The sequence below is a fragment of the Nocardiopsis sp. M1B1 genome (assembly GCF_052466615.1).
Window position 1 is genome coordinate 3,091,592 of record NZ_CP196194.1, and the last position, 113,790, is coordinate 3,205,381.

The following is a 113,790-nucleotide window of genomic DNA, read 5'->3' on the forward strand; positions in this document are numbered from 1 at the left end:
GCTGGCCGCGCTGGTCAGCGCGTGGTGGCTGCACCGGGGGGAGAACGCGCTCTTCGCGTTCCTGCGCTTCATGGCGCTCACCCTTCTCCCGCTCCTGCTGATCCTGGGCTGGGGCTCCGTGCCGCCCGTCCGGGCGGTCGGCCCCGGTCGGTGGAGCGACGAGCGCCCGCCGTCGCTCCTTCCCTACCTGCGCCACACCCGGGTCCTACGGGGTCCGCCCGTCCCGCTCGGCGCCGCCTGAGCCTTCGGCGCCCTTCCGGCCGTCGCACCGTCCGCACCGCCCGCTCCCGGCGCGCGGAGCCGTCGTGCGCGCCGTGATCCTCCGCCCGCGCCCCTGGCCGGGTTCCTCTCCCGTGCTCCGGCCGCTTCGCGCCGCCCTCCGCGGGCGTTTGCCGACCGGCACGCCCGGGCCCCGGTGACGCGGCCGCGCTGATCCGCCTTCCGCGGTGCGCCCGGACGGACCCCGCGCCGCCTTCCGCGCGCTCCAGGGTCCCACGCGCCCACGGCGCGGGGCTCCCGCGTGCCGTGTGCTGCGCGCGTGCGCCGCGACCCGCTGCCCGTGCCCGGCGAGACCGTCCGGTCAGCGAGGCCGGGGAGCCGGGGAGGGCCGGACGGCCACTCCTCCGACGTCCCACCCACGCAGAACCACATCCGGCCCCTCCGGGCCGTTCAACGACTTACGGAGACACACGATGACCCGATCACCCCTCTCCCGCACAGCGCGCGGTGCGCTGGCCGCGGCGGCCTCCCTGGCCCTGGTCACCTCCTGCGCCGCGGACCCGGCCGACACCCTGGCCGAGACGGAGTACTTCCTGGACCTGTCCGACGAGCCGATGGCCGCCTCCACCGTCCGGCTGGCCACGGTCGAGGGCGAGCCCTGGACCTTCACCGACGTCGCCGACGACCGCCTCACCCTGCTCTTCTTCGGCTACACCAGCTGCCCGGACGTGTGCCCGATGACCATGGCCGAGATCAACCTGGCCCTCGACCAGGCGGGGGAGGAGGCCGGGGACTACGACGTCGTCATGGTCAGCACCGACCCCGAGCGCGACACCGACGAACAACTGCGCTCGTGGCTGGACCGCTTCGACCCCGCCTTCCAGGGGGTGCGCGGGGACATCGACGCCACGGTCGACGCCGCCGCGGACTACGGCATCCCGGTCGAGGCTCCCCGGGAGACCGAGGGCGAGTACCTGGTCTCCCACGGAGGCCGGATCGTCGTCCTGCTCCCCGACGGGAGAGCGGCGGGCATGTTCGACGAGGGCACCGAGGCGGACCAGATCGCCGAACTCCTGCCCGAGCTCAGGGACGCGCTGCTGTGACGGGGGACGCGCACCAGCCGCCCCGGTTCTCCCGGCGCGGCCTGCTCACCGCCGCGGGGGCGGCGGGGATCGCCGGAATCGGCACCGGAGGGCTGACGGGGTACGCCTCCGCCGCCGCGGCCGCGGAGGAACGGGCCGCCCTCGCCCTGACCGCCGCCCGCTCCCGGGGCGGTCCGCGGGAGGGACGCCCTCCCGCGCTGCTGACGCCCGCGCCCGCGCACGTGCGGGTGGTGGCCGTGGACGTGGACGCCCGGGAGGCGGCGGACGTGCGCGGGGCCGCCCGCGAGGTCCTCGGGACCTGGAGCCGTGAGGCCCGATCCCTGCACGAGCGGGGACCGGCCGCCCTCGGGGAGGGCGCGCCCTCCCAGGGCCTGCACCCCGCCTCGCTGGGGGTCACCCTCGGTATCGGCCCCTCCCTGCTGGAACGCGCGGGTCTGGCCGACCGGCGCCCGCCGCACATGGAGGACCTGCCCGCCTTCGACTCCGACCACCTCGACCCCGCCTGGTGCGGCGGCGATCTCATGCTGCACGTGGGAGCCGAGGACCCCCTGGTCCTCAGCTCCGCGGTCGACCACCTGCTGCGCGCGGCCTGGGGCCGGGTCGGGGTCCGCTGGTCCCTGGCCGCCTTCCAGCGGTCGGCCGCGGCCGCCGCCGACCCCGCCGCCACACCGCGCAACCTCATGGGCCAGGTCGACGGGACGGTCAACCCGCGCCCCGACGAGGCCCTGTTCGCCACCCAGGTCCTGGCCTCCCACACCGAACCCTCCCTGGCGTGGATGGACGGGGGGTCCTACCTGGTCGTGCGGCGCATCCGCATGCTGCTGGACGACTGGTTCGCCCTGGAGACCCGACGACGCGAGGACGTCATCGGACGCCGCCTGTCCGACGGCGCGCCCCTGGGCGGGGACCGCGAGCACGACCGGCCCGACCTGTCGGCCCGGGACGGCGCGGGGGAGCCGGTCATCGCCCGTGACGCCCACATCAGGCTCGCCAGCCCCGAGAGCACGCTGGGGGCGCGGATGCTGCGCCGGGGCTTCAGCTACGACCTGGGCTGGGACGCCGACGGCCGCAGGCAGGCGGGCCTGCTCTTCACCGCCTGGCAGGCCGATCCGCGCACCGGGTTCACGGCCGTGCAGCGCAACCTCGACGAGGGCGGGGACGCGCTCGGCGCCTACGTCAGGCACGAGGGCAGCGCCCTGTTCGCGGTGCCGCCGCTGCGGGAGGGGGAGCCGCATGTGGCGCACACCCTGCTGTGAGACCGGGGTGCCCGGGAACCGGAGCGGTTCCCGCGACGACATCACGGTCGGGCCCGGCAGCGGAGCCCGACCCGACGCAGGGGAGGAAGAGGTAAGTGAGGACCATGCCGCGTACACGGGCTGACAGACGACGTCTCGCACGCCGCGCCGCACCGGCGGCCCTGGGGGTGCTGCTGTGCGTCACCGCGTGCGGGGGCGGGCAGGGCGGCTCCGGGGAACCGGCCTCCGCCGCCCCCGCGAGCGAACGGGGCCGCGCCGAGGCCGGGCACCTGCTGGTGTCGGACGCCTGGATGCCCGAACCGGCCAACCCGGAGGTGGGGGTGGTCTACCTGCGCGTGTCCAACTCGGGGGAGTCCGACGACGCCGTCACGGGCGTGTCCACCGACGCCTCCGAGGACGCCGACCTGTGCAGCACCGAGACCGCCGACTCCGGAGCCGCGCGCATGCGGGTCGTGGAGGAGATCCCGGTTCCGGCCGGGGGAGCGACCACCCTGGTCGAGGGCGGCTACCACGTCATGGTCAACGACCTGCCCGAGGCCCCGGTCGTCGGGGACGAGGTCACCGTCACCCTCTCCTTCGCCAGCGAGGAGGAGGTGGAGGTCACCGTTCCGGTGGAGCCGATGACCGCGCGGAGCGGGGAGAGCGGCTCCGGGCACGACCACCACCACTGAGCCCGTCGCTCCGTGCCGGTCCGGGGGGCGGCCGCCCGGCGCGGCGACCGCCCCCCGGCCCCGGACCCCCGGTCCACGGGTCAGGCGGTCCCGCGGCCGCCCGTCACAGGCTCCGCGCCCCGGACGGGGGCGCGCCCGCGGACTCGGGCCCGGCCTGCCCGCCGCTGCCCGGAGCCCGACCGCCCGGCGCGGAGCCCCCCGGGGCACGTGACCGGGCCCGCCACCCGAGGACGGCGTCCACGACCAGGAACACCAGCAGCGAGGCCCCCAGCAGTGGCACCGCCCAGCCGACCAGGGCCAGGACGGCCACCACCGCGACCTTGGACAGCGGGGGAAGGGCCGCGAAGGAGCCGCGCGGGTAGGGGCGCCCCACGCCCAGGGCGCGGGACCGGGTGGGGCGCCGCTGCCACCACATGCGGTACCCCAGCACGATGACGGCGACCAGTCCCGCGGCCAGGGCGGACAGCACCAGCTGGTTCGGCACGCCGAACAGCACACCCATGTGGGCGTCGATCCCCCACCGGCTCAGCTTGGCCATGACCGGGTAGTCGGCGAAGCGGACCACGTCGGTGACCTCGGCGGTGTCCGGGGCGACGGCGGCCGAGTCCACCCGCGTCGGCCAGCTCCGGTCGATCTGGCTCACCACGTAGGGGGAGGTGTGGTCCTCAGGCAGGGCCACCTCGACGGGGCCGTCCAGGCCCGCCTCGCGCGCGCTGGCCAGGACGGCGTCCACGCCCGCGTCCACCCCGGGCGAGGCCACCGGCGCCTCCGTGGACACCGCGGGGGTGCTCCAGTCCAGCCGCTCGCGCAGGTCGCTGATGTTGGCTCCGGCGTACTGCGACCACGTCATCCCCGTCGCCGACAGGAACAGCAGGCCCACCAGCAGCCACAGCCCGGTGGCCCCGTGCACGGAGACCGACCTGGACCGCCCCCCGGAGGTGCCTGCGCCGGGCAGCAGCAGGCGCCGCAGGCCCGCGCGCGGGCGCCGGTTGCGCGCCGCCCACAGGACGACGCCGCCCAGGGCGACCACCCACATCCAGCTCGCCGCCAGCTCGCTGTACAGGCGTCCGACGTCGCCCAAATGCAGGCTGCGGTGCAGGGTGTCGACCCACGTGCGGGCCGGGAGGGCGCCGCTGGTGCCGTAGGTCTCCATCACCCCGAGCACCTCGCCGCCGTAGGGGTCCACGAACACCGTCATCCTGTGGCTGGCCTCCAGCCCCGGCACGTCGAACAGCACCCGGGTGGAGTCCTCCGCGCCGGTGGCCGGTCGCACCGCGTCGAGTTCGGCTCCCGGCAGCTCCTCCTGGGCGACGCGCACCTGTGCGTGGAGCGGGATCGGTTCGCCGGAGGGCTCCACCCGCAGCTGCTCGGCGTAGACCGCCTGCTCGATCTGGGGCGTCCACACGTACAGCAGACCCGACACGGCGGCGACCAGGACGAAGGGGGCGACGAGGACCCCCGCGTAGAAATGCAGGCGCAGCACCAGGGGGCGCAGCGCCGCCCAGGTGCCGCGCCGTCCGGGCTCCGCGCGCGTCCCGTCCTGCGGGGGTGCGCTGTCTTCCTGTCCCATGTGGCCGCTCTCCTCGTTGTCGGCGCGACCGTTCCGGTGGCACCGCGGTGCTCCCCGGCCGGTGCGGGGCGCGCCGATCGTGATGGTTTCCTCCTGTTCGGGTCGTCCCGGAGGGCGGGGGAGTTCCCGGCGGGGGTGATTTCCCCGGAGCCGCGCACGGGCTGCCGCGCCCCCGGCGGCCGTGGGGCGGACGTGCTGCCGGTCCGCGCGGCGCGGGACGTACGGCAGCCCCGCGCTGTCAGGAGGTCAGAAGGAGTAAGCCGGTCGCTCCGGGCCCGGCGGCGGTGGCCTCACACTCCGTCGGGCGCGGTCGGCGGGGCCGGGGCGCGGCGGGAGTGCGCGCGGTGCGCCACCGCGAGGGAGGACGCCACCAGCAGGAGCGCGAAGCTGCCGACGAGGGCGGCCCGCAGGCCGAGGAGGGCGAGCAGGCCGCTCACGGCGATGATGCCGAGCGAACTCGCGGTGCGTAGGAGCGCGAACATCTCCGCGCGGCGGTCCGGCGGCGCGAGCCCGTCCAGGGCGAGCGAGTAGAACGTGCCCAGCATCGGCAGGAAGAGCCCGATGACGGCCGCGCCGGTGAGCGTCAGGGAGAGGTGCCCGCCGACCAGGACCAGCCCGGAGCCCGCGGTGGTCGCCGCCAGGAAGGCGACGACCTGCCAGGGGGCGGGCGTGCGGTTGCGCACGCTCACCCAGACCCCGCCCGCGACCGAGCCCGCGCACAGCACGAGGGCGAACAGGAAGGCCCAGCCCGGTTCGAGTCCGAAGGACAGCGCGAAGGAGACCGCTCCGACCTCGACGGCCGCGACCGCCCCCGCGCTCGCGGTCGCGCAGAACAGCCACAGGAGCACCGCGCGGGGTACCGGCGTCCGTACGCGGGGCGCTTCGCGGCCCTGCGGCCCGCGGGCTCCGGGGACGTGCGGCATCAGGAGCAGCGGGCCCACGCCCAGCGCGGTGACCGCCGCCATGGCCCAGACGGGCGAGACGGCGCCGAGCACCGAGGCGAGCACGGGGGACAGCGCGAAGCCGACCTCGTTCAGCGTCGCGGCCACGCCCAGCGCTCGGGGGAGCCCGGACGGTTCCACGAGGTGGTTGAGCAGGAGCCGCTGGTAGCCGTACGCGGCGCCGTTGACGGCCCCCGCCGCGGTGACCGCGACCAGGAGCAGCCCGAAGGGGGCCTGCGCCGCCGCCAGCACGGTGACGGCGGCGAGCGCGAGCGTTCGGACGGCGATGAGCGCGCGCAGGTAGTGGGCGCCGTTGAACCGGCGGCCCATACGGGACACGGGGACGGCGCCGAGCACCTGCGCGGCGGTCATGGCGAAGACCAGCGCCGCGCCGGACTCGGCCGTGCCGGTGATGGGGAGGGCGAGCAGGGCGAAGGCGATGGGGGCGGCGGCCTGGGGCACGCCGAACATCCCGTACCCGACCTGCCAGCGCACGACGTCGAGCCGGGAGCGCGGCGCGCCGGTGTCCCGCCCGGGCGGCCTCGCCTGGGTCCGTGCCATCAGGGCCTCGCATCCTCGCGTTCGCACGCGGTGGGGGTCGGCCCCGGGGCCGAACAAGGCAGACGATGGGCAATATAGCGCTCACCGATGTGACCGTCGACGGAACTGCCGAGCGAGGACGCGTGGCCGAGCGGATACGACCGGAGGTGGCCGTCCTCGTGGGCGGGCGCATCCGCTCACTGCGGTCGGAGGCGGGGCTGAGCGTCGCGGGGCTCGCCGAACTCAGCGGGGCCAGCCGACGCATGCTCACCCAGATCGAACTCGGCCAGGCCAACCCCAGCCTCGCGACGGTCGACCGGATCGCCTCCGCGCTCGGGATGACGTTCCCGGTGCTCGTCGGACTGCTCCCGGATCCCCCGCCCGACGGGGTCGAGGTCTGGTCGACCCCGAACGGGAGCTGGGCCTACCTCCTCAAGGCGACTGAGACGCCCCAGGTGTCGGTCGAGCTGTGGAAGTGGCACATCGCCGGGGACGACGGCTACCGGGCGGCTCCGGCGGCGGGCGCCCCCGACTCCATGACGCACGTGCTGCGTGGCCGCCTCCGCGTCCGGTCGGCTTCGGGCGACCTGTCGTGGGCGAGGCCGAGTCAGCGCGGATCGGGAGCGGTTCCGGGCACACGTTCGAGGCCGCCTCGGACGCGGGCGACTTCCTGTGGGTGGTGACGGTTCCCCGCACCGGCGGCTGACGGGCGGTGCCGCGGGAGCGGTCCGCGGGCCGACCGGCGGGCCCGGCCCCCACCGCGGCGGCGGGGGCCGGGCCGGTCCGCGGGCTCACAGGCCCTCGCCGAGGGCGGCGACGACCTCACGGGGATAACCGGCGGCGGCCAGGGGGGCGACCACGTCGCGATCCAGGTCGGGCAGGTAGCCGAACAGCACGTCGGCCGGGCCCTCGACCTCCACCCCGCCCACCGCGGCGGGCAGCAGCAGCGTCCGGGCCCGGCCCAGCTCCCCGCGCCAGTCGCCGCAGCGCACCCGCACGGGCGCCCCGACGTTGGTCAGGACCTGCGCGGTGGCGAACGTGTGGCGCAGGGGCTCGGCGGTGCCCGCGTGCCAGCGTTCGAGCGCGAAGTGCGGCCCGGCGCAGCAGAACACCCGCTCCACGCCGTCGCCGACCCCGATCCTCAGCCCCGGGTGGAAGTCGGGCCTGTGCTCCGGCCGGACCTGGGCCATCAGCGCCTCCAGGTTCGCGCGCCACCGCCCGTCCGGGACCGGTGAGCCGTCCTCCATCTCCCAGCGCATCGCGTGCTGCTGGACGTCGGAGGTCTGCTCGATCTCGTAGACCAGGGTCCGGGGGCCGAAGCTGTGCACCGTGCCGCCCGGGACGTAGACCGTCTCGCCGGGCCGCACCGGCAGGCGGCGCAGCACGGCGTCGAAGTCCTGGTCGAGCAGCGCCCGGTGGAGCTCCTCCCCGGACACCCCGCTCCTGATCCCGCACAGCGCGGTGGCGCCGGGAGGCGCGTCGAGGATGTGCCAGGCCTCGGTCTTGCCGTTGGACTGCCCCTCCAGCCGCCGGGCGGTGGCGTCGTCGGCGTGCAGGTGCACCGGCAGCGTCCCGGAGGCGTCGATGAACTTGGTCAGCACCGGGAAGACCTCCCCGGACCAGCCCTCGCCCACCAACCCCTCCGGCCACCGCGCCACGAGCTCGCGCAGGGACCGTCCGGCGAGGGGCCCGTCGAGTACCGTGCTGCCGTTCCCGTCGACGTCGCTGACCTCCCAGGTCTCCGCGATCGCCCAGTCGGGCAGCCCCTCCCGGCCCAGGTGGCGGGCGATGGCGTGGCCGCCGAACACCAACTGCCGGGCCGGAGCGCTCACCCTCAGCGGGTACCAGTCCACGGCCGTCCCCGTCACAGGACCGGTTTGCCGCCGGTGACCGCGATGCGGGCGCCGGAGACGTAGCTGGACTCGTCCGACGCCAGCATCACGTACACCGGTGCCAGCTCGGACGGCTGCCCGGCGCGGCCCAGCGGTACCTGGGAGCCGAAGTCCTCCACCTGCTCGGGCGGCATGGTCGAGGGGATCAGCGGGGTCCAGATCGGTCCCGGCGCCACGGAGTTGGCCCGGATGCCCTCGGGCGCCAGCATCTGGGCCAGCGTGGCGGCCATGTTGGCGATGCCCGCCTTGGTGGCGTTGTAGGGCAGCAGGGTGGGCGGCGGGGCGTCGGAGTTGACCGACGTGCTCGCGATGATCGAGGAGCCGGGCCGCATGTGCGGCACGGCGGCCTTGGCGAGGTGGAAGAACGCGCTGAGGTTGACGGCCAGGGTGTGGTCCCACTCCTCGTCGGGGATCTCCTCCAGAGTCTCGTGGGTCATCTGGAAGGCGGCGTTGCTGACCAGGACGTCCACCCGGCCGAACTCCTCCACCGCCTTCCCGACGAGGGCGCGGCACCGGCCCGGGTCCGCCAGGTCCCCGGGGAACAGGACGGCCCTGCGGCCCGCCTCGCGCACCCAGCGCTCGGTCTCCCGCGCGTCGTCGTGCTCGTCCAGGTAGCCGATGAGCACGTCGGCGCCCTCGCGGGCGAAGGCGATGGCCACCGCCCGCCCGATGCCGCTGTCGGCACCGGTGATGACGGCGGCCTTCCCGTCGAGCCGCCCCGACCCCCGGTAGGACTCCTCACCGTGGTCGGGTCTGGGGTCCATGGCGTCGGTGCGGCCGGGCGGGGTCTGCTGCTGTGACGGCTGGGGCACGAGGTCCTCCCGTAGACGAAGTGACCACAAGGCTACGTTCCGTGCGCGCCGGTGGCGGGGAGGGGCACGGCACTCCCGGCGAAAGCCGGGCCCCGCGCCGGGCGCCTCCCCGTGGACCGGGTCCCGGGCCGCGGCGGCGCCGGGTCGAACGCCACCGCCCGGATCATCGCGGCCGAGGGCGCCTGGATCTCCCGCGGAACTCCCCGCGGCCCGCTTCGGCGGTGCGCCCACGGACGTGACCGCCGGTCAGCGCATGTCCTGGGACCGGCCTCCGGGACCGGACTGTCGCCGCGGGTCCGGATGTCCTAGGGTGTGTGGTCCGTTCCGTGAACGCCGTACGAGGAGGTGGTCGTGATGGGGATGTTGACCTAGCCGCCCGCCCGGAGGGTCCGGGAGAGGGCGGCGGGTTCCGGAAGGAACGAGATGTCCCGTACGGACAAGACCAAACCGCTGTGGGTGCGCCAGCGCGAACACGGAGCGGTGGCGCTGCACGACCACAGCCACGGACCCTGCGACCTGCCGCCGGAGCCGACGCGTGCGACTCCCGACACGCGGTGCCGGTGGGCGCACCCCGATTCGGTCCCGATGGGCCACGGATGCTGTTCCGGGTGCCAGAGGCGCGGATGCACCGCGGAGTGGCAGCAGTACGTCAAAGCCGGCAACCGCAGGCGCCGTCACGCTGACCGTCTTCTGACGCACCGCTGGGTGCGCGAGGCGAACAGCCGCTGAGAGGGCTCTTCCGCGTCCCTCCGCGCGGGTGCGTCCGTTGCGCGGAGGACGCGGTCCCGTCCCCACCCGGCGGGCCCCGGCGGCCGGAGGGCCGCCACGCGTCCCGAGTAAGGAGAACTCTTCGGAGAGGGGTTCCCCGGCGTTTTATTCCAGTACTAGAATACGTGCGTGGAGCTGACACCCGCCGAACTCACCGTCCTGGGCCTGGTCATCGAGCGCCCCCGACACGGCTACGACCTGGAACAGGCCATCGAGCTGCGCGGCGTCCGCCAGTGGACCGACATCGGCTTCTCCTCGATCTACTACCTGCTCGCCAAACTGGAGAAGCGGGGCCTGGTCCACGTCCCGCAGGCCCCCGCCGCCGCGAAGTCGCGCCGGGTGTTCCACGCCACCGGCGCCGGAAGGCGGGCGGCGCGGGACGGCGCGCTCGACCTCATCCGGCGACCACGGCCGGTGGCGCACCCGCTGCTGGCGGGCGTCGCCAACCTGCCCCTGCTCTCCGAACGCGAGTACTCCGACGCGCTGCGCGCCCGGCTGGCCGGGGTGGAGGAGCGCATCGCCGCGGTCAGGGCGGCCGAGCGGGCGCAGGCGCCCTCCGCGCTCGCGGCGCGCGAGGTGTTCTCGTACTCACTGAGCCTCCTGGAGGCGGAAAGGTCGTGGCTCGCCAGCCGAGTCCAGGTGCCCGATGACGGACAAGACCGACTTCAAGAGAACCCTTGACGCCTACCGGGCGCGGCGGAACCAGTTCCGGATCACGCACGTGCCGGACCTGAGCTACCTCATGGTCGACGGCCACGGCGACCCCAACACCTCACCGGCCTTCACCGAGGCGGTCGAGGCGCTCTACCCGGTGGCTTACAAGCTCAAGTTCGCCAGCAAGCGCGACCTCGGGCGCGACTACGTGGTCATGCCCCTGGAGGGCCTGTGGTGGGCCGAGGACATGGACGCCTTCACGGCGGCGCGCGACAAGTCGCGGTGGGACTGGACGATGATGATCATGGTCCCGGACTGGATCGACCAGGACATGTTCGCCGCCGCCGTGGAGCAGGTCGCCGCGAAGAACGGACCCGCGCGCCTCGGCGACGTCCGCATGGAGACGCTGTCCGAGGGCCGCTGCGTGCAGACGCTGCACGTCGGCTCCTTCGACGACGAGGCGGACGTGCTCCGGCGGATGCACCACGAGTTCGTCCCCGGCAACGGGCTGCGCATGGTCGGCAGGCACCACGAGATCTACCTCAGCGACTTCCGCCGGGTCGCGCCGGACAGGCTGCGCACCATCCTGCGGCAGCCGGTGTCCTCGGCCGCCGATAGCGTCCCGCCATGAGTTACGCGCTGACGACCTACGTGGTCGACCTCGACGTCCTGCACGGCTCCGTCGGGTCGGGGGACGACAAGCTGCGCCGCATGATCGGCGGCCGGTTCAAGCAGCACCTGGCCCACTTCGACGCCCAGTTCGACCACGTCGTCGACGCGGGCGGTCCCGGCATCCGCGACGCGATCCGCGCGGTCATCGAGGGAGGCCCCTTCGACGACCGGCACGGCACCATGTACGGCTACGCGTACAAGTGGATCTGCGAGTTCCACGGCCGCGCCCTGTTCAACAACGACTTCTCCCCGATGAGGTCCGGGTGGCTGGAGACGGTCGACGCGGGCCTGAACGCACTGGGCGTGACCGCGGTCGGCGTCGAGGAGTTCGGCTTCGGCGGCGCCCCCTCGCCGATCCCGGCGCCCGAAGACCTGCCGGGCTACGGCGAGTGGAGCCTCACCGAGTGCCGAAAGGCCCTCGAACAGTGGGAGGCCGCCACCGACGAGGGCAGGGCCGCGCTCGACCCCTCCGTCCTGAGCGCCGCCGAGTCCTGCATGGAATGGTGCAGGACCGCCGCCGCGGCGGGCCGGGGCGTGGCCGGTTTCTTCCACTGACCGGCGGCCGGACCCCGCTGGACCTCCGTCTGAGGGGGTCTGGCAGGGCCTGCCGCTTTCCGGCGGGTCCTGCCTAGCCTGGTGTTATGGACAAGAAGACCGTGCGCGAGTTCCTGGTCACCAGACGAGCGCGTGTGACACCTGAGCAGGCGGGGATTCCGGCCTACGGGGACGACCGCCGGGTGCCCGGGCTGCGCCGCGAGGAGGTCGCGATGCTCGCCGGGGTGAGCATCGACTACTACACCCGCCTGGAGCGCGGCAACATCGGCGGCGCCTCCGACAGCGTGCTGGAGGCGGTCTCCCGGGCCCTGATGCTGGACGAGGTCGAGCGCGCCCACCTGTTCGACCTCGCGCGCGCCGCCTCCGGCGCCCGCGCCCGCCCCGCCGAGCCGCCGGTCCCGGCCGTGCGGCCCTCGGTGCAGCGGATGCTGGACGCGATGGACACGCCCGCCGTCGTGCACAACGCCCGCCAGGACCTGGTGGCCGCCAACCGCCTGGGCCGGGCCCTGTACGCGCCGCACTTCGACACCGAACGGCGCACGCCCAACACGGCGCGGTTCATCTTCCTGGACCCCCGCGCCCGCGACTACTACGTCGACTGGCCCCTGGCCAGGCGCACCACCGCCGCGATGATGCGCCTGGAGGCCGGACGCAACCCGCTGGATGGCGAGCTCACCGCGCTGATCGGGGAGCTGTCGGCGCGCAGCGGCGTCTTCGCCCGGGACTGGGCCCGCCACAACGTCCACAGTCACCGCACCGGCACCAAGGCCTTCCGCCACCCCGACGTCGGCCTGGTCGAGGTCACCTTCGACGTGTTCGAACCGGCCGGTGAGGAACGGTTGTGGATCGTCACCTACACCGTCGAACCCGGCACCCCCTCGGCGGACGCCTTCGCCCTGCTGGGCACCCTCGCCGCCACCCGCGCGGAGGCCGACGGCGGGCGCGGCGGCACCGGCGTGGACCTGCCCGACCGGCCCTGAAAGGGCGCTGACGCTCCTCCGGCTGATCGGCCGCCCCGGAGGCGGGGGAGCGGCCGACCGGCGCGCCGGGTTCTTCGACCGGCCGGGGTCCGGCCGGATTCGTCCGCCCGCACCCCGGCCGGCGCGCCGGGCCCTCCGGGCGGGGTCACACCGTCAGGAGGGTCTTGACCGCGCGCCGCTCGTCCATCGCCCGGTAGCCCTCGGCGGCCTCCTCCAGGGGCAGGGTCAGGTCGAAGACCCTGCCCGGGTCGATCTCGCGGTCCCAGATCCGCCGGATCAGATCGGGCAGGAACCGGCGCACCGGGGCGGGGCCGCCGTGCAGGTGCACGGTGCTGAAGAAGAGCTCGTCGCCGGGCAGTCGCACGTCGTGCGAGACGCCGACGTAGCCCACGTGGCCCCCGGGGCGGGCCGAGCGGATGGCCTGCATCATCGACTCCTGCGTGCCGACCGCCTCGATTACCGCGTGCGCGCCGAGCCCGCCCGTCAGCTCCCGGACCCTCTCCACGCCCTCGTCGCCGCGCTCGGCGACGACGTCCGTGGCCCCGTAGAAGCGGGCGAGCTCCTGCCGGTCCGCGTGGCGCGACATCGCGATGACGCGCTCCGCGCCGAGCTGGCGGGCGGCCAGCACCCCCATGAGGCCCACCGCCCCGTCCCCGACGACCGCCACGGTCCGGCCCGGGCCCGCCTGGGCGGCGTCGGCGGCGAACCAGCCGGTGCCCAGGACGTCGGACGCGGCCAGCAGCGAGGGGATCAGCTCCGGTTCCGGCTGCCCCGGCGTGGCGACCAGGGTGCCGTCCGCGTAGGGGATGCGGGCCCGCTCCGCCTGGGTGCCGATCGCCTGGGCCACGAAGGAGGCGTGCACGCACCTGGACTGGTAGCCCGCCCGGCAGATCTCGCAGGTGTTGTCGGAGATGACGAACGAGCCGACGACGAAGTCGCCGACCCCGATCTCGCGCACGTCCGCGCCGGTCTCCTCGACCACGCCGACGTACTCGTGCCCCATGACCTGGTGGTCGGCTGGTTCCACGCCCCGGTAGGGCCACAGGTCCGACCCGCAGACACAGGTCGCGGAGATCCGGATGACCGCGTCGGTGGGCTCGATGATCCTCGGGTCCTCGCGCTCCTCGACCCGCACGTCTCCGGGTTGGTACATCACTACACCGCGCACGGTTCCCCCTCGTGTTCGTGTGCCGTGCGGTGGGCCCCGGCGCTCCCTCGGGCTCCGCTGTCCCCTCCGGCCCCAGCGCTCCCTCGGGCTACGGCGCCCCCTCAGGCTTCGCTGTCCCCTCTGCTCCGGAGCCCCCTCACGGGCTCTGCCGCTCGCTCTGGCCCCGGTGCTCCCCGGGTACCCACCGTCCGACCACGGTAGGCGTCCGGACCCTGCTCCTGGGAGGGCCTGTCACATCCCCCGACGACTGTTTGCCACCCATGGGGAAACCGGTGCCCGAACGCGCGTCCCCGCGTGCCCGGCTCCGGCTCGGCGTCCGGGAACTCTCCGGAGTCCGGCCGCGCTCGGCCCCGTCGCCCTCCGAGGGGCCTCACCGGGGTCGAGGAGGGGGTCGGGGCGCTCCGGCCGCCCGGCCGCCGCCCCGCGCCGGCGCCGCCGGGAGGGGCGCTCCGGGCCAGGTCGGGGTTCCCTGTTGTCACAACATATCAACGAGCGTTAGTTTGTTGGTATGTCCTCCGACTCCTGTGAACTCCTCTGCCTCGACCTGCCCCAAGCCGAGGCCGTCCGCGCCCGCGTGCCCGCCGACGGGGACGTCCGGTCCGCCGCCGACCGGGCCCGGGCCCTGGCCGACCCCACCCGGCTGCGCGTCGCCCGCGCGCTGGCGGTCGGCGACGAACTGTGCGTGTGCGACCTGGCCTGGGTCTGCTTCGCCTCGCAGAACCTCGTCTCCCACCACGTACGCCAGCTGCGCACCGCCGGCCTGGCCTCCTCCCGGCGCGAGGGCAAGCTCGTCATGTACCGCCTTACCGACGCGGGACACGCCCTGCTGGCACTGCTGCTGCCCGACCCCGAACCCGCCGTGAGAGAGGGCTGACCCGTGTCCGACCTGTGCTGCGGCGACGACGGGGCGCCCGAGCCCCGCCGGGACCGCCCGACACTGAACCTGACACCCGTGCCCCGGGCCCCCGCCTCGGTCACCTGCTCCTGCTGCTCGGGCGGTGACGCCCGCGGGCGACCCCGGGCGGTCACCGCCGACGGTGCTTCCGACGACGGTCCCGGCGGCGGTCACGCCGGTGCCGGGGCGGAGGCCGACGCCGACGCCGACGCCGACGGCTGCGGCGACCCCACCTGCGGCGCGGACGCCCCGGGGCCGGAGGAGAAACCGGGCGCGTGGTGGGACTCGGCCACCGTCCGGTGGGCGGGCCTGGCGGGTGCCCTGTGGCTGTCCGGGCTGATCGCGCAGTGGCTCGCCCAGGTCCCCATCGTGCCGACCGCGCTGTTCGCGGGGGCGATCGTGGCGGGCGGGCGGACCTTCGTCCCCGGCACCCTGCGCGCCCTCGTCCGTGGAAAGCTGGGCGTGGGCACGCTGATGACCGTGGCCATGGCCGGAGCCGTCCTGCTCGGCGAGGTGGGCGAGGCCGCCATGCTCGCCTTCCTGTTCTCCCTGGCCGAGGCCCTGGAGGACCACGCCGTGGCCCGCACCCGCCACGGCCTGCGCGCCCTGCTCGACCTGGTCCCGCCCAGGGCCACCGTGCTGCGCGACGGCCGCGAGGCCGCCGTGGACCCCGCCGAACTCGTCGTCGGGGACCTGCTCCTGGTCCGGCCCGGCGAGCGGATCGCCACTGACGGCGTCGTCCGCGCGGGCCGCTCCACCGTGGACACCTCCACCGTCACCGGTGAGTCCGTCCCCGCCGAGGCCGTCGAGGGGACCGAGGTGTTCGCCGGGACCGTCAACGGCGGCGGCGCCCTGGAGGTCGAGGCCAGCGCCCGGGTGGCCGACAACTCCCTGTCCCGCGTCGTGCACATCGTCGAACGCGAGCAGGCGCGCAAGGGCGCAGCCCAGCGCCTGGCCGCCCGGATCGCCCGCCCCCTGGTTCCGGGCATCCTCGTCGCCGCGGCCCTGATCGCCACCGCCGGTTCGCTGTTCGGCGACCCGGGAGTGTGGGTCGAGCGCGCCCTGGTGGTGCTGGTGGCCGCCTCCCCGTGCGCCTTCGCCATCGCCGTCCCGGTCACCGTGGTCGCCGCGATCGGCGCGGCGAGCCGGTCGGGCGTGCTGGTCAAGGGCGGGGCCGCCCTGGAGGCGTTCGCGACGGTGCGGGTGGTCGCCCTGGACAAGACCGGCACCCTCACCCGCAACGCGCCCGCCGTGGTGGCCGTGGTGCCCGCGCACGGGCACACCCGCGAGGAGGTCCTGGCCCCGGCCGCCGCGCTGGAGGCGCGCAGCGAACACCCGCTGGCCGCCGCGATCCTGGCCGCCCACCCCGACCCCGTACCCGCCCGGGACGTGGAGGCGGTGACCGGGAGCGGCCTGGTCGGCACCTCGGCCGACGGCACACCCCTGCGGCTCGGCCGCCCCGGCTACGTCGACCCCGGGCCGCTGGCACCGGAGGTGGCCCGACTCCAGGAGGAGGGCGCCACCACCGTCCTGGTCGAGGCCGACGGCCGCCTGGTCGGCGCCGTCGCGATCCGCGACGAGCTGCGCGGCGAGGCCGCCGAGGCGGTCGCCGCCCTGCACCGCATGGGCGTGCGCACCGTGATGCTCACCGGCGACAACGAGCGCACCGCCCGCGCCCTGGCGGCCCGGGTCGGCGTCGACGAGGTCCACGCCGACCTGCGCCCCGAGGACAAGTCGGCCCTGGTCAGCGCTCTGCGCCGCCACGGACCGGTGGCGATGGTCGGCGACGGCGTCAACGACGCCCCCGCCCTGGCCACCGCCGACACCGGGGTTGCCATGGGCGCCATGGGCACCGACGTCGCGATCGAGACCGCCGACGTCGCCCTCATGGGCGAGGACCTGCGGGCGCTGCCCCGGGCCCTGGCCCACGCCCGTCGGGCCCGGCGGGTCATGCTCCAGAGCCTGCTGTTGTCGGGGGCGATCCTGCTGCTCCTCATCCCGTTGTCGGCGTTCGGGGTGCTGGGCCTGGCGGCGGTCATCCTCACCCACGAGCTGGCCGAGGTCCTGGTCATCGCCAACGGGGTGCGTGCCGGGCGCCGTGCTCCGGCCGCCGCGCCCCCTCCCGTCGCCTCCGGCCCGGAAGCCGCGCGGACGCCGGAGCGCAGGTGAGAGCCGCCGCGTTCCGGCTCCACCCGGCCCGAACCCTCTGATGCATACATCAATGCATGCATCACCTACCCTGGGTCCATGTCCACCCTGCCCGCGCTCCCCTGGGAGCGCCCCGACGACCGATCGCCCCTGAGCCACCGCCTGGCCGCCGACACCGCGCGCGCCGTCATCGAACGACGGCATCCCGCCGGAACCCTGCTCACCGAGACCGACCTGGCCGCCGCCCACGGCGCCAGCCGCACCCCCGCCCGGGAGGCCATGCTCCGCCTCCACTCCTGGGGACTGGTGCGCCTGCTGCCCAAGAAGGGCGCGATCGTCTCCGAGGCCACCCCGCGGGAGCGCCGGGACCTGCTCGCGCTGCGCGCGATGCTGGAGGTCGAGGCCGTGCGCACCCTGGCCGCGGACCCGGGGCGGGGGAGCCGAACGGCGACCGACCAGGAGGGCGGGCCGAGGACCGGCCAGGAGGACGGACCGGCTACCGGACCGGAGACCGGACTGGCGGCCGACCTGGAGGTGATCCTGGCCCGTCAGCGCGCCGCGCTGGAGTCCCACGACGTCCTGGACTTCGCCGGGGCCGACTACGCCTTCCACGCCCGCGTCATCCAGAGCGGGGGCAACCACGTCGTGGCCGAGCTGCTCGACACCCTCGGGCCGCGCTGGGCCCGGCTGACCTACCTCGCCGTCACCGAGAACCCGCCCCGGCTGGAGACCTTCCTGCGCGAGCACGAGGGGCTGACCGCGCGCGCCCTGGCCGGGGACGTGGAGGGGTTCTCCGCGCTGGTGCGCTCCCACATCGAGTACGGCCACTTCACCGACGGGGGCCGCCCGTGAGCACCCGTACGCGCGCGGGGGCGCCCTGGCTCAGGACCGTCCCGGCGGTGTTCCTCATGGCCTGGGGCGGCAACCACTTCACCCCGCTGCTGCACCTGTACGAGCATCTCGGCGGCTACGCCGTGTGGCAGGCCAACCTGCTGCTGGGCATGTACGTCGCCGGTCTCGTCCCCGGCCTGCTGCTCGCCTCGGCCCTGTCGGACCGGCACGGCCGCAGACCGGTACTTCTGGCCGGGATGGTCCTGGCCCTGTTCGGCAGCGCCCTGCTGGCCGCCGGGCTGCCCTTCTTCGGACTGCTGTGCGCGGGCCGGGCCCTGGCCGGAGCCGGGGTGGGGGTGGCCATGTCCGTGGGCACGAGCTGGATGAAGGAGCTGTCCGCGCCGCCCTTCGACCACCGGGCGGGGGCCACGGCGGGGGCGCGCCGACCCTCCCTGACCCTCACCCTGGGCTTCGGTGTCGGCGCCGCGGTGACCGGCCTGCTCGCCCAGTGGGGACCGGCCCCGGCGCTGACCCCCTACCTGGTGCACGCGGCGCTCGGCACCGCGGCCCTGGTCGTGGCGGCCACGGCACCGGAGTCGCTGCCCCGGGAGCGGCGCACCGCCCAGGCGTGGTGGCGCGACCTGCGCGTCCCGTCCGCCGGGCACCGCCGGTTCACCCGCCTGGTGCTCCCGGCCGCCCCCTGGGTGTTCGCCGCCTCCGGCGTGGCCTACGCGATCATGCCCGCGATCTCCCAGGACCGGTTGGGGGACTGGACCACGCTGTACGCCACCGCCCTGACGGTGCTCACCCTGGGCGCGGGCGCGGCGGTGCAGAACCTCGTGCCCTGGATCGACCGGCGCACCGGCGGGCGCGCCCTGGTGGTGGGCCTGTCCCTGATGTCGGCGGGAATGGTCCTGGCCGTGGTCGCGGCCCTGCTGGCCCACCCCGTCCCGGCGCTGCTGGTGGCCGTGGTCCTGGGCGCGGCCTACGGGATCTGTGTCGTGGCGGGGCTGCTCCACGTCCAGGCCGTGGCCCCGCCCCGGGACCTGGCCGGTCTGACCGGGGTCTACTACTCCCTGGCCTACACCGGTTTCCTGCTGCCCACCCTCCTGGCCGTGCTGCTGCCGGTCGCGCCCTACACGGTGTCGCTGTCGGCGGTGGCCGCGGTGTGCCTGGCCTGCCTGGTGGCGGTCGCCTTCGGGGTGCGCGCCGTGGGCCGCGACGCCGCCTCCACCGGCTCACCGGTCCGGGAACCGGCGGGCCGGTCCTAGGCACGGGCCGCCGCACCCGCCGTCCCCGGGCGGGCGGGCGGGGTGGCGCGCACGGGCCCGGTCGGCGGGGCGGGCCGCGCCCCGGGTCCGTGCTAACCGGTGGCCGCGTTCTGCCCCGAAATCACGGTCTCGCCTGGCCTTCCTCGGTACGGTCGAACCCTCACCCCGAGCGTATTCCGGAGGTCACGTGCAGCCCTTGTCCCTCGCCCAGATCGCCGCCGCCACCGGTGGCCAGGTCACCGACGCCGATCCCGAGACCCAGGTGACCGGGGTCGCCTTCGACTCCCGCGAGGCGATCCCCGGGGACCTGTTCGTCGCACTGCCCGGACAGGGCCGCGACGGACACGACTTCGCCCCGTCCGCCGTCGAGGACGGGGCAGTCGCGGTGCTCGCCGCCCGCCCGCTCGGCCTGCCCGCCGTGGTGGTCGAGGACCCCCTCGCCGCACTGGGCGCCTGGGCCCGCGCCCACGTCGAGGCGCTGGCGGAACTGGACGTGATCGCGGTGACCGGTTCCTCCGGCAAGACCTCCACCAAGGACCTCATCGCCCAGGTCCTCGACCGCGCCGGAGCCACCGTCTTCACGCAGGGGTCGTTCAACAACGAGATCGGCCTACCGCTCACCGCCCTGGAGGCCACCGCCGACACCCGCCACCTGGTGGTGGAGATGGGCGCCCGCGGTCAAGGGCACATCGCCTACCTCACCGGTATCACCCCGCCCCGGATCGGGGCCGTGCTCAACGTCGGCACCGCGCACGCCGGGGAGTTCGGCGGCCCGGACATGACCGCGAGGGCCAAGGGCGAACTGGTCGAGGCGCTGCCCTCCGCGGCCGAGGGCGGCGTGGCCGTGCTCAACGCCGACGATGCGCGGGTGGCCGCGATGTCCGCGCGAACGAAGGCCGAGGTGGTCACCTTCGGGGTGGAGCGCGGCGCCGACGTGTACGCCACCGACGTCGCCCTCGACGGGCAGGGCAGGGCCTCGTTCGCCCTGCACACCCCGGCCGGGCAGGCCCCGGTCCGCCTTCAGGTGGTGGGGGAGCACCAGGTGCCCAACGCGCTCGCCGCCGCCGCGGTGGCCGGGGCGGCGGGGATGGACGTCGACCAGGTCGGCAGGGCGCTCACCGCGGCGGTGCCGGTGTCGGAGGGGCGGATGCGCGTCACCGAACGCCCCGACGGGGTGACGGTGGTCAACGACGCCTACAACGCCAACACCGACTCCACGAGCGCGGCGCTGCGCGCGCTGGCGCACCTGGGCCGGGGGAGCGGCGGACGCACGATCGCCCTGCTGGGGGAGATGCGCGAACTCGGTGACAGCTCGGAGCGGGAGCACCGCAGGGTCGGCGCGCTCGCCGCGTCGCTGGGCATCGACGTGCTGGTCGCGGTGGGCCGGGCGGAGGCGCACGCGCTCGCGGGCGAGTACGGGCCCGGCGGTCAGGTGGTCGCGGACAGGGCCGAGGCCGGGGAGTGGCTGGAGCGGTACGACCTCCGGGCGGGGGACGTGGTGCTCGTCAAGGGCGCCAACTCCCTGAAGCTGGGGGAGCTCGCGGACGCGCTCGCGGCCCGGTAGGCGACCGGGCCGGGCGGGGCCGCCACGGGCGCCCAGCCCGGCGGGGCACCCGCGGCCGCCGTCGCCGACCCGTCGGCCGATGCGCCACAATCTCCCGATGACCGACGACCGCTTCATGCCGATCCACGACCCGGAACTCCAGGCCAGGGGTGAACGCGTCCTGGGCGCGGAGTTCCGGGCGATGAGCGAGAGGGTGCTGCGGGCCACGGAGCTGACCTCCCGCCTCAACGTCCTGCCGTTCGACGACGAGGAGGGGAGGGCGGCGCTGTTCGAGCAGATCCTGGGCCGCCCCCTCCCGGCGCGGGTGACGATCTATCCGCCCTTCTACACCGACCACGGCCTGCGCCTGGAGTTGGCCGAGCGCGTCTTCGTCAACCAGGGCTGCACGTTCCTCGACTACGCGGGCATCCGGCTGGGCGAGGGCGTGATGGTCGGCCCGAAGGCCACGTTCATCACGGTGGGCCACCCGGTGGACCCCGGCGAGCGGCGCCGGTTCCTCAGCGGCGCGCCCATCGACGTGGCGGAGAACGTGTGGATCGGCGCCGGTGCGACGATCCTGCCCGGCGTCAGCATCGGCCGCGACGCCGTCGTGGCGGCCGGGACGGTCGTGGCCGACGACGTTCCGGCCGCGAGTCTGGTGGCCGGGCCCAAGGGCACGGTGCGCCGACGCTGGTAGCGCCGGACCCCTCAGCCCGGACGCACGTTGCCCAGGAACCGCTCCACGGCGATCTCGATGACCACCCGGCCCGGGTTCTCCCGCGGCGTCTTGTAGCGCTCGCCGTAGCGGCGCACCGCCTCCGCCACCCGCTCGGGGTCGTCGGAGACCGTCGCGGAACCCTCCACCGTGCACCACGCGCGCCCCTCCACCTGCGACACCGACACCCTGGCGCCGGGGTGGGCCGCGAGGTTGCGCGCCTTGTAGCTGCTGCCCGAGGAGATCACCCGCACCAGGCGCGCCTCGGCGTCGTAGGTCGCCCCCACCGGGACCTGGTGGATGGACCCGTCCGGGCGCGGTGACGCCAGCATGCACAGTCGCCGCTGCGCCCAGAACCGCGTGAACTCGTCCTCGTCCATCCTGTCCCCCCTGGTCCGACCGCCCCCAGCATCCCACCGCCCCGCCCCGGCCCTCCACCGGGGCCGGACCACCGTTGTGCCCCGCGGCATCGGTGCCGGTTCCCGTCGGCCGAAGCCCGGAGGGAGGGGGCACCGCGGCCGTCCCCGCCGGACATCCGGGCCGCCGTCCGCGCCCCGCGTGCCGGTGGCCGACGAGCCCGCGCACCGCGGCCCGGGCGCCACCTGGGCGGGGACCGGCAAGCCTGGCGGCGCAGGCGTTTTCGCGCCACAATCGGCGCCATGACACGTACGCGGTGGGTCCGGGCGGGTGCCGCGGCGACCCTGCTCCTGTGCGCGGCGGCCGTCCTCCTGTGGCTCGGCGGCGGCCCCGACCCGCTCCGGGCACGGGCCGCCGCCGGTGTCGGCGCCGCCGCAGTGCTGGCACTCGCCGCGACCTCGCTCGCCCGGGCGGGGCGGCCCGCGCCGCGCCCCACGGCACCGGCGACCGGCGAGGGCGCGGCCAACACCCTCACCGGGGGCGTGAACGGCGGCACCGTGATCCAGGGGCGAACCCTCACCGTGCACCAGCCGAGGCACCACACGGTCATCGACACGCAGATCGTCCACGCGCCGACCGCCGGGCCCGACTGGCCGATCGTCGTCGGGGTCCTGCCCAACGAGGCCGACCACTTCCAGGAGCGGGACCTGACCGACCGGATGGACCACGCGGCCCGGGGCCGCCCCGGAACCGTGCCGGGCCTGGTCCTGACGGGGATGGGCGGGGCGGGCAAGACCCAGCTCGCCGCCCACCACGCCCGCGCCCTCCTGGCGAAGGAGCTGCTCGACCTGGTGGTGTGGGTCCCCGCGGCCGAGCGGTCCGCCATCACGCAGACCTACGCCGACGCCGCCCGCCGGGTGGTCTCCGGCCACGTGGACGAGGACCCCGAACGGGCGGCCCACCAGTTCCTCGCCTGGCTCCAGACCACCGACCGGCGCTGGCTGGTCGTGCTGGACAACCTCGACGTCCCCCGGCACGCGAGCGGCCTGTGGCCGCCCAGCGCCACCCCCGCCGCCGACGCCCCGGGACCACAGGGCCGCCTCGTGGTCACCACCCGACGCACCGACACCGCGCTGGCCGGTCGGGGCCGCACCTTCGTCGACGTCGGCACCTACACGCCGCCGGAGTCCCTCGCCTACCTGGCCACTGCGCTCCACGGCCTGCCCCGAACCCCCGGCGAAGCGGAACTCAGGGCCCTGGCCGACGAACTGGGCCACCTGCCGCTCGCCCTGTCCCACGCCGCCGCCTACGTCCGCGACCGTAGGGACGGCATGACCTGCGACTCCTACCGCGCCCTGCTCCGGGACCGGCGCCGCACCCTGGCCGGGGTGTTCCCGGAGAGGGAGAGCCTGCCCGACGACGGAGCCCGGACGGTGGCCACCACCTGGGCGGTCTCCGTCGAGCACGCCGACACCCTGGCACCCGAAGGGCTGGCGCGGCCGATGATGCGGCTGGTCAGCGTGCTGGACCCCACCGGCGTCCCCGCCGCGGTCCTGACCTCGGAACCCGTTCTGGACCACCTCCACCGCGCACGCCCCGACGGCCCGCGGCCCACCGCCCAGGACGCCGACGACGCCCTGTCCGCGCTGGCCAGACTGCACCTGGTCACCCGCACGGGGTTCGGACACGATGCCGTGGTGGGCGCGCACCGCCTCGTGCAGCGCGCCACCCGGGACCACCCCGCGACCGCCGCCGACCGCGACAGCGCGCACACGGCCGCCGAGGCGCTCCTGTCGGTCTGGCCCGTGCGCGTGCACGCCAGCCCCCTGGGACAGCGGCTGCGCGCCAACGCCGCCGCGCTGGACGAGCACGGCGGCGAGTGGCTGTGGGAGGACGGCGCGCACCGGGTGCTGTTCGCGCTCGGGAGCAGTTTCGGCCGCTCCGGTGCGCTCTCCCAGGCCACGGCCCGGTTCGAGTCCCTGGTGGAGGCCGCCGACCTCCGGCTGGGCCCCCGGCACCCGGACTCGCTGGCGGCCCGCCACGAACTCGTCCTGTGGCGCGGCATGGCGGGCGAGGCCACCGACGCCGCCCGGGGCTTCCGGGACCTGGCCGACGACATGACGCGGGTCCTGGGCACCGACCACCCCCAGACCCTGGTCACCCGGGTTCAGGCGGCGCGGTGGCGCGGACGGGCGGGCGACCCCCGCGGCGCGTGCGAGGCGCTGGAGGACCTTCTGCCGGGCCTGCTGCGCCGCCTGGGCCCCGACCATCCCGAGGCGCTCGCCGCGCGCGGCCACCTGGCCTCCTCGAAGGGTCGGGCGGGGGACGCCCGGGCCGCCTTCGAGACCTACCGGTCGCTGATCGGGGACCACCGGCGCGTGCTGGGCCCCGACCACCCGAGCACCATGGTCATCCGCAGCCAGACCGCCCGGTGGCGGGCAAGGGCGGGTGACGTCGACGGCGCCATTGCGGGCTTCGAGGCGCTGCTCCCCGACCAGCTGCGCCTCCTGGGGCCCGGCCACCCCGACACCCTCAGCACCCGCGGCCAGATCGCCGCCTGGCGGGGTGTCCGGGGGGACCACGCGGGAGCGCTGCACGGGCTCGGCGAACTCCTGACCGACCAGGTTCGTTATCTGGGCGCCGACCACCCCCACGTCCTCACCACCCGCCACAGCCTGGCCCGTTTCCGCGGTGAGGCGGGCGATCCCGTGCGGGCGGCCGAGGCGATGGAGGCACTTCTGCCCGACCAGCTGCGCGTCCTGGGGCCCGACCACCCCAAGACCCGGGAGATCGGGGCCGACCTGGAGCTGTGGCGCCGGAGGGCGCGGGCCGACGGGGGAGGGTGACGCGGTGGCCCCGGCCGTGAGGCCACCGCGCTCCCGGGCGCCGCGCTCAGTCGGCGAGGTTGTCGATCAGCGCCGAGGTGACGTCCTTGGTGGAGGCGCTGCCGCCCACGTCCGCGGTCAGCACGCCCTGGGCGCACGTCGCCCGGATGGCCCGCTGCACCCGCGCGGCCTCCTCGTCCAAGCCGAAGTGCTCCAGCATGAGGGCGGCGCTGCCGATGGCGCCGATCGGGTTGCACACGCCCCTTCCGGCGATGTCGGGGGCCGACCCGTGCACCGGTTCGAACATGCTGGGGTAGCGGCGCTCGGGGTTGAGGTTGGCGCTGGCGGCCAGGCCTAGGCTCCCGGCCAGGGCGCTGCCGAGGTCGGAGAGGATGTCGGCGTTGAGGTTGGAGGCCACCACCACCGACAGCTCCTCCGGGCGCAGGACGAACTTGGCGGACATGGCGTCGACCAGCACGCTCTCGGCCTCCACGTCGGGGTAGTCGGCGGCCACGCGCGCGAACACCTCGTCCCACAGCACCATGCCGTACTGCTGGGCGTTGCTCTTGGTCACCGACGACACCTTGCGCCTGCTGCGGGTGCGGGCCAGGTCGAAGGCGAAGCGGATGATGCGCTCACAGCCGGTCTCGGTGAAGACCGCCGACTGCACGGCCACCTCGCCGCCCCGGCCGCGGGCGGAGAAGTTGCGGCCGCCGAACCCGCCGTACTCGCCCTCGGAGTTCTCGCGGACCACGACCCAGTCCAGTTCGGTGGTGTCGGCCTTGCGTAGGGGGCTGGTGACGCCGGGCAGGAAGTGGACGGGCCGGACGTTGGCCCACTGGTCGAAGCCCTGGCACAGGCGCAGCCGCAGGCCCCACAGGCTGACGTGGTCGGGGACGGTGGGCCAGCCCACGGCGCCGAAGTAGAGCGCGTCGAACTCCCTGAGCCGCTCGGGGCCGTCGTCGTCGATCATCTTGCCGGTGCGGGCGTAGAAGTCCGAGCCCCACGGGAACTCCTGCCAGGTGAAGCCGAGGGTGCCGTGCGAGGCCGAGGCCAGGGCGTCGAGCACCTGGCGGCCCGCGTCGACCACCTCGCTCCCGACGCCGTCACCGGGGATGGCGGCGATGCGGAAGTGGCGGGTCTGGGTCATGTCTCCTCCGTCGGTCGGGTTCCCCGGAAGTCAAGCGCGCCGCACCCGGCCGCGTCCAAGACGCATCGGCGATGTGACCCATAGGCGGTGCCTATGCCTGCGCGGAACCCTCCGGCCCCGCCTCCGAGCGGGTCCTGGCGTAGTGCTCGGCGACGCCGAGGAAGGCCTGCGCGGCGGGCGTCATCCGTGAGGCGCGGCTGACGATGACGACGCGCAGGTGGGAGACCGGTTCGATGAGGCGGACCCGGGCGCCCATGCGCGTGGCGATGGGCTGCCAGGACGAGGGCATGACGGCGTGGCCGAGCCCGGACAGCACCAGGGGCAGGATCGAGGTGCGGTGGTCCACCTCGGCGGCCAGGTGCGCGTCGGTGCCGCCCGCCAGGATGTCGTCCACGATCTGGCGCATGAGGCTGCCGCGCTGGGAGGCGATCAGCCGCAGACCGTCCAGGTCCGCGCGGTCGATCCGCTCCGGGCCGGGTCCGCCGCCATCGGACGCGGCCCCGTCCCGGCTGGCCCCAGCGCGGCCGGACGCGTTCCGGTGGGGCCCGTCCCGGTCGGCGCCGCTCCGCCCGGACCTGTCCCACTCCGGCGGGACGCCCTCCTCGGGCGGGGACAGCAGCACCAGGGGCTGTTCCTCCACTGGCAGCACCCGCAGGTCCGCGGTGCGCGGGTGGCCCGCCGAGCCCAGCAGCCCGATCTCGGCCGCCCCCGAGCGCACGTGCTGGACCACCTCCTCGGGGGTGAACGCCCCCGCCACGTTGACCGTCATCAGCGGGTACTCCCGCGCGAAGGAGGCCATCAGCGTCGTGAGCGGCTCGATCCCCGGCGAGGGCGTCGAGACCAGGTCCACCCGCCCCCGCCGCAGCCCGCTGGCCGAGCGCGCGGTGTCGCGCACCGCCTCCAGGTCCCGGACCACCTGGCGGGCCGGTTCGATCAGGCGGGTGCCGGTGTCGGTCAGCACCACGCCCCGGCCCACCCGGTGGAACAGGTCCACGCCCAGCTCACGCTCCAGACCCCCGATCGCCTGGGACAACGAGGGCTGGGCGATGTGCAGGTGCTCGGCGGCCCTGCCGAATCCGCCGTGGTCGACGATGGCCAGGAAGTAGGACAGCTGTCGCGCGTCCATGTCAGCTCACCCACCGATTCATAGGCGCAGTCTATGGGTCTGAGAGAAACTACGTCTTGGACGTGATGGCGGTCACACGTTGAGAGTGGTCTGCGCACCGACCGAAGGAGAGCGCATGTCATCGGAGACCACGCCCGCACCACCCTCCGCCTCCCCGCCGCCCGACCCGACCGGGCGCACCGACGTGGAGGCGGCCCTCCTGGGCGGACGGTCGCGGGAGGACCTGGCGCGGCAGAGGCTCTCGCCCGCCGAGGAGCGGTTCGAACGGGGCCGGGCCACCCTGGGATGGGTCCTGGCCCCCGCGCTCGCCATCGTCTTCGCCCTGCTCCCGCTGGGGATGGACCGGCAGCAGCAGCTGCTCGCCGCGGTCCTGCTCGGGGTGATCGGTTTCGTTGGCGGTGCAGACCCCCCGTCCTTCAGGGCGGGGCAAGCCGCCCCCGCCGCAATGTCGTAGGGCGTGGCTACGGTGTGTGCTGGTTCGAGGGGAGGTGTTTTCTCATCATGTTGACGGGGTTTCGGTACCGGCTCGCGCTCACCGACGAGCAGGCCGAGTCGTGCCAGGTCTATGGCGATATCTGTCGGGCGGTGTGGAACACCGGCCTTGACCAGCGCCGTGAGGCCGTGTCCCGTTGGCGGCGCGGCCAGCGCCTGCCCTACTGCGGCTACCACCTCCAGGCCCGTGAACTGGCCGAGGCCAAGACCGAGGAGACCTGGCTTCAGGCCGCCCCCTCCCACATCCTCCAGCAGACCCTGCGCGACCTGGACCGGGCCTGCCGGGACCACGGCACGTTCAAGGTGCGATGGCGTGCCAAGGACCGGTGGAAGCCCTCCTTCCGCTTCCCCGACAGCGCATGGATGAAGGTCGAACGCCTGGGCCGCAGGTGGGGACGGGTCAAGCTGCCCAAGCTGGGGTGGGTACGGTTCCGCTGGTCGCGCGCACCCCGGGGCACGGTCCGTTCGGCCACCGTCTCCCGCGACGGGGCCTACTGGTACGTGTCGCTGTTGTGCGAGGACGGCCAGGCCACACCGGAGGCACATGAGCGTCCCGACAGCGCGGTAGGTGTGGACCGGGGTGTGGCGGTGGCGGTGGCCACCAGCGATGGAGACCTGCTCGACCAGGTGTTCCAGACCCCGAAGGAGGCCGAGCGCGAACGCCGTCTGCGCCGACGCCTGTGCCGCCAACGCAAGGGGTCGGCGAACCGGGCCAGGACCAAGGCCGCCCTGTCCGCGTTGACCGGGCCGGTGCGGGCTCGGCGCTCCGATTTCGCCGCCCAGACCGCGCACACGCTGTGTGCCAAGAACGCGGTCGTGGTGCTGGAAAAGCTCAACACCACGAACATGACGGCCTCCGCGAAAGGCACTGTTGAGGTGCCCGGCGTCAGCGTGCGTCAGAAGGCGGGGTTGAATCGGGCGATTCTGGCCAAGGGCTGGCACGGCCTCAAGCTGGCCTGTCACAACGCGGCCCGGCGCACCGGGACCCGGATCGTGGAGGTTGATCCCGCGTACACGTCCCAGACCTGTCACTCGTGCGGATACGTCGCGGCGGAGAACCGAGAGAGCCAATCGGTCTTCTGCTGCGGCAGGTGCGGGCACACAGCGCATGCGGACGTGAACGCGGCCCAGAACATTCTCACGCGCGGATGGACTAGCCCTTCGGGGTGAACCGTGCCAGCCTGCCGAGACCTCTGGGATGCCATGTCGGTGAAGCAGGAACCAGCTGCAGCCGCGAGGCGCGCAGCGCCACCGCCCCGCCAAGGGGCGGTCGGAATCTCCCTCGTTCGCGAGGGAGAGGAAGTCAACATCGCGCTCGTCCCGCTCATGGTCGCGCTCACCGGCATCGGAACCTGACCCGAGCCCTGCGGAGTCGATGCCGTTGGGATCAGGCCTTGATCTCGCGGAACCCGGGGACGCCGGTGAGGAGCACGACCGCCTCCCACAGGCGCAGGGACTCCTTCCGGCCCGGCGGTTCGGTGACGACGGGGCCGAAGACCGCCCGCGGCGCGCCGTCGGCGCCGGCCAGGGCCAGGATCGGCGTTCCGACCTCGCCGGGCACCCGGCGCACGGCGTCGTGGTGGGAGGCGCGCAGGAAGGGATCGTGCTCCCCGGAGAGGCCGGCCCCGGCCAGGTCCCCGGGCAGCCCCGCCCGGCGCAGGGCGTCGGCGAGGTCGCCGATCCACCCGCTCTCCGCGGCGTCCTCCCCGGTCCACAGCGCCTCGTGGAACCGGCCGAGCGCCTCGTGCCCGTGGCCGCTCTGCACCGCCGCGCACACGCGGGCGGGGATCCACAGGTAGCCCTCCGTGTCGCCCTCGGGGTCCTCGTCCCGGCCCTCGTTGAGCACCGACAGGCTCATCACCCGCCACCGGACCGTGACCGGGCGCTCCCGGGCGACCCCGCGCAGCCAGCGCGCGGTGACCCAGCTCAGCGGGCAGGACGGGTCGAACCAGAAGTCGACCGTCCAGGGCTCACGGGTCATGGCGGGGCCTCCTCGTAGCGGCGTCACGGCCGCCCGAGCGTACTCTCCCTGGGCACCAGCGCGAACCCCGGGCGCACGCGCCGCGACTCGGACGCGCCCTGCGCGCCGCCCTCCAGCCGGGCCAGCAGCGCGTCCACCGCGGCCCGCGCGATGGCCTGCTTGTGCGGCGCGATGGTGGTGAGGGTGGCCGTGCAGTAGCGGCCGTCCTCTATGTCGTCGAAGCCCACGACCGCGACGTCCTCGGGCACCCGCAGGCCGCGCTCGGCGAGCGTGCGCATGGCGCCGATCGCGATGAGGTCGTTGTAGCAGAAGACGGCGTCGGGCGCGGTCCCCGAGTCCAGGAGGCGGGCCATCGCCTGGGCGCCGTCCCGGCGGGTGTAGCCGTCGGTGGTGGCCACCAGCGCGTCGTCCGCCGCCGCGCCCGCCGCGGTCACGGTCTCGCGCCATCCGCGCAGGCGCAGGTGGGCGGGCTGGCGCGAGCGGCCGTGGCGGGCGCCGATGAAGGCGATGCGGCGGCGGCCCAGGTCGAGAAGGTGCTGGGTCGCGGTGCGGGCGGCGGCCACGTTGTCGATGGCGATGTGGTCGTAGGGCGCCTCGTACTCGCGCTCGCCCAGCAGGACCAGGGGGGCGTCGTGCCCGCGCGCGAGCAGGTCCTCGTTCTCCAGCTCGATCGGGCTCAGGATCAGCCCGTCGATCAGCCGGGCGCGGAAGCCCTGCGCGAACAGCACCTCCTGGTCCCTGCGGCCGTAGGTGTGGTCGAGCAGGACGATGAGGTCGAGCCCGGCGGCGTAGTTGATCACGGCGTCGGCGAGTTCGGCGAAGTAGGGGTTGCCCAGCTCGGGCAGGGCCAGCGCGATGATGCCGGTGCGGCCCTTGCGCAGGTGGCGCGCGGTCAGGTTGGGCCGGTAGCCGAGTTCGTCGATGACCTGCTGCACGCGCTGGCGGGTGGCGGGTGTGACGTGGCGGTAGCCGTTGACCACGTTGGACACCGTCTTGACCGAGACGCCCGCGCGCTCCGCGACGTCCTTCAGGCTGATGGCCACAGCGCCTCCTCCGCACATGGTGCACACGTGCACGACCGTGTGCGTCCGCGCCGACCCGCGGTCCCGGCGGCGTTCCCGCGCCGTGCGGCCCGTGCCGACCGCCGTCCTCCCGCCGCCGTGCCCGCCCCGCCGACCGTCCGCCCACACGTGGACCCGTGCGTTCTCCGGCGATTTTCTATCGTTATACAGCACGTGGCGGCTTCCCGTGCGGCGCTTCTATCGGGGAACTCTCTCGATCATACGTTTCAGAGCGGTTCTGTTCAGGGTTTTTCCGGGCGGGTTTCCGGACCCGGACGGGCTGTTGTGACCGTGGTCTCATCATGGGGAAACCGTTTTTCTCACGTTGTAAAAGACGTGACGGCGTCGCACGCGGACCCTCGCCCCGGGCCACGGGACGTGGCGGGCACGGGCGCCAGCGGAGGCCCCTGGCCTCGGGCGCGGTCCAGTACCGCGTCCGAGGCCGTCCAGCGGGCCGTCCAGCGGTGTGTCGAGTCCGCCCTCCCATCCTCACGGTGACGGCCGCACCCGTGCGGAACCAGCTGGGAGGGAGCTTCGGATGGGGAACTCGGAATGGGCCCGTGCGCCGATCGGGATGGACGCGGGGCGGTGGACCACCTGGGACGGGTGCCGCCGCGTGCTGGCCGTGGCGTGCACGGTCGCCGACGCGCAGCGGCTGATGGACCCGGTGGCGACCGTGGCCTCCGACCCGCGCGTGCAGGTGGTCTTCACGGCCGCGCCCGACCAGGTGTTCGGGGCCGGACTCGCCGCCTGGCTGGCGCGGGCCGGGGTCGTGGTGGTGCCCTGGCAGCAGGCGGTCAACACCCGCTTCGACCTGGCCCTGGCGGCCAGTTCCAGCCGCGTCCTGGACCGGGTCCACGCGCCCGTGGTGCTGTTCGCGCACGGCGTCGGCTTCAACAAGCTCACCCCCGCCCACCCGGGCGGACAGGGTGCGCTCGCCCGGGCCACCTACGGCCTGGGACGCGAGGGCCTGGTCCGGGACGGCCGCCTGGTCGCGGAGCGGATCGCGCTCGCCCACGACGACGAGGTCCTGCGTCTGGCCTCCGCGTGCCCCGAGGCGGTCGGCGGCGCCCGTGTCGTGGGGGACGCCGCCGCGGACCGGATCCTGGCCTCCTTGGAGCGGCGCCCGTGGTGCCGGTGTGGCAGTCCCCACTCCGGCTGGAGCGGGGGGTGTACCGGGGCGGGTCCGGCGGCGGCTACGGTGCTGTTGGGCACAGGACGAGCGCCGCGCCGCTCCGTGTGGCCCTTTTCTTTGTCGGTAGCTTCTTGCGGCCCCGCTCCGGGGCATCCTCCGGGAGGAACTGGTGAACAGCGGCAACCCCCCTGCACGGGACATGCGCCTGATCGTGACCGGAGGAGGAACAGGCGGACACACCTATCCGGCCCTCACCGCCGTCCGCGCCCTGCGCGACCGGCTGGCGGCGGCCGGGGTCGCCCTGAGCGTGCTGTGGGTGGGCACGGCGGACAGCCTGGAGTCCCGGGTCGCCGCCGCCAACGGGATCGCCTTCGAGTCGGTCGCGACCGGCAAGATCCGGCGCTCGAAGAACCCCCTCAAACTCGCCTCCCGGGCCAACATCAAGGACATGAGCAACGTCCCCCGGGGCGTCGCGCAGGCCCGCGCGCTGGTCTCGGACTTCGCCCCCGACGTGGTGCTGGCCACCGGCGGCTACGTGGCCGTGCCCGTGGGCCTGGCCGCGAAGATGTGCCGCCGCCCCCTGGTGGTGCACGAGCAGACGGTCCGGCTGGGCCTGGCCAACAAGGTCCTCGCCCGCGTCGCGGCCCGTGTGGCGGTGTCCTCCCCGTCCACGACCGAGCTGCTGCCCGACTCCGCGCGCGACAACGCGGTCATCACCGGCAACCCGGTGCGCCCCGAGGTGCTGACCGGGCAGGCCGACCGGGCGCCCAAGGAACTCGGGTTCACCGGCTACGACTCCTCGCTGCCCACCGTCTACGTCACGGGCGGGGCGCAGGGCGCCGTGCAGATCAACGGCATGATCCGCGACATCCTGCCCTGGCTGCTCGCGCGCGCCAACGTCGTGCACCAGTGCGGACCGGCGAACCTGGAGGAGGGCCGCCGAAGCGCGGCGCAGCTACCGCCCGGCCTCGCCGAGCGGTACCACCTGACCGACTTCGTCGGCCCCGAACTCCCCGACGTGCTGGCGCTGGCCGACGTGGTGGTCTCCCGCAGCGGCGCGGGGACGATCGCGGAGCTGACCGCGCTGGGCAAGGCCGCCGTGTTCGTTCCGCTGGCCTCGTCGGCGGGCGACGAGCAGCGCCACAACGCCCGCCACCTCCAGGAGTCGGGCGCGGCGGTGGCCCTGCTGGACCGGGTCGACGCCCAGGGGCTCCAGGCGGCGGTGGAACCGCTGCTGGCCGACCCGCGGCGGCGCGAGCGGATCGCGGAGCGGGCCCGCGAGCACGGGCGTCCCGACGCCGCCGACCGGCTGGTGGACGTCCTGCTGGCCACGGCCCGCGGTTAGCGGACGCGGAGGGCGCCGTCGGGCTCCGCTCCCGCCGGGGCCCGGACGCGGCTCGCGGCGGCTCCGGCCCCGGCCGCCGGACCGTTGCCGCGCCCCCGGGAGGGCCGCGGTGAACGGCACCGGCCCCGTTCAGATCCAGCCGTGTTCGGCGGCGATGTGCGCGGCCTCGTGCCGGTTGGCGGCGCCGAGTTTGGCGACGGCGGCCGCGAGGTAGTTGCGCACCGTCCCCCGGGAGAGCGAGACGCGCCGGGCGATCTCCTCCACGGGCGCGCCGTCGCGGGCCAGGGCCAGCACGTCGGCCTCGCGCGGGCTGAGCGGGGAGTCGCCCGCGCTGATCGCCTCGGCCGCGAGCTCGGGATCGACGTAGCGGCCCCCGGCCGCGACCTTGCGCACGACCTCGGCGAAGGTGCGCGAGGACACGGTCTTGGGCAGGAAGCCGCTCACACCCGCCGCGAGCGCCGACTTCAGGTAGCCGGGGCGGCCGTGGGACGTGACGATGACGCACCGGCACCCGGGCAGTTCGGCGGCGAGCCTGCGGGCGATCTCGATGCCGTCGGGGCCGGGCAGCTGCAGGTCGAGCAGGGCCACGTCGGGTCGGAGCTTGAGGGCCATGGCCAGCGCCTCGTCGCCGGAGGCCGCCTGGGCGACGACCTCGAAGTCCTCCTCCAGGTCGAGCAGTCCGGCGATGGCGTCGCGGATGAGGTGTTCGTCGTCGGCGACGAGGATGCGTGTCATCTGGGGGCGTCCTTCGCGAGTGGGAGCGCGGCGTCGAGCAGGAACCAGTCTCCGTCACGGCGCGCCGTGACGCGTCCGCCGAGCGCGTGCAGGCGCTCGGACATCGCGCGCAGCCCGGTGCCCTCGCCGTCCCGCGCGGATCTCGGGGGACCGGCCCCGTCGTTGGCGATGGTCAGGTGCACCTCCCCGTCCTCGTTCGCGGTGGCGATGGTGACCTGGGTGGCCGAGGCGTGGCGCAGCAGGTTGGTGACGCCCTCGCGCACGACCCACGCCAGGGGCTCCGCGCCCCGCTGGGGGACGGGGTCGCCGGTCACCGTGCAGCGGATACCGGCGGACCTGAGCAGCGAACGGGCGCCCGACACCTCGTCCTCCCAGGTCGTGCGCAGCTCACCGCGTACGACACGGCGGACCTCGGTGCCCGCCTCCTCGGCCAGCCCGCGGATCGCGGAGATCTCCGTCGCGGCCCGCCCGCCGTGGCCGCGCTGGACGAGTTCGGAGGCCAGTGAGCTCTTGACCGCGATGGCGGCCAGGGTACGGCCGAACACGTCGTGCAGGTCGCGGGAGATGCGCAGGCGTTCGTTGGCCAGGGCGAGCGCGGCGCGGTCCTCGTGCGCGGCCTGGAGTTCGAGCAGCACCCGCAGCATCCACGCGCTGGACCAGCACAGCCACAGGACGGCGCTGATCATCAACGCCCCGACCAGCAGGACCGCGACGTCCGCGAGTCCCACGAGCACGGCGTTCAGCACCAGCGCCGCCGCGTGGAGCAGCAGCGCCCGGCGGGCGTGGAGGACCGGTGCGAGGCTCGCGGCCGCCGAGGCGATCGCCGCCGCGACGGTCATGTCCATCGCGGGAAGGGGAAGCATCAGGGACACGGCGACGAAGGCCGCCAGGGCCAGCGCCCACCCGACGACGGCGGTGACGGGGAACCTCCGCGCGCGCCCGACGACGGTGTCGATGCTCCACTTGGTGACGAGGACGTTCCCGCCGACCAGGAGCAGGCACAGCACGGCCGCCGCGACCAGCGCGATCAGGGGCGCTCCGGTGAGCCGGTCGGCCTCCACCGCGCTCCGGATGAGGGTTCCGACCGGAGTCGCGACGGCCAGGTAGGTGGACCAGCGCACGTAGGTCTCGAACCTGCGCGCGCCGACCAGCGGCGGATTGCTCATGGACGTGATTCTCCCGTCACACCCGCGCCTGTCGCGGGCCGGAGGGGGTCAGTGCGGGTCCCGTCCCGCGCGTGCGCCACCACACCACCGCCGCGACGGCCGCGACGCCGACGCAGAGCACGGCCACGGCGGCGGACCCGGTACCCGCCGAACGGTCGAGCGCCGGGTTCGGATCGGCGTGCAGGACCGTGAGGACCAGGGCGGCGAGTGTGTTGTGCAGGGCGTGGACCGCGACCGCGATCTCGATGCCGCCGGTGCGCCAGGTGACGACGGCCAGGCTGACGGAGAGCGTGAGGCACCAGAGGTTGAACCACGGATCGGTCGAGATGTGGACGGCGGTGAACGCCAGACCGGAGACGAGGATACCGAGGAACAGCGCCGTACGCGGGCCGCGCCCCCAGCTCGCGGCGACGCGGAACACGAGCCCGCGGAAACCGTACTCCTCACCCGCCGCCTGGAGGGGCGTCAACAGGAGGTTGACGGCGAAGACCGTGAGGAGCGTGGCGGTGGACCAGTGGACCTCCCGCAGGGGCATGACGGCGGGGCCGATGAGCGAGAGGAACAGCCAGAGGGGGCCGATGAACAGGAGCGCCCGGCCGAGCAGGTCGAAGCGGAAGCTCGACAGCACCGAGTGCAGCGAGGCGCCCTTCACCCCGTAGAGCCACCGTTGGAGCAGCATGCTCCACGGGATGAGCAGGGCGATCGACACCAGGTTCGCGGCGAGGAAGAGCGGTGTGTAGTCGGTGCCGCCGAAGGTCGGGTTGGTCCTGCCCATCAGGCTGTCGGCGGAGGCGGCGGCCACGGCCAGAACGATGTTGGAGGCGAACAGCCCGGCCACCAGGAGCGCGATGGCGAGGACGCCCCGACCGATCCGGCGCTTGTCCCCGGCGAGTACCCGGTGGTACTCCACGCCCGGCGGGACGGGTCGCGGGCCGCGGCGGCGCGGGTGCGGCGCGGCCGGGCCGGAGGGCGTACGCGTGGGAGCCTGCGCCCCACCCGCACCCGAGGTCGTGGAGAAGGGTGCCTCCGGCTGCGGGAGAGGTGCCCGGGAGAAGGAGGAGCCGTCGTTGCTGTGCATGGTTCGAAGCTAGTACGGAGCGTGATCGCCGCAGGGTGCCGCGGGTCACGAGTTCCCGCTGCGTTCCGCACGGGTCGGGCATGACATCTGTCATGCCCCTGACACGGTGGGCTCGTCGCGGGCGCGCCGCACCGCCGCCCGGCACCGTGTGGTTGGAACGACCGGCGACGCCGTCCAGGACCACCGCCCTGAGCGGCGTCGCCGAGGAAGGCGCCCTCGCCGCCACCGTTCGCGTCGGCCTTCCGTCACGCCCGCACCGGCTGCGGATCGGAAGGGGTCAGTGCGGGTCCCGTCTTGCGGGTGCGCCACCACACCACCGCCGTGATCACAACGAGGGCGACGCAGGGGATGGCCAGGGTGATCGTCCCAGAACCCGTCGAACGTTCCAGCGCGGCGTTCAGGTCGGCGTGCAGGAGGATGTAGATGAGGAAGCTGAGCGTGTTGTTCAGGGCGTGCCAGACGATCGAGACCTCGATCCCCCCGGTGCGCCAGGTGATGAGGGCCATGCTGGCGCCGATCACGAAGAACAGGACGTTGTGCCACAGGTCACCGGAGAGGTGGACGACGGCGAACACCAGGCTGGAGACCAGGACGGCGACGACCAGCGCCGTGCGCGGTCCCCGGCTCCAGCTCCCGGCGACCCGGAAGACGAGTCCGCGGTAGCCGTACTCCTCACCGGCCCCCTGCAGGGGCGTCAGCACGAGGGTGAGGGCGAACAGGCTGAGCAGGCTGACGGGCGACCAGGGGACCTGCTCCTGGGGCTTGAGGGCGAACATCGCGATCGAGACGGCCAGCCAGAGGGGGCCCATGAACAGGAGTGCCCGGCCGAGCAGGTCGAACCGGAAGCTCGACAGCACCGAGTGCAGCGAGGCGCCCTTCACCCCGTAGAGCCACCGTTGGAGCAGCATGCTCCACGGGATGAGCAGGGCGATCGACACCAGGTTCGCGGCGAGGAAGAGCGGTGTGTAGTCGGTGCCGCCGAAGGTCGGGTTGGTCCTGCCCATCAGGCTGTCGGCGGAGGCGGCGGCCACGGCCAGAACGATGTTGGAGGCGAACAGCCCGGCCACCAGGAGCGCGATGGCGAGGACGCCCCGACCGATCCGGCGCTTGTCCCCGGCGAGTACCCGGTGGTACTCCACGCCCGGCGGGACGGGACGCGGGCCGCGGCGGCGCGGGTGCGGCGCGGCCGGGCCGGAGGGCGTACGCGTGGGAGCCTGCGCCCCACCCGCACCCGAGGTCGTGGAGAAGGGTGCCTCCGGCTGCGGGAGAGGTGCCCGGGAGAAGGAGGAGCCGTCGTTGCTGTGCATGGTTCGAAGCTAGTACGGAGCGTGATCGCCGCAGGGTGTCGCGGATCACGAGTTCCCGCTGCGTTCCGCACGGGCCGCGCATGACATCTGTCATGCACCGACGGGGCTCGCGCGGCCCGGGCGCGCACCGGCCGTATGTCGGCGGGGACGTCTAGCATCGGCCCCATGACCACTCTGTCCCAGCTGCGCAAGGCCGCGCTCGCCCTTCCGGAGGCCGAGGAGGGCACCCGCTTCGGCACGGTCGTGTTCTCGGTGCGAGGCGGGGACTTCGCCTCGGTGACCGGGGACGGCCGGGTGCTGCTCCACCTCCCGGACGCCGAGGCCGAGGCCGCGGCCTCCGCGCACCCGACGGGGGAGCGGTGGGAGCGGGCGGGCACGCCCGTCGGCTTCGGTGTACCCCTGGCCGACGTGAACGGCAAGGACCTCAACGCCCTGGTCCGGCGCGCCTGGCTGTCCCGCGCGCCCCGGCGGCTGGCCGAGGCCGCCGAGGCCGCCGCTTCCGCGGTCCCGGGTGAGGTGGGGGACCTGCCCCGGGCCATCGGCGCACCGGCGACCCGGGCGCTCGCGGAGGAGGGGCTGACCACCCTGGAGCGGGTCGCCGCGCTCACCGAGGCCGAACTGGGCGCACTGCACGGGGTCGGACCCAAGGCGGTGCGGATCCTGCGCGAGGCCCTGGCCGAACGCGGACTGTCCCCGCGCTGAGCGGGCCGAACGCCCCTCGGGCGCGGGCCCCGGCACGGCCGGGAGAGGAGGATGCCGGTCGGCGCTCCCTCTGACGTGGTGGGGCGCTCCAGCGGGCCGAGCCGCCTTCGGGTCAGGACGTCCCGGCGGACCGGTCCGGCAGTCCGGCGGCGCGCCGCAGGCGCGCGAACTCTCCGATGAGCGGCCCCAGCTGCCAGTGCGCGTTGCGGCCGCTGGGGTTGGGCAGCAGCCACACCTGGGCGCCGCCGATCTCCGCGTCCTGGGGGCCCACCGCCGCGCGGCGTTCGGCGAAGGCCTCCCGGTAGGCGGTCACGCCCAGGACGGCGAGCCACCGGGGCCGCCACCGCAGGACCTTCTCCCGCAACCTGTGCCCGCCCTCCACGTACTCCTCCCGGTCCAGCTCGTCCGCCTGGGCCGTGGCCCGTTCGACGACGTTGGTGATGCCCAGGCCCAGGGACAGGAGTTCGTCCTCCTCGTGCGGCCTGAGCTGGCGCGGGGTGAAGCCGGACCCGTGCAGGGAGGGCCAGAAGCGCGTACCCGGCTTGGCGAAGTGGTGCCCGACCGCGCCCGAGGTCAGGCCGGGGTTGATCCCGCAGAAGAGCACGCTCAGGTCCTCGGCGATCACGTCCGGGACCAGCCTGTTCCGGGCCGCCTCCAACTCCGCCTTGCTCGGGCCGGGCCTGCGTCCGGCCGGTGCGGAGCGTGCGCGCGGGCGCTCCGCCCCGCCCTTCGACACGCCCTCTGCTCGTCCGCTCGCGGAGTCCATGTGCCACCCTTCCGTGTGCGCTGTCGGTGACGCGGGCGACCGCGTCGCTGTCGCGGTCACCTGCCCGGAACCACTGTGCCCCAAGCACAGCGGGGGCGGGCGCCGCCCCCGGGAGCGGTGCTAGGCCTCCACCGCGGGCAGCAGGCGCAGCACCAGCGGGGCCGAGCGCGGCTCGGGCAGTTCGGCGCCGTCGAGGACGACCAGCCCGGCCCCGGGCGGCACGGGAGCCTCCGCCCCCTCCCCGGGAGGGACCCGGCGGAACCGGAACTCGGGTTCGCCGGCCTCCTCGCGCATCGCCGCCTCGTCCTCGGGCCCGGGCTGCCGTGCGGTCGAGCGGCTGGTCCGCCCCACCGCCTCCGAGGGGCCCGGGTCTGCGCCGCCTCCCCGCGGCCGGGGCGGCGGCAGTCCGGGCACCAGCCACAGCGTCTCGCCGGGCGTGCACAGCCCGGCCAGCAGGCCGGGCAGGGTGTCGCCGGGTCCGGTGAGCCGCAGCGACGCACTGCGGCCCTCGACCAGCCGTCCCAGGGCGGCGACCTGCCCGTCCGAGAGCGCGACCGCCTCCAGCAGTTCCGCCGCCTCCTCCACCGGCGTCGCCGCCGAGGTGCCGCGCCGCAGCGGCCACCGGGGGAAGGCCGGCCGGGGCCAGACGTAGGGCAGGCCGCCGGGCGTGCCGGGGAACAGCGGCGCGTAGTGCGCCGGGTCCTTGTACACCAGGGCCGAGCGGTGCGACAGGTGCAGCGCGTCGTCGCCCAGCCACGGCGGGAGCATGTCGCGCTCCCACAGCTCCTCCTCCTCGGGGACGCGGCCCCCGGTGAAGGCCAGCAGCGAGGGCAGCACCGAGTCGGCGTACCCGCGGCGGCGCCACTCGCGGCACACCGCCACCCCGTAACCCACCAGCGCGGGCACGAAACCGCGCCACATCGCCACGGCCGGGTGGCGCTTCCACCCGTACTCGGGCCACACCAGGGCCCGCAGCACCTGCATGGTCTCCACCCGCTGCTTGCCCAGCCTGCGGTCGTCCAGCACCCGTGCGCACTCGGCGAACCCGGGGTGGGGTAGGAAGGTCTGCATCGTCCCCCCGTCCGGCCCGCGGCGTCCTCGCCGGTCAGGCCCTCGTGCGGTCCGCTACCCGCCCGCCGCCGGTGTTATCCCTGGTGCCGGTCCGCTCGTCCCCGGGCGGTACCCGATCGGCGTTCTCACCCACCTCTCACCTCCACCCGCGACCACGCGCCCACCAGGGGACGCCGCCCCGGCTCTCAGGAACCTCTCAGGAAGTTCTCCGCCTCTTCGCAGGGTCGTCGGGTTGTGTCCTTCCCGTCGTCACCACCATCAGGACAGGAGGCACCGTGGTAGCACTACGCCACCCCGGCCCCGCCGGGAACGCCGGGAACGCCGGGCACGCCGCGAAGGCCGCACCGGCCGGTACCCCGACCGGCACCGCCGCCGGGGACCGGCTGAGGGCGCCGAGCAGGCTCCACGCCTTCAACCGCTACGAACTCAAGTACCTCGTCCCCGCCGACCAGGCCCGGGACGTGCGCGCCGAACTCACCGCGCGCATGCGGGCCGACCGCAACGCCGGGCCCGACGGCTACGGCGTGTGGAGCCTGTACTACGACACCGACCGGCTGCGCTTCTACCACGAGAAGATCGAGGGCCTGAGGTTCCGCCGCAAGCTGCGCGTCCGCCGCTACGGCGAGGTCGGCCCGGCCGCCGAGGACACCCCCGTCTCCGTCGAGATCAAGCAGCGCGTCAACCGCGTCACCCAGAAGCGCCGGGTCCTGCTGCCCTACCACCTGGCCCGCGACCTGTGCGACCGGCGCGTGCGCGTGGAGCACCCCGGTGCCGACCAGGCCTTCGTGGACGAGGTCCTCGACCTCGTGCACCGCCTGGACCTGCGCCCGACCGCGATGACCGGGTACCGGCGCGAACCCTACGTGGGCACCGGCTCCGACCTGGGGCTGCGGGTGACCCTGGACCACCGGGTGCGCGGACGCGACCGCGACTTCGACCTGCGCGCCGAGGCCGAGAGCCGCTACATCATCAGTCCGCACCTGGCGGTCATGGAGGTCAAGGCCAACGAGCGCGCCCCCTACTGGGTCACCGACATGGCCGCCCGCTTCGGCCTCCAGGTGCAGCGCGTCTCCAAGTACTGCCAGAGCGTGGAGGCCCACGGCATGGCCCCGCGCTCGGTCTTCCACCTGCCCGAGGAGGACGTCGTGGCCGAGACGCGTCCGCTCGGTCCCGTTGACGGGGCGCGTCCGCCCGGCCCCGCGGCCGGGGGCGCGTCTCCCGGCACCCGTTCCTGAACCCCGTTCCCCACCCGCTCCGTACGAAGGCACACCCGCACCATGAACCTCGATTTCGGCGTCACCGACCTGTCCGGCACGTTCAGCGTCATGGACGTGGTCCTGTCCCTGACCCTGGCGTTCGTCACCAGCCTCGTGGTGGCCTGGACCTACCGCGCCACCCACCGCAACATCAGCTACTCGCAGAGCTACGTCCACACGCTGATCATCCTGGGCATGCTCATCGCCCTGATCATGCTGGTGGTGGGCTCCAACATCGCCCGCGCCTTCGCCCTGGTCGGCGCGCTGTCGGTGGTGCGCTTCCGCAACGCCATCAAGGAGACCCGCGACGTCGGGTTCATCTTCCTGGTGATGGGCGTGGGCATGGCCTGCGGCACGCGCTTCTACACGCTGGCGGTCATCGCCACCGTGGTCATCTGCGCGGTCGTGCTGCTCATGCACCGCTTCAACTGGTTCGCGCTCAACGTGCAGCGCCAGGTGGTCAAGGTCCAGGTCCCCGCGGACGGCGACGACTACGGACCCGTGATCGACGACGTGCTCATCCGCTTCACCGACGAGTACGAGCTGATCAGCACCGAGACCGTGCGCGGCGGCTCCCTGCTGGAGACGGCCTACACCGCACGGCTGAAGAAGGGCGTCAAGCCCGGCGACGTCATCCAGCGCCTGCGGGAGATCAACGCGGGGCAGAAGGCGACCGTCCTGACCGGCTACGACCAGACGGACATTTGACATGCGCGGACTCGACGACGAAGAGGGCGGCGGCGACACCGCTGCCCGCGACACCGCCGCCGGGCGGGGCCCGCGCAGGTCCGCGCGCCTGCGGCACCGCCTTCCGGTGCGCCTGCGCCAGCACTGGAGGAGCACCGCCGTCGTGTGCGCCGCGCTGCTCGCCCTGGTTCTGGTCTTCGGCGAGGCGCGGGTGCGCCCCTACGTCACCTCCGAGTTGGTCTCGCAGGACGCCGTCACCCAGAACATCGAGGGCGAGGGCGACCTGTTCGACGGCGGGGAGCACACGATCGAGGTGAGCTTCGACCAGACCGAGTACGCCGACATGATGAGCACCTTCCGCGAGGAGGGCGAGAAGGAGTACGTCCGGGCCGACGTCACCATCGACGGCACCACCGTCGAGGACGTCGGACTCCGCCTCAAGGGCAACTCGACCCTGATGAGCCTGCGCGGTGACGCCGAGGCGGGGGCGGCGGCCGACACCGGGGGTGAACAGGGGGCCGGTCCGGGCGCCGGGGGAGCGGCCGGGCCGGGCTCGGTCACCCTGTCCGAGGACGAGCCGGAGAACCTCCCCTGGCTGATCAGCTTCGAGGAGTTCGTCTCCGGCCGGGCCTACCAGGGGCACACCGAGATCGCCCTGCGCCCGGCGACGGCGACCTCCGACACCGCTCTCAACGAGGCCCTGGCCCTGGAGCTGACGGCGGCGGCCGGGCAGACCACGCAGGACTACACGTTCACCTCGTTCGCGGTCAACGGCGGCGAGGAGGTGCCGCGCCTGCTGCTGGACGCGCCCGACGCCGCCTGGGCCGACGGGTACGGGGACGGCGTGCTCTACAAGGGCCGCGCCGGGGGCTCCTTCGACTACCTGGGCGGTGACGCCACCGACTACGAGGAGGCCTTCAACCAGATCAACGGCGAGGGCGCCCACGACCTCCAGCCGGTGATGGACCTGCTGCGGTTCGTGGCCGAGTCCGACGACGAGGAGTTCGCCCGCGAGCTGGACGAGCACCTGGACACCGAGTCCTTCGCCCGCTACCTCGCGTTGCAGAGCCTGATGTCCAACAGCGACGGCATGGACGGCCCGGGCAACAACTACTACCTGTGGTACGACAGCGCCGAGGAGCGGTTCACCGTCCTGTCCTGGGATCTGAACCTGTCCTTCGGCGGTATGGGCGGTATGGGCGGCGGTGGGGGAGCGATGCCGGAGGGTGCGCAGTTCCCCGGCGGGGGCACACCCCCCGAGGGGATGGAACCTCCCGAGGGGATGGAACCGCCGGAGGGCATGGAGGCGCCCGGGGGAATGCCCGCGCCCGGGGAAGGGGAGGCGGCCGGGGGCGGTATGTCCATGGGCGGCAGCGGAGCGCTCAAGGAGCGCTTCCTCGCCGACGAGGACTTCCACCGCCTCTACGAGGAGGCCTACGCCGACCTCCACCAGGACCTCGTCGGGAGCGGTACCGCCACCGAACTCCTGGAGTCGGCCGTCTCCCGGGCCGGGGCCGCGGGCGACACGGGGGCCGACGCCGCGGGCGAGCAGCTCGCCGAGCGGATCGCCGCCGTCTCCCAGACCCCGCAGGAGGACGGCCGGGAGGCGGGGGAGGAGACCACCGCCGACCAGCGGGGTTCCTGAGGGCTGTCCGGTGCGGGTGGACCGCCGGGGGCAAGCGGGGCGGTCCCCCGGTGCGGTTCTCGCTGGCCGGGGCCGTGACCACGACAGGTACCGACGTTCGGTGCGTGCCGAAGGGATCCGTCCGCTGATCGCCCGCCGCGGCCAGGAGCCGGTTCGGGATCGGGAGCCCAGCGGTGGGTGGTGGAGCGGGGCTTCGCTCTGCTCCGTTGACCGGGCCCGGCACTGCGGTGTCCGGGGTCGCGGCCGACGCCCGAGCCGGCCCCGGCGGGGGACGGGGGCCTGCACCGGGTCCGAAGGGGGTTCCCACCGCCAGAACCCGGATCGGTCCTTCCCGGAAGCCGGCCGCGCCCCCGGGGGGAGACCCCCGGGGGCACGGGACGGGTCAGACCCCGAACGCGGCGGGGTAGCCGATGGTGCCGGTCGGGACGGGGCGGTCACCGTCCAGGGCCATGGCCATCATGGCCTCGTCGGGAACCTCGAAGGGCGCCCGGATACCGAAGCGGGAGGCCGGGGTGAAGCCGAACCGCGGGTAGTAGTCGGCATGGCCCAGGACGAGGACGAGGTTCTCCCCCATGGCCTGGGCGGTGCCCAGGGCAGCGCGGATCGCGGCCGAACCGGCCCCGGTGCGCTGGGCGGAGGGCGCCACCGCGCACGGGGCCAGGGCGAGGGCGGGTTCGCCGTCGACGTGGCAGCGGCTGAGCAGGGCGTACCCGACCGGAGTGCCCTCAGAGGTCGTGGCGACCATCGACAGGCCCTCGATCCACGCCTCGGGGTCGGCGCGCAGGGCGTCGACGATGTCGGCCTCGGCGTCGGTGGGGAAGGCCGCCAGGAGGATGTCGCGGATGGCGGGGGTGTCGTCGGTGGTCTCGGGGCGGGTGGTCCAGGTGGTCATGGTTCCGTTCTCGGTGTCGTCGTGGGGGCGGAGCAGGCGGGTGGCGTGGTCGTAGCCGCCGCCGTACCGGCGCCGCGTGTCGATTTCCGTCTGGTGTGCGGTACCGCCGGTTGCCCGCGCCGTGTCGGCGTCAGCGGCGTGGGTGTGCGGCGGGTGGGCCGCCTCGGCGGTGAGGCTGTCCGGGAACGCCTGCGTCACCGGGTCGCCGTCGGCGTCTCGGCGGGTGTTGTCGGTGTCCTTCACCGCTGGCGGTCCCGGAACCGGTAGGTGGCACGCAAGTGCCGGGTGATGTCCTTCCTGGCGGCCTCGCGGCCCGCGCGCAACCTCGCGTCGGTGCGGGAGGCGGCGTAGGCGTTCTCCCGGAGTAGCTGGTGGTAGCTGTCCAACCTGCGGTGGGGGATCTCTCCCTCCTCGACTGCGGCCAGCACCGCACAGCCCGGTTCGCTCGTGTGTGAGCAGTCGGCGAACCGGCACTCCTGTGCGAGGTGCTCGATCTCGGCGAAGGCCTGTTCCAGGCCGCCCTGGGCGTCGTGCAGGCCGATCGCCCGCAGACCGGGGGTGTCGAGCAGCACGCCCCCGCCGGGCAGCGGGAGCAGCTCCCGCCGGGAAGTGGTGTGCCGTCCCCTGCCGTCCGCCTCACGCACGGCGCCGGTGGCCAGCAGGTCCTGGCCCAGTAGCCGGTTGCCCAGGGTGGACTTGCCCGCCCCGGAGGGGCCGAGCAGCACGACGGTGCCGTTGAGGACGGCGGTCAGGACGTCCAGGCCCTGCCCCGTCTCGGCGCTGGTGACCAGCACGTCCACACCGGCGGCCACCTGCGACACCTGTTCCTGCGCCGAGGGCGGGTCCGCGCACGCGTCGGCCTTGGTCAGGACCACGACCGGTTGGGCGCCGCTCTCCCATGCCAGGGCGAGCATGCGTTCGGTGCGGCCGTGCTTGAGCGGTGCGGCCAGGGAGACCGTCACCACGACGGTGTCGACGTTGGCGGCCAGGATCTGGCCGTGCGAGGTTCGTGAGGCCGAGGCGCGCACCAGGGCGGTGCGCCGCTCCAGGATCTCGTGCAGGAGCGGTGCGGCGCCGGTGAGGGGGCGCAGGGCCACCCAGTCGCCGGTGCACGGTGCCGTCAGCGGATCGCTTTGGTCCGCGGTGCCGGGGATGTCCGCGCGGACGGTTCCGGTGTCGGTGACGGTTTCGCACGAGCCGCGGTCGGCCCGGACGACGCGGGCCGGGACCAGTCCGTCGGCGCGACGGGGGGAGAAGGCGCGTTCGCACGCCTGGTCCCAGCCGTAGTCCGTCAGGGAGTACGGCTGAGTATGACGCGAAAGGGATTGAGACAACGTAGAGACCCTAGAACAGGGGCCCCGATGAGCACGGAGTACCGTCTCCTGCGAGCCGTCAGGGCTCTGGCAGGGGGATCAGCGTCAGGTCAGACCGGGGCCCGGGACGTGAGGATGGTCCAACGGGCGCCGCGCAGGGCAGCGGCCTTCACCGCAGACATCAACTCACCTCCCACTTCTGGTCCCGCAGCCGACCGGGTTGTCTCTGCGCCGACGATGGTAGCACGGAGGCGGGAAGCCCCCGGCCCCGTCAGCGGAACCCGCCCTCCCACTGTGGCCCTCCTCCTGGAAGGGGCGGCACAGGTACCCGACGGAGACGTGGTGCGCGGCGGCGATGGCCCCCGGCGTCAGCTCAGGGCCGTGCGGGTTGCGCTGGACGGAGTCGCGAACCTCCAGGACGAGGGAGCGCCGCCTGCTGCGCGGGACCAGCGCGTCCTCCGCCGCCACGGGGTCAGCCCAGCGGCAGCACCACGGTGAAGACGCAGCCCCCGCCCGGCGGCGACTCAGCGGTGACGTAGCCGTCGTGCGCGGCCACGAAGGCCGCGCTGATGGCCAGGCCCAGCCCGGCCCCGGCCCGCTCGCGGGGCCCGTCCGCCCGGTAGAACCGGTCGAACACCCGGGGCAGCTCCCCGGCGGGGATGCCGGGCCCCTCGTCGCGTACCGCTATGACCGCGACCTCCGCCACCCCCGGCGGCAGCGCGCCCGCGCGGGCCGGTCCCGGAGGCGGCGGGTCCTGGGTCCGGCGCACCGACACCCGCACCGGCGTGCCCTCGGGTGTGTGGGTCAGGGCGTTGCCGACGAGGTTCTCCAGCACCTGGCGGATCCGGTCGCCGTCGCCCACCGCCCGCACGGGCCCCTCGGCCTCCAGCGCCACGGGCGTGCGCGGGGCCCGGGCCCGGGCGCTGAGCACCACCCGCTCGGCGATGGCGACCAGTTCCATGTCGGAGTGCTCCAGCCGCGGCGCCTCGTCCACGCGCGAGAGCGTCAGCAGGTCGTCCACCATGCTCCCCATCCGCCCGGCCTCGTCCTCGATCCGCGACATCCACCGGTCCGCCCGGGCGTCCTCGGCGACCAGCCCCTGACCCCTGCCCTGCCGGTACAGCTCGGCGAACCCGCGGATCGAGGACAGCGGCGTGCGCAGCTCGTGGGAGGCGTCCGCGACGAAGCGCCGCGTCGTCTCGACCGCGCGGTCCCGCTCGCCCAGGGCCCGGGTCAGCTCACCGAGCATCGTGTTGAGGGAGGCGCCCAGCCGTCCCGTCTCGGTGGCCGGGTCCTGGGGCGGGATCCGCCGGTCCAGGTCGCCCCCGGCGATGGCCCGCGCCGTGGACTCGATCTCCCGCAGCGGCCGGAGCTGGAACCGCACGATCGCCGCGGTGCCGAACCCCACGGCCGCCAGCGCCACCAGCCCCGTCACGGCCTCGATAAGCACGAGCCGGTCGAGCGTGTCCTCGATCCCCGCCAGGGACTGGGCGGTCATGAAGACCCCGCCGTCCTCCCGGGCGGTGGTCAGCACCCGCCAGTTTCCCTCGTCCCCTGTGCCGGGCAGCGTGAACGGCTCCCCGGACCGCGCCCGCAGCTCCTCGGCCGTCACCGCCGACACGTCCGGCAGGCCGTCGTCGGAGCCGGTCTGGCCCACGCTGTCCACCACGTCGCCGTCGGCGTCGACGACCAGCGTGCGCAGGTCGGTGGGCAGCGGGGGCGGCTGGGCCCCGACGGGCGGGTCCACCTGTCCGGTCGCGTGCCGGGGCGCGGGCAGGGTCCGCAGCCGGTGGTCGACCTCCTCGGTCAGCGAGTGCTGGAGCAGCAGGGTGGCGACCGCGCCGAAGGCGACCAGGCACACGGCGGTCAGGCACAGCACCGCCAGGGGTATCCGGCCGCCCAGACCCCGCGGCCAGCGGAGCCCGCGGCAGCCGCTCACCCGTTCCCCCCGGCCGCCAGGCGCAGACTGTAGCCCACGCCCCGCACGGTGTGGATCAGCGCGGGGCGGCCCGCGTCGACCTTGCGGCGCAGGTAGCTGACGTAGGTCTCCACGACGCGGATGTCGTCGCTCTCCCCGCCCCACACCCGGTCCAGGATCTGCGCCTTGCTGACGACCTTGCCCGCGTTGAGCATGAGGTAGCGCAGGAGCGCGAACTCGGTGGGCGAGAGCCGCACCGGCGCGCCCGCGCGGCGCACCTGGTGCCCCTCCTCGTCCAGCTCCAGGTCGGCGTAGCGCAGGGGCTCGGCTCCCTCGGAGCCGCGGCGGCCCGACCTGCGCAGGATCGCGTTCAGCCGCAGCACGACCTCCTCCAGGCTGAAGGGCTTGGTGACGTAGTCGTCGGCGCCGACCCTCAGGCCCGCCACCCGGTCCTGGACCGTGTCGCGCGCGGTCAGGAACAGCACCGGCAGGCCGGGCACGACACCGCGCAGGTCACCGGCCAGGTCCAGGCCGCTGCGGCCGGGCAGGGTCACGTCCAGGACGGCGATGTCGGGGGTGAACCCGTCCAGCGCGGCCAGGGCGGCCCCCGCGTCGGGCGCGCCGCGCGTGGCGAAGCCGCTCAGCTCCAGGGAGGCGGTGAGCAGTTCGAGGATGTTGGGCTCGTCCTCGACGATGAGGGCCCGGGCCGCCGGAGCGGCGGTGCCGGAGGGCGCGTGGGTCATGCGGGAGTCCTGAAGGTTCGTGGGACGTGCGAACACGAAAGGTTACGGGCCGCGGGCAAGAGTTCGGTGAGAACTCTCCGGCACCGGGAGACACCGCCGTGCCGGTCACGGGGAACGGTTGACGCACCGCGACGCGCGGTATACCGCTGGTACGCGTTCGAGACCGGGAGGGTTGGTCGCATGGGTGGTGTCCACGGGTTTCCCGCAGGTCGGGTCCGCGCAACCCGGCCGGGGGACCGGCCTCCGCCCGCGTTCGGACTCCGGGTTCCCGTCTCCGGACGCGTCTTCGGGCCGCCCGCCTCCATGGTCGGACCCAGGCCGCCCGTGCCCCCAGGACCCGGGTGCGTCAGCGGACCGCCCGCGTCCACGGCCGACCCCGGGGAACCCGTACCCGGGCCCGGGCCCATGCTCCACGGACCCGGGGCCGGGCCCGTGTCGCCTGCGGCAGGGGCCGCGCATCCGCCTCCCGGGCTGACCGCGTCCCGGACCCGACCCGACGCGCCCGCCCACCCCCGCCGACCCCGGGCGGGCGCCGCGTGATCGTCATCGGCCTGTCCTCGGGAACCTCGGCCGACGGCATCGACGTCGCCGCCGCCCGCTTCGCCCTGGACGGCGACCTCGTCCTCCTGACCCCGCTGGGGCACCGCACCGAGCCCTACCCGGGCGACCTGCGGGAGGAGATCCGCGGCGCCCTCCCCCCGGCCCGCACGACCATGGAGACCGTCTGCCGGCTCGACACCCGCATCGGCCGGGCGTTCACCGACGCGGCGCTGCGCGCGGTCGGCGAACTCGCCGGGGGCCGGGCCGACCTGGTGGCCTCTCACGGTCAGACCCTGTTCCACTGGGCCGACGGCGCCGCGGTCCACGGCACCCTCCAACTGGGCCAGCCCGCCTGGATCGCCGAGGCCACCGGACTGCCCGTGGTCTCGGACCTGCGCGCGGCCGACGTGGCCGCGGGCGGACAGGGCGCTCCGCTGGCCAGCCTGCTCGACGCCCTCCTGCTCGGCGCGCGCCCCGAACCCACCGCCGCCCTCAACCTCGGCGGCATCGCCAACGTCACCGTCCTGCGGGGCGGGCAGCCGCCGCTGGCCTTCGACACCGGCCCCGGCAACGCCCTGCTCGACGCCGCCGCGCGCCGGGTGAGCGGCGGGCGCGCCGACTTCGACGCGGACGGGGCCCTCGCCCGCTCCGGCCGCCCCGACCCCGCCCTGTTGGAACACCTGCTCGCCGAGCCCTACTACCGCCTGCCCCCGCCCAGGACCACCGGTCTGGAGCTGTTCGGCCCCGGCTACCTCGACGCGGCGCTGCGCGCCGCCGGCACACCCGACGACGCGGACCTGATGGCCACCCTGGTCGAACTCACCGCCGCCACCGTCGCCGAAGCGCTGCGGCCCCACGGCGTGGCCGAGGTGCTCGCCTCGGGAGGCGGCACCCGCAATCCGGTCCTCATGGAACGCCTCGCCGCCCGGCTCAGCCCGGCGCGGCTGGCCGCGTTCGACGCCCTGGGGCTGGACAGCGACGCCAAGGAGGCCTACCTGTTCGCGCTGATCGGCTTCCTCACCTGGCACGGGCTCCCCGGTTCCGTGCCCTCCTGCACCGGAGCCCGCCGCGCGCCTGTGGCCGGACGCCTCACACCGGGCGCCTCACCGCTCCGGCTCCCCGAACCCGCGCCCACCGTCCCCGCGCGCCTGCGTATCGAGGCCCCGGGAGAGGACGTGACCGACGAGGACCCCACCGTCCCCGCGCGCCTGCGCGTCGGGGCACGGGACCGGTAAGCCCCCGCCCCCCACCACCCGGAGTAGCGCAGTGCAGACAATCGACCTCGTGGTCATCGCGGTGTACCTGCTGGGATCGGCCTGGCTCGGCCTCAGGCTCTCCGGCCGACAGCGCGATATCAAGGACTACTTCATCGGCAACCGGCAACTGCCCTGGTGGGCGGTGTGCCTGTCGGTGGTGGCCACCGAGACCAGCGCCCTGACCGTGATCAGCATCCCCGGCGTGGCCTACCTGGGCAACGTCACGTTCCTCCAGGTGGCGGTCGGCTACCTGATCGGGCGGGTGGTCGTGGCCTTCGTGCTGCTGCCCCGCTACTACCGGGGCGAGATGACCACGGCCTACGCCTACCTCGGCATCCGCTTCGGCCGGGGCATGCAGGGCACAGCCTCGGTCGCGTTCCTGTTCACCCGGCTGCTCGCGGACGGGGTGCGGCTGTTCGCCGCGGCCATCCCCGTCAAGATCATCCTGGACTCCTACGGGATCGACTTGTCCTACTTCGCGATCATCGCGCTGCTGGGCGTGGTGACGGTCCTGTACACCTTCGTCGGCGGCATCCGGGCCGTGGTCTGGGTGGACGTCCTCCAGATGGCGGTGTACGCGGTCGGCGGCGTCGCCGCCCTGGCGGTCATCGCGGGCAGCCTCGACGTGAACTTCCTGGCGGTGGCCGCCGACGCGGGCAAGACCCAGTTCCTCGACTTCACCTCGAACCCGGTCTCGGCCCCCTACGCGACGGTCACCGCGGTCCTGGGCGGCGCCCTGCTCTCCACCGCCTCCCACGGCGCCGACCAGATCATCGTGCAGCGGCTGCTGGGCTGCCGCAGCCTGCGCGACGCCCAGAAGGCGGTGATCGGCAGCGCCGTCGTGGTGTTCTTCCAGTTCGCGCTGTTCCTGACCGTGGGCTTGGCGCTGTACGCCTACTACGAGGGCGCCTCGGTGGAGGAGATGGGCCTGGCCAACTCCGACGAGCTCTTCCCGACGTTCATCGTGGAGGGGCTGCCGGTCGGCCTGTCGGGCCTGCTGCTGGCGGGAATCCTGGCCGCGGCGATGAGCACCCTGTCGTCCTCGCTGTCGGCGCTGTCCTCCTCCACCATGGCCGACCTGTACCAGCGGTTCAGCAGGCGCACGCTCACCGACGCCCAGGGCCTGCGGCTGGGCAGGCTGTTCACCCTCGGCTGGGGGCTGGTCTTCATCGGGGCGGCGGCGATGTTCACCGGCACCGACAACCCGGTCGTGGAGCTGGGCCTGTCCGTGGCCAGCCTGACCTACGGCGGCCTGCTGGGCGCGTTCTTCCTGGGGTTGTGGGTGCGCGGGGCCCGCCAGCTCGACGCGATGATCTCCTTCGCGGTCGCGGTGGCCACCATGGTCTGGCTGTTCCTCTTCCAGCCCGACCTGGTCGGCTTCACCTGGTACACCGCCATCGGCACCACCATCGTGCTGGGCTTGGGATACCTGCTGTCGCTGCGCCACCGCGGCGCCGCGCCCCGCCCCGAGGAGGCGCCCGCGCCCGGGGAGGGCTCCGGAGCCGGAACCGGGGAGGGCTCCGGCGCCGCGACCGGCTGGGCGCCCCGCGCGGAGGGCGAGCCCACCCCGGCGGACGAAGGGGAGCGGCCCTGACCCCCGCGGCGCGGGCGGATCAGGAGACGCGTTCGACGATCCACGAGACCAGCGCGTCGTGGCCGTGCCCGCTGACGTGGTCGTGCAACCCGTCCTCGGCGACTGCGGCACCGCACAGCGGGCACCCCGGGGGCTCCTCGACGGGGGTCTCCTCCACGGGCGCGTCCCGGTCGGCCGGATCGACGCCCTGGCCGCGCAGGTCGGAGTAGACGGTGTCGCGGGTCACGCCGTAGGCGTCGGCCAGCCTGGTGACGTTGCGGTGGCCGCGCCGCCAGCTCTGGGCCACGGACTCGGCGCGCACCCGGGCGGCGAAGCGCCGGATGTCCAGGGGGCTGCGGGGGGCGTCGTCGGGTCGTGCCATGCGCGCAGCCTACGGCGGGTCACCGACACCGCCGTCCGGTGCGCCCGCCTCCGCGCACACGGGAAGGGCCGGTCCGCGACAACCCCGGACCGGCCCCCGCGCACGCGACGCTCACCCCGCGTCGACGGTCTCCTCGCGCCGCGCCTCGCGCGAACGCGCGCGGGCGCGGATCCGCAGGAACGCCACCAGGGCCACGGCGGCGACGAGGACCGCGTAGATCCCGATCGTGATCGGCCCCGCGAAGAGCACCCCCACGTCGCCCTGGCCGATGGCCAGGGCCCGGCGCAGCTCCGTCTCGGCCAGCGGACCGAGGATGACCGCGATGAGCACCGGCGCCACCGGGATCTCGTACCGCCGCATCATGAACCCGAGCAGCCCCAGGACGATCAACAGCCACAGGTCGGTGATGGAGTAGGACGCGGCGTACACGCCCAGCGCCGCGAAACCGGTGATGCCCGCGTACAGGTAGCGCCGCGGGATCAGCAGCAGCTTGGCCCACAGCGGCGCGAAGGGCAGGTTGAGGATGAGCAGCATGACGCTGCCGATGAACAGGCTGGCCAGCAGTGCCCACACCAGGTCGGCGTTGCGCTCGAACAGCAGCGGGCCGGGCTGCATCCCGTACTGCTGGAAGGCGGCCAGCATGATCGCGGCCGTGGCCGAGGTCGGCAGGCCCAACCCCAGCAGCGCACCCATCGCGGTTCCGGCGGTGGCGCTGGCGGCCGACTCGGGCGCGGCCACGCCCTCGATCGCGCCGTCGCCGAACTCGTCGGGCCGCTTGCCCCGGCGCGCCCGGAGCTGGGAGAGCTTGCGCTCGGTGCCGTAGGCCAGGAAGGTCGGGATCTCCGAGCCGCCCGCCGGGATCGCGCCGAAGGGCAGGCCGAAGCCCAGCCCGCGGATCCACGCCGGGACGGCGCGGCGCAGGTCGCGCCCGCTCAGCCAGGGGGTGCCGGTGCCGGTGATGAGCTTGGCGCCCGCGCCCCCGCCCCGGTGCACGCGCGAGACCACGTGCAGTACCTCGCCGAGTGCGAGCAGGCCCACGGTCACCGTGACCACGCTGATCCCCTCGAACAGGGAGGGGACGCCCACGGTGAAGCGGGCCGCGCCGCTCTGGGCGTCGATGCCCACCATCGCGATGGCCAGGCCGATGGAGAGCGCGATGAGCCCGCGCACCATGGACTGGGCCACCACCGCCGAGGTGGCGACGAAGGCCAGGATCGCCAGCGCCAGGTACTCGGCCGGGCCGAAGCGCAGGGCGATGTCGATGATCACCTTCGAGAAGAAGGCCACCACCGTCGTGGCCACCACCGCGCCGGTGAACGCGCCGATGGCCGACGTGGCCAGGGCCTGGGAGGCCCGGCCCTTGAGCGCCATCCTGTGCCCCTCGATCGCGGTGGCGATCGCGGAGCTGTTGCCGGGCGTGTTCATCAGGATCGACGTGGTCGAGTCGCCGAACAGGCCGCCGTAGTACACGGCGGTGAACATGATGAAGGCCCCGGTGGGGTCCAGCTTGAACGTGACGGGCAGCAGCAGGGCGACGGCCATGGCCGAGCCCAGGCCGGGCAGCACGCCCACGGCGGTGCCCAGCAGCACGCCCACGAACGCCCACAGCAGGTTCTCGGGGGAGAGGGCGGCGGCGAACCCGCCGCCGAGCAGACTCAGGGTCTCCACTTACAGCACCCCTCCCAGGATTCCGGCGGGCAGGTTGAGGCCGAGCCCGCCGACGAAGGCGAGCTGGACCACGGACGAGTAGGCCAGCGCGACGGCGGCCTCGAACAGCGGGCGCCTGCCGCCGAAGGCCCAGGTCACGCCGTAGAACAGCAGCGCGCCGGACAGCAGCCAGCCCACCGGCTGCAACAGCAGGGCGAAGAGCACCACCGAGCCGAGCACGGTGCCCACGGCGCGCCAGTCGCTGTGGGCGGCGGGGGCGCCCGCGGCCGGGCCGCGTCCCTCGACCAGGTCGCCGACCACGCCCGCGTCGGCGTCGGAGTGGTCGGCCCCCTCCGGTTCGGGCACCGCGGGGCGCAGGGCCACCTGGACGACCAGGGCCGCGCCGAGGGCGAGCATCAGCACCGCGACGATCGCGGGGAAGAGCTGGGGGCCCGGGGAGGCCGAGTTGTCGGGCACGTGCATGGTGAGCGTCTGCACGCCCACGAACACGCCGATGCCGATGGTGAGCAGGCCGACGAAGATCTCGCTGCGCCCCCTCCACCAGGTGCGCCGCTCCTCCGGCGGCCGCGCGCCGGGCCCGCCCGGAGCGGTGGATGTACTGTGCTGGCTCATGAGAGTCCCAGGTCCTCGGTGACGTCGGTGATGCGTTCGATCTCGGCCGCGAGGAACTCCTCGAACTCGGGGCCGCTCTGGAAGGTGTCGTCCCAGCGGTTGCGCTGGAGGGTGTCGCGCCACTCGTCGGTGCGCACCATCTCCTCCACGATCGCGGTGAGCTCCGCCCGCTCGGCCTCGGTGATGCCGGGCGGGGCCATGAACCCGCGCCAGTTGGGCAGCACCGCGTCCACGCCCTGCTCGGGCAGGGTCGGGGCGTCGATGCCCTCGACGCGCTCGTGGGCTGAGACCCCCAGGACGCGGATGTTGCCCGCCTCCACCTGGTCGCTGAACTCGTTGTAGCCCGAGACGCCCACGTCGAGGCTGCCCGAGAGCAGCGAGGTGAGCGCCTGCGCGCCGCCCGCGAAGGGGATGTAGTTGACGGCCTGGGGTTCGACGCCCTGCGACTGGGCGGCCAGCCCCGCCAGGAGGTGGTCGGTGCCGCCCAGGGAGCCGCCGCCGACCGCGACCGCGCCCGGGTCCTCCCGCCAGGCCTCGACGAGGTCGCCCATGTCCTCCATCGGTGAGTCGGCGGGGACCACGAAGACCTCGTAGTCGTCGGCGACGCGGGCGATGGGTGTCACATCCTCCAGGGTCTGGGCCGAGTCGTTGACGATGATGCCGCCGATCATGACGGTGCCCGTGGTCATCAGCGTCGTGGCGCTGCCCTCGCGGCGCACCGTCTGCGCCAGGCCGATGGTCCCTCCCGCGCCGGGGAGGTTGAGGACCTGGGTGTTGTCGACGATGTCGTTCACGCGCAGGGAGTGCTGCGCCTCGCGCGCCACCAGGTCCCAGCCGCCGCCGGGGTCGGCGGGGACGACGATGTCGATCCTGGCGCGGGCCTCCGACGCGTTCGTGTCGGACAGCGCGGCGTTCGTCGCGGCGGCGCCCACCAGGAGCGCGGTGGCCACGGCCCCCGACGCGCGGAGGATCCGCTGTCTGTTCATCCTTCACTCCCTTTCGGCCCGCTGGTCCACTAGGTGGTCCAACGGGACCGTTTCGTGGTCTGGGAAATCATGCGAGCCCCCGTGATCACTGTCAATGGCGATTCGAAACCTTTTGTTAACGAGTGTGTTGCGGCGCACAGTCCCGTATCGGTCTTCCCTTCCGCCCAGGCCAGTCCGGGTTCCGCCGGTGGAGGTGCTCTTCGGGGAGGGGCTGGCCGTGCGCCGAGGGGTTGCGCTACGCTGACGGCGCGATTCCACTCAGCGGTCTATGTGAACCACCTAGTGGACCAAATGGAAGGGGGAGGGATGCCTGACGGCGACTCCGGCGGCACCGTGCGCAGCGTCGCGCGCGCCCTGGACCTGCTCGACCTGTTCGACGAGAGGAACCAGCGCTACTCCACACGCGAACTGGTGGAGCGCACCGGCCTGGCCAAGACCACGGTCCTGCGGCTGGTCGCGACCCTGGAGCAGCGCGGACTGCTGTGGACGGCCCCCGACGGCCGGGTCGGTGTCGGCCCCAGCCTGCTGCGCTGGTCGCGCCTGGCCCACGCCGTCTGGCAGGTGCCCGAGGCCGTCCGGTCCGTCATGCGCGAACTCGTCGCCGACACCGCCGAGACCGTCAACCTCTACGTCCGCGCCGACGCCACCCGCGTGTGCGTGGCCAAGGAGGAGGGCCCCCAACGGCTGCGCCACGTCGTCAACGTCGGTGACGAGATGGTCCTGTGGGGCGGGGGCGCCAGCAAGGTGCTGCTCATCGGCGCGGGGGAGTCCCTGCTGCTGCGCGTGGCCGCCGCCTCCCCCCACGGCCCCGGGCACGTCAGCCGCCTGCGCGAGGAGGTGGAGCTGGCCCGCGTCCGGGGGTTCGCCGTCAGTCACGGCGAACGCGAGCGGGGCGCCTCCGGCGTGGCCGCGCCCGTCTACGGCCCCGCCGGCGGGGTGCCGGTCGCCGCGCTGGCCGTGGGCGGACCCACCGCCCGCTTCACCGACGCCGCCGTGGAGGGCTTCACCACGGCGGTGGTCGACGCCGCCCGCCGCATCACCGACATCGGGCTCGACCCCTCGGGAAGGACCGCGGGACCCGGAACACAGGAGAGACGTTGACCGACAACCACACCGACACAGGCTCCGGCTCCGAGGCCGGGGAGAGGGCCCTGCCGCTGGCGGGGGTGCGCGTCCTGGACATGACCAACGTCCTGGCCGGACCCTACGCGGGCTACCAGCTGGCGCTCATGGGCGCCGACGTGGTCAAGGTCGAGGTCCCCGGCTCCGGTGACCTGGCCCGCCAGCTCGGCGCCTCGGCGGAGCTGAACGGACGCGGGCTGGGCGCGTCGTTCCTGGCCCAGAACGCGGGAAAGCGCTCCCTGACCCTGGACCTGAAGACCCCCGGCGGCCGGGAGGCCATGACCCGCCTGGTGCGCCGCTCCGACGTGCTGCTGGAGAACTTCCGGCCGGGCGTGCTGGAGCGCCTGGGCTTCGGCTGGGAGGACCTGAGCGCGATCAACCCAGGCCTGGTCTACTGCGCGGTGTCCGGGTTCGGCTCCGACGGCCCCCTGAGCGGGCGCCCGGCCTACGACCAGATCATCCAGGGCCTGTCGGGGATGATGAGCACCACCGGCACGTCCGGCACCGGCCCCCTGCGCGCGGGCTTCCCCATCGCCGACGTCCTGGGCGGCCTCGCCGCCGCCTTCGCGATCAGCACCGCCCTGGTCAGGAGGGAGCGCACCGGCCGGGGGAGCAGCGTGGACGTGTCCATGCTGGAGACCGCGATCACCGCCATGGGCTGGGGCGTGTCCAACTACCTGTCCGCGGGTGTGGAGCCGGTCCCCATCGGCAACGAGAACGCCACGGCGGCCCCCTCGGGCACCTTCGCCACCGCCGACGGCGCGCTCAACATCGCCGCCAACAAGCAGGAGCAGTTCGAGGCGCTGTGCGCGGTCGTGGGCGCGCCCGAACTGGCGCGTGACCCCCGCTTCGTCCAGCGCGAGGACCGCAAGACCCACCGCGAGGCCCTCCGCGAGGCCTTGGAGGAACACCTGGGCACCCGGCCCGCCCTGGAGTGGGAGGGGGAGCTGGCCCGGGCCGGGGTCCCCGCCGCCCGCGTGCTGACCGTGGCCCAGGCGCTGGAACTGGACCAGGTGGCCCACCGCGGGCTGGTGCACACGCTGCCCTTCCCCGGCGGTGAGGAGCGCGAGCTGCGCGTGCTCGGCAGTGGCGTCCGCGTGGACGGCGCGCCCCTGGGTCCGCGCACGGCGCCGCCCCTGCTGGGCGAGCACACCGAGCAGGTGCTGCGCGAGACGGGGTTCAGCGACCGGGAGATCGACGCACTGCGCGAGGAGAGAGCCGTATGAGCACGACCGACACGCCGTCCATGACCCACGAGGAGATCGGCAGCTGGTGGCGGACCGGGCTGATCCGGATCGCCCCCGGTGAGATCGAACCGGGCGGCTACCCGGTGCAGGAGCTGATCGGCCGTGTCTCGTTCGTGGACACCGTCTGGCTCATGCTGCGCGGCGAGCTGCCCGACCCGCGCCGCTCCCGCCTGCTGGAGGCCGCCCTGGTCTCCGCCGTGGACCACGGCCCCCAGGCGCCCTCCATCGCCGCCGCCCGGATGGCCGCCAGCTGCGGGGTGGGTCTGAACAACGCCGTCGCCACCGGCGTCAACCTGCTCGGGGACGTGCACGGCGGCGCCGGCCAGCAGTGCGTCGCCCTCCTGGAGGAGATGGCCGGGCGCGTCGCCGAGGGGACCCCGGTGGCGCGGGTGGCCGAGGAGGTGGTCGCCGAGTACCGCGGGCGCGGCGCGTACGTACCCGGCTTCGGCCACCGCTTCCACCCGCGCGACCCGCGCCGCGACCCGCTCCTGGGCCTGGTGCGCGAGGCGGTCGAGGACGGCCTCGTCCCCGCGGGACCGCTGGAGGCCGCCCTGGCGCTGGAGGAGGCGCTGGCCAAGGGGCGCGGACGCCCCGTGCCGATGAACATCGACGCCGCCACCGCGGTCGTCTACGCCTCGCTGGGCTTCCCCTCGGAGCTGGCCCGGGGGCTGTTCGTCCTCTCCCGCTCCGTGGGCATCCTCGCCCACGCCTGGGAGGAGCACCAGGGCGGGGCGCGCATCAAGGGGCCCCTGCCCAGGGCGGTGCTGGCGGGCTACGACGGTCCCGCGACCCGCCACCTCGCCGCCGACGACCCGCGGCTCTCCGCGGACCCCGGCCGGGACTGACCTGCGGGTCCCCCTCGAACGGCGGGCACCGGTACTTCCGTCCGGTCCGGTGCCCGCCCCCTTCCCGGTGTTCGCTACCGCTGCTCGTACCCGGGTCCGGAGTCCCACCGCTTCAGGTCCGTGTCCGTGATCTCGGCGACCCGTTCGGCGGGCTGGGTGATGCGGATGTGGTTGCCGAAGGGATCGCGCAGCGCGCAGTCGATTCCGTAGGGCTGTTCCACCACGTCCTGGGTGAACTCCACGCCCCGCGCCCTCAGGGTGTCGTAGGTGGCCCGGCAGTCGGGCGTGGTGAGGATGCAGGCCACGCCCAGCGCCCCCTTGGTCAGCAGGTCGCGCACCTGCGCCGCGCTCTCCTCGCTGAGCGCGGGCGGGCCGGGGACCTCCAGCAGCAGGTGGCGGTCGGGGGCCTCGGGCAGCGCGACCGTGAGCCAGCGCATGAAGCCCATGTCGACGTCGTTGCTGACCTGGAAGCCGAGCTTGCCGACGTAGAAGTCGAGTGCCTCGTCCTGGTCGAGGACGTGGACGGAGGTGATGGAGATGTCGTCGAACATGAGGCCTACGTTACGGACGCGCGTCCGCCGCGCGCTTCTCCGAAACTGCTCGGTCGCGTCCACGCCTTGACGAAGCACACCGTTCCGGCCGCCGGCGCGGCCTGCCCGCGGTAACGCGAGGGCGGTGAGCCCACCACTGCCAGGAACGTGCGGCTGAAGGTGCCGAGGCTGTCGAACCCGACCGCGAGGGCGATGTCGGTGACGCTGCGGTCGGTCTCGCGCAGCAGCGCCATCGCCCGCTCCATCCTGCGGCGCTGGAGGTAGCGGTGCGGGGTCTCGCCGAAGACCGCGCGGAAGGAGCGGGAGAAGTGCGCGGGGGACATCAGCGCCACCCGAGCCAGCCCGGGCACGTCCAGGGGTTCGGCGAAGCGGCGGTCCATCGCGTCGCGCGCCCGCAGCAGCCGCCGGTTGCGGTCCTCGTTCGGGGTCATCGTCCCACCGTAGGGACCGGATCGGACAGAAGAGGGGCCCGCTTCCACCGGTGGCGCCGGGGGGCGGCGCCGTTCGCGCGGGTCGGCTCCCCGCCGTCCCGTCAACCCGTGTGGACCACCATGACGGGGCAGGGCGAGCGGTGCAGTACCCCGTGTGCCGCCGAACCGAGGGCCATGCGGGTCAGCCCGTACTCGCCGCCCGCCCCGACCACGAGCAGCCGCGCTGCTCGCGCCGCGTCCGTCAGCGCCGCTACGGGGCGGCCGTCCACCACCTCGGTGCGCACCTCCACCTCCGGGTACCGGGCACGGAGGGGCCCGACCGTGCGCTCCATAGCGAGTTCATCGTCAGGGCCGCTCTCCCGGCCCCGGGGAGACGACGCGACCACGGGGGGAAGGAACGGCAGCGGCGACTCCCGGACCCGCACGACGCGCAGCGGTCCGCCCCCGGTGGAGGCGGCCTCGAACGCCTCGGCCACGGCCCGCTCCGCGCCGGCCGACCCGTCGTCCCCCACCACCACCTCGGCGCTGTCGTCGGCCGCGGGCCGCGGCCCCACCACGACGACCGGCACCGACGACTGCGCGGCCACGCGGTAGGCCACCGACCCCACCCTCAGCCCCGAGAACCCGCCGCGCCCCCTGTGCCCGACGACCACCAGGGCCGTCCCGTCCTCCCCCGCACGCGCCAGCAGCGCCCGGCCGGGGGAGTCCACCGCCACATCCCGGTCCACGGCCACACCGGGGGCCGCGGCCGTCGCGTGTTCCCCGGCCAGGTCCAGGACGGAGCGCGCGCTCGCGCGGATCTCCTCCTCGGGCCAGACGAAGGCCGCCTCCGGCGACGGCGCGGGGAAGGCCGTGAACGTCCGCAGACGGAAGTGCCGCCGGGCGGCCTCCGCCGCGGCCCACTCCACCGCCCGCAGGCTCTCATCGGAACCGTCCACCCCGACGAGGACCGACCGCTCCATGACAACCTCCACTGGTCTCGTCACCACCGCGTCACCCACCATCATCACCAGTACGGGCTCTGGGAGCGGCCGCTCCCGGTTTCCGGGCGAGTCCCGCCCGGTCCGTCCCGGTCCGCTCCCCGAGGCCGCGGCGGGCGTGCCGCACGCACGGCCGCGGGGCGGGCCTCCAAGGGCCCGCCCCGCGGTGTCGCGCGTGGTGTCACGCTGTGTTGTGCGAAGCCGTCGTCCTCCGTGCCCGGCGCCTGTCGCGCCGAACCGGGTCCGCCACCCGGGTCAGATGCGGGGCCTGCGCCTCCTGGTCAGGGAGTTGATCCACCGCAGGGCCTGCCCGCCGGGGCTGCTCCGTCGTCCCGGAGGCGTTCGGCGCGCCGGACCCCGTAGCGGATCCGGGCCGCCGCGCCCCAGCGGGCTGCCGCCCCGGGACCGGGTCGCGGACCGGGCGAACCGCTGGGCCATCGCCAGGGGGTCGCTGCCGCGTCCACCCGTGCGCCCACCGGCACGCGGGCGCCTGCCCGGTGCCGGGCGGGCCAGCCCGGTGCGCCGCATCAGCTGGTTCTTCGCCGTCCTCAGGGGGTTCCTCATTGCGGTTTCCTCCTCGTCTGTCGGTCCCGTGTCCCGGTCGGCCACCCCACTGCCGGGCGGATGGTGACGAACGGAGCACGTTCCTTGTTCCTGTCTGTTGCGCTACCCCGAGGTGTGATATTGATGCGTCTTTCCTCGATCGGGCTGGCGGAGTGACCCCGGAGGGGAAGCCCGTCGGCGTGTCTCCCGGGAGGGTCAGCGCAGGCCAAAAGGGTTCTTGAACCTTCGGAGGACTCACGCGCCCTCGGGCGCATTCCGTCGCGCTTCGCGCGGCAGCACCGGTGTCAGGGCGGCCGCCACGAGCTGCACGGCCGCGAGCAGTCCGAAGACCGGGCCGTACGCCTCCCCTTCGGGTGCGTGCCCCGAGACGGCCGTCGTCATCAGCGCGGCCAGGCCCAGGGCGCCGCCCGTCTGCTTGGCCGCGTTCATCAGGCCCGAGACGGCCCCCGCCTCCCCGGGGGCGGCGCCCGAGGTCACGACGGCGGTCAGCGGAGTGGTGAACAGGCCGCCGCCCACGGACATGAGGACCGCGGGCCCCAGCACCGCTGCGGCGTAGGTCTGCTCGCTCACCGCCGCCGCCTGCCAGGCGAAGCCCGCCGCGGCGGTGAGGCAGCCGACCCCGATCAGTGTCCGCGCCCGCACGAACCCCATCAGCCACGGGGTGACCAGCCAGCCCACGGCCATGGTGACCAGGGTGTGCGGCAGGAAGCCCAGGCCGGTCAGCAGCGGACCGAAGCCCAGTTCCTCCTGCATGTAGAAGGTGAGGAAGTACCACATGGGCACCTGGAAACAGGCTCCGGCCAGGAACACCATGGCGTTGCCCGCCCAGACCGCGCGGCGGCGCAGGATCTCCGGCGGCAGCAGGGGAGCGGGCGCACGGGACTCCACCGCGGCGAAAAGTGCCAGGGCGAGGACGCCCGCGGCCAGCACCGCCACCGTGGCCGGGTCCCCCCAGCCGTGCTCCGCCGTGCGGGTGAGGCCGTAGGTGAGCGCGACCGTCCCGCCGGTCGCGGTCACCGCCCCGGGCAGGTCGATCCGTCCGCCGCGGCCCTCTCCCGGGTTCCGGCCACGCGGGTCTCGGCCATGTGGACCCGTGCTGTGCGGATCGTGGTCGTGGCGCTCCCGGCCCAGGAGGTAGGGCGTCATGGCCAGTGCCGCGATGCCGACGGGCACGTTGACCAGCAGGATCGCCCGCCAGGACAGCGCCTCGGTCAGCGCGCCGCCGAGGAGGTTGCCGACCGCGCCGCCCGCCACGCTCACTGCGGTCCAGGCGGCCAGTGCCCGCACACGGGCCCGCCCCTCGGGGAAGGAGGCGGTCAGGATGGTCAGGGTTGCGGGGGCCAGTACCGCCGCGCCCACTCCCTGGAGCGCGCGGGCGGTGACCAGCAGGACGGGGGAGGGGGCCGCCCCGCCCAGCAGGCTGGCCGCGCAGAACAGCGCGAGCCCGGCGGCGAACATCCGCCGGTGTCCGTACAGGTCGGCCAGCCGTCCGCCCAGCAGCAGGAGGCCGCCGAAGGCCAGGGTGTAGGCGTGGGCGACCCAGGACAGCCCCGTCGCGGAGAACTCCAGAGAGGAGCGGATCGAGGGCAGGGCGACGTTGACCACCGACACGTCGAGCACCACCATGAGCTGCGCGGCGCACACCAGGGCGAGCAGCAGACGCGCGGTCGTCTCCCCCGTCCGGGTTCGGGGCACGTGACACCTCGTTCCAGCAAAGCAATGTGGTTACATTGATTTGAACGGTAGTGCCGACGTGGCCACAAAGCAATGTGAATACATCGATAAGGGGGTCGGATGAACGCACCGACGCGTGGGCCGGGAGCCGAGCACGAACAGCGCCGCCTCCAGATCGCCGACGCGGTCCTCGCCGTGGCGGCCGAACACGGCATGGCGGCCGTGTCCCAGACCAGCGTGGCGGCCCGCGCCGGGGTCTCACCCGGTCGCGTCCAGCACTACTTCCCCGCCAAGCACCAGATGATCGAGGCCGCCTTCGACCGGGGCAACGCCCTGAGCTCCGCGCGCATTGCCGCCAAGGCGGGCCCAGGCGACGACCCGCGCCGCCTCCTGACGACCGTGCTCACCGAGCTGATCCCCTACGACGACGCCACACGCGCCCACATGCGCGTCCGCCAGGCCTTCACCGCGCTCGCCCTGTCCGATGAGACCATCGCCCGGCGCATGCGCGAGGAGTACGCGCGCTTCCACGACCAGGTCGCGGACCTGCTGCGCCGCGGTCAGGACGGGGGAGTGGTGCCCCGCGCCCTGGACCCCGCGGGGCGGGCGGTCGCGCTCGTCGCCCTGGCCGAGGGGCTGGCCTACTACGTGCTCGTGGACGTCCACCCGGCCGGGGCGGCCCGGGAGCGGGTGCTCGCCGAGATCGCCGCCCTCCACGCGCCCGGCCCCCGCATGGAGGGTTGACCGGCCCCCGGCCGCCGTCGTGCCGGCCGCGAGCGCGAACACGGGTTCCGGCACTGACGGGTGGTCGGGAAGGAGGCCGGTCCGCACGGCCGGGTCGAGGACGAGGTCCCTCGTGGTGGTCTCGTCGGCCGGACCCGCGGCGCCAGCTGACGTCGGCTTCACCGCGCCCAACCGCGGAAAGGCCTCACGTGTCCGACGACCAGCACTCCCGAGGGGCCTACCGCATGGCAACCAGTGCCCAGCAGCTGATCGAAGCGGCACGCCCGGCACCGCCGGCCGACCCGTTCGACTGGGAACAGGTCGAGCACCGGATCGGGGCGTCCGTGCCGCAGGACTACCGTGGTCTTCTCGACGCGGGGGGCGGCGGACTCTGGCTGGACTTCCTCAGGCTCTACGTTCCGGCGCCCGGCCCCGGCCTCAGGCACGTCGATCTCGAACGGTCGGGGTTGGAGTTCCAACAGCTCCAGGACCTGTTCGATGACGGGGTCGTGGGGCGGCCGGACGACCTCGCCCCTGATTCCGGGCTGCTGCCCTGGGCCTCGACAGGAGCGGGGGTCACGCTCTACTGGCAGGTCTCACCGAGGATGGCGGCCGATGCGTACCCGATCCGGATCTCGGACCGGAACGGCGACGTGTGGGAGAGGTACGACCTGCTCACCACCGACCTCCTCCTGGGAATCGTCCGGGGAGAGGCGCGCGGTGAGCTGCTCAACGAGTCGTGGACGGAACGCGATGCGCTCTTCAGGTCCTACGCGGAGGAAGCGGCGCACGGTGGGTGACGCGCCCCATGCCGCGGTTTCCTCGCCTCGTTCGGGGACTCGGCCCCGCGGCACACCGCGCCCCGGACAGTCGCCGGAAAACCCGTCGCGCCCCGGGCGGCTTGCCCCGTAATGTGCTCCTCGCCGACCCTCCGGCCCCGCCCCCCAGGGCATGCCCGGCTTCTGAGAGGACCCCCGATGCGCGCCACCACCGTGCCCCCGGTCACCGGTGACCTCGACGACCGGGAGCGGGTATGAACGCGGACGCGGACCGCCTCCCGCCCCCGGCCACGCGGTGGGTGCTTCCCGCCCTGGTCCGCTACACCTTCTCCGTGGCGCCGGGCTCGGCCGCCCTGACCGCGGTGCTGGCCGTCCTCGCCGGTGCGGCCCCGGTCGGCATCACCATCGGGGTCGGCGGACTGGTGGACGGACTCGCCTCGGCCGTCGGCCAGGGGCTGGACAGCCCGGCGGCGCGGGAGTGCTACCGCTGGGTCGCCCTCATCGTCGTGCTGTTCCTCCTCACCCACGTCGCCGAGTCGGCTCGGACGGCTCTGGGGCGGGCCCTGGGCCGCCGGGTCACCGGCCGGCTGAGGGAGCGCGTGATGGCCTCCGCCTCGCAACCGGCGACCATCGGACACCTGGAGGACCCGGACTACCAGGGCAGACTCGGGCGGGCGCGCGGTGACGGCACCATCGACATGCCGCCCGGGGAGGCGGTCTTCGGCCTGACGGCCAAGGCCTCGCTGTGGGTGACCGCCGTCGGTTCCGCGGCCCTGCTCACGCAGGTCACCTGGGGGCTGGGGCTCGTCGTCTTCGCGGTCTTCGCGGTGCTCCACCTCCGGCTGGTCCGCAACTACCGGACCGCCGTCGTCGAGACCGCGAACCAGACGCGGAAGCTGCGCCGCACCTCCTACCTGCGGGATGTGCCGACCACACCGGACGCGGCCCGGGAGGTGCGCCTCTTCGGGCTCACGGCCTTCTTCCGCGACGCCTACCACGCCGAGTGGCGCGTGAACATGGCCGAGGTCTGGCGGCGAAGGCGTGAGCACCGCGTGTTCGTCGTCGTGGTCGTCGTGGTCACCGGAGTCACGGTCGCCTCGGTCTTCTACTACCTCGCCTATCGGGCCGCCACCGGAGGCACGACGGTGGGCGACCTGGCGCTGGGCGGACTGGCCCTGCGGGCCCTCCTCCAGGTGCTCCGGGCGGACGAGGACGACCTGCGCACCGGCTTCGGCTCCAGGGCGGCCGCCGAGGCGTTCGCCCTTCCGGCCGCGGACCCGCCCGGCGGGTCCGACACCCCGCTCTGGACCGAACCGGCCGCGACCGTCTCCTGCGAGGGTCTGCGCTTCCGTTACGGCGGCGCCGCGGACGAGGTGCTGCACGGCATCGACCTCGACGTTCCCGCGGGTCAGTCGCTCGCCGTCGTCGGCCTCAACGGGGCCGGAAAGACGACGCTGGCCCGGCTCCTCGCCGGTCTGGACGCTCCCAGCGGGGGATGCCTGCGCGTCGGCGGGACCCCCATCGGGGGCGCCAACCGCCGGAGCTGGCAGCGCCGGGTGGTCGCCGTCTTCCAGGACTTCGGCCGCTACGAGCTGACCGTGCGGGACAACATCGCCTTCGGCTCCCTGGCCCACGCGGACGACGAGGAGGGCCTGCGGGAAGCGGCGCGTCAGGCCGGACTGCTGGAGTTCGTCGAGGGGCTTCCCAAGGGCTGGGACACGGTGATGTCCAGCGGGTACACGGGCGGGGTCGACGCGTCGGGCGGTGAGTGGCAGCGCATCGCCATCGCCCGGGCGCTGTTCGGCCTGCGGCACGGCGCGCGGCTCCTGATCATGGACGAACCGGCCGCGAGCCTGGACGCCCGCGCCGAGGCCCGGCTCTACGACACGTTCCACGAACTCACCGCGGGGGCCACGACCGTCGCGATCTCCCACCGGTTCGCGACCGTGCGCAGGGCGGAACGGGTGGTCGTGCTCGATCAGGGCCGCATCGTCGAGGACGGCACGCACGAGGACCTGATGAGCGCCGACGGCCGGTACGCCGAACTGTTCCGTCTACAGGCCAAGCGTTTCGAGGAGGCATCGTCGTGATCAGCGCCCTGCGCTTCGTCCTCACCAGTGGACCCCGCGTCGACGGGTTCCGTTCCCTGGTCGTGGTGGCGATCGCGCTTCTCGAACAGGCCACCGGGATCGGCCTCGCCGTGGCGATCGGACTGTTCAGCGAGGCGGCGAGCGGCGGTTCGACCAACGGCCTGGTGGTGCTCGCGCTGTGCGTGGCGGTCTTCGTCATGCTCACCCAGGGCACCTTCGTCGCCGGTTACTTCACCCGCCTCCGGCTCCAGGAGGAGATCCAGAGCGACGTCGACCGCCGGTTCGTCGACGCGGTCGGCACGACGCCGACGCTGGAGGTCCACGAGCGTTCGAGCCGCTCCGACCGGGCGGCGGTGGTGCGCGGCGCGCGGGGCGAGATCGGGCCGGGCTTCGACCGGCTGATGTGGCTGGCCGGAGCCGCGCTGGCCCTGGTCGCCTCGGCCGCCCTGATGGCCTCGGTCGTTCCCGTCCTGGCCCTGCTGTCGCTCTTCGCCCTCCCCGCCGTGCTGGCCACCCGGGCGGCGGACCGCAGGCGCGGGCAGGCCGTGGAGCGCGCCACGCCCCGGACCCGGCTGGCCGGTCACCTGTTCACGCTCGCCACGACGGCCGCGCCCGGTCGCGAGACCCGTCTCTTCGGGCTGGCGGACGAACTGCGGCGCAGGCACCGCCGGGAGTGGGACTCCGCGGGCCGCGACATCGCCCGGACCGACGGACTGGCCCGGGTCCCGGTCGCGCTGGCCTGGCTGCTCTTCGTGCTGGCGTACGCGACCGCCGTCGCCCTGATGGTGCGGGCCGGACTGGTCGGCGACGCCCCGCTCGGCCTCATCGTCGCGGCCGTCGCCGTCAGCAGCCAGATCACCGGCCAGGTGCAGAGCCTGCTCAACCTGTCCTTCTGGACGCTGGAGTCACTCCGGGCCACCCGGGCCTTCCTCGACGTGGTGCGGGACGGCGCCGCCGAACGTGCCGCTGTCGTGCCGACCGCGCCGGTGGCGGTGCCCGCCCGGCTGGAGGGCGGCATCAGGGTGGAGGGTCTGGGCTTCCGGTACTGGAACCGCGATCGGCCTTCGCTGAGCGATATCGACCTCGAACTCCCGGCCGGGGCCGTGGTGGCCCTGGTCGGCGAGAACGGCGCGGGCAAGTCGACGCTGGTCAAGGTGCTCAGCGGCCTCTACCAGCCCGGTCAGGGGCGCGTCCTGGTGGACGGGACCGATCTCGCGCGGTTCGCCCCGGACCGGTGGCGCTCCCGGATCACGGCGGCCTTCCAGGACCCGGTGCACATCGAGCTGTCCCTGCGGGACGCGATCGGACTGGGGCGGCTCGAAGACCGCGACGACCCCGAGCGGATCCTCCGGGCGCTGCGGACGGCGGGCGGGGACAGGCTCCTGGCCTCGCTGCCCGAGGGCCTGGACACCCGGCTCGGGCGCGGGTCGTGGGACGGCGAGGGGCTGTCCGGCGGCCAGTGGCAGACGGTCGCCAACGCCCGGGCGGCGATGCGGAGGGCGCCGCTGCTGCGGGTCATGGACGAGCCCACCGCCAGCCTCGACGCGCGCGCCGAGGAGTGGCTGTTCCAGCAGTACGCCGACCTGGGCCGCCAGGAGGGCGGCGTGACCGTGCTGGTCACGCACCGCTTCACGACCGCCCGGGCGGCCGACCTCATCGTGGTCCTGGACGGCGGCCGGGTCGTGGAGACCGGCACCCACGACACGCTGAGCCGGGCCGACGGGCTCTACGCCGAGCTGTTCCGCCTCCAGGCCCGGTACTTCGTCTGACCGGACGCGCCGGGCCCGGACCGGCGCCCGCCCCTGCCGCGCGGGCTTCGCCGGATCACGTAACGGGGCCCGGCCGCACCAGGGGTCTCCCTGGCTGTGGCCGGGCCAGTCGCAACGGCATCGCTGGCAGCCTGTCCTCCATGGAACCCGCCGCGACGACGATCACCGACTACGACCCGCACTGGCCCGGCATGGCTTTCGCCGCCATCGCGGAACTGCGCGATGCGGCTCCCGGACTGTTCACGGAGATCGAGCACATCGGGTCCACGTCCGTCCCGGGGCTCGCGGCCAAACCCGTCATCGACCTGATGGCGGCCACCGATTCCCTGCGACAGGTCCGCGACCACGAGTTCGTCCTGGCCCGTCTCGGCTTCACCCCGCACACGAACGGGATGGACGACCGGCTGCTCTACGTGCGCGTACCCGACGGGGTGCGCACACACATCCTGCACGTGGTCACGCGGGCGAGCTGGCCGACTCGCAACCAGAGGATTCTGCGCGACTACCTGCGCTCCCACCCGCGGGAGGCGGCACGCTACGCGGAACTGAAGCGAAGGCTCGCGGCCACCACCGCTTCCCCCAGCGATTACACCGCGGCGAAGACCGAGTTCATCCAGGAAGTGACCGACCGCGCGCGGAGGGAACTCGGTCTACCGGCCACACCCGTGTGGGAGAAGTGACGCCGGTGATCCGTGCCGATCACCCGTTGCAGGGAGCCCCTGTCCCCACACGGGTAGGGGGCCGTCACCGCACCACGAGGCCGACGCCCCGACCCGGCGATGCGGGCGGCGCGAGCACCACGCGCCCGTGGGCGACGGGGCGCGGAACTGTCGCAGGCCTGGGCCATAATCCCGGCGTCCGCCCACCACCGCAGGGCGGGGCGAGAGCCCGTCCCGAGGAGAACCCCATGACGTCACCGACACCCCGCCCACGCCACGGAACCCGCCGGTGAGCGGCCGCGCGGACCTGTGGCCGCTGATCCACCGGGAGCGGGCGGCGCTGGCCGACGACCTGTCGGGACTGACCGAGGAACGGTGGGCGACGCCGTCGCTCTGCGCGGGACTGACCGTGCGCGAGGTGCTCGCGCACCTGACGTCGTCGGCGAGCCTCAACGGCCTGCGATGGCTGGCCGGGGTCGTCCGCTGCCGGTTCGACTTCGACGCCCAGGTGGCGATGCGTCTGGCGGAGCAGATGGGGGACTCCGGAGCCGACACCCTCGCGCGCTTCCGGGGGATCGTGGACAGCACGACCTCACCGCCCCTGCCCAAGCCCGCCGTCCTGGGTGAGGTGATCGTGCACGGTGAGGACATCCGGCGGCCCCTGGGCGTCGTCAGCGCCCGTCCGATCGCCGCGCTGACCCTCGTGGCGGACTACTACCGGGGCTCGGACCAGGTCGTCGTCGCCAAGAGCCGGATCCGGGGGTTGAGCCTGCAGGCCACCGACGGTCCGTTCGCCTCCGGCGCCGGACCCCTCGTCCGCGGGAGCACGCTCGCCCTGATCATGGCGATGACCGGCCGTTCCGCGCACCTGGACGAGCTCACCGGCGACGGTGTGGAGATCCTGCGCGAACGCGCGGAGGGCTGACCCGCAGCCGTGGAACGGGGGGCCGCTGCCGCGCCGACCGGCCCCGCGCAGCGGGCGTCCGCGCTCTTCCCACGGACGGACCGGACCGGCCATGAGGCGAGAGCGGCCTCGGCGTCCGTTCCGTGAGGACCACCGCGCGGGCCGCTCCGCGACACGCGCGCCCCGACCCGACTCGACATGCAAGTGCTTACTTGCCTATCATGGTGGTCGTGGCAGACGACCTCTTCAAGGCCCTGGCCGACCCGACTCGTCGCACCATCCTCGACGAACTCACGGAGAAGTCCGGCCAGACACTGTTCGAGATCTGCTCGCGGTTGGCCATGAAGCACCAGCTCGGCATCTCACGCCAAGCGGTCTCCCAGCACCTCGCCGTGCTGGAGGCCGCCGGGCTCGTCGAGACCAGGCGCGAGGGCCGCTACAAGTTCCACGACCTCAACACGGCCCCGCTGCGGCGGATCGCCGAGCGATGGCTTGCGCCAGACACATCCGGACCGGAGGAGAGCAACCCGTGAAGATCCACCTGACCAGCATCTTCGTCAACGACCAGGCCGAGGCCGAGCACTTCTACACCGAGGTCCTCGGCTTCGTGAAGAAGCACGACGTCCCGGTGGGGGAGAAGGACCGGTGGCTGACCGTCGTCTCGCCCGACGAGCCCGAGGGCACCGAGCTCCTCCTGGAGCCCTCCGGCCACCCGGCCGTCGGCGCCTACCGCGACGCCCTGGTCAAGGACGGCATCCCGCTCGCCCAGTTCGCCGTCGCCGACGTGCGGGCGGAGCACGAGCGCCTGCGGGACCTCGGCGTCCGCTTCACCCAGGAACCCCTGGAGATGGGCCCGGTCACCACCGCCGTCTTCGACGACACCTGCGGCAACCTGATCCAGATCGCGACCGAGCCGCGGTAGGCGGTCGCCCGAACCCGGATGCGGGACCCGGCCGCCCCGGCGGCCGGACTCCGCCCGGGCGCACGGGCGGCGCGCCGGTCCGGGCTGCTCGGGCCAGACCTGGCCCCGCCCGCGCCCGGTCGCGCGGTGGACGGCCGACTACCGCGTCGTTGACCATGTCCGGGCTGCGCCCGCGCCCGGACGCACGCACGCGTACGGGCGGCCGTGGCCGCCTCGCCCGGGCGGATTCACCCCCTGGTGGCACGGGTAGGGGACCGGCGCACAACCGCTACTTCGTCCCGGGGGACACTCATGCCACACCTGACCGAACTGCACGGAACCGCGATGGGGGAGTTCGACCGCCGGGTCCGCGAGGTCAAGCTGACGGACTGGGCGCTGCCCACGCCGTGCGCCGACTGGGACGTGCACGACCTGGTCAACCACCTGACCACCGAGCAGCTGTGGGCGCCGCTCCTGCTGGACGGCGCCCGGGTCGAGGAGGTCGGCGACCGCCTCGACGGCGACAACCTGGGCGAGGAGCCCATCACCACCTGGGAGGTCGCCTCCCGCGAGGCCCGCACCGCCTGGCTGGCGCCGTCCTCCCTGGAGAGCACGGTCCACCTGTCCTTCGGCGACGCGCCCGCCGAGCTCTACCTCTGGCAGATGACCTTCGACCTGACGGTGCACGCCTGGGACCTGGCGCGCGCCCTGGGCGCCGACGAACGCCTCGACCCCGACCTGGTCAAGGAAGTCCACGCCTGGCTGAGCGATCAGGACCTGGGCCCGGGGCCGATGTTCGGCGCCCCGGTCGAGGTCGGGCCCGACGCGAGCCCCCAGGACCGCCTGATCGCCCGCACCGGCAGGACCCCCTGACCGACCGCGCGGCCCCGGCCGGGTCCCGCACCCGGCCGGGGCCGATCCGCGTGCCCGGCCCGCCCCGCACGCACACCCCGCACCGGCTGCGCGGCCTGACCGCCGCCGGGGACAAGCGGGCCCGCCCCCGCCCCACCCCCGCGGGCGGGCGCCGGATGGACCCCCGGGCTGCCCCGAGCACATGCCGATGGCCCGCCCCCGGACGCGGGCGCCGGACCCACCGCGACCACGGCCCGGGTGACCACGTGCGGGTGTTTAGCCCTCCCCCTGCGGGTTACGCGCCAGAGTGGCGGCTCCCCGGACTCCCGCTTCCCGGCCCCGCGCGCCGTGTCGGCTTCCGGGAGCCCCACGACTGTCACAGAATGTGACGAGTCCCTGGCGCGGTGCGCCGGGCGGGCCGCGTGGACGGCGGCGCGCAGGACACCGACCCACACACGAGGAAGGGCACTGCCGGTGGAGGCCACGATCACACTGCACGTCGACGGGGAGAAACGCGAGCTCACCGTCGACACACGCACCACCCTGCTGGACGCGCTGCGCGACCGGCTGGGCGTCACCTCGCCCAAGAAGGGCTGCGACCACGGCCAGTGCGGGGCCTGCACGGTCCTGCTGGAGGGCCGCCGCGTCGTGTCCTGCCTGACCTTCGCGGTCGCGCACGACGGCGCCAGCGTCACCACCGCCGCCGGACTCGCCGGGGAGGGGCAGCTGCACCCCGTCGCCCGCGCCTTCGTCGAGAACGACGGCTTCCAGTGCGGCTACTGCACGCCCGGCCAGGTCTGCTCGGCCGTGGGCATGCTGGAGGAGGCCGCCGCCGACTGGCCCAGCCACGTCACCGAGGACCTCGAAGCGCCGGTCGGCCTCGACGACGACGAGATCCGCGAGCGCATGAGCGGCAACCTGTGCCGCTGCGGCGCCTACGTCAACATCGTCGCCGCGATCCGGGAGGCCGCGCAGTGAAACCCTTCGACTACACCCGCCCCGCCGGAGCCGCCGAGGCCGTCACCGCGGTCGCGGGCGACCCCGGGGCCTCCTACATCGGCGGGGGCACCAACCTGGTCGACCACATGAAGCTCGGCATCGCCGAGCCCACCTCCCTCGTGGACGTGCGCGACCTGCTCAGCCACCGGATCGAGGAACTGCCCGACGGCGGCCTGCGCGTGGGCGCCGCCGTGCCCAACAGCGACCTGGCCGCCCACCCCGGCGTCCGCCGCGACTACCCCGTGCTCTCCCAGGCCCTGCTGGCGGGCGCCTCCGGCCAGCTCCGCAACGCCGCCACCACGGGCGGCAACCTCCTCCAGCGCACCCGGTGCGTGTACTTCCAGAACACCGCCATGCCCTGCAACAAGCGCGAACCCGGCACGGGCTGCTCGGCGATCGAGGGCTACGGCCGCTACAACGCCGTCCTGGGCGCCTCCGAGCACTGCGTGGCCACCCACCCCTCCGACATGGCGGTCGCCCTGACCGCCCTGGGCGCCCGGGTCCACGTGCTGGGACCCGCCGGGGAGCGCACCGTGGACATGCCCGGCCTGCACCGCCTCCCGGGGGACGAACCCCAGCGCGACACCGTCCTGGAACACGGCGACCTCATCACCGCCGTCGACCTGCCCCGCCTGCCCCTGGCCGCCCGCTCCGCCTACCGCAAGGTGCGCGACCGCGCCTCCTACGCCTTCGCCCTGGTGTCGGTGGCCGCGGCGCTGCGCGTGGTGGACGGCACCGTCGAGGACGTGCGCGTGGCCTTCGGCGGCCTGGCACACGCGCCCTGGCGGGCCAGCCGCGCCGAGGAGGCGCTGCGCGGGGGACCGGCCACCGAGGAGGCCTTCCGCGAGGCCGCCCGCGCCGAACTCGCCGACGCCGCCACCGGCCCGGACAACGCCTTCAAGGTCCCCATGGCCGTCAACACCCTGACCGCGACCCTGCGCGGCCTGACCGCCGAGGAGGCACGATGACCGGGACGCTGGACGCGCGGGCCATGGGCCGACCGCTGACCCGCCTGGAGGGCGCCGACAAGGTCACCGGGCGGGCGCCCTACGCCTACGAGCACCCGCTCGACGACCCCCTGTACCTGCACCCGGTGCTGTCCACCGTCGCGCGCGGGCGCGTCACCTCGGTCGACGCCTCCGCCGCCGAGGCGCTGGCCGGAGTTCGCGCCGTCCTGACCCCGGACAACGCCGAACGCCTCGCCGACACCGAGGACCGCGAGTTCGCGGTGCTCCAGTCCCACGAGGTGTCCTTCCACGGCCAGTTCGTCGCCGCGGTCGTGGCCGACACCCCCGAGACCGCCCGCCAGGCGGCCGGACTCGTGAAGGTGGACTACGAGCGCTCCGCGCACGACGTGGTGCTCACCGCCGACCACCGCGGCCTCTACCGGCCCGTGGGCGAGGACGACGAGGGCCCCGCCTCCGACACCGAGCAGGGCGACCCCGACGCGGCCCTGGCCGCCGCCGAAATCGTGGTCGACCAGACCTACAGCACGCCCACCGAGCACAACAACCCCATGGAGCCGCACACCACCACGGCCCTGTGGGAGGAGGACACCGGCGACCTCACCCTCTACGACTCCACCCAGGGCGTGCACGTGGTCCGCGCCTCCGTGGCCGGGGTGTTCGGGCTCGACCCCGAACGGGTCCGGGTGGTCGCGCCCCACGTGGGCGGCGGCTTCGGCTCCAAGGGCGAGGCGCACGCGCACGACGTCCTGGCCGCGATGGCCGCCCGCGCCCTGCCCGGGCGGCCGGTCAAGTTCGCGCTGACCCGCCAGCAGATGTTCTGCCTCGTGGGCTACCGCACGCCCACCATCCAGCGCATGCGCCTGGGCGCCGACCGCGACGGGCGTCTGTCCGCGGTCGTCCACGACTCCGTGGAGCAGACCGCCAGGATCAAGGAGTTCACCGAGAACAGCGCGATGTGCTCTCGGTGGATGTACGCCGCGCCCAACCGCCGCACCACCCACCGGATCGCGCCCCTGGACGTGCCGGTCAACTTCTGGATGCGCGCCCCCGGCGAGGCGCCGGGCATGTACGCCGCCGAGGCCGCCATGGACGAACTCGCCCAGGCCTGCGGCGTCGACCCGATCGAGCTGCGCGTGCGCAACGAGCCCGAGACCGACCCCCAGAGCGGCTCCCCGTGGTCGGACCGGCGCCTGGTGCGGTGCCTGCGCGAGGGCGCCGAGCGCTTCGGCTGGCACGGACGCGACCCCCGACCCGGGGTCCGCCGAGAGGGGGACTGGCTGGTGGGCACCGGCGTGGCCTCGGCGAGCTACCCGCACCTGTTCAACCCCGGCTCGGTGGCCCGTGTCCGCTACGGCGGGGACGGCCGTTACGAGGTGTCCATCGGCGCGGTGGACATCGGCACCGGGGCCTGGACCGCGCTCACCCAGATCGCCGCCGACGCGCTGGGCCTGCCCGCCTCCGACATCCGGCTGCGCATCGGCGACACCGCCTTCCCGTCGGCCTCGGTCGCGGGCGGCTCCAGCGGAACCAGCTCCTGGGGGACGGCCATCGTGACCGCCGCCCGGGCCTTCCGCGACCGGCACGGGGCCTCCCCGGCCCCGGGCGCGGAGGCCGAGGGCAGCGGGGCGGAGGACACCGTGGACGAGTCGTACTCGGTCTACTCCTTCGGGGCGCACTTCGCCGAGGCTCGGGTGAACGCGGACACGGGCGAGGTCCGGGTACCGCGCATGTACGGCCTGTTCTCCATCGGCCGGGTGGTCAACCCGCGCACGGCGCGCTCGCAGTTCCTCGGCGGGATGGTCATGGGCCTGTCGATGGCGCTGCACGAGGAGAGCTTCCGGGACCCGCGCCACGGCCACATCGCCAACGGCGACTTCGCCGAGTACCACGTCCCCACCAACGCCGACGTGGGCGACCTGCGGGCGGAGTGGCTGGACGAGGAGGACCCCCGCGCCACCCCCATGGGGTCGCGGGGCGCCGGTGAGATCGGTATCGTCGGCACCGCCGCGGCGGTGGCCAACGCCGTCCACCACGCGACGGGGATCAGGGTGCGGGACCTGCCGGTCACGGCGGACAAGCTCCTGCGCTGACGCCCGGTCGTGGTGCGCCCGCGCGGGCGCACCACGACCGGACGCGCCGACCTCGACGACGGTGGCCTCGGGTCTCCGCGCGCGGCGGGCGCCGACCGGTGGAGGGGTCTGTCGGCCCCGGCCGGACACCCGTTCCGTGTCTTCGCCCTGGTCCGATCCGGGGCCCGGCCGCCGCGGCCGGGCGCGTCGGGGGCGGATCGCACGGCGAGGGCGCAGCGCTCCGCCCCCGGCGGGCGAGGAACGCTACGGGAGGAGCGGTCCCGTCCGGGGAGCGGGCAGCGGTGAGGGGCGCACACCGGTGTCCACGCCGGGCGACCACAGCACCGACACCGGTTCCGGGTCGTCGACGCGCACACCCGCCGCCCGGAGCAGGTCTCCCTCGTAGGCCCAGGAGTGCGCGCGAAACAGCGGCCAGCGCGGGTGGTCCACCCGTATCCACCACGTGCGCCCCGCGCGCCGAGTGTGCAGGCCCCAGCGGGCGGTCACGAACCGCTCCAGCGGGGACTCGTGCTCCACCCGTTCTCCGACGGTCGCCCGCCACCGCCCCCGGGCCCCGCCCAGGGGAAGGCGGCGGCGCACCGCGCCCGCGCGCACGCCGCCGCCCGCGCCCAGGGACACGTCCGACCACATGTACGGCACGCCGACCAGGGCTCTGGCGGCCAGGACGTTGTGCGCGGAGCTGGCGTCCATGGACAGGAAGACCACGCCCCGGCGGCCGTACCCGTCCACCGAGTACAGGCGCACGTTGACCTCGCCGAACCCGCCGACGGGGATCCCGGCGGCCGTGGTGAAGGGCACGCGGAAGGCCACGAGCCCGACGTAGGTGGTCCCGTCCAGCACGTCGGGCCGGGTGTCCTCGGGCAGCAGCGGCGCCACGCGTTCGGGAGGGACGGCCCAGTGCGCGAAGAGGACGTCGTACCAGCCCTGGTGGAGCGGCGCGGGCCCCGGCAGGGGCGGCGGGTCCGGGTCCAGGGGCGGCAGTCGCCGCCGGTCCGCGCGCGCTGGCTGCTCCCGCACCGGACCTCCCGCTCCGCCGGGGCGCGGACCGCGCCCGTGTTGTGGCAGAGCCTACGCCCGCGCCGTCCGGGTCGGGACGCGGCCCCGTTCGCGGACTGCGGCCCTTCGGTAGCCGTCGGAACCGACGCGCCGAAACCGCGCCAGTGCGGCCGGGACCCGAGTCCCTCGTGTCCGGGGCCGCTCCGCCCGCCCGCGAGGCGGCCCCTCACCGCGGGCACCCCCGAACACGGGTCCGCCCGCCCCGCGCCGAGCGGGACGGGCGGACGGTAGAGCCGGTTCCGGTCACTCCAGGGAGTCCTTGAGCTTGTCCACGAACCCCTCGCCCTTGGTGGCCTTGGACGGGCCCTTGACCGAGCCCTCACCGCTGGGGCCGCCGTCGGTCCCGTACAGCGCGGGGTCCGGGGGCGGCGCGGAGGCCGGGCCGCCGAGCGGCTGGGGCTGGTCGAGGTAGCGCAGCTCGTGGCGGCCGTCCGGCGCGGGCCGGTGCGACCAGCCGCCGTTGGCGGCCGCCGTGCCGTCCGACAGGCCCCAGATCGTGTTGGCGTGCTCCTGGTTCTCCTCGTCGAAGAGCGCGTTGGGCGCGATCTCGCCCTCCATGCCGTCCTCCTGGAGTTCCTCGATCGCGGCCAGCCACATGTTCTGGTGCACGGTGTCGCGGGCCAGGTTGAACTGGAGCATGGCCTTGACGCCGGGGTCGTCGGTCATGTTGTACAGGCGCGCGGTCTGGAGCCTGCCCTGGGCCTCGGCCGCGGCGTTGGCGCGGAAGTCGGCCAGCAGGTTGCCGCTGGCCACGATGTACTTGCCGTTCCAGGGGGTGCCGCCGGAGTCGGCCGGTACGGCGCCGCCACCGGCGACGATGGCCTGCTGCGGGTTCATCCCGCCCACGACCGCGGCCACGGCCGGGTCCTTGACGGCCTTGGCCACCGTGGTGGCCGGAGCGCCCTCCAGCAGGCGCGCCACCATCGTGGCGAGCATCTCGACGTGGCCGATCTCCTCGGTGGCCACGTCCATGATCAGGTCCTTGTACTTGCCCTCGACGCGGCAGTTCCACCCCTGGAACAGGTACTGCATGGTGACGGTCATCTCGCCGTAGGCGCCGCCGATGAGCTCCTGGAGCTTGGCCGCGTAGAGCGCGTCGGGAGCCTCGGGCTTGGCCTCGAACTGCAGGTGTTTGGTGTGCCGGAACATGTTCACCTCATCACTGGGGGATGTGGCCGTCGCACTGCGTGCCTCCGCATCCGGCTACCCGGGGCCTCCGGCCGGTAACGGTGATTGGAGGGGATTTGGCCTTTTCCGTGTAGCCGCACCCGCCGTCCCCGGCCGCTCGGCCGACGCCCCTTCCGACGGCGGCCCGCCCGTGTCCGCCCGGGTTTGTCGTACAGGGAGGGGGTAGATGCGGTCCGGAAGCACAGCAGAAGGAAGAGGTGGGCATGCTGGAGGCGTTATCTCCCCCTTGGCCGCTGGGGTGGAGCGTCGCGATCTTCGTCCTGGTGGCCGCGGTGACCGTGGTGGCCAGTGTTCGGATGACCTCCCTCGGCGACGTCCTGGCCGACCGCACCGGCTGGGGTGAGGCGGTCTTCGGCGCGGTCTTCTTCGGACTGGCCACGTCCCTGTCGGGGATCGTGATGACCGCTGTCAGCGCCGCCGGGGACCAGCCCGGACTGGCCTACAGCAACGCGGTCGGGGGCATCGCCGCGCAGACGCTGGCTCTGGCGGTGGCCGACTTCTTCTACCGGCGCGCCAACCTGGAGCACGCCGCCGCGTCCTCGGCGAACCTGCTCTTCTGCTGCCTGCTCATCGGACTGCTGTCCGTGGTCGTGCTCACCGCCCTGGGCCCGGACGTGACGCTGCTCGGGGTGCACCCGGCCTCGGTCGGGATGGTCGCCTTCTACATGGGCGGGCTCTGGCTGATCAGGCAGGAGAACGAGCAGCCGATGTGGCAGGCCGTGCGCACCCGGGAGACCGTGGTGGACGTCCCCCACGACGACGGCATCGACGAGGAGGACGGCACCGGCACGGGCGTGCTGTGGGCGCGCTTCCTCGCGGTGGGCGTCGTGGTGGCCGTGGGCGGGTGGGCGCTCGCCGAGGCGGCGGGCGTGATCGTGGAGTCCACCGGGCTCAGCGCGGGACTGGTCGGCGCCGTGGCCATGGGCGCGGTGAACGCCATCCCCGAGACGGTCGCGGCGGTCGCCGCGGTCCGGCGGGGCGCGATGACCCTGGCGGTGTCCGCCGTCATCGGCGGCAACAGCCTGGACGCGCTCAACGTGGCCGTGGGCGACGTCTTCTACCGCGGGGGTTCGCTGTACCACGCGGCCACGGCCGACGAACTCTTCCTCACCGTCGGCGCACTGCTGATGACCGTGGTCCTGCTCGCCGGGCTCATCATCCGCCAGGCGAAGGGGTGGGGCCGGATCGGCTTCGAGGGCGTGCTGCTGATCGTGCTCTACCTGGGAATCCTCGGCGTGCTCGCGTTCTGACGCCGACCGCGCCCCCGGCGCGGGCTCCGGGCTCCACTCCGAGCGGGACGCCCTCCGACGCGGGTGGCGGCGCCCCTTCTGAACGGGGCGGCTCCTGCGGCGCGGGCCCCGGGCTCCCTTTCAGCCCACCCGGTGCAGCCGGACCCCGTCCAGGTGTCCGTCCTCGGCCATCAGCGTCATGTACGTGTGGTGGGGCTGGCGCCGCCGGTCGGTGGGGGAGCCCGGGTTGAGCAGGCGCAGACCCGAGGGGGCCGTGGTGTCCCAGGGGATGTGGGAGTGCCCGAACACCAGCACGTCGCAGTCGGGGAAGCGCTCCTGGCAGCGCTTCTCGCGCCCGCGCGCGTCGCCGGTCTCGTGCACGACCGCGAAGCGCACCCCGCCGAGCGTGGCGCGGGCGACCTCGGGCAGCCGCGCGCGCAGGTCGGCGCCGTCGTTGTTGCCGTGGACGCCGACCAGGAGTGCGGCCCGCGCGTCGAGGCGTTCCAGGCTGGCCAGGTCGCACCAGTCCCCGGCGTGGATCACCGCGTCGGCCCGGTCGACCTCGCGCCAGACCTGTTCGGGCAGGTCACGGGCGCGGCGCGGGATGTGGGTGTCGGACACGATCAGTACGCGCATGCGCGCAAGCGTAGGCGACGCGGGCGTCGGTCGCGTGCCTCCTCGCACGGGTCGGCCGGGGAGACAGCCTCGCAGGGGCGTGGCGGAGCCCGGTCACGCTCCGGCGCGCGGGTCGAGATCACGTGTCGCGGACCCGCGCGAGGGTCACTCGTCGGCGCCGAGGGAGTTGTACCCCTTGGCCCGCTCCTGGCCCGACAGCGCGTGGATGGAGTCCATGATCCGGTCGGTGATCTCCCGGCGCGCCTTGCCCGGGGCGAGGTGGTCGTAGCCGGTGGAGAAGTCGAGCGGTTCGCCGAAGCGGATGCTGTAGGGACGCGGGCGCGGCATGGACGCGCCGACCGGCTGCACGTCCTGGGTCCCCGCCACCGCCACCGGTACGACCGGGGCCTTGGACTCCATCGCCAGATGGGCCACGCCGGTGCGGCCCCGGTACAGGCGCCCGTCACGTGAGCGGGTGCCCTCGGGGTAGATCACGCAGGCCTCGCCCTCGTTCAGCCGCTCCAGCATCATCTCCAGGGACAGCATGGCCCCGCGCGCGTCGCGGCGCTGCACCGGCATGGCGCCCAGGGAGGAGAACACGGTCTTGGTCATGCGCCCCTTGAGGCCGGTCCCCTCGAAGTAGTCGGACTTGGCCAGGAACCGCACCCGGCGCTGGGTGACCGACAGCGGGATGATCACGCTGTCGATGAAGGACAGGTGGTTGCTGGCCAGCAGGACCGCTCCGTCGGCGGGGACGTTCTCACGGCCCTCGACGGTCGGACGGCACAGGGTACGGGCGAGTACCGATACCGTCTGCCGCAACGCACCGTAGAACACGTGTTCTCCCTCACCAATGGTCGGATGACGGAGTCCAATGTAAGGCCGACCCGCGGGTAACAACGGGTCGGCCACGAGGAGAGTGTTCCAGGTCACCATGCCGGGAGGGCGGGCGGAACAAGCCCGTGACGTGCGGATTCCCCGCGGGGTCAGGCGGTGCGGCGCCACTCGGCGTTGGCCCCGCACACCACCAGGCACGGCCGCTCGCCGGGGACGCGCCCCGCCAGCCATGCGGCGAAGGGCACGGCCGCGGCCGGTTCGGTGGCGATGCGGAACTCCTCCCATAGCCGGTCCTGGGCCCGCAGGATCTCGGCGTCGCTCACCAGGGCCCGGGTCACCGGGTGGGCGCTCAGCACCTCGAAGGGGACCCGCCCCAGGGTGGCCGCGCCCAGCGCGGAGGAGGCCACCGAGTCCACGGGGGTCTGTACGGGGTGCCCGGCGGCCATCGCGGCGTGCATGCTCGCGCAGCCCTCGGGTTCGGCGCCCACGACCTCGCGCTCCTCCGCGCCCAGGCGCACCCCGGCCACCAGTCCGCCGCCGCCCACCGCGACGGCGATGGTGTCGCACTCGGGCGCGTCGGCGGCGATCTCCAGCCCGATCGTGCCCTGACCGGCCACGACGAGGGCGTCGTCGAAGGCGTGCAGGTAGCGCACGCCCTCGGTCTCGGCGCGGGTGCGGGCCGCCTCGGCGGCCACCGCGTAGTGCTCGCCCACCCTGACGACCTCGGCGCCGGTGGCGGCCAGCGGCGCCGCCTTGGCCTCGGGGATGGACTCGGGGACGTAGACCGTCGCGCGCACGCCCAGCAGGCGGGCGGCGGTGGCCACCCCCAGGCCGTGGTTGCCGCCGGAGGCGGTGATCACCCGGTCGGTGTCCTCCCCGCCCAGCAGGGCGTTGAGGGCGCCGCGCAGCTTGAACGCTCCGGTGAGCTGGAGGTGCTCCAGCTTGAGCGTCAGCGGACGCCCGTCCACCTCGGCGTGCATGACCGGGGTGCGGCGGGCGTAGGGGGCGATGCGTTCGGCGGCGGCACGGACGTCGGTGGCCGTGGGCGCGGCGTGCGCGGTCGTGGTGCTCATACAGCCCACTGTGCCCCTACCGGCCATTAACTTAAAGTTGGGTCTGCTAAAGATCGTTAAGCGAAACTTTGTAGCTTGCTTTGTGTGAAAGGAGGGCCGCCGTGCTGGACGCCAACCGGGTGCGGGTGCTCGTGGAGATCGCGCACGCGGGGTCGATCGCCGCCGCCGCCGAGCGCCTGTCCTTCACCCCGCCCGCCCTGTCCCAGCAGCTCACCAAGCTGGAGCGCGAGGTCGGCTGCACCCTGGTCGAACGCGGCCGCACCGGGGCCACCCTCACCGAGGCGGGCCGGGTCCTGCTCGAACACGGCGAACGGGTGCTGGGGGAACTGCGCGACGCCGAGGCCGCCGTGCGCGCCGTGGCGGGCGAGGCTCCCGACCGCCTGTCCCTGGGGGCCTTCGCCAGCGCGGGCAAGGTCCTGCTGCCCGCCACCCTGGCCGCCTTCGGGCGCAGGCACCCCCAGGTGCGCCTGTCGCTGTCCGACATCGAGCCCCCGGGCGGGTACGGCCTGGTCGCCTCCGGCGACTTGGACCTGCTCCTGACCCACCGCTACCCGGGCGTGCCCCTGCCGCGCGCCGGGGGCCTGCACCGCGAACGCGTTCTGGTGGACCCGCTGCTGGTGGTCGTGCCCGAGGGCCACGCCCTGGCCGACCGCGAGGTGGCGCTGGCCGACCTGGCGGGCGAGGAGTGGATCTGCGGGGCCCCGGGCATCTACAACCGGATCAGCCTGGACACCGCTGCCGCTGCCGCCGGGGTGCGCCTGAACGTGGCCTACGAGACCCGCGACTACGAGGTGGCCCTGGCCCTGGTCGAGGCCGGGGTGGGGGTGGCCCTGGTCCCGCTGAGCATCCTGCGCTCGGACCGCCGGGGCGGCTGGGTCAGCCGTCCGCTGCGCGGCACCCGCCTGGCCCGCGAGATCTACGCCGTCCACCGGCGCCGCCCGCCCGAACCCGTCCCGGCGATGGTCGAACTCCTGCGCGGCGTCGCCTCCCGCGTGCTCGGCGGAGCCGGGGAGGCGGGTGTTCCGGACACGGGCGGGGTCCGAGGAATCGGGGACGCGGGCGCGACTCACGGCACCGGAGAAACCGCAGGGCCGGACTCCGGCGCTTCTCACGTGGGCGGGGGAGCGGGAGGCCGGGGCTCCGGCGGTTCTCACAGCGGAGGCGACCCCGGCGGGCTGGGCGCGTTCCAGCGGTAGAGCAGCGCCAGCAGCCGCACGGTGAAGCACAGCACCGCCCCCACCACGGCGATCCAGCCCCAGGTCAGGCCCGCCCAGTACGCGACGGCGACCAGGCCCGCGCCCAGCAGGGCGGGGACGGCGTACAGGCGCGAGTTGGCGCTCAGCACCGTCGGCACCCGGTTCAGCAGGACGTCGCGGATCGTGCCGCCGCCCACCCCGGTGACGACGCCGAGCAGGGTGGCCTGGAGCGGACCGAAACCCAGCTCCAGGGCCTTGGTCGCCCCGATCACCGCGAACAGGCTCAGCCCGGCCGCGTCGAAGACGAGGATGGGCCGGTTCAGGTGGGTGAGCTGCCTGCTGAGGAAGAACGCGGCGGTCGCGCCCAGCAGCGCCGTGCAGATGTAACGCCAGTCCTGGAAGGTCGCGGGGGTCACGCCGAGCAGCAGGTCGCGGATGACGCCGCCGCCCAGCGCGGTCACCACGCCCAGGGCCAGGACGCCGACGATGTCCAGGCGTGCGGCGCGGATGCCGGTCAGCGCACCGTCGACGGCGAAGGCGAGGATGCCGACGAGGTCCAGGACGAGGATCAGGGTCTGCGTGGACATGCGCGTGCGCCGGGGACGGCGGTTCCTTTCGGACGGGGCGGCGGCCAGAACGCCGATCGGCTATTCCACCACGTCCGGGACGCGTGTGACGCGCGCGGGTGCTGTGACGCGCCGCACCGGGTCGTTCCGCCGCCGATGGCGGCCCGAACCTCGGCGCGCACGGCCGCGACCAGGGCACCGTCCCCCCGGCCCGGACCGGGGCGCGCGAACCCGGAGAATGACGGCGTGTCGGGACTTCCCCGGAACACGGGCAGGCGACACCATCGGGGGTGACCGGGACCCGGGCGGAACGAGGACACATGCAACACATGGACGCGATCGTCATCGGAATGGGGCCGGGCGGTGAGACCGTCGCGGGCAGGCTGCTCGCCGCCGGCAAGCGCGTGGCGGTGGTCGAGCGCGAACTCATCGGCGGCGAATGCGGCTACTGGGCCTGCATACCCACCAAGGTGCTGCTGCGCCCGCCGGAGGTGCGCCAGGAGGCCGACGGCGCCGCCGGGGTCTCCCGCCCGGACCTGCGCTGGCCCGAGCTGCGCGACTACCGGGACCAGATGATCCGCCACCTGGACGACTCCGCGCAGGTCCAGGGGTACCGGGACCAGGGCGCCCTGGTCCTGCGCGGCGAGGGGCGCGTCATCGGCCGCGACCCGTGGCGGGTGGCGGTGGGCGACACCGAGCTCACCGCCGACCACGTCGTCGTGGCCACCGGCTCGGAGGCGGTGCGCCCGCCGATCGAGGGGCTGGACGACCTGGACCCCTCCGTGGTGTGGACCAACCGCGAGGCCACCACCCTCACCGACGTGCCCGGCCGGGCCGTCGTGGTCGGCGGCAGCGCCGTGGGGGTGGAGCTGGGCCAGTTCCTGGCCCGGATGGGCTCCCAGGTCACCCTGGTCCAGCGCGGCCCGCGCCTGGTGAACCGCGAGGAGCCCCGCCTGTGCGAGCTGATCAGCGACCAGTTCGACCGCGACGGCGTCACCGTGCACCTGAACACCCAGGTCTCGGCGGTGGCCCGGGACGGTGACGGCATCCGCGCGACCCTGGACAACGGCGAGCACGTGGAGGCGGACGTGATCGTGCTCGCCACCGGCCGCCGCCCCCGCGGCGGCGGCCTGGGGCTGGAGGAGCTCGGGGTGGAGCTGGACCGCGCCAGCCTGCGCGTGGACGAGCGCTGCCGCGCGGCGCCCGGGCTGTGGGGGGTCGGCGACGCCACCGGCCGCGCCCTGTTCACGCACGTGGCCAAGTACCAGGGGCGCGTGGTCGCCGACAACATCCTGGGCACCGATCGGGCCGCCGACTACACCGGCGTGCCGCGCGTGATCTTCTCCTACCCCGAGATCGCCGGGGTGGGGCTGACCGAGGCCGAGGCGCGGGAACAGGGGATCGACACGGCCACCGCCGAGGCCGACCTGCCCCAGAGCCTGGCCCGGCCCTGGACCTACGACACCGACCCGCGCGGCACCCTCGGCCTGGTCGCCGACCGCCGCCGCGGGGTGCTGGTGGGCGCGTGGGCGTTCTCCCCGATGGCCTCGGAGTGGATCCACACCGCGGCGCTGGCGATCCGCACCGGCCTGCCGGTCGCGGCGCTGCTCGACTCGATCCCGCAGTTCCCCACGTACAACGAGGCCTACCTCATCGCCCTGGAGAACCTCGAAATGTGAGGTGGCGGCACCGGCGTCCGGCAGGAGGGCCGGACGGCCGTCCGGTGTACGAGGTGCCGGGACGCGGACGCCCCGGGGGAGAGGCCAGGGGCATCGGGGGCGCGGAGGCACCGACCTCCCCGGAGGCGGAACGCACCGGGGCGCGGGCGCGCCCGGCGGGGAGGTCAGGCCCTCCCCGCCAGGGCGGCCTCCTCCTCGGCCTCCACACCCCGGTTCCACTCGGCCTTGCTCGACTGCCAGCCGTCCTCGTCGCGGCCCAGGCGCCAGTAACCCGACACCGACAGCTGCTCCTTGGGCAGGCCGTGCTCGATGCGCAGCAGACGGCGCAGGTCGCGGACGAAGGCGGCCTCGCCGTGCACGAACGCGTGGACGCGGCCCGCGGGGAAGTCGAGGGCGCGCACGGCGGGGACCAGGACCGAGCCCACGGCCGCCTCCCCCCGGTGCAGCCAGTGCACGTGGACGCCCGGGCCGCCCTCCAGCTTCAGCTCGTCCTCGGGACCGCCGACCTCGACGAACACGTGGGCGGTGGCGTCCGGGGCCAGCGCCTCCACGGCGGTGGCGATGGCGGGCAGGGCGCTCTCGTCCCCGGCCAGCAGGTGCCAGTCGGCGCCGGGGTCGGGGGAGTAGGCGCCGCCGGGGCCCATCAGGCGCAGCCGGTCGCCCGGCCTGGCGCCCGCCGCCCACACCCCGGCCAGTCCGGTGCCGCCGTGGTGGACGAAGTCGAGGGTGAGCCGCCGGGCCTCGGCGTCCCAGTCGCGCACGGTGTAGGTTCGGGTGACCGGCCACTCCTCGCGGGGGCGTTCGGCGCGCACGCGCTCCAGGTCGAAGGGTTCGGTGTCGCCGGGCGCGGGCGGCGGGAAGAGCAGCTTGACGTAGCTGTCGGTGTGCCCGTCGGTGGAGAACGCGTCCAGGCCCTCCCCGCCCAGGACGACCCTGACCATGTGCGGGGTGATCTGCTCGACCGCCTCGACCCTTCCGGTGTGGACGGTCCTGGCCCGTCCCTGCCGCTGTGCCACGGCGCCCTCTTTCTTCCGGGGTGAGTTAGGTAAACCTAAGTGGGACTTACCGTAAGGCACAGTGACGCACCAGGGCAAAACCTGCGCCCCGGTGGAACCCGAATCAGGACCGATCGTCGCGCCGCGCCCCGTCGGGCGGCTGCGGCAGCCCGCCCCCGGGCGGGACCGGCTCGCGAGTGCGGATCGGTCGCGGTGGGGAGTGGGCTCCCCCGTCCGCTTACGGGACCGGCTCGCGAGTGCGGAGTGGTCGGATCGGGCCCGAAGCCTGCTCCTGCGGCCCCGGGCCCGCTTCCACTGCGGGCGGTCGACCGCGCCGAGCCGGATCGCGCCCGACGGGGACGATCCCGCTGCCAGGGCCACCGCCGACACCGACAGCGACGCCGGTAGCGAGATCACCGTGGGCAACCCCGCTGCCACGGTGCAGTGCGGTCGTGCGCCCTCAGGCTGCGTCGGTGCGGTCCTTGCCCGGGGCGCGGTCGGCCAGGGTGAACGCCGCGTGCAGCCGCCGGTCGTCCTCGGGCGCCCCCGCCCGCAGGGCCGCCAGCCAGGCCGCCGCGCCCGCCGTGCACCCGGCCGTGGCGACCCGCGCCCCCGCCGCGCACAGCGCCAGCTTGCGGGTGAGCGCCGCGCGCACCGGTTCGGACCGCGAGAGCACCCCGCCCGCCAGCACCACCGGCAGGCTCTCCCCGGGCGAGCGCACCTGGTGCACCGAGTGCGCCAGGTGACCCGCGGCGGCCTCCACGATCACCTCGGCCGCCGGATCGCCCTGAGCGTGGGCCTCGCTGACCAGGGGCGCCAGCGCGGCCAGCGTGACCGGGGCGGCCGTGGTCAGGACCCGGGCGAAGTTGCGGGCGTGCTCCTCGGGCAGGTGTTCCTCCCCGTCCGAGGGGCGCTGGCCCGGAATGACCCGCTTGGCCACCGCGCGCGCCAGCGGACTCAGCTCCCCGCCCCGGGACAGCTGCCGCGCCGTCTCCCGGGCCGCCTGGTGCCCGATCCAGAACCCCGACCCCTCATCGCCGATCAGCCAACCCATGCCGTCCGCGGAACGGGTCCGCCTGCGCTCCTCGACCCGGGTGGCGATCGCCCCGGTCCCCGCGATCAGCACCGTGCCGTCGGGCCCCGGTGTGCCCGAGGCGAAGGCCACCTCGTCGTCGCCGGTGAACGCCGTGTTCTCCGGAGCCAGCCCCACCCCGGCCAGGGCCCGCTCCAGGTACGCGCGCACCTCGTCGTCGCGCAGCGCGGACACCCCCGCCAGGCCGACCACCCCGAAGGCCACGGCCCCGCGCGCCCGCGGCCCGGCCGCGTCGAGCGCACCCGACACCGCCTCGGCCAGCCGCTCGGCGGCCTGCTCCGCGCCGTGGGAGTTGGGGTTGGCGCCCCCGGCCCGGGCCTCGCCCAGCCGCTCTCCGGAAAGGGCGGCCACCAGCGCCCGGGTGGCGGTGCCCCCGGCGTCCACTCCCAGGACGAGTCGGCGCCGGTCGCCCGACTGGTCGGATCGGGCACGGGAAGAAGAGGAGATCGTACGTGTCACAGGGGAGAGGTGCCCCGTCGCACCGCGTGTTACTCGTCCCGGTGGCCGGTCCGCCTCCTCCGGTCCGCCTCCTCCGGTCCGCCTCGTCCGTCCCACCTCGCCCCGGCGACCGGGTCCGCGCCGCGCACGCGCAGGAGGCCGTCCGCCGCAGCGGCCGCGCACGGGGGAGCGGGCGCCCGCGATGCGGACGGTGAGGAGGCGGGCGGCACGCCGGGAAATCCACTGGCGCCCTCCTTGCGGCGGCTGAGAGGCTCGGTGCCATGACAGGAGCGCCACAGCACGACCCCTCCCGCCGCGACGACGCCCCCGCGTGGACCGTGCGCGAGGGTACGGAAAAGGACCACCCCGAAGCCGTCAGGGTCTTCTGCGAGGCCCTCAACCTCTCCGTCCGGGAGATCCTGGACAACGAACGCGACCACCCCACCACCGAGCACGACCGCACCCTGCTCGCTGTGGACGGCGACCGCGTCGTCGGCACCGCCCTGTCCAACGGCTTCGAGATGACCATGCCCGGCGGACCCCGTCGCGTCGCGGGCGTGACCGGTGTGGGCGTGTGGCCCACGTACCGCCGCCGCGGCGTCCTCAGCGCGCTCATGCGCCGTCAGCTCGCCGACGTCCGGGACCGGGGAGAGAAACTCTCCACGCTGTGGGCCTCCGAGGGCGGCATCTACGCCCGCTTCGGCTACGGCCTGGCCTTCCGGGAGACCAACGCGACCCTCCAGCGCGCCCACGCCCGCCTGCGCCCCGACGCGCCCCGGGACCCCTCCCTCATCCTCGAACTGGCCGAGACCGCCGAGGTCCGCCAGGAGGTGGAGCGGGTGTACCGCGAGGCGCTGCCCCAGCGCGCGGGCCAGCTCGCCCGCGACGAGCACTGGTGGAGCCTGATGCTCCAGGACAAGGAGGCCGGCGGGCCCGGACGGCTGCGCGCGGCCCTGGTGCGCGGCCCCGACGGGCCCCGCGGCTACGCGCTGTACCGCGTCGTCAACCGCTGGGAGGACGGTCTCGCCTCGGGGCGGGTGGTGGTGCGCGAGCTGGCCTCCGTCTCCACCGCCGCCCGGGTCGCCCTCTACGAACACCTCCTGGACCGCGACCTGACCAGCGAGGCGGTCTTCGAGAAACTGCCCGAGGACGACCCCCTCACCGTTCTGCTGGCCGACCCCCGGCGCCTGATCCGGCGGGACTTCGACGCCCTGTGGGTGCGCCTGGTGGACCTGCCCGGCGCCCTGTCCGACCGCCCCTACGCCGCCCCGGTGGACACGGTGCTGGAGGTCGCCGACCGCTACGCCCCCTGGAACGCCGGGCGCTGGCGCCTGGAGGCGGACACCGGCGGCGCCCGCGTGAGCCCGACCGACGCCGCCCCCGACCTCGCCCTGGACGCCTCCCACCTGGGCGCGGCCTACCTCGGCAGACGCACGCTGACCGCCTTCGCGGACGCGGGGCTGCTCACCGAACACACCCCCGGCGCGGCTGTCCGCCTGGACACCGCCCTGCACGCGCCGCGCGCGCCCTTCTGCGGCACCGACTTCTGAGGTCCCGGCCCCGCGTACCGGTCACGGTGCGCGGGGCACACGGTCCCGTGCGTCCGTCATCACTCGGGCAGCGGTCGGCTCCATACGGCGGATGCCCGGGGACCTCAGCGCCCCCAAGTACCCCAGGGACCTCCAGTGGTCCCAGGCGCCCTGTGGCCCCAGGGGCTTCCAGTGGCCCTAGACGCCCCTGCGGCCCCAGGAACTTCCAGCGCCCACATGACCCCAGGGGCCCCCAGGGGCCCTCAGGGGCCCAGTGGCACCAGGCACCCCCCCCGGGGCCACCGGGGCCCGCTGGTAGCATGACGGCCATGGAGCTCATCGAGGTCGACAGACTCTAGCCACCGAACCGCCGGTGGCCTTCACCCGCGAGGGCGCGTACCGCGCCCCGGTGAACGACCTCGACCTCGTCGGGGACGCCCCGTCCGCGTACGCCCCGCGGCGTCGCGGCCCGCTCCCCGCCCCGGTCCGTTCCGGCGTGTTCCGACGCCGACCACCGATCGCGCCCCCGTGCGCGCGGTGACGTCCGCCCCGCCTCCGGGAGCGCAGACGATCGGCACCCCGTCCGCGTGCGCGTGGTGACGGCCCGGGAAGTCGTCAAGGATTCCCGCCTCGTCCGTGTGCGCACGGCGCCGCTGATCCGCCCGCTCCCACGGCCCGCCACGGGTCGAACACGCACCCGCCCGGCACAGCCCCGTCGGCGTTCGCGTGTTCCCCCGCCAACGACCCCGCCCGCGGCCCGACCACGCTGGTCGCCCGCCGCCGGGCACGAGGAGAGCTCCCAGCATGTCCACCAAGTCCGCCGTCACACTCACCGACCTCACCTTCGCCTGGCCGGACGGCACGGTCGCGATCGACCGCGTGAGCGGCACCCTCACGACCGGGCGCACCGGACTCGTCGGCCGCAACGGCGCGGGCAAGTCCACCCTGCTGCGCCTGATCGCCGGTCTCCTGCGCCCCATCTCGGGGCGCGTCGACGCGGTCGGCGACGTCGGCTACCTCCCGCAGAACCTGACCCTGGGCACGGACGCGACGGTCGCCGAACTGCTCGGCATCGACGCCACCCTCGCCGCGCTCCGCGCGATCGAGGCGGGCGACGCCGACGAACGCCACTTCGACGCGGTCGGCGACGACTGGGACATCGAGGCGCGCGCCGACGAGGCCCTGCACGAGATCGGGTTCACCGCCGCCGACCTCGACCGCCGCGTCGCGCAGGTCTCCGGCGGTGAGGCGGTCCTCATCGCCGTCACCGGTATGCGCCTGCGTCGCACCCCGGTCACCCTGCTCGACGAGCCCACCAACAACCTCGACCGGCCCACGCGTGCCAGGCTCGCCGCGTTCGTCGACACCTGGCCCGGCACCCTCGTCGTCGTCAGCCACGACCTCGAACTGCTCGAACACATGGACAGCACCGCCGAACTCCACGCCGGGAACCTCGACGTGTTCGGCGGCCCCTACAGCGTCTGGAAGGAGCACCTCGAACAGGAGCAGGCCGCCGCCGTCCAGGCGGCGCGGTCCGCGCAGCAGGCCCTCAAGGTCGAGAAGCGCCAGCGCGTGGAGGCCGAGACCAAGCTCGCCCGCCGCGAGCGCACGGCCGGGAAGACGCAGAAGGACGGCGGCATCCCCAAGATCCTCGCGGGCAACCGGGCCAGCAAGGCGCAGGCCTCGGCCGGGGCGATGCGCTCGACCCTCGACGACAAGGTCCAGGCCGCGCAGGCCGCGGTCGACGCCGCCGACGCGCGCGTACGCGAGGACGAGCACATCCGCCTCACGCTGCCCGATCCGGACGTGCCGCGCGGCCGCCGCCTGGCGGAGTTCCACGCCCGGGGCCGCACCGTCGTCGTCCAGGGGCCCGAACGCGTCGCCCTGGTCGGCCCCAACGGAGCCGGGAAGTCGACCCTGCTCGAACAGCTCGTCCACGGCGGCGATCCGGTTCCGGGCCGCTCGCACGGCACGCTCCTCACCGACCGGGTGGGCTATCTGCCCCAGCGCCTGGACGGCCTGGACGACGCCGCGAGCGCGCTGGAGAACGTGCGGGCGGTCGCCCCCGGCACGCCGCCGGGCGGGGTCCGCAACCAGCTCGCCCGCCTGCTGCTGCGCGGGGACGGCGTCGACCGCCCCGTCGCCACGCTCTCCGGCGGCGAGCGGTTCCGCGTCTGCCTCGCCACGCTGCTCCTGGCGGAGCCGCCCGCGCAGCTGCTCGTCCTGGACGAGCCGACGAACAACCTCGACACCTCCAGCGTCGAGCAGCTCGCCGAGGCCCTCGACGTCTACCGCGGCGCGCTCCTGGTCGTCAGCCACGACCACGGGTTCCTGCGCAGGCTCGGGATCGACACCGTCCTGGAGATCGACCGGGAGGGAGGCCTGCGCCAGCGCGCCGAACTGGGGGAATGACACCGACCGGTGCCCGCCGGCGAGGGAACCGGCGGGCACCGGGGCGGGGCCCGGTCCCCGGCCCGTCGGGCCCTTGTGCTCATCGAGGGTTGATTGCCTGTTTCGAGGTGGACAGGACTCCTATGACCAGCAGTTGCGGGAGGCCGCCACGGACGCCACCGAACAACGGCACCGCCGGAGGACCGCCGCGGTCCTGTTCGAGCAGGTCCAGCTCCGCGAAAGTCAGACCGCCCAGAAGCTCGGTGTCCACGACGTCCCACGATGCCCTCCTGAGGTCACGTGGTCCCAGAATCCAGACATCCGGCCCCGAAGAACGCAGGACCCACCAGAGCCTCCATCACACCCGGCACGAGACACCTCCGACCTGTTCCAGGCCTTCCCCGCTGGGCCGCATCTGTTGACCTACGACGTGCGCGGCACGATGACGACGACCGGGCAACCCGAGACCACCCGGCGGACCGGCCTGGTCAACCACTGTCGGAGCCATCGCGGGAGTGCGCCACGTCCGGGCCTATGACCTGGTCGGGCGACGCCTTCCCAAGGGGGGGCGGCCCCGAAAGGCGTCCTCCAGGTGCTCGGTGTAGGAATCCGGGTGTGCTGCCCCGCCTGGACCGTTCTTCGCAGATCGGGTACATGACGATATGTGTCTTGTCCCCTCGATGATCAATTCTCATTGAAGAGCCGAGGCCAGGGGTAGTTCCGCGTGGCCAGATCGTGCCAGGAACCTGTTCTTCCCCCGATTCCCCGAAAGAGTCAATATGCGTGCCGTATTCTGATGACTCGATTGTCGGACGGAAACCAAAGGACGCGTCCTGTGTTCGAAACCCCCGTTCCCCCAGGTAGATCCGTGACCATTGATGATGTGGCGAGAACCGTGGTGGCCCGTGTGGCGCCGGACGAGGTCGCTCATTACCAGGACGTCCGCAACGAGTACTTCATGCGTGGAAGAGCAGGGCGGGCGGGGGACAATCCGCTGGGATTCGGTGACGTCGTCATCGGGGTGGTCACGGGGGTAGCGCTCACCGTTCTCCATGACCTGGTCGTCGGTTCCCTGACCGACGCGGCCCGTCCCTGGTGGAACCGGGCCTGGCAACGGGTCGCGCAGCGCTTACGGATGCGTCGGCGCCCTCGGGTCGGAGCCGACACCGTCCTGCGGCCTCTGGCACCGCAGGAGGTCCCCGCCGCCATCGCGTCCGTCACGGAGCGCGCCGCGGAGGCCGGCCTGCCGCCGGACCAGGCCGCGCAACTGGCACGCGCTATCGTCGCTGAGATCACAGCCCCAGCCCAGGCCGAGGGCCGTGCTGATGCCGACCCCGCGGACTGAGACGGAAACGGGCACGGGAAGGGATGACCGGTTCGACCCGTTCCTGCTGCCCACCGCCACCGCCATCCGGTTCTCCCTGATCATCATGGTCGCCGCTGTGGGCTCCATGTACCTCGGAGTCTGGTACGTGGCGCTCGGAAGCGTCCTCGAACCGGATCTGCTGGAGGGTGAAGGACTGCCAGCGTGCGCGTCCCAAGCACGCGTGGACGTCGGTCACCTGGCGGACCAGGCCGTCTTCGACGGCTTCACCGGCTGCGTCACTGCCCTGAGGTGGAGATTTCTGTTGTGGATGGTTGTTCTCGGCCCGGTGTGGGCCTGCCTGACCGTCCTCGTGTACGCGATCTATCCCGTCATCCTCCGTTGGCGGCTGCGCCCCGTCCAGCTTCCCCAGGACAGGGGCGTCCGGGCGGCTCGTTTGGAGATGGACACCGCCCTGGCCGGTGTCCGTGGACGAGTCGAACTGCTCACCACACCGGGCACCGCGGGCGGGGCCCGTGTGTTCGGGGCCTTCGGTAGATACCAGATGGCTGTCGACACATCCCTGCTCGCCTCAGGAGGAAGTGGAGGACTCGACGAGCGCGCCCTGGCGGTGATCCGGCACGAGGCAGCCCATCTGCGCAACCGAGACGTCGACATGACCTACCTGACGATGTCCTCATGGTGGGCGTTCCTCGTGCTCACCAGCCTCCCACTGGTCGCCTACACGCTCACGGCCCTGGTTGTCGTCGCCGCTGGTTCCCCGCTCAACTCACTGGGCGACCCGGGGGCCTCCCTGGCCGTCAGCGTCCTCGCCCTCCTGCTGCTGCAAGCGGCCCGGGCCCGTGTACTGCGCACACGTGAACACTACGCCGACGTGCTGGCGGCCAGTACCGGTCGGACAGGCGAGGAGCTGCGCCTCCTCCTATCCCGCCCGCGGCTCCCCAGAGCACCCCGCTGGCGGCGGTGGTACCGCAGGTACCACCCCTCCCACCGGTCCCGATTGGACATGCTCAACGACCCCCGGCGACTCACCGCGGTCAGCGGCGTCGACCTGGCCATCGCCGGCGTCGCCCTAGGCGCTGCACACCTGCACCTGGTCAACACCTACGCCTTGGTCGCCCCGGAAACGATGGGGACCCCCACCTTCGTGCTGCTGGCTGCGCCGGTGGGCGCCCTTGTCACGGCGATCGTGTGGAACGCGGTCCACGCGGCCCCGGCGGGTACGCCTAGCTGGCGGGTAGCGGCCGCGGCACTGTCAGGCGGCGTTCTCATCGGACTCTCGCCGCCCAACGTGGTGGGGAACATGTGGGTTGATCTACTGCTGGACCATCCTCTGCGGGCGTTGGCGTCGGCCCTGGCGCTGTGGGGGATATGCCTTCTGTTTCTGAGATGGGCGGCCCTGAGCGCCCGGACATGGCTGGCCGCAGCCGGGCGCGAACGAGCGGTAAGTGTCGCGGGCATGGTGTGCGGCGCCGTCGTGTTCGGCTGTGCGTTCGGACTCTGGGAACGGTTCAACGGAAAGCTCAGTAACGCGTCCGCCGAAGGTTGGATCGTAGCGTGGAACGCCCTGTCCACCACGGGGACGGCTTGGACCCTGCCCGCCGCGGTCGGTTGCGCTGCTGTGTTCGTGTTCACGGGCCTGGTCCGCAGGTCGCGTGTGTACGGACCAGCCCGCCGACCCCTGGTACCGATCGTGGCCGCCTGCGTGCTCGCCGCCGGACACATGGGACTGATGTCAGGGGCGATCGTCCTGGGCGCACGATGGGGGCGGGCCTCGACTGACGCTCTGCTCGGTTCGGTCCTGCTTCTCACAGTGGTGCTCACGGTAGCCGTGAGCGTCGGTCTGGGGGTCTGGTCCGGAGGGCGCGGTCGCCAGGGCGCGGCTCTGAGCACCACCACCGTGTTCGTGCTGGCCCTGCTGGCACTGCAGCCTGCCGCCTTTTGGGTGGGGATCCAGGGCACGGTGTGCCTGGCGGCGCCCTCTCCAGGCTGCTGGGGCACGGTCAGCGGGGGCATGCTGACGTCGTACTCCAACGCCCTGCTCATCTTCGTCGGCCTCGCTGGGTTCCTGATCGTGTGCGGCGTGGGAGCGACCGTTGGTTCCCGGATAGGCGCGATGACACAAAGGGGCAGGCGACCAGCCGATACTCCCGGCGCAGCCATGCCCCGGAAAAGGCGTCATGTCGTCGGGACGCTCGCAGCGGTCGTGGCGGTCGCGATCGTCCTCGCGACGAGCTTCCTCGGGAACTTCGGGACGGACGTACCACGCATGGACACGCAGCAGCGGTCGCAAGTGCTCTCCCAGGTGGAACCAGCGACGCTGAGTCGGGAAGCGGTGTGTCTGAGCGTTGAGGGAAGCCTGGCCCCGAGGGTCGAAGGCGCCTCGTACGGACTGGTCTCCTACAGCTCCGAGGCCGAGATCGTCGCGCTGAACTCCAGCAGCGACCCCGTCCTGGCCGCCTTCGGCCGGGCCGTGCTCGACGGGACCGTCAGTGACGACTACCGCTTCTTCAACATGGCGCGTCTCTACTGCCGGGCCGACTGAGAAAGTGTTGGGTTGTTCGGTGGTTACTTCTGGTTGTTGAGGTCTTCGGCGAGGCGCCGAGCTGCTTCGGCCTCCATGGGGCCGTGGTGCTCGATGCCCTCGACGACCATGCGTGCGGTCATCAGCCGCATCATCGACACCTCATCCGGGCACAGAACCCTCTGCACCAGCCTCAAGGAACACACTGGCGTCGTGGAGATCGCGATGTTCCCCGACGTCCAGAAGCACTCGGCGGCCGTATTGATGCACGAGCGCCTCGTCGTGGTGAGCGGACGGGTGTGCCGCTCCGCCCCGGGAGCGCTGGCTACCATCACCGCCACACGCATCAAATCTCTGCGGCCCGACCGGCTCCCGGGAAGGCGAGGGATCGTCAACGCGCGGACACCGGAACGCTCTCCTCACTGGGCGGGTTCTGTAGCAGACCGCTGTCGGTGGGAATGCGCTCCAGGCTCTGTGATGTGTCCTGCGTTCTTCGGAGTCGGATTTCCGGATGCCGGGGCCACGTGACCCTTGAAGGAGGGCATCGTGGGACGTCGTGGATACCCCGCCGAGTTCTATCGCAAGGTTTCGGCCTCGTTCTCGAAGCAGGTCCACACCCCGTCTCGGACCTCGCAGGCGCACACTGGGCGAGCCGCACGGCGACCGAGGGCTCGACCTCACCCAAAGCAGACGGACTCAGGTGTTGGCGGCGCCATAGTGCAGGACGCCGCCTCGTGGAAGCAGATATCCGATACCGCGCGTCTGCGGCAACTTCCCCGCCAGCGTCGACGAGTCGGTACAGCCGGAGACATCGAAACCGATGACTCCCAGGCTGAAGGGGGCGCTCTCGAAGGTTTCGGTTCCGATGGCGGCCAGCCACGCGTCCATCACGTCGGATCTGAAGAACGGCCGACCGTCCCAGTAGGAGAGACCCGCCTTGTCCAGCGCACCGACGGGGACGTAGAAGTCCAGCCAATCGTCGCTCTCACCACCGCCACGGATGGCCACACAACCACACACGACCGGTTGGCCTGTGGGCAGGCGGACCTGACCGCGAAGGTGCCCGAACTCGGCCAGTGAGCCGACCGTGCACGGGACAGGATCCTGTTCCCCAGGTTCACGGTCGGTCCGGCCGAAGCACCCGTGGACGTCCGCGGCGGACCACAGAGCACTCAGAACGGCTTGAACCCGGGCGTCGTCGCTCGACCCAACCTCTATGGCCAGCTCGTAGTAGCCACCGGACCAGTTGCTCTGGTCCCGGAAGGCTGCGGGGCTCGTCATGGCACGATCATGCGGCAGAGCCTCCCGTAACGCCACCCGCGTCCAAGTACACGGTCGAACCGAATGGGATGAGCCCTCGGGAGAGGAGCTCTACGCCTTAGGAGACCACCACGACACCCCCGCTCCGGGAGGACGTGGTCAGCGGCGGGCGGGTCGTGGCCGAGGCCCTGACAGACCTCGGCCACGACCGGCCATGGGAGGCGCCACCGCGGGCACGGTGAGTGCCCGCGGTGGACGGCCCCTACTCCACGGGGACCTCGAAGGTCCCGAAGTCCGCCGCGTGGAGTGTCACGGCGTCCGTCTCCGCCGACGGCGCCGGGAAGTAGACGAAGACGCGTTCGGTGTGACCGGTCTCCAGCGGCCGTACCGGCCACTGCGGGGTGGTCAGGTACCGGGCGCGCTCCAGGTCCTCGGTCGGCCGGGGCCCCACGCGCACCGCCCGGTAGTGCACGTCCTCGTTTCCATCGGCGGTGAGGCTGAACGCGGTGAACCGCCCGCCCGGGTAGTCCCGGGAGTTGAGCGGGCGCAGCACCGGTGGGACCGTGCCGCCGGTGTCCATGTGGCGGATGTCGAAGACCCCGACGAGGTAGGCGCCGTCCCGGTACAGCGGACGCACGCCGAGTTCGTACTCGGCGTTGCCCTGGACCAGGCCCGCCTCGGCCGTGTCGATCACCTCACCGTCCTCGGCGCGGAAGGGCGCCGGGGGAGCAGCGGCGCCGGTCCGGCCGTCGGGCGACCCGGTCCGCTGTTCGGCGCCGGTTTGGGCGTCGCCGGGCTGCCTGATCTTGTAGGAGACCTCCACACGGCGGTTGGTCGCCCGTGCCTCCTCGTCGTCGGCGCCGCCCTCCTCGACGAGGGGTTCCTCGGCCCCCCTCCCTTCGATCTCGTACTCGTACTCGGTGCCCAGACCTTCCTCCAGGACGTCCAGGACGGCCTGGGCGCGGCGCTCGGACAGGTCCTGGTTGTAGTCTTCGCTGCCGCGGCCGTCGGTGTGGCCGACGACGCGGATGGGCGGCCGCGACGGGTCGGCGTTCTCCCGGGTCTCCTGTACGACCTCGGCCAGCACGTCTTCGGCTTCGGCGGTGAGGGTGGCCTCGTCGAAGTCGAACAGTACGTCGGCGTGCAGGCCGATGGTCTCCTCGTCGGTGGTCGAGGTCCGGGTTCGTGAGGAGTCCTCGATGATGCTGTACAGGTCGCGGGCGTAGGCTTCGGGCTCGGAGGTCATCTCCGCCTCGCGCAGGGGGACTGCCACCGTGTCGCCGGGGCTGATGTCGGACGGGTCGACGCTGTCGCCGGGCGGCTCCGACGGGGGTTCGCCGTCGATGACCGGGATACCGGTGAACTCACCGAACGAGCCGTTCACGACCAGGGTGATCCGCTCGGTGTCCTCGGGCAGCGGGGGGAAGTGCACCTGGTACTCGTAGTCGGCGTCCATCACCCAGTGTGGGACCACCTCGCTGCCGATGGTGGTCTCCCCCGACTCGTCGCGGACCGGCGAGTAGAAGGCCTGTTCAAGCGGATCGACGAGGTTGAAGGCGCTGTGCTGGCGGTCGAGGGCCCCGGTACCGAAGGGGGCGGGCAGGATCAGGTCCTCCCTGTCCTCGCCCTGGTCGTTGAGGGGGGTCACCGTCAACCGCAGGACGCTCCGGTCCTCCCAGCGTTCGACGTGGTGCACCGAGATCCGGGTCCGGAACAGGTTGGACCCGACCTGTCCTTCCCGTACGAAGGGCCCCTCCGGGTAGTCCGCACCGTTCTGCTGCCCTTCGCGGTCCGGTTCGGGCCGGGGCTCGTCCTGGGAGCCCGGCAGGGTGCAGCCCGAGACCAACAACGTCACGCACGTGAATACGGCCAGCCATGATCGCAATGCCATGGGCTCCTTCCTCAGGGGGTGATCTGCGCGGTGTTGGATGCCCGGCGCGTACGGTCGGTTTCCACCGGCGGACGCCCGTACCGGCTCTACTCCGGGCTACCCGGCGCCGCGGGTCCACCGCCCCATGGCGGGCCACTCCCTGTCGGGGGCGTGCACGGGAGTGAACCCGCACCGGAGGAAGAACTCCACCCTGCCCTCGGCGCCCTCGCCCTCCTCGGGCAGCAGGAACACCCACTCGACCCCGGCCGCGCGGGCCCGGTCCACGAACCCCTCCAGCAGGCCCCTGCCGACCCCGCGCCGTCTCCAGCCCGGGTCCACCACCACCGCCAGCACGTACCCGTGCGGTGGCGGTGCCGGGCTCCCCGGCCCCTCGTAGACGCCGTCCAGCACGCCCTCCACCCACCCCACCACCGCGCCGTCCGCCTCCGCGACGAGCACCACCATGTCCTCGGGCAGCAGCGAGGCCGGGTAGCCCTTCTTGTCCAGGTGCGGTGAGGCGCGGCCGATCAGGGAGGCGATGCCCGGGCCGTCCCCGGGGCGGGCGGAGCGCACGATCATGCCAGCAAGGTAGTGGCCGGACGCGGTCGGCCACCAGTGCGCGCACCGGGCCGACCCCTGACCGAACCGGACCGGTCCGCGCCCGTCCGGGCCGGTCCCTGTCCGCTCCGGAACGCCGCACGTCCGCCCGGGCGGAGCCGGTCCCTTCCCACGCAGGCCCTGAGGGCAGCGCGCCGCGACCGCATGGTCGGCCTGGAGCCGCACCGCGAAAAGGAGTGGCGCGCCCTCCGGTGGAGTCCGTACGTTGTGGCTCTGGCCCTCCGGGCCCTGTGCGCCGTGCGCCGGGACCCACGGGCGCGCTGTCCGGGCCTGGGGCCTGGGCCCCATGTCCGGAACATGCCAGTATCGACCTGAACACGAAGTGGAACCCGGGCCCGTCCCGCCCTCGCCGCGAGTGCGCCGGTCCCCGGTTCGAAGAGTGGAGGACCGCAGCCGTGAACGCCGGAGGGGACGTCACCCCGACCGAATGGACCGTACGGGGAACCGACCGCGACGAGTACGCCGAGGTGATGCGCGTCGTCGGTGAGGCGCTGCTGTCCTCGGACCCGCCCGAGGACCGCGAGCCCTTCCTGCGCCCCATTCTGGACGCCGAGGGCTACGACCGCGTCCTGGTCGCCGTGGACGGGGACGAGATCGTGGGCGCGGTCAACGACTTCGCCTTCGAGATGGCACTGCCCGGCGGCCCCCGCCCGGTGGCCGGGGTGACCGGCGTGGGCGTGTGGCCCACGTACCGCCGCCGCGGCGTGCTCAGCGCGCTCATGCGCCGCCAGCTCGCCGACATCCACGCGCGCGGAGAACACTACGCCGCGCTGTGGGCCTCCGAGGGCGCCATCTACGGCCGGTTCGGCTACGGCCCGGCGGTCACCGAGATGGAGACCGCCTTCCGCCAGTCCCACGCCCGCCTGCGCGCCGACGCGCCCCGCGACCCCGCTCTGCGGGTCCGCCTGGCCGACCCCGGGCAGGTGCGCCCGGACCTGGAGCGCGTCCACCGCGAGGTCGCCGCCGTCCAGGTCGGCCAGTTCCAGCGCGCCGCCCACTGGTGGGACCGGGCTCTGCGCGACCAGGTCCAGTTCCGCGAGGGCCGCGGTCCGCTGCGGGCCGCGGTGGTCAGCGGCCCCGACGGACCGCTGGGCTACGCGCTCTACCGCACCCGCAACAGCTGGGAGCGCGATGGCTCGCGCGGAGAGGTGTACGTCAAGGAGGTCACCGCCACGACCCCGGCCGCCTGGACCGCCCTGTACGACCACCTGTTCAACCGCGACCTGGTCACCGAGATCTCCTTCAACTCCGTGGCCGTGGACGACCCGCTGCGCCACCTGCTCGTGGACAGCGGCCGGGCGGCGCCCACGCTCTACACCTCCCTGTGGGTGCGGCTGGTGGACGTGCCCGGGGCCCTGTCCGAGCGCTCCTACGCCGCGCCCGTCGAGGCGGTTCTGGAGGTCGCCGACCGGTTCGCCCCCTGGAACGCCGGACGCTGGCACGTCAAGGCCGACACCGGCGGCGCCCGAGTGGAGGCCACCGACGCCGCCCCCGACGTCAGCCTGGACGTGTCGCACCTGGGCGCCGCCCACCTGGGCCAGACCACCCTGGACGGCTACCTGCGCGCGGGTCTGGTCACCGAGCACACCCCGGGTGCGGTGGAGCGCCTGGACGCGGCCCTGCGCCGCTCCCGCGCGCCCTTCTGCGGCACGGTCTTCTGACCGCGGGGGCGCGTGGTCCGGTCCCGCCCACCGGCGGGGCCGGACCCGCGTCCTCAGCCCTTCAGCGCCTCAGCCCTTGAGCGCCTTGACCAGCCGGTCCACGTCGGACTCGTCGTTGTACAGGTGGAACGCCGCGCGCATCCGCCCGTTGCGGGCCGCCGTGACGATCCCCGCCTCGGCCACGCGCTCCACCGCGCCCCCGGGCACCGGAACCGACACGATCGCCGACCCGGCGGGCTCCATGTCCATGGCCTCGCGGAAGCGGTCGCCTAGGGCCGCGTCGTGCTCGCGGATGACCTCCACCCCCACCTCCTCCACCAGGGACAGGGTCTCCTCCAGCCCGACCCACGCCCCCCACACCGGCGCCAGGTCCAGGCGCCGCGCGCCCTCGGCCAGCCGCAGCGGACCGCCGTAGAGCGACTTCCAGGGCTCGTGCGCCCCGTACCAGTTCGCGGCGAGCGGGGAGAGTTCGGCCAGTGCCTCCTCGGTGCCGGTGAGCAGAGCAGAACCGCGCGGGCCCAGCAGCCACTTGTACGTGGCGCACACCGTGTAGTCGACCCGGTCCACGGGCAGCGGCAGCCACCCGGCGGCCTGGGTGGTGTCCAGCAGCAGCCGCGCCCCGTGGTCGGCGCAGGCCGCGATCAGGTCCTCCACGGGGGCGATCGCGCCGTCGGCGGACTGCACGGCCGAGACGGCCACCAGGTCGGTGTCCGGTCCCACCCGTGAGGCCAGGTCGGCCAGGGGCACCTCCCGCACGCTGATCCCCGCGTCCGCCCTGGCCATGAAGGGGTGGACGACCGAGCTGAACTCGTCGGCCGCCGTCAGCACCCGCGCGCCCGGGGCCAGGCTGGCGGCGACGGTGCCCACGAACTGGGAGGCGTGGCTGCCGATGGCCACATTGGCGGGGGACACCCCGTTCAGGCGCGCGTAGGCGGAGCGGGCGCGCTCGATGCCCGCGTCGGCCGCACCCGGCTGGAACCGGCCCGCGGCCACGTCGCGGGTGTGCCCGTCCAGGGCCCGCAACGCCCGCCGGGGCGTCAGGCCGTGCGTGGCGGTGTTGAGGTAGGTGTTCTCGGCAGCGAACTCCTGCTGCGCGGCCCGCAGGCGGGCCCGTCCGGCTTCGTCCATGCCCCTGATGCTCACAGCGCGGCGGGGGCCGCTCAAGGTCCATTCCGGCCGGGAACGGACTGCCTTTGGCGCGGCCGAGGCAATCGGGCCGACGGGCGCGGACCGCCTTCCGCGCCGGACGGCGCTCGGAGCGGTCGGAGCGGACCGTGCGGCCCCTCTTCCAGCCCCCGGCGACCTCGGATCTCAGATGCGGAACTTGGCCTCGGCCTCGGTGGAGCCCGCCATGAGCTTGTTGAGCAGGCGCACGAGTTCCCGGCGCTCGTCGGGTTCCAGCGCCTCGGCCCATGCGCTCTCGCGCCGGTTGTGCGCCCGGAAACCGCCGAGGATCGCCCGGTACCCGGCCTCGGTGAGGCTGAGCTGGAGGGCGCGCCGGTCGTGGGCGGCGCGCTCGCGCACGATGAGCCCGTCGCGTTCGAGGGTGTTGAGCAGCGCGGACAGCGCGGCCCGGCTCATCCCCGAGATCTCGGCGGTGGTCTTGGCCTCCATGGGCCCGGCCAGCCACAGCGCGAAGATCACCCGGAACCCGGGCCAGGTGAGACCGCGCGGGCGGTGCACGGACGACTCCAGGTCGTAGATGACCATGCTCGTCGCCCGGTTGAGGGTCAGGACCATCCGCATGGCGTCGGCGTTCACGGAGGGCAGTTCCTGCTCGGCCTTCCGCACCGCGTAGTCCACGAAGGACCAGAAGGTGAGTTCGGGGGCGGTGTCGTGGGTCACGTCGGTCAGCCTAGTGCCTGATCTCCCGCCGGGACCGGTCGAGCCCGGCCCCGCGCGTCCGCGCCGGTCGGCGGACGGCCGCCCCCGGTTCCGGCACACGGCGGGCGGCACGGCGCGCGCGTCGGCACCGGTCGGAGCCGCCGCGCGCGCCGCGCACCCCCTTCACGACTGCGGGCGCGAACCGCCAGGTGGGAGGTCGGCGGGCACGCCCGCCCCCGTCGTATCATGTGATCTGTATCACTCAGTAGTGGGCTCCGGGCCTCTTGGTCCTGTGGCGCGGAGCACGTTATGGTCAGGATCATCAAACCTTTGATCAATTGGGCGGCGGCAGCCGTCCGGAGCGAGTGAAGGGCCCCGACCATGGCAGCCAAGCCGTTCGCCTCATCCGCCGACACCGAGGCCAAGGAGCAGACCCTGGAGGTCCTGGCCGACGGCGTCTACGCCCTCACCGCCGAGGGCGACCCGAACGTGGGCGCCATCGAGGGCGAGGACTTCCTCGTGGCCTTCGAGGCCCTGGCCACGCCCGCCGCCGCGGGGGAGTGGCTCGCCAAGCTGCGCGAGCACACCGACAAGCCGATCCGCTACCTGGTGCTCTCGCACTACCACGCGGTCCGCGTCCTGGGCGCCAGCGCCTTCGACGCCGAGATCATCCTGACCCACGAGAAGACCCACGAGCTCATCCGCGAGCGGGGCAAGGAGGACTGGGCCAGCGAGTTCGCCCGCATGCCGCGCCTGGCCAAGGACGCCGACTCCGTGCCCGGGCTGACCTGGCCCACCCAGACCTTCGCCGACCGCACCACCATCGACCTGGGCGGCGACCGCGGCGAGCTGGTCCTCCAGTACTTCGGACGCGGCCACACCGAGGGCGACATCGTCGCCTGGCTGCCCAAGCAGAGGATCCTCTTCGCCGGGGACCTCGTCGAGGCCCAGGCCGCCCTCTACACCGGCGACGCCTTCCACCGCGACTGGGCCGGGGCCACCCTGGACGGCGTCAAGGCACTGGAGGCCGAGATGCTCGTCGGCGGGCGCGGCGCGGTCAGCCGCGGCCGCGAGGAGGTCGACGCCGCCATCGAGCAGACCCGCGGCTTCCTCGACGTCATGATCCGCGAGGTCGGCGCCGTCCACGGACGCGGCGGCACCCTCAAGGAGGCCTTCGAGGCCACCCACGCCGCCCTCGTCGGCGACTACGGCCACTGGCCCATCTTCGAGCACTGCCTGCCCTTCGACGTCTCCCGCCTGTGGGACGAGTTCTCCGGCATCGAGCGCCCGGTCATCTGGACCGCCGAGCGCGACCGCGAGGTCTGGGACCAGCTCCAGGGCTGACCCGCCGCGGCCGACCCGCCGCCCCGCCCGCCGACTCCCGATCCCTTCCACGCCCGTACGGGGCGTCCACGCCGAACGGAGCCACCAGATGCGACCCCCCGCTCCACGCACTCCCGCGGACACCGCCGCCGAACCCGTCCTGGTGCTCGGCGCGGGCCCGGTCGGCCAGACCGCGGCCCTGCTGCTGGCCCGGCGGGGCGTCCCCGTACTGCTCATGGACGCACGGCCCGAACGCGACGCCGTCGGCTCCAAGGCCATCTGCCAGCAGCGCGACGTGCTCGACGTCTGGGACTGGCTCGGCGCCGGACAGGTCGCCGAGGAGGGGCTGACCTGGGACACCGCCCGCACCTTCTACCGCGACAGCGAGCTGTTCAGCGTCCGCCTCCCCGACCCGGGCGCCTCGCCCCTGCCGCCGTTCGTCAACATCTCCCAGTCCCGCACCGAACAGGTCCTCGACGAGCGCCTGGCCGCCGCCGGGGTGCGCACCCTGTGGAACCACCGGGTCACCGGCCTCTCCCAGGACGCGCGCGGCGTCACCGTCGAGTGCCGCACCCCCGACGGCCCCGTCCGCCTGCGCGGCTCCCACGCCCTGTCCTGCCTGGGCGCCCACGGCGGGGTGGTCCGCGAGGCCCTGGGCCTGTCCTTCGACGGCACCACCTTCGACGACCGCTTCCTCATCTGCGACATCCGCGCCGACCTGGCCGGATGGGAGCGCGAACGCCGCTTCTACTTCGACCCCGAGTGGAACCCCGGCCGCCAGGTGCTCATCCACCCCTGCCCCGGCTCGGTGTACCGCATCGACTGGCAGGTGCCCTCCGACTTCGACCTCGACGCCGAGGAGGCCAGCGGCCGACTGGAGGCCCGCATCCGCCAGATCATCGGCGAGCGGCCCTACGAGATCGTCTGGCACTCGGTCTACCGATTCCACACCCGTGTGGCCGAACGCATGCGCGCGGGCCGCGTCCTGCTGCTCGGCGACAACGCCCACCTGGTCGCCCCCTTCGGCGCACGCGGCCTCAACTCCGGGGTCCAGGACGCCGAGAACGCCGCCTGGAAGCTCGCCTACGTCCTGGCCGGATGGGCGGGCGAGGAACTCCTGGAGAGCTACCACGCCGAGCGCCACGCCGCCGCCCTGGAGAACGCCGACGTCACCAGCGCCACCATGCGCTTCCTCGTCCCCCAGGACGAGGAGGAGCACCGCGTCCGACTGGCCGTGCTCGAAGCGGCCCTCACCGAGGAGGCGGCCCGCGCCCGGGTCGACTCCGGACGCCTGGCCGAACCCTTCTGGTACACCGACTCGTCCCTGACCACCCCCTGCCCCGAACGGCCATTCGGCGGCAGGCCCCCGCGCGGCCGGGCGCCCGCCCCCTGCCCCGGGGTGGTCCTGCCCGACGCACCCGTGGACCTGTCCGGCGACCTGCCCGGTGCCGACGCCCCCGCGCGCCTGCGCCCCCTGCTGCGCGAGGGCCTGACCCTGCTGGTGGGCGCCGCCCCCGAGGGCGCTGACCCCGACGCGTTCCTGGAGGGCGTGCGCGCCGCCGCGCGCGGGGCCACCCCGGCGCCGGTCACCGCCCTGTACCTGGACCGGATCGACACCACCGGCGCGCTGACCAGGGCACTGGCCCCCGAACCGGGACAGGTGTGGCTGGTGCGCCCCGACGCCCACGTCGCCGCCGTCGTCGCGGGCGCCGACCCCGACGCCGTGCGCACGGCCGTGCGCACCGCGCTGGGGTTCGCCCCGGCCCCGACGGTGCCCGCCCCGACGTTCGGCGCGTCCGACGCGAACGCGGCCAGCGGGGCGAACGAGCGATCCGACGCGAACGCGCCGGGCGGCGCGGGCGGCGAGCCCATCTCGTCCACCGCGACCGACCGGCCCGCCACCGCGCCCGCGCCGGGCGGCGCGGGCGGCCCGGCCGCCGCCCGGACTTCCGAACCCAGGGCCTCCGCCGCCACGGACCGCCCCGCAGGCGCCGCCCCCGACCCGCGCGGCGACGAGCCCGCCCCGACCGCCTGACCCGGACCCACTCCACACGGAAGGGACAACACCGCCATGGCCTACTACCGCCAGGTCGGCGAGGTGCCCCGCACCCGCCACACCCAGCACCGCACCCCCGAGGGCGGGCTGTACTACGAGGAGCTGATGGGGGAGGAGGGCTTCTCCGCCGACTCCTCGCTGCTCTACCACCGCGCCATCCCCTCGGCCATCGTCGACGCCGCCGAGTGGGAGGTCCCCGACCAGTCCCGCACCCGCAACGCCCCGATGGTGCCGCGCCACCTGAAGCTGCACGAGCTGTTCTCCGACCAGGAGTGGAAGGCCGCCGACGTCGTCGAGTCGCGCCGCCTGGTCCTGGGCAACGACGACGTGCGCATCTCCTACGTGGTCGCCGGGGCGCCCTCGGAGCTGTACCGCAACGGCATCGGCGACGAGTGCGTGTACGTGGAGTCGGGCACCGCCCGCGTGGAGACCGTCTTCGGCCTGCTGGAGGTCGGCCAGGGCGACTACGTCGTCCTGCCGCGCGCCACCACCCACCGCTGGGTGCCCACCGGCGACCAGCCCCTGCGCGCCTACGTGGTGGAGGCCAACAGCCACATCGCCCCGCCCAAGCGCTACCTGTCCCGCTACGGGCAGTTCCTGGAGCACGCCCCCTACTGCGAACGCGACCTGCGCGGCCCCTCCAAGCCGCTGCTGGCCGAGGGCGAGAACGTCGACGTGCTCATCAAGCACCGCGGCGACGGGCCCGGGGGCATCTCCGGCACCCGCTACACCTACCCCACCCATCCCTTCGACGTCGTGGGCTGGGACGGGTGCCTGTACCCCTACGTCTTCAACGTCGCCGACTTCCAACCCATCACCGGCCGCGTGCACCAGCCGCCGCCCGTGCACCAGGTGTTCGAGGGCCACAACTTCGTCATCTGCAACTTCGTGCCGCGCAAGGTGGACTACCACCCCGGCGCCATCCCGGTGCCCTACTACCACTCCAACGTGGACTCCGACGAGGTCATGTTCTACTGCGGTGGCGACTACGAGGCCCGCAAGGGTTCGGGGATCGGCCAGGGCTCCATCTCCCTGCACCCCGGCGGCCACTCCCACGGGCCGCAGCCCGGCGCCTACGAGCGCAGCATCGGCGCCGAGGCCTTCGACGAACTCGCCGTCATGGTCGACACCTTCCGCCCGCTCGACCTGGGCGAGGGCGGCCTGGCCAGCGACGACGGAGTCTACGCCTGGACCTGGGCCGGGGGACGGAGGGAGCGGCGGTGAGCGCCGAGCTGTACCGCGGCCTGTTCGACGACGCCGCCCTCTTCCCGCCTGGCAACGCCCCCATGGGCGGGGCGCTGCCCGCCCACCGCGCCCACCGGGCCGGGCAGCGCGCCGAGTACGTCGGCCCGTTCCTGGTCTCCGACGCGCGCGTGGGCGAACTGCGCGCCGTCCTGGCGCGTGAGGAGCCGGGCCACGGCCCGCTCGCGGTCGTGGTCACCGTCCCCGGCGGCGCCGAGGGCGTCGGCCCCGCCGTCGCGGCCGCGGGCACGGACCCGGCGCTGCGCCTGGCCGGGGTGGAGGCCGCCGCCGCGCCCGGGACGGCCGCCGAGGTCGCCGCGCGGCTGACCGAGCACCTGCCCGAGGGGGCCGAGGGGTTCGTGGAGGTCTCCCGCCAGGGGGACGTGCCCGCCGAACTGCGGTCGCTGGCGGGCACCGGCCACAGCGCCAAGTTCCGCACCGGGGGGCTCACTGTCGAGGCCCATCCCGCGGAGGAGGAGCTGGCCGAGTTCCTGCACTCGGCCGTGGAACTGGACGTGCCCTTCAAGTGCACGGCCGGGCTCCACCACGCCGTTCGCCACACCACCGACGAGGGCTTCGAGCAGCACGGTTTCCTCAACGTGCTGCTGGCCACGGCCGCCCTGCTCGACGGGGCCTCCGAGCGGGAGGCCGCCCTCGTGCTGGCCGACCGCGACGGCCCGCGCCTGGCGGCCCTGGCCGCCAAGCTCACCGACGACGAGGCTCGGCGGGTGCGCGGCCGGTTCCGCTCCTTCGGCACGTGCAGCGTCACCGAACCCCTGGAGGACCTGGTCGTGCTCGGGGCGCTGTCCGCCTCCCGCGCCCGCTGAACCGTCTGACCCTGGGGCCTGACCGCTTCAGGGTCCTGTTTGCTCCGAGGGGCCGCCCGCTTCGGGAGCCCGTCCGCTTCGGGAGGCCGTCCACTTCGGGAACCTGTACGCCCCGAGGCCCGGCCGCTCGGAGACCCTGTCCATGTGAAGAGCCCCCCGCTTCGAGAAACCGTCCACTCCAAGAAAGCGAACGCCATGCCCGACAGCTGGCTCGACCTCGCCCCGGACGCGCAGTTCGGCCTGGCCACCCTGCCCTACGGCGTGTTCGGCACCGCCGACGACCCCGCGCCGCGCACGGGCGTGGCCATCGGTGACCACGTCCTCGACCTGGGGGCTGCGGCCCGCGCCCTGGACGCGCCCTTCGCCGACACCGTCGACCGGCCCAGTCTGGACGCCCTGCTGGCCGCCGGACGGCCGGTGTGGGACCAGGTGCGCGCCGCGCTCACCGACTGGTTCACCGACCCCGCGCGCGCCGAGGCCGTGCGCCCGCACCTGGTGGACCGGGCGTCCGTGCGCATGCACCTGCCCTTCACGGTCGCCGACTACGTGGACTTCTACGCCTCCGAGCACCACGCCAGCAACGTCGGCCGCATGTTCCGCCCCGACCAGGAGCCCCTCACCCCCAACTGGAAGCACCTGCCCATCGGCTACCACGGGCGTTCGGGAACCATCGTGGTCTCGGGGACCGACATCGTGCGCCCCACCGGCCAGCGCAAGCCGCCGACCGAGCCCGTTCCCGTCTTCGGGCCCTCGGTGCGCCTGGACATCGAGGCCGAGGTGGGCTTCGTCGTCGGGACCGGAACCGAGATGGGCGAGCGTGTGGGGGTGGACGACTTCGCCGACCACGTGTTCGGGGTCTTCCTGCTCAACGACTGGTCCTCCCGGGACCTCCAGGCCTGGGAATACGTGCCGCTGGGGCCGTTCCTGGGCAAGTCGTTCGCCACGTCGGTGTCGCCGTGGATCGTGCCGCTGGCCGCGCTGGAATCCGCGCGCGTGGAGCAGCCCGCCCAGGACCCCGAGCCGCTGCCCTACCTCCGGGGCGACGGCGGGCCCTGGGGCCTGGACCTGCGCCTGGAGGTGCGGCTGAACGGGCACCTGGTCTCCACGCCGCCGTTCTCGCAGATGTACTGGACGGCGGCGCAGCAGCTCGCGCACATGACCGTCAACGGGGCGTCCCTGCGCACCGGGGACGTGTACGCCTCCGGTACGGTCAGCGGTCCCGAGCGCGAGCAGCGGGGGTGCTTCCTGGAGCTGACCTGGAGCGGGAAGGAGCCGCTGAGCCTGCCCGACGGCACCGAGCGGACCTTCCTGGAGGACGGCGACGAGGTGACTATTACTGCTACGGCCCCGGGCCCGGACGGAACCACCGTGCACTTCGGTGAGGTGACCGGCAGGATCCTCCCCGCCCGCTGAGATCTCGGCACGGCCCCGCGCAGCCTTCAGAGGGCGCGCGGGGCCGTCGTGTCGTGCCACCTGCGGGACGCCCCGTCAGGGTCGAGGCACGCTCACCCCGTTGCCGGGCCCTGCTTCTCCACGGGCAGCCACAGGTGGCCCGAACCGAGGTCGGGCTCCTCCTGGTGCTCGACGGCCACCATCGCCGGGCCGCGGGCGGTGTGGTAGGTCGGGTGGGCCGGGAACCACTCGGTGTAGACCGCGCGCCACAGCGCTTGCAACCCGTGGGGGAAGGCCACCCGCTCGAAGGGGAACACCGCCCAGGTGCCCGCGGGAACCTCCAGGCGCTCCATCCCCTCGGGGACGGAGGCGGGCGCGGCGGTGGCCGCGGCGACGTAGTAGTCCACCTCCTCCCCGTCCGGCAGGGCGACCATCACCGACAGCGCGCCGCGGGGCTCCTGGTCGCTGAGCGCGTCGAGCCGCTCCCAGGTGGCGTCGTCGACCGCTTCGGTGAAGGCGACCATGTCGGGGTTGGGCCCCTCGTCGACCTGAGGAATCCGCCTTCCCGGCCCGACCAGGGCGAAGGCGTCCTTGTCGAGGATGCGGTAGCGCATCGTGGTGCTCCCTTCGATGGTGAGGTGGAAGGCCAGGCGGGGCTGGGAGACCAGCGCGGCCCCGGTGCGCCGGGCCTGGCCGGGGGTGACGCCGTGCACGGCGCGGAAGGCCCGGGTGAACGCCTCGGCCGAGGAGTACCCGTGGCCGACGGCGATGTCGAGCAGCGTCCTGCGTCCCTCCAGCACCTCGGCTCCGGCCAGGGTGAGGCGGCGTCTGCGCACGTACTCCGACAGCGGCATCCCCGCCAGGGCGGCGAACATCCGGCGCAGGTGGTGCTCGGAGGTCAGCGCGGTGCGCGCCATCGCCGCCACGTCCACCGGGCGGCCGGGGTCCTCCTCGACGTGTTCCAGGGCCTTGTTCAACCGGTCCAGCATCGCTTCCCCCTTCGTTCACCGGTGACGTTAACGAGCGCGGGCGATGTGGTTCCCGACAGTTGCCGTGCGCCTGCGATCAAGCCGGGGCCCGCCGAGTCGGGCCCACGTGGCCGAAGGCATGCGGCGGCGGTGGTCGGGTCCGGCCACGGCGCGGTTCCCGGCCTGGCGAGACGGTGGTCGTCCCGCGCGGTCGTGAGGCCGTGCGGGTCCTTCACCCCGACTCAGGCGTTGGGGAGGGAGGGTTCGTCCGGCTGGTTGAGGAGGGTGGCGATGTGTTCTTTGGGGTAGCGGCGTGCTCCGCCGGGGGTGCGGAAGGGTTTGAGGGCGTTGTCCCATTGGCCTCGGTGGAGGCTGCGGGGTCGGATGTTGAAGAGGGCGGCGACTTCGCTGGGTGTGAGGACGTCGGGGCGGCCGTCGAGGAGGTAGCTGTAGTCGGGCATGAGGGGCTTTCCGTGCTCGGTGTTCTTGCTCTGTGTTGTGTGAGTGGTCGATCGGGTGGGGTGGCCCCGCCTCCCCGGGGAAGGAGGAGGCGGGGCCCCAGGGCTGGCGCGCAGGGCACCGGCCCGTCCGCACCGGCCCGGGGGACAGGTCGGGTGGTGCGGAGCATGGAGCGCTGAGCGCTCACAGGGGTGCGTGGGTTACCAGGGGAAGACGGCGCGGACGGTGATCGCGCCGCAGGAGTGCTGCTTCCAGTCCCAGTAGGAGCACAGGGCCTCGACCAGACGCAGCCCGTTGCCGCTGGGACGCATGGGTTCGGGACCGGGCACGCGCGGGAACGTGGGTTCCTCGCCGGGGCGGGGTCCGTTGTCGGTGACCCGGAGTTCGAGATGGCGTGAGGTGCGTTCGATCTCCACGCGAATGCTGCCGCCGGAAAGCCCGGACGCCGAGTGACGCAGCGCGTTCGTGACCATTTCCGATACGGCGATGCTGACGGGTTCGGCCAGGCTGGGTCGGGAGCGGGTGGCCTGGGCGGCCCAGCGGCGGGCGATCTTGACGTGGCCGAGTTCGGGGCCGAGCAGGATGCCTGAGTTGGTGGCGGTTCCGCACAGTCGGCGTGGAAGCGGGATGGGCGGAACGGTAGACTTCATTGGTCTCACCTCGTGTCTTTGCGGGACAGGTGGGGCATATGGCCTCGGCGACCGCTCTCTACTTCGGTCTCCGAGGCTTTTGCGTGGGGCCGTCCCTGGTTTCTGGCTTAGCGAAGGGGGCGGCCCTCGCTGCTGTCACAAGGGAACACCATCGAGTAAGGTGCCAGAAAGTTGTTTCTGGAAAACTGAAGATTCTTGAGATCTAAATGCGGACTCTTGAGGGTTCCTGAGGGTTCGCTTACAGTGGTCATGTGTCGAAAGATAAAAACCCCTCAGATGTCCGTTTTGGTGCAGCTCTAATGCGACTGCGCAAGAAGCGCGGGCGAACGCAGGCATGGCTTGCTGACCAGCTCAGGTGTAGTGACGGGCACATTGGGAACGTTGAAAACGGACAATGCCCGCTTCATGCTGCACGAGTTGACAAAGCCGACGAAGTTCTCGAAGCGGGCGGCGTCCTCGCGCGGCAGTACGCTGAGCTTTACCAGCCGGAGACCATCGACTGGCTGGATGAGTTCCACCTGCTCCAGAAGTCGGCTCAGGTGATTCGGGAGTACCAGCCGGTGCTCTTCCCCGCCCCTCTGCAAACGCCGGGGTATGCGCGCGCAGTCATAAAATCAAGTGCTCCATGGTTCACCGCAAAAACAGTGGATGAGCGAGTTGCGTTGCGTGAGTCCCAAGGACAGTCAGTTCTTGAAGGGGAAGCTCCGCATTACCACATAGTCCTTGACTATGCTGTGGTCATCCGCCCTGTGGCTGCCCCGAAAGTAATGTCGGACCAATTTGCCAACGTCGTGAAACTCATGGAGTCCGCTCGGATCATGCTCCAGGTGTTCGACTGGGACGCCCTTCCCCAGCTCGGCCTGGGTGGGCCCTTTTCGCTCCTGTCTAGCATGAACGCTCCGGATGTGCTCTACGCCGAATCGTTGTACCTAGGCCAGACCACAGACGACCCCGGCCGAGTACGCCAGTATGGGATGCTGTTTAGTGAGTTGCAGGCCAGGGCCCGGTCGCCGGGCGCAACGGTCGACCTGCTAAGGAAGAAGGCTGAGGAATTCCGATGACGGAGTGGCATAAGTCCTCCTACAGCACTGCTGCGGAGAACTGTGTGGAGGCCCGTGAGGGTGCTGTCGGTGCAGAGGTTCGTGACACCCAGAACCGTCACCAAGGGCATCTGACATTTACTCGACAGGAGTGGACTGCTGTTCTCGCTGTCACGAAGGGATGAGCTGTGAGGTCTGACTGGCACAAGTCCAGCTACAGCGACGGCGGTGGAGGTAACTGCGTCGAGGTCCGAGAGGGCGTCTTCACAGACGTGCGCGACACCCAGAACCGGCAGCTGGGTCACTTGGCGGCCCCGGCGCCCGAGTGGACCGCCCTGCTCGCAGCGGTGCGCGTCCAGTAGCAGCACAGCGCGAACCGGCCCCGCCCAGGCGTAGTGGGCGGGGCCGGTTTCATGCTGACACGCAGCAGAAGCTATCGCGTTGTCGCCATGCTGCCCATAGGCCGAAAGGCCCGGCCGGGACGTCAGCCCACAGCCGGAACCCTCCTCACCGTTACGCCGGACTGGACCCGGCCCGGTGATCGGTCCACGCCTCAGCTGCCTCAGCCATCCCACCCAACCACTTCTCACCCGCGCGCAACTCAGCGAACCATCGGTTCAGCTGCGCATTCGACCGAGCAACATCCGCTGTGCACGCTGGACCCGCGCTCTCGGGATCATCGGACCCGAGCCAGTTCGGCAGACTGCCGACCGGTGGCGGACTTCCTGGATTGCAACCAGATGACGACCCCGATCACGAGCGCCCCGGCGGCGAGCAGGCCGCCCGCGAGGTTGGGGCTGCTGTCACCGAGCCCCGCGCTGATGACGTAGCCGCCCAGCCAGGCGCCGATGGCGTTGCCGAGGTTGAACATGCCGATGTTCATCGAGGACGCGAGGTTCGGAGCACCAGCGCGTTCGGCCCGCTCCATCACCAGACGCTGGATCGGGGAGACCGTGGCGAACCCGGCGGCGGCCATGAGGAACACCGCCGCGAACGTGACCACGACGCTTCCCGCGGCGAGCCAGAACGCGAGCAGCGTGACCGTGAGCAGGGCCAGGCTGCCCAGCAGCAGGCCCATGAGGTTCCTGTCGGCCAGCCGTCCCCCCACGATGTTGCCGATGAACAGCCCGAGCCCGAAGACGAGCATGTAGGCCGTGACCCAGCTCTCCGGGGTGCCGGTCGCGTTCATGGTGATCGGGGCGACGTAGGTGATGGAGGTGAAGAACCCCGCCGGTCCGAGGATGGTGATCAGCATCGCGAGCAGCAGTTGCGGATTGGCGAAGGCGCGGACCTCCGCGGCGAGGTCGAACGACTCGTCGGTGTCGCTCGCCGGGATGCAGGCGAGGATGCCGACCAGGACGATCAGGCCGATCGCCGAGATCCCCAGGAACGAGCTCCGCCAGGAGAACTCCGTGGAGACCCACGTGGCGACCGGGGTGCCGATGAGCGTGGCCAGGGTCAGGCCGGAGAACATGAACGCGATCGCGCTGGTCCTCCTGTGCGCGGGAACCGCGCGCGAGGCGATGATCGAGCCGATGCCGATGAAGGCCGCGTGGGTCAGCGAGGAGACGACTCTGCCCAGGAGGGTCAGCGCGAAGGACGGGGCGAAGGCGGTCAGCAGGTTCCCGACCACGAACAGGGCCATGAGGACGAGCAGGAACCTCTTCTTCTCGAACCGCTGCCCGAGCAGGACCAGGACCGGGGCGCCGAGGAAGACGCCGAGGGCGTAGGCCGTCGCGGCCCAGCC

At 73.7% G+C, this 113,790-nt stretch carries 103 protein-coding genes (2 of these 103 only partly in view); 56 read left to right on the forward strand and 47 right to left on the reverse strand.

Going from position 1 to position 113,790, the window contains the following annotated elements; genetic code table 11:
• The 4 genes from ACSTA4_RS13280 to ACSTA4_RS13295 form a co-directional block, all read left to right on the forward strand.
• Positions 1–241: the 3' end of a hypothetical protein gene (locus ACSTA4_RS13280; RefSeq protein ID WP_444963798.1), read on the forward strand. It extends 353 nt beyond the left edge of the window; the window shows 241 of its 594 coding nt (coding positions 354–594); its start codon lies beyond the left edge, outside the window; its stop codon occupies positions 239–241.
• 451 nt (positions 242–692) lie between these two features.
• Complete coding sequence (locus tag ACSTA4_RS13285; RefSeq protein WP_444963799.1) at positions 693–1,322, forward strand: SCO family protein; 630 nt, start codon at positions 693–695, stop codon at positions 1,320–1,322.
• On the forward strand, positions 1,319–2,578 hold the full coding sequence (locus ACSTA4_RS13290; RefSeq protein WP_444963800.1) for a Dyp-type peroxidase: 1,260 nt from the start codon (positions 1,319–1,321) through the stop codon (positions 2,576–2,578). Before ACSTA4_RS13285 ends, ACSTA4_RS13290 begins: the two co-directional genes overlap by 4 nt.
• Before the next feature lie 104 nt (positions 2,579–2,682).
• A complete protein-coding gene (locus ACSTA4_RS13295) occupies positions 2,683–3,249 on the forward strand; it encodes a copper chaperone PCu(A)C (RefSeq protein WP_444963801.1) in 567 nt (188 codons plus the stop codon).
• Positions 3,250–3,352: 103 nt separating this feature from the next.
• Here ACSTA4_RS13295 and ACSTA4_RS13300 read toward each other — a convergent pair whose 3' ends face one another.
• Both ACSTA4_RS13300 and ACSTA4_RS13305 read right to left on the reverse strand, forming a co-directional pair.
• Positions 3,353–4,819, reverse strand: coding sequence for a PepSY-associated TM helix domain-containing protein (locus ACSTA4_RS13300; RefSeq protein WP_444963802.1), 1,467 nt, complete (start codon positions 4,817–4,819; stop codon positions 3,353–3,355).
• A gap of 290 nt (positions 4,820–5,109) precedes the next feature.
• Positions 5,110–6,321: an MFS transporter gene (locus tag ACSTA4_RS13305; protein WP_444963803.1), complete on the reverse strand. Its 1,212-nt coding sequence runs from the start codon at positions 6,319–6,321 to the stop codon at positions 5,110–5,112.
• 65 nt (positions 6,322–6,386) lie between these two features.
• Between ACSTA4_RS13305 and ACSTA4_RS13310 the strand changes: the two genes are divergently transcribed.
• The gene (locus tag ACSTA4_RS13310) at positions 6,387–6,983 is read left to right on the forward strand and encodes a helix-turn-helix domain-containing protein (protein WP_444963804.1); all 597 of its coding nucleotides are present in this window, start codon (positions 6,387–6,389) and stop codon (positions 6,981–6,983) included.
• Positions 6,984–7,091: 108 nt separating this feature from the next.
• Here ACSTA4_RS13310 and ACSTA4_RS13315 read toward each other — a convergent pair whose 3' ends face one another.
• Positions 7,092–8,168 (reverse strand): class I mannose-6-phosphate isomerase, encoded by a 1,077-nt coding sequence (locus ACSTA4_RS13315; RefSeq protein WP_444963805.1) that lies wholly within the window; start codon positions 8,166–8,168, stop codon positions 7,092–7,094.
• Positions 8,165–9,004, reverse strand: coding sequence for an SDR family oxidoreductase (locus ACSTA4_RS13320; protein ID WP_444963806.1), 840 nt, complete (start codon positions 9,002–9,004; stop codon positions 8,165–8,167). The genes ACSTA4_RS13315 and ACSTA4_RS13320 overlap by 4 nt, the downstream gene beginning before the upstream one ends.
• Positions 9,005–9,901: 897 nt before the next feature.
• Between ACSTA4_RS13320 and ACSTA4_RS13325 the strand changes: the two genes are divergently transcribed.
• From ACSTA4_RS13325 to ACSTA4_RS13340, 4 genes are all read left to right on the forward strand, one after another.
• Positions 9,902–10,453 (forward strand): PadR family transcriptional regulator, encoded by a 552-nt coding sequence (locus tag ACSTA4_RS13325; protein ID WP_444963807.1) that lies wholly within the window; start codon positions 9,902–9,904, stop codon positions 10,451–10,453.
• Positions 10,419–11,057 (forward strand): GyrI-like domain-containing protein, encoded by a 639-nt coding sequence (locus ACSTA4_RS13330; RefSeq protein WP_444963808.1) that lies wholly within the window; start codon positions 10,419–10,421, stop codon positions 11,055–11,057. The genes ACSTA4_RS13325 and ACSTA4_RS13330 overlap by 35 nt, the downstream gene beginning before the upstream one ends.
• Complete coding sequence (locus ACSTA4_RS13335) at positions 11,054–11,653, forward strand: DUF7691 family protein (protein ID WP_444963809.1); 600 nt, start codon at positions 11,054–11,056, stop codon at positions 11,651–11,653. The genes ACSTA4_RS13330 and ACSTA4_RS13335 overlap by 4 nt, the downstream gene beginning before the upstream one ends.
• An 86-nt stretch (positions 11,654–11,739) precedes the next feature.
• The gene (locus tag ACSTA4_RS13340) at positions 11,740–12,633 is read left to right on the forward strand and encodes a helix-turn-helix transcriptional regulator (protein WP_444963810.1); all 894 of its coding nucleotides are present in this window, start codon (positions 11,740–11,742) and stop codon (positions 12,631–12,633) included.
• A 145-nt stretch (positions 12,634–12,778) separates the two neighbouring features.
• On the opposite strand, the gene ACSTA4_RS13345 is transcribed toward ACSTA4_RS13340, so the two are convergent.
• A complete protein-coding gene (locus ACSTA4_RS13345) occupies positions 12,779–13,801 on the reverse strand; it encodes a zinc-dependent alcohol dehydrogenase family protein (RefSeq protein ID WP_444963811.1) in 1,023 nt (340 codons plus the stop codon).
• Between the two features lie 508 nt (positions 13,802–14,309).
• Here ACSTA4_RS13345 and ACSTA4_RS13350 point away from each other — a divergent pair.
• The 6 genes from ACSTA4_RS13350 (at position 14,310) to ACSTA4_RS13375 (ending at position 21,186) form a co-directional block, all read left to right on the forward strand.
• A complete protein-coding gene (locus tag ACSTA4_RS13350) occupies positions 14,310–14,675 on the forward strand; it encodes an ArsR/SmtB family transcription factor (protein WP_444963812.1) in 366 nt (121 codons plus the stop codon).
• 3 nt (positions 14,676–14,678) lie between these two features.
• Positions 14,679–16,865, forward strand: coding sequence for a heavy metal translocating P-type ATPase (locus ACSTA4_RS13355; RefSeq protein ID WP_444963813.1), 2,187 nt, complete (start codon positions 14,679–14,681; stop codon positions 16,863–16,865).
• Positions 16,866–16,943: 78 nt separating this feature from the next.
• On the forward strand, positions 16,944–17,696 hold the full coding sequence (locus tag ACSTA4_RS13360) for a GntR family transcriptional regulator (RefSeq protein WP_444963814.1): 753 nt from the start codon (positions 16,944–16,946) through the stop codon (positions 17,694–17,696).
• Positions 17,693–18,946: an MFS transporter gene (locus ACSTA4_RS13365; RefSeq protein ID WP_444963815.1), complete on the forward strand. Its 1,254-nt coding sequence runs from the start codon at positions 17,693–17,695 to the stop codon at positions 18,944–18,946. Before ACSTA4_RS13360 ends, ACSTA4_RS13365 begins: the two co-directional genes overlap by 4 nt.
• Before the next feature lie 187 nt (positions 18,947–19,133).
• Entirely contained in the window at positions 19,134–20,510 is a 1,377-nt protein-coding gene (locus tag ACSTA4_RS13370; protein WP_444963816.1) for a UDP-N-acetylmuramoyl-tripeptide--D-alanyl-D-alanine ligase, read from the forward strand.
• 97 nt (positions 20,511–20,607) lie between these two features.
• Positions 20,608–21,186, forward strand: coding sequence for a DapH/DapD/GlmU-related protein (locus ACSTA4_RS13375; protein WP_444963817.1), 579 nt, complete (start codon positions 20,608–20,610; stop codon positions 21,184–21,186).
• An 11-nt stretch (positions 21,187–21,197) separates the two neighbouring features.
• Here the strand turns inward: ACSTA4_RS13375 and ACSTA4_RS13380 are convergent, their stop codons facing one another.
• Positions 21,198–21,584 (reverse strand): pyridoxamine 5'-phosphate oxidase family protein, encoded by a 387-nt coding sequence (locus ACSTA4_RS13380; RefSeq protein ID WP_019607553.1) that lies wholly within the window; start codon positions 21,582–21,584, stop codon positions 21,198–21,200.
• A 279-nt stretch (positions 21,585–21,863) separates the two neighbouring features.
• On the opposite strand from ACSTA4_RS13380, the gene ACSTA4_RS13385 reads away from it, so the two are divergent.
• Positions 21,864–24,407: a tetratricopeptide repeat protein gene (locus ACSTA4_RS13385; protein WP_444963818.1), complete on the forward strand. Its 2,544-nt coding sequence runs from the start codon at positions 21,864–21,866 to the stop codon at positions 24,405–24,407.
• 46 nt (positions 24,408–24,453) lie between these two features.
• Here the strand turns inward: ACSTA4_RS13385 and ACSTA4_RS13390 are convergent, their stop codons facing one another.
• Both ACSTA4_RS13390 and ACSTA4_RS13395 read right to left on the reverse strand, forming a co-directional pair.
• On the reverse strand, positions 24,454–25,536 hold the full coding sequence (locus tag ACSTA4_RS13390; protein ID WP_444963819.1) for a tartrate dehydrogenase: 1,083 nt from the start codon (positions 25,534–25,536) through the stop codon (positions 24,454–24,456).
• 91 nt (positions 25,537–25,627) lie between these two features.
• The gene (locus ACSTA4_RS13395) at positions 25,628–26,662 is read right to left on the reverse strand and encodes a LysR family transcriptional regulator (RefSeq protein WP_444963820.1); all 1,035 of its coding nucleotides are present in this window, start codon (positions 26,660–26,662) and stop codon (positions 25,628–25,630) included.
• 115 nt (positions 26,663–26,777) lie between these two features.
• On the opposite strand from ACSTA4_RS13395, the gene ACSTA4_RS13400 reads away from it, so the two are divergent.
• Entirely contained in the window at positions 26,778–27,116 is a 339-nt protein-coding gene (locus tag ACSTA4_RS13400) for a hypothetical protein (protein ID WP_444963821.1), read from the forward strand.
• A gap of 47 nt (positions 27,117–27,163) precedes the next feature.
• Positions 27,164–28,324: an RNA-guided endonuclease InsQ/TnpB family protein gene (locus ACSTA4_RS13405; protein ID WP_444963822.1), complete on the forward strand. Its 1,161-nt coding sequence runs from the start codon at positions 27,164–27,166 to the stop codon at positions 28,322–28,324.
• Between the two features lie 217 nt (positions 28,325–28,541).
• Here ACSTA4_RS13405 and ACSTA4_RS13410 read toward each other — a convergent pair whose 3' ends face one another.
• Complete coding sequence (locus ACSTA4_RS13410; protein ID WP_444963823.1) at positions 28,542–29,135, reverse strand: mycothiol-dependent nitroreductase Rv2466c family protein; 594 nt, start codon at positions 29,133–29,135, stop codon at positions 28,542–28,544.
• Positions 29,136–29,158: 23 nt separating this feature from the next.
• Positions 29,159–30,178 carry a LacI family DNA-binding transcriptional regulator gene (locus tag ACSTA4_RS13415; RefSeq protein WP_444963824.1) on the reverse strand — a complete coding sequence of 340 codons (1,020 nt, stop codon included), beginning with the start codon at positions 30,176–30,178 and terminating at the stop codon, positions 29,159–29,161.
• Between the two features lie 1,352 nt (positions 30,179–31,530).
• On the opposite strand from ACSTA4_RS13415, the gene ACSTA4_RS13420 reads away from it, so the two are divergent.
• Positions 31,531–32,676 (forward strand): UDP-N-acetylglucosamine--N-acetylmuramyl-(pentapeptide) pyrophosphoryl-undecaprenol N-acetylglucosamine transferase, encoded by a 1,146-nt coding sequence (locus ACSTA4_RS13420; protein ID WP_444964165.1) that lies wholly within the window; start codon positions 31,531–31,533, stop codon positions 32,674–32,676.
• Between the two features lie 129 nt (positions 32,677–32,805).
• Here ACSTA4_RS13420 and ACSTA4_RS13425 read toward each other — a convergent pair whose 3' ends face one another.
• From ACSTA4_RS13425 to ACSTA4_RS13440, 4 genes are all read right to left on the reverse strand, one after another.
• Complete coding sequence (locus ACSTA4_RS13425; RefSeq protein ID WP_416030172.1) at positions 32,806–33,411, reverse strand: response regulator transcription factor; 606 nt, start codon at positions 33,409–33,411, stop codon at positions 32,806–32,808.
• Entirely contained in the window at positions 33,408–34,577 is a 1,170-nt protein-coding gene (locus ACSTA4_RS13430; protein WP_444963825.1) for a sensor histidine kinase, read from the reverse strand. Before ACSTA4_RS13430 ends, ACSTA4_RS13425 begins: the two co-directional genes overlap by 4 nt.
• 16 nt (positions 34,578–34,593) lie before the next feature.
• On the reverse strand, positions 34,594–35,655 hold the full coding sequence (locus ACSTA4_RS13435; protein ID WP_444963826.1) for a lysostaphin resistance A-like protein: 1,062 nt from the start codon (positions 35,653–35,655) through the stop codon (positions 34,594–34,596).
• A 245-nt stretch (positions 35,656–35,900) separates the two neighbouring features.
• Entirely contained in the window at positions 35,901–36,962 is a 1,062-nt protein-coding gene (locus ACSTA4_RS13440) for a lysostaphin resistance A-like protein (protein WP_444963827.1), read from the reverse strand.
• Positions 36,963–37,127: 165 nt separating this feature from the next.
• On the opposite strand from ACSTA4_RS13440, the gene ACSTA4_RS13445 reads away from it, so the two are divergent.
• A complete protein-coding gene (locus tag ACSTA4_RS13445; RefSeq protein WP_444963828.1) occupies positions 37,128–37,664 on the forward strand; it encodes a hypothetical protein in 537 nt (178 codons plus the stop codon).
• 112 nt (positions 37,665–37,776) lie between these two features.
• On the opposite strand, the gene mug is transcribed toward ACSTA4_RS13445, so the two are convergent.
• Both mug and ACSTA4_RS13455 read right to left on the reverse strand, forming a co-directional pair.
• Complete coding sequence (gene mug, locus ACSTA4_RS13450; protein WP_444964166.1) at positions 37,777–38,322, reverse strand: G/U mismatch-specific DNA glycosylase; 546 nt, start codon at positions 38,320–38,322, stop codon at positions 37,777–37,779.
• Positions 38,323–38,550: 228 nt separating this feature from the next.
• Positions 38,551–39,501 (reverse strand): MSMEG_6728 family protein, encoded by a 951-nt coding sequence (locus ACSTA4_RS13455; RefSeq protein WP_444963829.1) that lies wholly within the window; start codon positions 39,499–39,501, stop codon positions 38,551–38,553.
• 275 nt (positions 39,502–39,776) lie between these two features.
• Here ACSTA4_RS13455 and ACSTA4_RS13460 point away from each other — a divergent pair, with 275 nt between their 5' ends.
• The 3 genes from ACSTA4_RS13460 to ACSTA4_RS13470 are packed head-to-tail and all read left to right on the forward strand — an operon-like array spanning position 39,777 to position 43,089.
• Positions 39,777–40,736, forward strand: coding sequence for a polyphosphate polymerase domain-containing protein (locus ACSTA4_RS13460; RefSeq protein ID WP_444963830.1), 960 nt, complete (start codon positions 39,777–39,779; stop codon positions 40,734–40,736).
• Positions 40,737–40,778: 42 nt separating this feature from the next.
• The gene (locus tag ACSTA4_RS13465; protein ID WP_274977722.1) at positions 40,779–41,465 is read left to right on the forward strand and encodes a DUF4956 domain-containing protein; all 687 of its coding nucleotides are present in this window, start codon (positions 40,779–40,781) and stop codon (positions 41,463–41,465) included.
• Position 41,466: 1 nt separating this feature from the next.
• Positions 41,467–43,089 (forward strand): CotH kinase family protein, encoded by a 1,623-nt coding sequence (locus ACSTA4_RS13470; protein ID WP_444963831.1) that lies wholly within the window; start codon positions 41,467–41,469, stop codon positions 43,087–43,089.
• Between the two features lie 382 nt (positions 43,090–43,471).
• Here the strand turns inward: ACSTA4_RS13470 and ACSTA4_RS13475 are convergent, their stop codons facing one another.
• The 4 genes from ACSTA4_RS13475 to ACSTA4_RS13490 form a co-directional block, all read right to left on the reverse strand.
• Complete coding sequence (locus ACSTA4_RS13475) at positions 43,472–43,981, reverse strand: GNAT family N-acetyltransferase (protein ID WP_444964167.1); 510 nt, start codon at positions 43,979–43,981, stop codon at positions 43,472–43,474.
• A gap of 239 nt (positions 43,982–44,220) precedes the next feature.
• The gene (gene rsgA / locus ACSTA4_RS13480) at positions 44,221–45,315 is read right to left on the reverse strand and encodes a ribosome small subunit-dependent GTPase A (RefSeq protein WP_444963832.1); all 1,095 of its coding nucleotides are present in this window, start codon (positions 45,313–45,315) and stop codon (positions 44,221–44,223) included.
• Positions 45,316–45,766: 451 nt separating this feature from the next.
• On the reverse strand, positions 45,767–47,233 hold the full coding sequence (locus ACSTA4_RS13485; RefSeq protein WP_444963833.1) for a sensor histidine kinase: 1,467 nt from the start codon (positions 47,231–47,233) through the stop codon (positions 45,767–45,769).
• Complete coding sequence (locus ACSTA4_RS13490; RefSeq protein ID WP_444963834.1) at positions 47,230–47,955, reverse strand: response regulator transcription factor; 726 nt, start codon at positions 47,953–47,955, stop codon at positions 47,230–47,232. The genes ACSTA4_RS13485 and ACSTA4_RS13490 overlap by 4 nt, the downstream gene beginning before the upstream one ends.
• 536 nt (positions 47,956–48,491) lie before the next feature.
• Here ACSTA4_RS13490 and ACSTA4_RS13495 point away from each other — a divergent pair.
• Together ACSTA4_RS13495 and ACSTA4_RS13500 are read left to right on the forward strand one after the other, a co-directional pair.
• Positions 48,492–49,730 carry an anhydro-N-acetylmuramic acid kinase gene (locus ACSTA4_RS13495; RefSeq protein ID WP_444963835.1) on the forward strand — a complete coding sequence of 413 codons (1,239 nt, stop codon included), beginning with the start codon at positions 48,492–48,494 and terminating at the stop codon, positions 49,728–49,730.
• Positions 49,731–49,761: 31 nt separating this feature from the next.
• The gene (locus ACSTA4_RS13500; RefSeq protein WP_444963836.1) at positions 49,762–51,345 is read left to right on the forward strand and encodes a sodium:solute symporter; all 1,584 of its coding nucleotides are present in this window, start codon (positions 49,762–49,764) and stop codon (positions 51,343–51,345) included.
• A 19-nt stretch (positions 51,346–51,364) separates the two neighbouring features.
• Here ACSTA4_RS13500 and ACSTA4_RS13505 read toward each other — a convergent pair whose 3' ends face one another.
• The 4 genes from ACSTA4_RS13505 to ACSTA4_RS13520 form a co-directional block, all read right to left on the reverse strand.
• Positions 51,365–51,706: a hypothetical protein gene (locus ACSTA4_RS13505; RefSeq protein ID WP_444963837.1), complete on the reverse strand. Its 342-nt coding sequence runs from the start codon at positions 51,704–51,706 to the stop codon at positions 51,365–51,367.
• A gap of 111 nt (positions 51,707–51,817) precedes the next feature.
• On the reverse strand, positions 51,818–53,374 hold the full coding sequence (locus tag ACSTA4_RS13510) for a tripartite tricarboxylate transporter permease (RefSeq protein WP_444963838.1): 1,557 nt from the start codon (positions 53,372–53,374) through the stop codon (positions 51,818–51,820).
• Positions 53,375–53,986, reverse strand: a complete 612-nt coding sequence (locus ACSTA4_RS13515) for a tripartite tricarboxylate transporter TctB family protein (RefSeq protein WP_444963839.1) — start codon at positions 53,984–53,986, stop codon at positions 53,375–53,377. It abuts the gene before it with no gap.
• Entirely contained in the window at positions 53,983–54,972 is a 990-nt protein-coding gene (locus tag ACSTA4_RS13520) for a Bug family tripartite tricarboxylate transporter substrate binding protein (protein ID WP_444963840.1), read from the reverse strand. The genes ACSTA4_RS13515 and ACSTA4_RS13520 overlap by 4 nt, the downstream gene beginning before the upstream one ends.
• 306 nt (positions 54,973–55,278) lie before the next feature.
• Here ACSTA4_RS13520 and ACSTA4_RS13525 point away from each other — a divergent pair, with 306 nt between their 5' ends.
• Genes ACSTA4_RS13525 through ACSTA4_RS13535 form a run of 3 tightly spaced genes read left to right on the forward strand, consistent with a single transcriptional unit; the run spans position 55,279 to position 58,186 of the window.
• Complete coding sequence (locus ACSTA4_RS13525) at positions 55,279–56,073, forward strand: IclR family transcriptional regulator (protein ID WP_444963841.1); 795 nt, start codon at positions 55,279–55,281, stop codon at positions 56,071–56,073.
• On the forward strand, positions 56,070–57,320 hold the full coding sequence (locus ACSTA4_RS13530; protein WP_444963842.1) for a CaiB/BaiF CoA transferase family protein: 1,251 nt from the start codon (positions 56,070–56,072) through the stop codon (positions 57,318–57,320). Before ACSTA4_RS13525 ends, ACSTA4_RS13530 begins: the two co-directional genes overlap by 4 nt.
• Positions 57,317–58,186, forward strand: coding sequence for a citryl-CoA lyase (locus ACSTA4_RS13535; RefSeq protein ID WP_444963843.1), 870 nt, complete (start codon positions 57,317–57,319; stop codon positions 58,184–58,186). The genes ACSTA4_RS13530 and ACSTA4_RS13535 overlap by 4 nt, the downstream gene beginning before the upstream one ends.
• A 74-nt stretch (positions 58,187–58,260) precedes the next feature.
• Here ACSTA4_RS13535 and ACSTA4_RS13540 read toward each other — a convergent pair whose 3' ends face one another.
• The 5 genes from ACSTA4_RS13540 to ACSTA4_RS13560 form a co-directional block, all read right to left on the reverse strand.
• The gene (locus ACSTA4_RS13540; protein ID WP_444963844.1) at positions 58,261–58,737 is read right to left on the reverse strand and encodes a VOC family protein; all 477 of its coding nucleotides are present in this window, start codon (positions 58,735–58,737) and stop codon (positions 58,261–58,263) included.
• A 5-nt stretch (positions 58,738–58,742) separates the two neighbouring features.
• On the reverse strand, positions 58,743–59,168 hold the full coding sequence (locus ACSTA4_RS13545) for a helix-turn-helix domain-containing protein (protein WP_444963845.1): 426 nt from the start codon (positions 59,166–59,168) through the stop codon (positions 58,743–58,745).
• Between the two features lie 101 nt (positions 59,169–59,269).
• The gene (locus ACSTA4_RS13550) at positions 59,270–60,154 is read right to left on the reverse strand and encodes a universal stress protein (RefSeq protein WP_444963846.1); all 885 of its coding nucleotides are present in this window, start codon (positions 60,152–60,154) and stop codon (positions 59,270–59,272) included.
• 249 nt (positions 60,155–60,403) lie between these two features.
• The gene (locus ACSTA4_RS13555) at positions 60,404–60,712 is read right to left on the reverse strand and encodes a hypothetical protein (RefSeq protein ID WP_416030206.1); all 309 of its coding nucleotides are present in this window, start codon (positions 60,710–60,712) and stop codon (positions 60,404–60,406) included.
• A gap of 234 nt (positions 60,713–60,946) precedes the next feature.
• Positions 60,947–62,407, reverse strand: a complete 1,461-nt coding sequence (locus tag ACSTA4_RS13560) for an MFS transporter (protein WP_444963847.1) — start codon at positions 62,405–62,407, stop codon at positions 60,947–60,949.
• A 99-nt stretch (positions 62,408–62,506) separates the two neighbouring features.
• Between ACSTA4_RS13560 and ACSTA4_RS13565 the strand changes: the two genes are divergently transcribed.
• The 12 genes from ACSTA4_RS13565 (at position 62,507) to ACSTA4_RS13620 (ending at position 75,120) form a co-directional block, all read left to right on the forward strand.
• On the forward strand, positions 62,507–63,130 hold the full coding sequence (locus ACSTA4_RS13565) for a TetR/AcrR family transcriptional regulator (protein WP_444963848.1): 624 nt from the start codon (positions 62,507–62,509) through the stop codon (positions 63,128–63,130).
• Positions 63,131–63,354: 224 nt separating this feature from the next.
• Complete coding sequence (locus ACSTA4_RS13570; protein WP_444963849.1) at positions 63,355–63,909, forward strand: hypothetical protein; 555 nt, start codon at positions 63,355–63,357, stop codon at positions 63,907–63,909.
• A 233-nt stretch (positions 63,910–64,142) separates the two neighbouring features.
• The gene (locus ACSTA4_RS13575; protein ID WP_444963850.1) at positions 64,143–65,978 is read left to right on the forward strand and encodes an ABC transporter ATP-binding protein; all 1,836 of its coding nucleotides are present in this window, start codon (positions 64,143–64,145) and stop codon (positions 65,976–65,978) included.
• Positions 65,975–67,747, forward strand: coding sequence for an ATP-binding cassette domain-containing protein (locus tag ACSTA4_RS13580; protein ID WP_444963851.1), 1,773 nt, complete (start codon positions 65,975–65,977; stop codon positions 67,745–67,747). The genes ACSTA4_RS13575 and ACSTA4_RS13580 overlap by 4 nt, the downstream gene beginning before the upstream one ends.
• Before the next feature lie 140 nt (positions 67,748–67,887).
• A complete protein-coding gene (locus tag ACSTA4_RS13585) occupies positions 67,888–68,427 on the forward strand; it encodes a GrpB family protein (protein WP_444963852.1) in 540 nt (179 codons plus the stop codon).
• 268 nt (positions 68,428–68,695) lie between these two features.
• Positions 68,696–69,331 (forward strand): maleylpyruvate isomerase family mycothiol-dependent enzyme, encoded by a 636-nt coding sequence (locus tag ACSTA4_RS13590; RefSeq protein WP_444963853.1) that lies wholly within the window; start codon positions 68,696–68,698, stop codon positions 69,329–69,331.
• Positions 69,332–69,531: 200 nt separating this feature from the next.
• Positions 69,532–69,843: an ArsR/SmtB family transcription factor gene (locus tag ACSTA4_RS13595; RefSeq protein ID WP_274977746.1), complete on the forward strand. Its 312-nt coding sequence runs from the start codon at positions 69,532–69,534 to the stop codon at positions 69,841–69,843.
• Complete coding sequence (locus ACSTA4_RS13600; protein ID WP_444963854.1) at positions 69,840–70,232, forward strand: VOC family protein; 393 nt, start codon at positions 69,840–69,842, stop codon at positions 70,230–70,232. The genes ACSTA4_RS13595 and ACSTA4_RS13600 overlap by 4 nt, the downstream gene beginning before the upstream one ends.
• A 291-nt stretch (positions 70,233–70,523) precedes the next feature.
• Positions 70,524–71,084 carry a TIGR03086 family metal-binding protein gene (locus ACSTA4_RS13605; protein WP_248770244.1) on the forward strand — a complete coding sequence of 187 codons (561 nt, stop codon included), beginning with the start codon at positions 70,524–70,526 and terminating at the stop codon, positions 71,082–71,084.
• A gap of 453 nt (positions 71,085–71,537) precedes the next feature.
• Entirely contained in the window at positions 71,538–72,041 is a 504-nt protein-coding gene (locus tag ACSTA4_RS13610) for a 2Fe-2S iron-sulfur cluster-binding protein (RefSeq protein ID WP_444963855.1), read from the forward strand.
• Complete coding sequence (locus tag ACSTA4_RS13615; RefSeq protein WP_444963856.1) at positions 72,038–73,030, forward strand: FAD binding domain-containing protein; 993 nt, start codon at positions 72,038–72,040, stop codon at positions 73,028–73,030. Before ACSTA4_RS13610 ends, ACSTA4_RS13615 begins: the two co-directional genes overlap by 4 nt.
• Positions 73,027–75,120 carry a xanthine dehydrogenase family protein molybdopterin-binding subunit gene (locus ACSTA4_RS13620; RefSeq protein ID WP_444963857.1) on the forward strand — a complete coding sequence of 698 codons (2,094 nt, stop codon included), beginning with the start codon at positions 73,027–73,029 and terminating at the stop codon, positions 75,118–75,120. The genes ACSTA4_RS13615 and ACSTA4_RS13620 overlap by 4 nt, the downstream gene beginning before the upstream one ends.
• Positions 75,121–75,363: 243 nt before the next feature.
• Here the strand turns inward: ACSTA4_RS13620 and ACSTA4_RS13625 are convergent, their stop codons facing one another.
• The gene (locus ACSTA4_RS13625) at positions 75,364–76,137 is read right to left on the reverse strand and encodes a DUF2071 domain-containing protein (RefSeq protein ID WP_444963858.1); all 774 of its coding nucleotides are present in this window, start codon (positions 76,135–76,137) and stop codon (positions 75,364–75,366) included.
• Positions 76,138–76,419: 282 nt separating this feature from the next.
• Positions 76,420–77,325 (reverse strand): manganese catalase family protein, encoded by a 906-nt coding sequence (locus ACSTA4_RS13630; protein WP_212640114.1) that lies wholly within the window; start codon positions 77,323–77,325, stop codon positions 76,420–76,422.
• Positions 77,326–77,567: 242 nt separating this feature from the next.
• Between ACSTA4_RS13630 and ACSTA4_RS13635 the strand changes: the two genes are divergently transcribed.
• A complete protein-coding gene (locus tag ACSTA4_RS13635; protein WP_444963859.1) occupies positions 77,568–78,614 on the forward strand; it encodes a sodium:calcium antiporter in 1,047 nt (348 codons plus the stop codon).
• Positions 78,615–78,734: 120 nt separating this feature from the next.
• On the opposite strand, the gene ACSTA4_RS13640 is transcribed toward ACSTA4_RS13635, so the two are convergent.
• The 3 genes from ACSTA4_RS13640 to ACSTA4_RS13650 form a co-directional block, all read right to left on the reverse strand.
• On the reverse strand, positions 78,735–79,229 hold the full coding sequence (locus ACSTA4_RS13640) for a metallophosphoesterase family protein (RefSeq protein ID WP_444963860.1): 495 nt from the start codon (positions 79,227–79,229) through the stop codon (positions 78,735–78,737).
• Between the two features lie 144 nt (positions 79,230–79,373).
• On the reverse strand, positions 79,374–80,045 hold the full coding sequence (locus tag ACSTA4_RS13645; RefSeq protein WP_444963861.1) for a lysophospholipid acyltransferase family protein: 672 nt from the start codon (positions 80,043–80,045) through the stop codon (positions 79,374–79,376).
• A gap of 149 nt (positions 80,046–80,194) precedes the next feature.
• A complete protein-coding gene (locus tag ACSTA4_RS13650) occupies positions 80,195–81,118 on the reverse strand; it encodes a threonine/serine dehydratase (RefSeq protein WP_444963862.1) in 924 nt (307 codons plus the stop codon).
• A 101-nt stretch (positions 81,119–81,219) separates the two neighbouring features.
• Here ACSTA4_RS13650 and ACSTA4_RS13655 point away from each other — a divergent pair, with 101 nt between their 5' ends.
• Entirely contained in the window at positions 81,220–82,314 is a 1,095-nt protein-coding gene (locus ACSTA4_RS13655) for a LysR substrate-binding domain-containing protein (RefSeq protein WP_444963863.1), read from the forward strand.
• On the opposite strand, the gene ACSTA4_RS13660 is transcribed toward ACSTA4_RS13655, so the two are convergent.
• Positions 82,269–82,901, reverse strand: a complete 633-nt coding sequence (locus ACSTA4_RS13660) for a trimeric intracellular cation channel family protein (protein WP_444963864.1) — start codon at positions 82,899–82,901, stop codon at positions 82,269–82,271. The genes ACSTA4_RS13655 and ACSTA4_RS13660 overlap by 46 nt on opposite strands.
• Positions 82,902–83,200: 299 nt before the next feature.
• On the opposite strand from ACSTA4_RS13660, the gene ACSTA4_RS13665 reads away from it, so the two are divergent.
• A complete protein-coding gene (locus ACSTA4_RS13665) occupies positions 83,201–84,559 on the forward strand; it encodes a dihydrolipoyl dehydrogenase family protein (protein WP_444963865.1) in 1,359 nt (452 codons plus the stop codon).
• A gap of 164 nt (positions 84,560–84,723) precedes the next feature.
• On the opposite strand, the gene ACSTA4_RS13670 is transcribed toward ACSTA4_RS13665, so the two are convergent.
• Both ACSTA4_RS13670 and ACSTA4_RS13675 read right to left on the reverse strand, forming a co-directional pair.
• Positions 84,724–85,575 (reverse strand): siderophore-interacting protein, encoded by an 852-nt coding sequence (locus tag ACSTA4_RS13670; protein WP_444963866.1) that lies wholly within the window; start codon positions 85,573–85,575, stop codon positions 84,724–84,726.
• 439 nt (positions 85,576–86,014) lie between these two features.
• Complete coding sequence (locus ACSTA4_RS13675; RefSeq protein ID WP_444964168.1) at positions 86,015–87,031, reverse strand: N-acetylglucosamine kinase; 1,017 nt, start codon at positions 87,029–87,031, stop codon at positions 86,015–86,017.
• 335 nt (positions 87,032–87,366) lie between these two features.
• Between ACSTA4_RS13675 and ACSTA4_RS13680 the strand changes: the two genes are divergently transcribed.
• Positions 87,367–88,635 carry a GNAT family N-acetyltransferase gene (locus ACSTA4_RS13680; RefSeq protein ID WP_444963867.1) on the forward strand — a complete coding sequence of 423 codons (1,269 nt, stop codon included), beginning with the start codon at positions 87,367–87,369 and terminating at the stop codon, positions 88,633–88,635.
• Between the two features lie 783 nt (positions 88,636–89,418).
• The gene (locus tag ACSTA4_RS13685; RefSeq protein ID WP_444963868.1) at positions 89,419–91,026 is read left to right on the forward strand and encodes an ABC-F family ATP-binding cassette domain-containing protein; all 1,608 of its coding nucleotides are present in this window, start codon (positions 89,419–89,421) and stop codon (positions 91,024–91,026) included.
• Between the two features lie 79 nt (positions 91,027–91,105).
• Here ACSTA4_RS13685 and ACSTA4_RS13690 read toward each other — a convergent pair whose 3' ends face one another.
• Positions 91,106–91,276 (reverse strand): hypothetical protein, encoded by a 171-nt coding sequence (locus ACSTA4_RS13690; RefSeq protein ID WP_444963869.1) that lies wholly within the window; start codon positions 91,274–91,276, stop codon positions 91,106–91,108.
• A gap of 597 nt (positions 91,277–91,873) precedes the next feature.
• On the opposite strand from ACSTA4_RS13690, the gene ACSTA4_RS13695 reads away from it, so the two are divergent.
• Together ACSTA4_RS13695 and ACSTA4_RS13700 are read left to right on the forward strand one after the other, a co-directional pair.
• Positions 91,874–92,350, forward strand: coding sequence for a hypothetical protein (locus tag ACSTA4_RS13695; RefSeq protein ID WP_444963870.1), 477 nt, complete (start codon positions 91,874–91,876; stop codon positions 92,348–92,350).
• A complete protein-coding gene (locus ACSTA4_RS13700) occupies positions 92,331–94,874 on the forward strand; it encodes a M48 family metalloprotease (protein WP_444963871.1) in 2,544 nt (847 codons plus the stop codon). Before ACSTA4_RS13695 ends, ACSTA4_RS13700 begins: the two co-directional genes overlap by 20 nt.
• Before the next feature lie 675 nt (positions 94,875–95,549).
• Here ACSTA4_RS13700 and ACSTA4_RS13705 read toward each other — a convergent pair.
• The 3 genes from ACSTA4_RS13705 to ACSTA4_RS13715 all read right to left on the reverse strand — a co-directional run bounded on the left by ACSTA4_RS13705 (position 95,550) and on the right by ACSTA4_RS13715 (position 98,562).
• Positions 95,550–96,134: a hypothetical protein gene (locus ACSTA4_RS13705; protein WP_444963872.1), complete on the reverse strand. Its 585-nt coding sequence runs from the start codon at positions 96,132–96,134 to the stop codon at positions 95,550–95,552.
• A gap of 241 nt (positions 96,135–96,375) precedes the next feature.
• On the reverse strand, positions 96,376–98,004 hold the full coding sequence (locus tag ACSTA4_RS13710; RefSeq protein ID WP_444963873.1) for an OmpA family protein: 1,629 nt from the start codon (positions 98,002–98,004) through the stop codon (positions 96,376–96,378).
• A 96-nt stretch (positions 98,005–98,100) separates the two neighbouring features.
• Entirely contained in the window at positions 98,101–98,562 is a 462-nt protein-coding gene (locus ACSTA4_RS13715; RefSeq protein ID WP_444963874.1) for a GNAT family N-acetyltransferase, read from the reverse strand.
• A gap of 434 nt (positions 98,563–98,996) precedes the next feature.
• Here ACSTA4_RS13715 and ACSTA4_RS13720 point away from each other — a divergent pair, with 434 nt between their 5' ends.
• Entirely contained in the window at positions 98,997–100,262 is a 1,266-nt protein-coding gene (locus tag ACSTA4_RS13720; RefSeq protein ID WP_444963875.1) for a GNAT family N-acetyltransferase, read from the forward strand.
• Positions 100,263–100,331: 69 nt separating this feature from the next.
• Here ACSTA4_RS13720 and ACSTA4_RS13725 read toward each other — a convergent pair whose 3' ends face one another.
• Both ACSTA4_RS13725 and ACSTA4_RS13730 read right to left on the reverse strand, forming a co-directional pair.
• A complete protein-coding gene (locus ACSTA4_RS13725) occupies positions 100,332–101,390 on the reverse strand; it encodes an aminotransferase class V-fold PLP-dependent enzyme (protein WP_444963876.1) in 1,059 nt (352 codons plus the stop codon).
• 183 nt (positions 101,391–101,573) lie between these two features.
• Complete coding sequence (locus tag ACSTA4_RS13730; RefSeq protein ID WP_212640101.1) at positions 101,574–102,107, reverse strand: MarR family winged helix-turn-helix transcriptional regulator; 534 nt, start codon at positions 102,105–102,107, stop codon at positions 101,574–101,576.
• Positions 102,108–102,467: 360 nt separating this feature from the next.
• Here ACSTA4_RS13730 and ACSTA4_RS13735 point away from each other — a divergent pair, with 360 nt between their 5' ends.
• The 5 genes from ACSTA4_RS13735 to fahA all read left to right on the forward strand — a co-directional run bounded on the left by ACSTA4_RS13735 (position 102,468) and on the right by fahA (position 108,947).
• Positions 102,468–103,430: an MBL fold metallo-hydrolase gene (locus ACSTA4_RS13735; protein WP_444963877.1), complete on the forward strand. Its 963-nt coding sequence runs from the start codon at positions 102,468–102,470 to the stop codon at positions 103,428–103,430.
• A gap of 88 nt (positions 103,431–103,518) precedes the next feature.
• Positions 103,519–105,444 carry an FAD-dependent monooxygenase gene (locus tag ACSTA4_RS13740; RefSeq protein ID WP_444963878.1) on the forward strand — a complete coding sequence of 642 codons (1,926 nt, stop codon included), beginning with the start codon at positions 103,519–103,521 and terminating at the stop codon, positions 105,442–105,444.
• A 36-nt stretch (positions 105,445–105,480) separates the two neighbouring features.
• Positions 105,481–106,689, forward strand: coding sequence for a homogentisate 1,2-dioxygenase (locus ACSTA4_RS13745; protein ID WP_444963879.1), 1,209 nt, complete (start codon positions 105,481–105,483; stop codon positions 106,687–106,689).
• Positions 106,686–107,534: a hypothetical protein gene (locus ACSTA4_RS13750; protein WP_444963880.1), complete on the forward strand. Its 849-nt coding sequence runs from the start codon at positions 106,686–106,688 to the stop codon at positions 107,532–107,534. The genes ACSTA4_RS13745 and ACSTA4_RS13750 overlap by 4 nt, the downstream gene beginning before the upstream one ends.
• Before the next feature lie 195 nt (positions 107,535–107,729).
• Positions 107,730–108,947, forward strand: coding sequence for a fumarylacetoacetase (gene fahA / locus ACSTA4_RS13755; RefSeq protein WP_444963881.1), 1,218 nt, complete (start codon positions 107,730–107,732; stop codon positions 108,945–108,947).
• Positions 108,948–109,039: 92 nt separating this feature from the next.
• On the opposite strand, the gene ACSTA4_RS13760 is transcribed toward fahA, so the two are convergent.
• The 3 genes from ACSTA4_RS13760 to ACSTA4_RS13770 all read right to left on the reverse strand — a co-directional run bounded on the left by ACSTA4_RS13760 (position 109,040) and on the right by ACSTA4_RS13770 (position 111,003).
• The gene (locus tag ACSTA4_RS13760) at positions 109,040–109,915 is read right to left on the reverse strand and encodes an AraC family transcriptional regulator (protein ID WP_444963882.1); all 876 of its coding nucleotides are present in this window, start codon (positions 109,913–109,915) and stop codon (positions 109,040–109,042) included.
• A 221-nt stretch (positions 109,916–110,136) separates the two neighbouring features.
• Positions 110,137–110,355 (reverse strand): helix-turn-helix domain-containing protein, encoded by a 219-nt coding sequence (locus ACSTA4_RS13765; protein ID WP_444963883.1) that lies wholly within the window; start codon positions 110,353–110,355, stop codon positions 110,137–110,139.
• A gap of 198 nt (positions 110,356–110,553) precedes the next feature.
• A complete protein-coding gene (locus ACSTA4_RS13770) occupies positions 110,554–111,003 on the reverse strand; it encodes an ATP-binding protein (protein ID WP_444963884.1) in 450 nt (149 codons plus the stop codon).
• A 251-nt stretch (positions 111,004–111,254) separates the two neighbouring features.
• Here ACSTA4_RS13770 and ACSTA4_RS13775 point away from each other — a divergent pair, with 251 nt between their 5' ends.
• Genes ACSTA4_RS13775 through ACSTA4_RS13785 form a run of 3 tightly spaced genes read left to right on the forward strand, consistent with a single transcriptional unit; the run spans position 111,255 to position 112,405 of the window.
• Entirely contained in the window at positions 111,255–112,064 is an 810-nt protein-coding gene (locus tag ACSTA4_RS13775; protein ID WP_444963885.1) for a helix-turn-helix domain-containing protein, read from the forward strand.
• A complete protein-coding gene (locus tag ACSTA4_RS13780; RefSeq protein WP_444963886.1) occupies positions 112,061–112,228 on the forward strand; it encodes a DUF397 domain-containing protein in 168 nt (55 codons plus the stop codon). The genes ACSTA4_RS13775 and ACSTA4_RS13780 overlap by 4 nt, the downstream gene beginning before the upstream one ends.
• Positions 112,229–112,231: 3 nt before the next feature.
• Positions 112,232–112,405: a DUF397 domain-containing protein gene (locus ACSTA4_RS13785; RefSeq protein ID WP_444963887.1), complete on the forward strand. Its 174-nt coding sequence runs from the start codon at positions 112,232–112,234 to the stop codon at positions 112,403–112,405.
• Positions 112,406–112,719: 314 nt separating this feature from the next.
• On the opposite strand, the gene ACSTA4_RS13790 is transcribed toward ACSTA4_RS13785, so the two are convergent.
• A protein-coding gene (locus ACSTA4_RS13790; protein ID WP_444963888.1) for an MFS transporter crosses the window boundary here: on the reverse strand, positions 112,720–113,790 show its 3' portion. It continues 147 nt past the right edge of the window; 1,071 of the gene's 1,218 nt are visible here — the last part of the coding sequence; its start codon lies beyond the right edge, outside the window; it ends in the stop codon at positions 112,720–112,722.

Coding starts and splice junctions, on each gene's coding strand:
- ACSTA4_RS13665 (WP_444963865.1), top strand. CDS start 83,201: ATGCAACACATGGACGCGATCGTCATCGGAATGGGGCCGGGCGGTGAG.
- ACSTA4_RS13770 (WP_444963884.1), bottom strand. CDS start 111,003: ATGAAGTCTACCGTTCCGCCCATCCCGCTTCCACGCCGACTGTGCGGA.
- ACSTA4_RS13535 (WP_444963843.1), top strand. CDS start 57,317: ATGAGCACGACCGACACGCCGTCCATGACCCACGAGGAGATCGGCAGC.
- ACSTA4_RS13710 (WP_444963873.1), bottom strand. CDS start 98,004: ATGGCATTGCGATCATGGCTGGCCGTATTCACGTGCGTGACGTTGTTG.
- ACSTA4_RS13490 (WP_444963834.1), bottom strand. CDS start 47,955: ATGACCCACGCGCCCTCCGGCACCGCCGCTCCGGCGGCCCGGGCCCTC.
- ACSTA4_RS13760 (WP_444963882.1), bottom strand. CDS start 109,915: ATGCTGGACCGGTTGAACAAGGCCCTGGAACACGTCGAGGAGGACCCC.
- ACSTA4_RS13540 (WP_444963844.1), bottom strand. CDS start 58,737: ATGTTCGACGACATCTCCATCACCTCCGTCCACGTCCTCGACCAGGAC.
- ACSTA4_RS13555 (WP_416030206.1), bottom strand. CDS start 60,712: ATGAGGAACCCCCTGAGGACGGCGAAGAACCAGCTGATGCGGCGCACC.
- ACSTA4_RS13300 (WP_444963802.1), bottom strand. CDS start 4,819: ATGGGACAGGAAGACAGCGCACCCCCGCAGGACGGGACGCGCGCGGAG.
- ACSTA4_RS13430 (WP_444963825.1), bottom strand. CDS start 34,577: ATGAGCAATCCGCCGCTGGTCGGCGCGCGCAGGTTCGAGACCTACGTG.
- ACSTA4_RS13360 (WP_444963814.1), top strand. CDS start 16,944: ATGTCCACCCTGCCCGCGCTCCCCTGGGAGCGCCCCGACGACCGATCG.
- ACSTA4_RS13630 (WP_212640114.1), bottom strand. CDS start 77,325: ATGTTCCGGCACACCAAACACCTGCAGTTCGAGGCCAAGCCCGAGGCT.
- ACSTA4_RS13380 (WP_019607553.1), bottom strand. CDS start 21,584: ATGGACGAGGACGAGTTCACGCGGTTCTGGGCGCAGCGGCGACTGTGC.
- ACSTA4_RS13465 (WP_274977722.1), top strand. CDS start 40,779: ATGAACCTCGATTTCGGCGTCACCGACCTGTCCGGCACGTTCAGCGTC.
- ACSTA4_RS13740 (WP_444963878.1), top strand. CDS start 103,519: ATGCGACCCCCCGCTCCACGCACTCCCGCGGACACCGCCGCCGAACCC.
- ACSTA4_RS13650 (WP_444963862.1), bottom strand. CDS start 81,118: ATGAGCACCACGACCGCGCACGCCGCGCCCACGGCCACCGACGTCCGT.
- ACSTA4_RS13735 (WP_444963877.1), top strand. CDS start 102,468: ATGGCAGCCAAGCCGTTCGCCTCATCCGCCGACACCGAGGCCAAGGAG.
- ACSTA4_RS13725 (WP_444963876.1), bottom strand. CDS start 101,390: ATGGACGAAGCCGGACGGGCCCGCCTGCGGGCCGCGCAGCAGGAGTTC.
- ACSTA4_RS13330 (WP_444963808.1), top strand. CDS start 10,419: ATGACGGACAAGACCGACTTCAAGAGAACCCTTGACGCCTACCGGGCG.
- ACSTA4_RS13390 (WP_444963819.1), bottom strand. CDS start 25,536: ATGACCCAGACCCGCCACTTCCGCATCGCCGCCATCCCCGGTGACGGC.
- ACSTA4_RS13575 (WP_444963850.1), top strand. CDS start 64,143: ATGAACGCGGACGCGGACCGCCTCCCGCCCCCGGCCACGCGGTGGGTG.
- ACSTA4_RS13285 (WP_444963799.1), top strand. CDS start 693: ATGACCCGATCACCCCTCTCCCGCACAGCGCGCGGTGCGCTGGCCGCG.
- ACSTA4_RS13620 (WP_444963857.1), top strand. CDS start 73,027: ATGACCGGGACGCTGGACGCGCGGGCCATGGGCCGACCGCTGACCCGC.
- ACSTA4_RS13635 (WP_444963859.1), top strand. CDS start 77,568: ATGCTGGAGGCGTTATCTCCCCCTTGGCCGCTGGGGTGGAGCGTCGCG.
- ACSTA4_RS13340 (WP_444963810.1), top strand. CDS start 11,740: ATGGACAAGAAGACCGTGCGCGAGTTCCTGGTCACCAGACGAGCGCGT.
- ACSTA4_RS13570 (WP_444963849.1), top strand. CDS start 63,355: ATGGCAACCAGTGCCCAGCAGCTGATCGAAGCGGCACGCCCGGCACCG.
- ACSTA4_RS13640 (WP_444963860.1), bottom strand. CDS start 79,229: ATGCGCGTACTGATCGTGTCCGACACCCACATCCCGCGCCGCGCCCGT.
- ACSTA4_RS13605 (WP_248770244.1), top strand. CDS start 70,524: ATGCCACACCTGACCGAACTGCACGGAACCGCGATGGGGGAGTTCGAC.
- ACSTA4_RS13565 (WP_444963848.1), top strand. CDS start 62,507: ATGAACGCACCGACGCGTGGGCCGGGAGCCGAGCACGAACAGCGCCGC.
- ACSTA4_RS13295 (WP_444963801.1), top strand. CDS start 2,683: ATGCCGCGTACACGGGCTGACAGACGACGTCTCGCACGCCGCGCCGCA.
- ACSTA4_RS13405 (WP_444963822.1), top strand. CDS start 27,164: ATGTTGACGGGGTTTCGGTACCGGCTCGCGCTCACCGACGAGCAGGCC.
- ACSTA4_RS13455 (WP_444963829.1), bottom strand. CDS start 39,501: ATGCAGACCTTCCTACCCCACCCCGGGTTCGCCGAGTGCGCACGGGTG.
- ACSTA4_RS13470 (WP_444963831.1), top strand. CDS start 41,467: ATGCGCGGACTCGACGACGAAGAGGGCGGCGGCGACACCGCTGCCCGC.
- ACSTA4_RS13440 (WP_444963827.1), bottom strand. CDS start 36,962: ATGCACAGCAACGACGGCTCCTCCTTCTCCCGGGCACCTCTCCCGCAG.
- ACSTA4_RS13585 (WP_444963852.1), top strand. CDS start 67,888: ATGGAACCCGCCGCGACGACGATCACCGACTACGACCCGCACTGGCCC.
- ACSTA4_RS13335 (WP_444963809.1), top strand. CDS start 11,054: ATGAGTTACGCGCTGACGACCTACGTGGTCGACCTCGACGTCCTGCAC.
- ACSTA4_RS13425 (WP_416030172.1), bottom strand. CDS start 33,411: ATGACACGCATCCTCGTCGCCGACGACGAACACCTCATCCGCGACGCC.
- ACSTA4_RS13305 (WP_444963803.1), bottom strand. CDS start 6,321: ATGGCACGGACCCAGGCGAGGCCGCCCGGGCGGGACACCGGCGCGCCG.
- ACSTA4_RS13420 (WP_444964165.1), top strand. CDS start 31,531: ATGCGCCTGATCGTGACCGGAGGAGGAACAGGCGGACACACCTATCCG.
- ACSTA4_RS13745 (WP_444963879.1), top strand. CDS start 105,481: ATGGCCTACTACCGCCAGGTCGGCGAGGTGCCCCGCACCCGCCACACC.
- ACSTA4_RS13780 (WP_444963886.1), top strand. CDS start 112,061: ATGACGGAGTGGCATAAGTCCTCCTACAGCACTGCTGCGGAGAACTGT.
- ACSTA4_RS13660 (WP_444963864.1), bottom strand. CDS start 82,901: ATGTCCACGCAGACCCTGATCCTCGTCCTGGACCTCGTCGGCATCCTC.
- ACSTA4_RS13525 (WP_444963841.1), top strand. CDS start 55,279: ATGCCTGACGGCGACTCCGGCGGCACCGTGCGCAGCGTCGCGCGCGCC.
- ACSTA4_RS13705 (WP_444963872.1), bottom strand. CDS start 96,134: ATGACGAGCCCCGCAGCCTTCCGGGACCAGAGCAACTGGTCCGGTGGC.
- ACSTA4_RS13410 (WP_444963823.1), bottom strand. CDS start 29,135: ATGACCCGTGAGCCCTGGACGGTCGACTTCTGGTTCGACCCGTCCTGC.
- ACSTA4_RS13685 (WP_444963868.1), top strand. CDS start 89,419: ATGTCCACCAAGTCCGCCGTCACACTCACCGACCTCACCTTCGCCTGG.
- ACSTA4_RS13715 (WP_444963874.1), bottom strand. CDS start 98,562: ATGATCGTGCGCTCCGCCCGCCCCGGGGACGGCCCGGGCATCGCCTCC.
- ACSTA4_RS13445 (WP_444963828.1), top strand. CDS start 37,128: ATGACCACTCTGTCCCAGCTGCGCAAGGCCGCGCTCGCCCTTCCGGAG.
- ACSTA4_RS13515 (WP_444963839.1), bottom strand. CDS start 53,986: ATGAGCCAGCACAGTACATCCACCGCTCCGGGCGGGCCCGGCGCGCGG.
- ACSTA4_RS13700 (WP_444963871.1), top strand. CDS start 92,331: ATGCCGACCCCGCGGACTGAGACGGAAACGGGCACGGGAAGGGATGAC.
- ACSTA4_RS13545 (WP_444963845.1), bottom strand. CDS start 59,168: ATGACCCCGAACGAGGACCGCAACCGGCGGCTGCTGCGGGCGCGCGAC.
- ACSTA4_RS13310 (WP_444963804.1), top strand. CDS start 6,387: ATGGGCAATATAGCGCTCACCGATGTGACCGTCGACGGAACTGCCGAG.
- ACSTA4_RS13350 (WP_444963812.1), top strand. CDS start 14,310: ATGTCCTCCGACTCCTGTGAACTCCTCTGCCTCGACCTGCCCCAAGCC.
- ACSTA4_RS13385 (WP_444963818.1), top strand. CDS start 21,864: ATGACACGTACGCGGTGGGTCCGGGCGGGTGCCGCGGCGACCCTGCTC.
- ACSTA4_RS13765 (WP_444963883.1), bottom strand. CDS start 110,355: ATGCCCGACTACAGCTACCTCCTCGACGGCCGCCCCGACGTCCTCACA.
- ACSTA4_RS13475 (WP_444964167.1), bottom strand. CDS start 43,981: ATGACCACCTGGACCACCCGCCCCGAGACCACCGACGACACCCCCGCC.
- ACSTA4_RS13595 (WP_274977746.1), top strand. CDS start 69,532: ATGGTGGTCGTGGCAGACGACCTCTTCAAGGCCCTGGCCGACCCGACT.
- ACSTA4_RS13375 (WP_444963817.1), top strand. CDS start 20,608: ATGACCGACGACCGCTTCATGCCGATCCACGACCCGGAACTCCAGGCC.
- ACSTA4_RS13400 (WP_444963821.1), top strand. CDS start 26,778: ATGTCATCGGAGACCACGCCCGCACCACCCTCCGCCTCCCCGCCGCCC.
- ACSTA4_RS13395 (WP_444963820.1), bottom strand. CDS start 26,662: ATGGACGCGCGACAGCTGTCCTACTTCCTGGCCATCGTCGACCACGGC.
- ACSTA4_RS13505 (WP_444963837.1), bottom strand. CDS start 51,706: ATGGCACGACCCGACGACGCCCCCCGCAGCCCCCTGGACATCCGGCGC.
- ACSTA4_RS13520 (WP_444963840.1), bottom strand. CDS start 54,972: ATGAACAGACAGCGGATCCTCCGCGCGTCGGGGGCCGTGGCCACCGCG.
- fahA (WP_444963881.1), top strand. CDS start 107,730: ATGCCCGACAGCTGGCTCGACCTCGCCCCGGACGCGCAGTTCGGCCTG.
- ACSTA4_RS13680 (WP_444963867.1), top strand. CDS start 87,367: ATGACAGGAGCGCCACAGCACGACCCCTCCCGCCGCGACGACGCCCCC.
- ACSTA4_RS13435 (WP_444963826.1), bottom strand. CDS start 35,655: ATGCACAGCAACGACGGCTCCTCCTTCTCCCGGGCACCTCTCCCGCAG.